Annotated in this window: 111 protein-coding genes and 2 tRNA genes (2 of these 113 running past the window's edge); 57 read left to right on the top strand and 56 right to left on the bottom strand. The window is 36.8% G+C overall.

Going from position 1 to position 115,343, the window contains the following annotated elements; translation table 11 throughout:
* From SBO79_RS01745 to ruvC, 5 genes are all read right to left on the bottom strand, one after another.
* Nucleotides 1-289 carry the start of a PH domain-containing protein gene (locus SBO79_RS01745; protein WP_318641321.1) on the bottom strand. It extends 446 nt beyond the left edge of the window, so the window shows 289 of its 735 coding nt (coding positions 1-289); it begins with the start codon at nt 287-289; the stop codon falls past the left edge of the window.
* A gap of 21 nt (nt 290-310) precedes the next feature.
* Nucleotides 311-682 (bottom strand): MmcQ/YjbR family DNA-binding protein, encoded by a 372-nt coding sequence (locus SBO79_RS01750; RefSeq protein ID WP_318641322.1) that lies wholly within the window; start codon nt 680-682, stop codon nt 311-313.
* A 5-nt stretch (nt 683-687) separates the two neighbouring features.
* Nucleotides 688-1,473 carry a cyclase family protein gene (locus tag SBO79_RS01755; RefSeq protein WP_318641323.1) on the bottom strand — a complete coding sequence of 262 codons (786 nt, stop codon included), beginning with the start codon at nt 1,471-1,473 and terminating at the stop codon, nt 688-690.
* 303 nt (nt 1,474-1,776) lie between these two features.
* Nucleotides 1,777-2,904, bottom strand: coding sequence for a radical SAM family heme chaperone HemW (hemW, locus tag SBO79_RS01760; protein ID WP_318641324.1), 1,128 nt, complete (start codon nt 2,902-2,904; stop codon nt 1,777-1,779).
* A gap of 51 nt (nt 2,905-2,955) precedes the next feature.
* Entirely contained in the window at nt 2,956-3,534 is a 579-nt protein-coding gene (gene ruvC / locus SBO79_RS01765; RefSeq protein WP_318641325.1) for a crossover junction endodeoxyribonuclease RuvC, read from the bottom strand.
* Between ruvC and SBO79_RS01770 the strand changes: the two genes are divergently transcribed.
* On the top strand, nt 3,534-4,469 hold the full coding sequence (locus SBO79_RS01770; RefSeq protein ID WP_318641326.1) for a hypothetical protein: 936 nt from the start codon (nt 3,534-3,536) through the stop codon (nt 4,467-4,469). The genes ruvC and SBO79_RS01770 overlap by 1 nt on opposite strands.
* Entirely contained in the window at nt 4,466-5,599 is a 1,134-nt protein-coding gene (locus SBO79_RS01775; RefSeq protein ID WP_318641327.1) for a glycosyltransferase, read from the top strand. Before SBO79_RS01770 ends, SBO79_RS01775 begins: the two co-directional genes overlap by 4 nt.
* Nucleotides 5,600-5,785: 186 nt before the next feature.
* On the opposite strand, the gene SBO79_RS01780 is transcribed toward SBO79_RS01775, so the two are convergent.
* A complete protein-coding gene (locus SBO79_RS01780) occupies nt 5,786-6,271 on the bottom strand; it encodes a hypothetical protein (protein ID WP_318641328.1) in 486 nt (161 codons plus the stop codon).
* A 78-nt stretch (nt 6,272-6,349) separates the two neighbouring features.
* Between SBO79_RS01780 and SBO79_RS01785 the strand changes: the two genes are divergently transcribed.
* Entirely contained in the window at nt 6,350-6,850 is a 501-nt protein-coding gene (locus SBO79_RS01785) for a DUF456 domain-containing protein (RefSeq protein ID WP_318641329.1), read from the top strand.
* A 222-nt stretch (nt 6,851-7,072) separates the two neighbouring features.
* Here SBO79_RS01785 and SBO79_RS01790 read toward each other — a convergent pair.
* The 7 genes from SBO79_RS01790 to SBO79_RS01820 all read right to left on the bottom strand — a co-directional run bounded on the left by SBO79_RS01790 (nt 7,073) and on the right by SBO79_RS01820 (nt 15,593).
* A tRNA-Asp gene (locus tag SBO79_RS01790) sits at nt 7,073-7,146 on the bottom strand.
* A gap of 204 nt (nt 7,147-7,350) precedes the next feature.
* A tRNA-Asp gene (locus SBO79_RS01795) sits at nt 7,351-7,424 on the bottom strand.
* Between the two features lie 87 nt (nt 7,425-7,511).
* Nucleotides 7,512-8,438 (bottom strand): DUF58 domain-containing protein, encoded by a 927-nt coding sequence (locus tag SBO79_RS01800; protein WP_318641330.1) that lies wholly within the window; start codon nt 8,436-8,438, stop codon nt 7,512-7,514.
* 112 nt (nt 8,439-8,550) lie between these two features.
* On the bottom strand, nt 8,551-8,868 hold the full coding sequence (trxA, locus tag SBO79_RS01805; RefSeq protein WP_318641331.1) for a thioredoxin: 318 nt from the start codon (nt 8,866-8,868) through the stop codon (nt 8,551-8,553).
* A 153-nt stretch (nt 8,869-9,021) separates the two neighbouring features.
* The gene (dnaE, locus tag SBO79_RS01810) at nt 9,022-13,596 is read right to left on the bottom strand and encodes a DNA polymerase III subunit alpha (RefSeq protein ID WP_318641332.1); all 4,575 of its coding nucleotides are present in this window, start codon (nt 13,594-13,596) and stop codon (nt 9,022-9,024) included.
* Nucleotides 13,597-14,604: 1,008 nt separating this feature from the next.
* Nucleotides 14,605-14,976 carry an RNA-binding regulator gene (locus tag SBO79_RS01815; protein ID WP_318641333.1) on the bottom strand — a complete coding sequence of 124 codons (372 nt, stop codon included), beginning with the start codon at nt 14,974-14,976 and terminating at the stop codon, nt 14,605-14,607.
* A 131-nt stretch (nt 14,977-15,107) separates the two neighbouring features.
* Complete coding sequence (locus SBO79_RS01820) at nt 15,108-15,593, bottom strand: DUF6252 domain-containing protein (protein ID WP_318641334.1); 486 nt, start codon at nt 15,591-15,593, stop codon at nt 15,108-15,110.
* Nucleotides 15,594-15,794: 201 nt separating this feature from the next.
* Between SBO79_RS01820 and SBO79_RS01825 the strand changes: the two genes are divergently transcribed.
* The 3 genes from SBO79_RS01825 (at nt 15,795) to SBO79_RS01835 (ending at nt 17,755) form a co-directional block, all read left to right on the top strand.
* The gene (locus tag SBO79_RS01825; RefSeq protein WP_318641335.1) at nt 15,795-16,334 is read left to right on the top strand and encodes a 30S ribosomal protein S16; all 540 of its coding nucleotides are present in this window, start codon (nt 15,795-15,797) and stop codon (nt 16,332-16,334) included.
* Between the two features lie 14 nt (nt 16,335-16,348).
* Complete coding sequence (gene rimM, locus SBO79_RS01830; RefSeq protein WP_318641336.1) at nt 16,349-16,873, top strand: ribosome maturation factor RimM; 525 nt, start codon at nt 16,349-16,351, stop codon at nt 16,871-16,873.
* A gap of 168 nt (nt 16,874-17,041) precedes the next feature.
* Entirely contained in the window at nt 17,042-17,755 is a 714-nt protein-coding gene (locus SBO79_RS01835; protein ID WP_318641337.1) for a tRNA1(Val) (adenine(37)-N6)-methyltransferase, read from the top strand.
* Nucleotides 17,756-18,011: 256 nt separating this feature from the next.
* Here SBO79_RS01835 and SBO79_RS01840 read toward each other — a convergent pair whose 3' ends face one another.
* The 5 genes from SBO79_RS01840 to SBO79_RS01860 all read right to left on the bottom strand — a co-directional run bounded on the left by SBO79_RS01840 (nt 18,012) and on the right by SBO79_RS01860 (nt 20,794).
* Complete coding sequence (locus SBO79_RS01840; RefSeq protein WP_318641338.1) at nt 18,012-19,151, bottom strand: hypothetical protein; 1,140 nt, start codon at nt 19,149-19,151, stop codon at nt 18,012-18,014.
* A 2-nt stretch (nt 19,152-19,153) separates the two neighbouring features.
* Nucleotides 19,154-19,450: a glycosyltransferase family protein gene (locus tag SBO79_RS01845; protein WP_318641339.1), complete on the bottom strand. Its 297-nt coding sequence runs from the start codon at nt 19,448-19,450 to the stop codon at nt 19,154-19,156.
* 17 nt (nt 19,451-19,467) lie between these two features.
* Nucleotides 19,468-19,890, bottom strand: a complete 423-nt coding sequence (locus tag SBO79_RS01850) for a glycosyltransferase family 2 protein (RefSeq protein WP_318641340.1) — start codon at nt 19,888-19,890, stop codon at nt 19,468-19,470.
* Between the two features lie 377 nt (nt 19,891-20,267).
* Nucleotides 20,268-20,570, bottom strand: a complete 303-nt coding sequence (locus tag SBO79_RS01855) for a type II toxin-antitoxin system RelE/ParE family toxin (RefSeq protein ID WP_318641341.1) — start codon at nt 20,568-20,570, stop codon at nt 20,268-20,270.
* The gene (locus tag SBO79_RS01860) at nt 20,567-20,794 is read right to left on the bottom strand and encodes an addiction module component CHP02574 family protein (RefSeq protein ID WP_318641342.1); all 228 of its coding nucleotides are present in this window, start codon (nt 20,792-20,794) and stop codon (nt 20,567-20,569) included. The genes SBO79_RS01855 and SBO79_RS01860 overlap by 4 nt, the downstream gene beginning before the upstream one ends.
* A gap of 418 nt (nt 20,795-21,212) precedes the next feature.
* Here SBO79_RS01860 and SBO79_RS01865 point away from each other — a divergent pair, with 418 nt between their 5' ends.
* The gene (locus SBO79_RS01865; protein WP_318641343.1) at nt 21,213-22,391 is read left to right on the top strand and encodes an acyl-CoA dehydrogenase family protein; all 1,179 of its coding nucleotides are present in this window, start codon (nt 21,213-21,215) and stop codon (nt 22,389-22,391) included.
* A 985-nt stretch (nt 22,392-23,376) separates the two neighbouring features.
* On the opposite strand, the gene SBO79_RS01870 is transcribed toward SBO79_RS01865, so the two are convergent.
* The 9 genes from SBO79_RS01870 to trmB form a co-directional block, all read right to left on the bottom strand.
* Nucleotides 23,377-23,709: a 2Fe-2S iron-sulfur cluster-binding family protein gene (locus SBO79_RS01870; RefSeq protein WP_318641344.1), complete on the bottom strand. Its 333-nt coding sequence runs from the start codon at nt 23,707-23,709 to the stop codon at nt 23,377-23,379.
* 31 nt (nt 23,710-23,740) lie between these two features.
* Nucleotides 23,741-24,793, bottom strand: coding sequence for an NAD(P)/FAD-dependent oxidoreductase (locus tag SBO79_RS01875; RefSeq protein ID WP_318641345.1), 1,053 nt, complete (start codon nt 24,791-24,793; stop codon nt 23,741-23,743).
* Nucleotides 24,794-24,891: 98 nt separating this feature from the next.
* Complete coding sequence (locus SBO79_RS01880; RefSeq protein WP_318641346.1) at nt 24,892-26,091, bottom strand: porin family protein; 1,200 nt, start codon at nt 26,089-26,091, stop codon at nt 24,892-24,894.
* A gap of 275 nt (nt 26,092-26,366) precedes the next feature.
* The gene (locus SBO79_RS01885; protein ID WP_318641347.1) at nt 26,367-27,560 is read right to left on the bottom strand and encodes an outer membrane beta-barrel protein; all 1,194 of its coding nucleotides are present in this window, start codon (nt 27,558-27,560) and stop codon (nt 26,367-26,369) included.
* A gap of 44 nt (nt 27,561-27,604) precedes the next feature.
* A complete protein-coding gene (locus tag SBO79_RS01890; protein WP_318641348.1) occupies nt 27,605-27,847 on the bottom strand; it encodes a NifU family protein in 243 nt (80 codons plus the stop codon).
* Between the two features lie 53 nt (nt 27,848-27,900).
* Nucleotides 27,901-29,031, bottom strand: a complete 1,131-nt coding sequence (locus SBO79_RS01895) for an Mrp/NBP35 family ATP-binding protein (protein WP_318641349.1) — start codon at nt 29,029-29,031, stop codon at nt 27,901-27,903.
* A 199-nt stretch (nt 29,032-29,230) separates the two neighbouring features.
* Nucleotides 29,231-29,575: an MGMT family protein gene (locus SBO79_RS01900; protein WP_318641350.1), complete on the bottom strand. Its 345-nt coding sequence runs from the start codon at nt 29,573-29,575 to the stop codon at nt 29,231-29,233.
* A 1-nt stretch (nt 29,576) separates the two neighbouring features.
* Nucleotides 29,577-30,209 (bottom strand): lysine transporter LysE, encoded by a 633-nt coding sequence (locus SBO79_RS01905; RefSeq protein WP_318641351.1) that lies wholly within the window; start codon nt 30,207-30,209, stop codon nt 29,577-29,579.
* Between the two features lie 6 nt (nt 30,210-30,215).
* The gene (trmB, locus tag SBO79_RS01910; RefSeq protein ID WP_318643389.1) at nt 30,216-30,890 is read right to left on the bottom strand and encodes a tRNA (guanosine(46)-N7)-methyltransferase TrmB; all 675 of its coding nucleotides are present in this window, start codon (nt 30,888-30,890) and stop codon (nt 30,216-30,218) included.
* An 85-nt stretch (nt 30,891-30,975) separates the two neighbouring features.
* Here trmB and SBO79_RS01915 point away from each other — a divergent pair, with 85 nt between their 5' ends.
* The gene (locus SBO79_RS01915) at nt 30,976-32,052 is read left to right on the top strand and encodes a glycosyltransferase (protein WP_318641352.1); all 1,077 of its coding nucleotides are present in this window, start codon (nt 30,976-30,978) and stop codon (nt 32,050-32,052) included.
* Here SBO79_RS01915 and SBO79_RS01920 read toward each other — a convergent pair.
* Both SBO79_RS01920 and SBO79_RS01925 read right to left on the bottom strand, forming a co-directional pair.
* Nucleotides 32,026-33,069, bottom strand: coding sequence for a sensor histidine kinase (locus SBO79_RS01920; RefSeq protein ID WP_318641353.1), 1,044 nt, complete (start codon nt 33,067-33,069; stop codon nt 32,026-32,028). The genes SBO79_RS01915 and SBO79_RS01920 overlap by 27 nt on opposite strands.
* Nucleotides 33,069-33,752, bottom strand: a complete 684-nt coding sequence (locus tag SBO79_RS01925; protein WP_318641354.1) for a response regulator transcription factor — start codon at nt 33,750-33,752, stop codon at nt 33,069-33,071. Before SBO79_RS01925 ends, SBO79_RS01920 begins: the two co-directional genes overlap by 1 nt.
* 179 nt (nt 33,753-33,931) lie before the next feature.
* Between SBO79_RS01925 and SBO79_RS01930 the strand changes: the two genes are divergently transcribed.
* The 4 genes from SBO79_RS01930 (at nt 33,932) to SBO79_RS01945 (ending at nt 39,268) form a co-directional block, all read left to right on the top strand.
* The gene (locus SBO79_RS01930) at nt 33,932-36,664 is read left to right on the top strand and encodes a TonB-dependent receptor (protein ID WP_318641355.1); all 2,733 of its coding nucleotides are present in this window, start codon (nt 33,932-33,934) and stop codon (nt 36,662-36,664) included.
* Between the two features lie 124 nt (nt 36,665-36,788).
* Complete coding sequence (locus SBO79_RS01935) at nt 36,789-37,937, top strand: beta-helix domain-containing protein (protein WP_318641356.1); 1,149 nt, start codon at nt 36,789-36,791, stop codon at nt 37,935-37,937.
* Nucleotides 37,938-38,043: 106 nt separating this feature from the next.
* Nucleotides 38,044-38,373: a T9SS type A sorting domain-containing protein gene (locus SBO79_RS01940; protein WP_318641357.1), complete on the top strand. Its 330-nt coding sequence runs from the start codon at nt 38,044-38,046 to the stop codon at nt 38,371-38,373.
* Between the two features lie 100 nt (nt 38,374-38,473).
* Nucleotides 38,474-39,268, top strand: a complete 795-nt coding sequence (locus SBO79_RS01945; RefSeq protein ID WP_318641358.1) for a T9SS type A sorting domain-containing protein — start codon at nt 38,474-38,476, stop codon at nt 39,266-39,268.
* 198 nt (nt 39,269-39,466) lie between these two features.
* On the opposite strand, the gene SBO79_RS01950 is transcribed toward SBO79_RS01945, so the two are convergent.
* The 8 genes from SBO79_RS01950 to SBO79_RS01985 form a co-directional block, all read right to left on the bottom strand.
* Entirely contained in the window at nt 39,467-39,763 is a 297-nt protein-coding gene (locus SBO79_RS01950; RefSeq protein WP_318641360.1) for a DUF4298 domain-containing protein, read from the bottom strand.
* A 189-nt stretch (nt 39,764-39,952) separates the two neighbouring features.
* Complete coding sequence (ilvA, locus tag SBO79_RS01955; RefSeq protein ID WP_318641362.1) at nt 39,953-41,197, bottom strand: threonine ammonia-lyase IlvA; 1,245 nt, start codon at nt 41,195-41,197, stop codon at nt 39,953-39,955.
* Nucleotides 41,197-42,240 (bottom strand): ketol-acid reductoisomerase, encoded by a 1,044-nt coding sequence (ilvC, locus tag SBO79_RS01960; protein ID WP_318641364.1) that lies wholly within the window; start codon nt 42,238-42,240, stop codon nt 41,197-41,199. The genes ilvA and ilvC overlap by 1 nt, the downstream gene beginning before the upstream one ends.
* A 167-nt stretch (nt 42,241-42,407) precedes the next feature.
* Entirely contained in the window at nt 42,408-42,926 is a 519-nt protein-coding gene (gene ilvN, locus SBO79_RS01965; protein WP_318641366.1) for an acetolactate synthase small subunit, read from the bottom strand.
* Nucleotides 42,927-42,933: 7 nt separating this feature from the next.
* Nucleotides 42,934-44,628: a biosynthetic-type acetolactate synthase large subunit gene (ilvB, locus tag SBO79_RS01970; RefSeq protein ID WP_318641368.1), complete on the bottom strand. Its 1,695-nt coding sequence runs from the start codon at nt 44,626-44,628 to the stop codon at nt 42,934-42,936.
* 11 nt (nt 44,629-44,639) lie between these two features.
* On the bottom strand, nt 44,640-46,316 hold the full coding sequence (gene ilvD / locus SBO79_RS01975; protein WP_318641370.1) for a dihydroxy-acid dehydratase: 1,677 nt from the start codon (nt 46,314-46,316) through the stop codon (nt 44,640-44,642).
* Nucleotides 46,316-47,206: a branched-chain amino acid transaminase gene (locus tag SBO79_RS01980; RefSeq protein WP_318641372.1), complete on the bottom strand. Its 891-nt coding sequence runs from the start codon at nt 47,204-47,206 to the stop codon at nt 46,316-46,318. Before SBO79_RS01980 ends, ilvD begins: the two co-directional genes overlap by 1 nt.
* A gap of 324 nt (nt 47,207-47,530) precedes the next feature.
* A complete protein-coding gene (locus SBO79_RS01985) occupies nt 47,531-48,322 on the bottom strand; it encodes a DUF3050 domain-containing protein (RefSeq protein ID WP_318641374.1) in 792 nt (263 codons plus the stop codon).
* 483 nt (nt 48,323-48,805) lie between these two features.
* Here SBO79_RS01985 and SBO79_RS01990 point away from each other — a divergent pair, with 483 nt between their 5' ends.
* Nucleotides 48,806-49,282, top strand: coding sequence for an Hsp20/alpha crystallin family protein (locus tag SBO79_RS01990; protein WP_318641376.1), 477 nt, complete (start codon nt 48,806-48,808; stop codon nt 49,280-49,282).
* Between the two features lie 128 nt (nt 49,283-49,410).
* Here SBO79_RS01990 and SBO79_RS01995 read toward each other — a convergent pair whose 3' ends face one another.
* On the bottom strand, nt 49,411-49,857 hold the full coding sequence (locus SBO79_RS01995) for a DUF1569 domain-containing protein (RefSeq protein ID WP_318641378.1): 447 nt from the start codon (nt 49,855-49,857) through the stop codon (nt 49,411-49,413).
* Nucleotides 49,858-50,155: 298 nt separating this feature from the next.
* Between SBO79_RS01995 and SBO79_RS02000 the strand changes: the two genes are divergently transcribed.
* The gene (locus tag SBO79_RS02000; RefSeq protein ID WP_318641380.1) at nt 50,156-50,761 is read left to right on the top strand and encodes a hypothetical protein; all 606 of its coding nucleotides are present in this window, start codon (nt 50,156-50,158) and stop codon (nt 50,759-50,761) included.
* A 396-nt stretch (nt 50,762-51,157) separates the two neighbouring features.
* Here SBO79_RS02000 and SBO79_RS02005 read toward each other — a convergent pair whose 3' ends face one another.
* A complete protein-coding gene (locus SBO79_RS02005; protein WP_318641382.1) occupies nt 51,158-52,798 on the bottom strand; it encodes a hypothetical protein in 1,641 nt (546 codons plus the stop codon).
* Between the two features lie 572 nt (nt 52,799-53,370).
* Between SBO79_RS02005 and SBO79_RS02010 the strand changes: the two genes are divergently transcribed.
* Nucleotides 53,371-54,363 (top strand): LuxE/PaaK family acyltransferase, encoded by a 993-nt coding sequence (locus SBO79_RS02010; protein ID WP_318641384.1) that lies wholly within the window; start codon nt 53,371-53,373, stop codon nt 54,361-54,363.
* A gap of 76 nt (nt 54,364-54,439) precedes the next feature.
* On the opposite strand, the gene SBO79_RS02015 is transcribed toward SBO79_RS02010, so the two are convergent.
* The 3 genes from SBO79_RS02015 to tyrS all read right to left on the bottom strand — a co-directional run bounded on the left by SBO79_RS02015 (nt 54,440) and on the right by tyrS (nt 57,100).
* Nucleotides 54,440-55,264 carry an IS3 family transposase gene (locus SBO79_RS02015; RefSeq protein ID WP_318641385.1) on the bottom strand — a complete coding sequence of 275 codons (825 nt, stop codon included), beginning with the start codon at nt 55,262-55,264 and terminating at the stop codon, nt 54,440-54,442.
* Nucleotides 55,264-55,698, bottom strand: a complete 435-nt coding sequence (locus SBO79_RS02020; RefSeq protein ID WP_318640142.1) for a transposase — start codon at nt 55,696-55,698, stop codon at nt 55,264-55,266. Before SBO79_RS02020 ends, SBO79_RS02015 begins: the two co-directional genes overlap by 1 nt.
* Before the next feature lie 103 nt (nt 55,699-55,801).
* Nucleotides 55,802-57,100 (bottom strand): tyrosine--tRNA ligase, encoded by a 1,299-nt coding sequence (gene tyrS / locus SBO79_RS02025; protein ID WP_318641387.1) that lies wholly within the window; start codon nt 57,098-57,100, stop codon nt 55,802-55,804.
* A gap of 92 nt (nt 57,101-57,192) precedes the next feature.
* On the opposite strand from tyrS, the gene SBO79_RS02030 reads away from it, so the two are divergent.
* On the top strand, nt 57,193-58,188 hold the full coding sequence (locus SBO79_RS02030; RefSeq protein WP_318641389.1) for an NAD-dependent epimerase/dehydratase family protein: 996 nt from the start codon (nt 57,193-57,195) through the stop codon (nt 58,186-58,188).
* Between the two features lie 5 nt (nt 58,189-58,193).
* Here SBO79_RS02030 and SBO79_RS02035 read toward each other — a convergent pair whose 3' ends face one another.
* The 3 genes from SBO79_RS02035 to SBO79_RS02045 are packed head-to-tail and all read right to left on the bottom strand — an operon-like array spanning nt 58,194 to nt 60,613.
* A complete protein-coding gene (locus tag SBO79_RS02035; protein WP_318641390.1) occupies nt 58,194-58,532 on the bottom strand; it encodes a DUF4296 domain-containing protein in 339 nt (112 codons plus the stop codon).
* Nucleotide 58,533: 1 nt separating this feature from the next.
* Nucleotides 58,534-59,877: a dihydroorotase gene (locus SBO79_RS02040; RefSeq protein ID WP_318641392.1), complete on the bottom strand. Its 1,344-nt coding sequence runs from the start codon at nt 59,875-59,877 to the stop codon at nt 58,534-58,536.
* Nucleotides 59,878-59,887: 10 nt separating this feature from the next.
* On the bottom strand, nt 59,888-60,613 hold the full coding sequence (locus SBO79_RS02045; protein ID WP_318641394.1) for a polyprenol monophosphomannose synthase: 726 nt from the start codon (nt 60,611-60,613) through the stop codon (nt 59,888-59,890).
* Between the two features lie 232 nt (nt 60,614-60,845).
* Between SBO79_RS02045 and SBO79_RS02050 the strand changes: the two genes are divergently transcribed.
* Together SBO79_RS02050 and SBO79_RS02055 are read left to right on the top strand one after the other, a co-directional pair.
* Nucleotides 60,846-61,511 (top strand): DUF4271 domain-containing protein, encoded by a 666-nt coding sequence (locus SBO79_RS02050; RefSeq protein ID WP_318641396.1) that lies wholly within the window; start codon nt 60,846-60,848, stop codon nt 61,509-61,511.
* Nucleotides 61,512-61,526: 15 nt separating this feature from the next.
* On the top strand, nt 61,527-62,285 hold the full coding sequence (locus SBO79_RS02055) for a uroporphyrinogen-III synthase (protein WP_318641397.1): 759 nt from the start codon (nt 61,527-61,529) through the stop codon (nt 62,283-62,285).
* A 505-nt stretch (nt 62,286-62,790) separates the two neighbouring features.
* Here the strand turns inward: SBO79_RS02055 and pckA are convergent.
* Complete coding sequence (gene pckA / locus SBO79_RS02060) at nt 62,791-64,392, bottom strand: phosphoenolpyruvate carboxykinase (ATP) (protein WP_318641399.1); 1,602 nt, start codon at nt 64,390-64,392, stop codon at nt 62,791-62,793.
* A 49-nt stretch (nt 64,393-64,441) separates the two neighbouring features.
* Nucleotides 64,442-64,903, bottom strand: coding sequence for a DUF423 domain-containing protein (locus SBO79_RS02065; RefSeq protein WP_406600238.1), 462 nt, complete (start codon nt 64,901-64,903; stop codon nt 64,442-64,444).
* Between the two features lie 76 nt (nt 64,904-64,979).
* On the opposite strand from SBO79_RS02065, the gene SBO79_RS02070 reads away from it, so the two are divergent.
* The gene (locus tag SBO79_RS02070; RefSeq protein WP_318641401.1) at nt 64,980-66,356 is read left to right on the top strand and encodes a saccharopine dehydrogenase family protein; all 1,377 of its coding nucleotides are present in this window, start codon (nt 64,980-64,982) and stop codon (nt 66,354-66,356) included.
* A 51-nt stretch (nt 66,357-66,407) separates the two neighbouring features.
* On the opposite strand, the gene SBO79_RS02075 is transcribed toward SBO79_RS02070, so the two are convergent.
* On the bottom strand, nt 66,408-67,085 hold the full coding sequence (locus tag SBO79_RS02075; RefSeq protein WP_318641403.1) for a zinc metallopeptidase: 678 nt from the start codon (nt 67,083-67,085) through the stop codon (nt 66,408-66,410).
* A gap of 117 nt (nt 67,086-67,202) precedes the next feature.
* Nucleotides 67,203-70,652, bottom strand: a complete 3,450-nt coding sequence (locus SBO79_RS02080) for a leucine--tRNA ligase (RefSeq protein WP_318641405.1) — start codon at nt 70,650-70,652, stop codon at nt 67,203-67,205.
* Nucleotides 70,653-70,814: 162 nt separating this feature from the next.
* On the opposite strand from SBO79_RS02080, the gene SBO79_RS02085 reads away from it, so the two are divergent.
* The 7 genes from SBO79_RS02085 (at nt 70,815) to SBO79_RS02115 (ending at nt 74,962) form a co-directional block, all read left to right on the top strand.
* Nucleotides 70,815-71,690, top strand: a complete 876-nt coding sequence (locus SBO79_RS02085; RefSeq protein ID WP_318641407.1) for a cell division protein FtsX — start codon at nt 70,815-70,817, stop codon at nt 71,688-71,690.
* Between the two features lie 6 nt (nt 71,691-71,696).
* Nucleotides 71,697-71,933 carry a DUF3098 domain-containing protein gene (locus SBO79_RS02090; RefSeq protein ID WP_318641409.1) on the top strand — a complete coding sequence of 79 codons (237 nt, stop codon included), beginning with the start codon at nt 71,697-71,699 and terminating at the stop codon, nt 71,931-71,933.
* Nucleotides 71,934-71,936: 3 nt separating this feature from the next.
* Nucleotides 71,937-72,746 (top strand): undecaprenyl-diphosphate phosphatase, encoded by an 810-nt coding sequence (locus SBO79_RS02095; protein ID WP_318641411.1) that lies wholly within the window; start codon nt 71,937-71,939, stop codon nt 72,744-72,746.
* A 6-nt stretch (nt 72,747-72,752) separates the two neighbouring features.
* Nucleotides 72,753-73,457, top strand: a complete 705-nt coding sequence (truB, locus tag SBO79_RS02100; RefSeq protein ID WP_318641413.1) for a tRNA pseudouridine(55) synthase TruB — start codon at nt 72,753-72,755, stop codon at nt 73,455-73,457.
* A 55-nt stretch (nt 73,458-73,512) separates the two neighbouring features.
* Nucleotides 73,513-73,674, top strand: a complete 162-nt coding sequence (locus SBO79_RS02105; RefSeq protein ID WP_318641415.1) for a hypothetical protein — start codon at nt 73,513-73,515, stop codon at nt 73,672-73,674.
* A 135-nt stretch (nt 73,675-73,809) separates the two neighbouring features.
* Nucleotides 73,810-74,346 (top strand): hypothetical protein, encoded by a 537-nt coding sequence (locus tag SBO79_RS02110; protein ID WP_318641417.1) that lies wholly within the window; start codon nt 73,810-73,812, stop codon nt 74,344-74,346.
* 1 nt (nt 74,347) lies between these two features.
* Entirely contained in the window at nt 74,348-74,962 is a 615-nt protein-coding gene (locus tag SBO79_RS02115; protein WP_318641419.1) for a YiiX/YebB-like N1pC/P60 family cysteine hydrolase, read from the top strand.
* 93 nt (nt 74,963-75,055) lie between these two features.
* On the opposite strand, the gene SBO79_RS02120 is transcribed toward SBO79_RS02115, so the two are convergent.
* Nucleotides 75,056-75,664: a thioredoxin family protein gene (locus SBO79_RS02120; RefSeq protein ID WP_318641421.1), complete on the bottom strand. Its 609-nt coding sequence runs from the start codon at nt 75,662-75,664 to the stop codon at nt 75,056-75,058.
* A gap of 433 nt (nt 75,665-76,097) precedes the next feature.
* Here SBO79_RS02120 and SBO79_RS02125 point away from each other — a divergent pair, with 433 nt between their 5' ends.
* The 5 genes from SBO79_RS02125 to SBO79_RS02145 all read left to right on the top strand — a co-directional run bounded on the left by SBO79_RS02125 (nt 76,098) and on the right by SBO79_RS02145 (nt 79,160).
* A complete protein-coding gene (locus SBO79_RS02125; RefSeq protein ID WP_318641423.1) occupies nt 76,098-76,523 on the top strand; it encodes a hypothetical protein in 426 nt (141 codons plus the stop codon).
* A complete protein-coding gene (locus tag SBO79_RS02130; protein WP_318641425.1) occupies nt 76,498-77,079 on the top strand; it encodes a hypothetical protein in 582 nt (193 codons plus the stop codon). Before SBO79_RS02125 ends, SBO79_RS02130 begins: the two co-directional genes overlap by 26 nt.
* Nucleotides 77,080-77,372: 293 nt before the next feature.
* Nucleotides 77,373-77,684: a transposase gene (locus tag SBO79_RS02135; RefSeq protein ID WP_318640102.1), complete on the top strand. Its 312-nt coding sequence runs from the start codon at nt 77,373-77,375 to the stop codon at nt 77,682-77,684.
* Between the two features lie 8 nt (nt 77,685-77,692).
* Nucleotides 77,693-78,580 carry an IS3 family transposase gene (locus SBO79_RS02140; RefSeq protein WP_318643393.1) on the top strand — a complete coding sequence of 296 codons (888 nt, stop codon included), beginning with the start codon at nt 77,693-77,695 and terminating at the stop codon, nt 78,578-78,580.
* Nucleotides 78,581-78,722: 142 nt separating this feature from the next.
* Nucleotides 78,723-79,160 carry a retropepsin-like aspartic protease gene (locus SBO79_RS02145; RefSeq protein ID WP_318641427.1) on the top strand — a complete coding sequence of 146 codons (438 nt, stop codon included), beginning with the start codon at nt 78,723-78,725 and terminating at the stop codon, nt 79,158-79,160.
* A gap of 118 nt (nt 79,161-79,278) precedes the next feature.
* Here SBO79_RS02145 and odhB read toward each other — a convergent pair whose 3' ends face one another.
* Together odhB and SBO79_RS02155 are read right to left on the bottom strand one after the other, a co-directional pair.
* A complete protein-coding gene (gene odhB / locus SBO79_RS02150) occupies nt 79,279-80,514 on the bottom strand; it encodes a 2-oxoglutarate dehydrogenase complex dihydrolipoyllysine-residue succinyltransferase (protein WP_318641429.1) in 1,236 nt (411 codons plus the stop codon).
* A 148-nt stretch (nt 80,515-80,662) separates the two neighbouring features.
* Entirely contained in the window at nt 80,663-83,437 is a 2,775-nt protein-coding gene (locus SBO79_RS02155; RefSeq protein ID WP_318641431.1) for a 2-oxoglutarate dehydrogenase E1 component, read from the bottom strand.
* A gap of 114 nt (nt 83,438-83,551) precedes the next feature.
* Here SBO79_RS02155 and SBO79_RS02160 point away from each other — a divergent pair, with 114 nt between their 5' ends.
* Nucleotides 83,552-84,133 (top strand): hypothetical protein, encoded by a 582-nt coding sequence (locus SBO79_RS02160; protein WP_318641433.1) that lies wholly within the window; start codon nt 83,552-83,554, stop codon nt 84,131-84,133.
* 7 nt (nt 84,134-84,140) lie between these two features.
* Here SBO79_RS02160 and SBO79_RS02165 read toward each other — a convergent pair whose 3' ends face one another.
* Nucleotides 84,141-84,497, bottom strand: a complete 357-nt coding sequence (locus SBO79_RS02165; protein ID WP_318643395.1) for a hypothetical protein — start codon at nt 84,495-84,497, stop codon at nt 84,141-84,143.
* Between the two features lie 10 nt (nt 84,498-84,507).
* On the bottom strand, nt 84,508-85,482 hold the full coding sequence (locus tag SBO79_RS02170; RefSeq protein WP_318641435.1) for a polyprenyl synthetase family protein: 975 nt from the start codon (nt 85,480-85,482) through the stop codon (nt 84,508-84,510).
* Between the two features lie 140 nt (nt 85,483-85,622).
* Between SBO79_RS02170 and SBO79_RS02175 the strand changes: the two genes are divergently transcribed.
* From SBO79_RS02175 to SBO79_RS02200, 6 genes are all read left to right on the top strand, one after another.
* Complete coding sequence (locus tag SBO79_RS02175; RefSeq protein WP_318641437.1) at nt 85,623-86,216, top strand: TetR/AcrR family transcriptional regulator; 594 nt, start codon at nt 85,623-85,625, stop codon at nt 86,214-86,216.
* Between the two features lie 10 nt (nt 86,217-86,226).
* Entirely contained in the window at nt 86,227-87,564 is a 1,338-nt protein-coding gene (locus SBO79_RS02180) for a TolC family protein (protein ID WP_318641439.1), read from the top strand.
* Nucleotides 87,565-87,570: 6 nt separating this feature from the next.
* On the top strand, nt 87,571-88,638 hold the full coding sequence (locus SBO79_RS02185; protein ID WP_318641441.1) for an efflux RND transporter periplasmic adaptor subunit: 1,068 nt from the start codon (nt 87,571-87,573) through the stop codon (nt 88,636-88,638).
* 25 nt (nt 88,639-88,663) lie between these two features.
* Nucleotides 88,664-91,834: an efflux RND transporter permease subunit gene (locus tag SBO79_RS02190; protein WP_318641443.1), complete on the top strand. Its 3,171-nt coding sequence runs from the start codon at nt 88,664-88,666 to the stop codon at nt 91,832-91,834.
* Between the two features lie 910 nt (nt 91,835-92,744).
* Nucleotides 92,745-93,038 carry a type II toxin-antitoxin system TacA family antitoxin gene (locus SBO79_RS02195; protein ID WP_318641445.1) on the top strand — a complete coding sequence of 98 codons (294 nt, stop codon included), beginning with the start codon at nt 92,745-92,747 and terminating at the stop codon, nt 93,036-93,038.
* Nucleotides 93,035-93,538: a GNAT family N-acetyltransferase gene (locus SBO79_RS02200; RefSeq protein WP_318641447.1), complete on the top strand. Its 504-nt coding sequence runs from the start codon at nt 93,035-93,037 to the stop codon at nt 93,536-93,538. The genes SBO79_RS02195 and SBO79_RS02200 overlap by 4 nt, the downstream gene beginning before the upstream one ends.
* A 706-nt stretch (nt 93,539-94,244) precedes the next feature.
* Here the strand turns inward: SBO79_RS02200 and SBO79_RS02205 are convergent.
* Complete coding sequence (locus SBO79_RS02205; RefSeq protein ID WP_318641449.1) at nt 94,245-95,231, bottom strand: TlpA family protein disulfide reductase; 987 nt, start codon at nt 95,229-95,231, stop codon at nt 94,245-94,247.
* Between the two features lie 197 nt (nt 95,232-95,428).
* Here SBO79_RS02205 and aspS point away from each other — a divergent pair, with 197 nt between their 5' ends.
* The 19 genes from aspS to SBO79_RS02300 all read left to right on the top strand — a co-directional run bounded on the left by aspS (nt 95,429) and on the right by SBO79_RS02300 (nt 113,859).
* Nucleotides 95,429-97,180 carry an aspartate--tRNA ligase gene (aspS, locus tag SBO79_RS02210; RefSeq protein WP_318641451.1) on the top strand — a complete coding sequence of 584 codons (1,752 nt, stop codon included), beginning with the start codon at nt 95,429-95,431 and terminating at the stop codon, nt 97,178-97,180.
* A gap of 343 nt (nt 97,181-97,523) precedes the next feature.
* A complete protein-coding gene (locus SBO79_RS02215) occupies nt 97,524-98,270 on the top strand; it encodes a hypothetical protein (RefSeq protein ID WP_318641453.1) in 747 nt (248 codons plus the stop codon).
* Between the two features lie 166 nt (nt 98,271-98,436).
* A complete protein-coding gene (locus SBO79_RS02220) occupies nt 98,437-98,826 on the top strand; it encodes an NTF2 fold immunity protein (RefSeq protein ID WP_318641455.1) in 390 nt (129 codons plus the stop codon).
* Nucleotides 98,827-99,594: 768 nt separating this feature from the next.
* Nucleotides 99,595-99,795, top strand: coding sequence for a cold-shock protein (locus SBO79_RS02225; protein ID WP_026704702.1), 201 nt, complete (start codon nt 99,595-99,597; stop codon nt 99,793-99,795).
* Nucleotides 99,796-100,012: 217 nt separating this feature from the next.
* Nucleotides 100,013-100,378, top strand: coding sequence for an NADH-quinone oxidoreductase subunit A (locus SBO79_RS02230; protein WP_318641459.1), 366 nt, complete (start codon nt 100,013-100,015; stop codon nt 100,376-100,378).
* A 96-nt stretch (nt 100,379-100,474) separates the two neighbouring features.
* A complete protein-coding gene (locus tag SBO79_RS02235) occupies nt 100,475-101,023 on the top strand; it encodes an NADH-quinone oxidoreductase subunit B (protein ID WP_318641461.1) in 549 nt (182 codons plus the stop codon).
* The gene (locus SBO79_RS02240) at nt 101,023-101,577 is read left to right on the top strand and encodes an NADH-quinone oxidoreductase subunit C (protein WP_318641463.1); all 555 of its coding nucleotides are present in this window, start codon (nt 101,023-101,025) and stop codon (nt 101,575-101,577) included. The genes SBO79_RS02235 and SBO79_RS02240 overlap by 1 nt, the downstream gene beginning before the upstream one ends.
* Before the next feature lie 9 nt (nt 101,578-101,586).
* A complete protein-coding gene (locus tag SBO79_RS02245; RefSeq protein ID WP_318641465.1) occupies nt 101,587-102,822 on the top strand; it encodes an NADH-quinone oxidoreductase subunit D in 1,236 nt (411 codons plus the stop codon).
* Nucleotides 102,823-102,898: 76 nt separating this feature from the next.
* Nucleotides 102,899-103,426 (top strand): NADH-quinone oxidoreductase subunit NuoE family protein, encoded by a 528-nt coding sequence (locus SBO79_RS02250; RefSeq protein ID WP_318641467.1) that lies wholly within the window; start codon nt 102,899-102,901, stop codon nt 103,424-103,426.
* A 1-nt stretch (nt 103,427) separates the two neighbouring features.
* Nucleotides 103,428-104,795 carry an NADH-quinone oxidoreductase subunit NuoF gene (gene nuoF, locus SBO79_RS02255; protein ID WP_318641469.1) on the top strand — a complete coding sequence of 456 codons (1,368 nt, stop codon included), beginning with the start codon at nt 103,428-103,430 and terminating at the stop codon, nt 104,793-104,795.
* A gap of 112 nt (nt 104,796-104,907) precedes the next feature.
* On the top strand, nt 104,908-105,945 hold the full coding sequence (locus tag SBO79_RS02260; protein WP_318641471.1) for an NADH-quinone oxidoreductase subunit G: 1,038 nt from the start codon (nt 104,908-104,910) through the stop codon (nt 105,943-105,945).
* 4 nt (nt 105,946-105,949) lie between these two features.
* Nucleotides 105,950-106,981 (top strand): NADH-quinone oxidoreductase subunit NuoH, encoded by a 1,032-nt coding sequence (gene nuoH / locus SBO79_RS02265; protein ID WP_318641473.1) that lies wholly within the window; start codon nt 105,950-105,952, stop codon nt 106,979-106,981.
* A 123-nt stretch (nt 106,982-107,104) separates the two neighbouring features.
* Nucleotides 107,105-107,644, top strand: coding sequence for a NuoI/complex I 23 kDa subunit family protein (locus SBO79_RS02270; RefSeq protein WP_318641475.1), 540 nt, complete (start codon nt 107,105-107,107; stop codon nt 107,642-107,644).
* A 3-nt stretch (nt 107,645-107,647) separates the two neighbouring features.
* On the top strand, nt 107,648-108,154 hold the full coding sequence (locus tag SBO79_RS02275; RefSeq protein WP_318641477.1) for an NADH-quinone oxidoreductase subunit J family protein: 507 nt from the start codon (nt 107,648-107,650) through the stop codon (nt 108,152-108,154).
* Nucleotides 108,154-108,474, top strand: a complete 321-nt coding sequence (nuoK, locus tag SBO79_RS02280) for an NADH-quinone oxidoreductase subunit NuoK (protein ID WP_318641478.1) — start codon at nt 108,154-108,156, stop codon at nt 108,472-108,474. The genes SBO79_RS02275 and nuoK overlap by 1 nt, the downstream gene beginning before the upstream one ends.
* A gap of 6 nt (nt 108,475-108,480) precedes the next feature.
* Nucleotides 108,481-110,367 (top strand): NADH-quinone oxidoreductase subunit L, encoded by a 1,887-nt coding sequence (nuoL, locus tag SBO79_RS02285; RefSeq protein WP_318641479.1) that lies wholly within the window; start codon nt 108,481-108,483, stop codon nt 110,365-110,367.
* Between the two features lie 10 nt (nt 110,368-110,377).
* The gene (locus SBO79_RS02290; protein ID WP_318641481.1) at nt 110,378-111,841 is read left to right on the top strand and encodes a complex I subunit 4 family protein; all 1,464 of its coding nucleotides are present in this window, start codon (nt 110,378-110,380) and stop codon (nt 111,839-111,841) included.
* 96 nt (nt 111,842-111,937) lie between these two features.
* Nucleotides 111,938-113,305: an NADH-quinone oxidoreductase subunit N gene (locus tag SBO79_RS02295; RefSeq protein WP_318641483.1), complete on the top strand. Its 1,368-nt coding sequence runs from the start codon at nt 111,938-111,940 to the stop codon at nt 113,303-113,305.
* A 101-nt stretch (nt 113,306-113,406) separates the two neighbouring features.
* Nucleotides 113,407-113,859: a 6-pyruvoyl trahydropterin synthase family protein gene (locus tag SBO79_RS02300; protein WP_318641485.1), complete on the top strand. Its 453-nt coding sequence runs from the start codon at nt 113,407-113,409 to the stop codon at nt 113,857-113,859.
* 917 nt (nt 113,860-114,776) lie between these two features.
* Here SBO79_RS02300 and SBO79_RS02305 read toward each other — a convergent pair.
* Nucleotides 114,777-115,343, bottom strand: the 3' portion of a protein-coding gene (locus SBO79_RS02305; protein ID WP_318641487.1) for an OmpA family protein. It continues 1,308 nt past the right edge of the window; only the last 567 of its 1,875 coding nucleotides appear in the window; its start codon lies beyond the right edge, outside the window; its stop codon occupies nt 114,777-114,779.

Below are 115,343 nucleotides of genomic sequence, written 5' to 3' on the forward strand. Positions count from 1 at the left end.
TGAATTCAGCGCCCAAAATTCCTTCTTTTACAAACGACGCATTTACATCTTCCCAGTCATAATCTATGAATTCCATCGACAAGCCTAAATTCTTTGGTCGGCACAAAATAATTCGCTTATTTGTTACCACAATACTATCGGGAAGTATGGTCATCGCCGGCATTTTCTGAACCGCAATATATCCTATTTCCTCAGATTTCATTAGCAAACTTTCTAGCTTTGCGCTAATTTTTTCAATCGCCTTTGGATCTTGATCTTCGTTTAATATCTTTTTTAAATTATCTAACATCGCTCGTAGCTTTTATTTTTTCTATTTTCCTAATTCCTCAATTTCCTTTTGAATCTTCTTGGTCAAGCTCACAAAAACTAAATTATAAGAGTCTTGCAACCATTCCAAAACCAACTTATCCGATGCATCTTGATTGATTGCAACCGTATTCCAATGCACCTTGCTCATGTGATAACCGGGCGCGACCGCCTCATATTCCTGCCTGAGTGCAATCGCTTTTTCTGGATCGCATTTCAAATTTATAGCGGGATTACCTTTTTCCCAACTATCAAGTCCAGTCAAGCAGAACATTTTTCCGCCGACTTTAAAAACTAAAGTATCTTGATCAAACGGAAAAGCTTCACTCGTGCCTTTTAACGAAGCGCAAAAATCATATAATACTTCAATGTTCATAAATCTTAGTAATGCAACGTTTCAATTCTATACAGAATTGGTTTGCTCGGGCTTGCATCATTTTCAAACGAGGCAATCTGCAAATTCAGCAAATAAGTCCCGTCTTCAATAGCATCTCTCACAAAAATCATTTCGGTTATAGTGGCATCCATTCTCGCATCGGAATTCAAATTGTCAACATCTGTAACATTCCAAAACGCTTTATGAGCCAATAATTTCCCATCATCTTTCTCCTTATCCACACTCGGCAAGTCAACTAACAGATGTTTTATTCCACTCTTTTTGCAAAAATTCGCAGCATCTTCAGTCAGATATGGCGGATTTGTATTGGAATAATTATTATTCTTTTTTGATTTTAAATTTGGAAGTGTTCGAATAATCAAAGCCTCAGTATCTTCAAAATGATCTTGAGAATTTGACTTTTCAAGTGCCAACATCAGCTGTTTTTTACTGATAACCAGATCTCCTTCGCGTTCTTCTGGTTGAATTGTAAGTAGTTCAGCGAGGAAAAAAAACTGTGTTAGACACTTATTTATGCTAAAAAATTCTCGCGTAATATGCCCAACACATTCGGTATGCGTCCCGTGCCCATGCGGATTAAAGAAAATATTATTAAAATTCGTACTGCTCCCTTCCGAAACTTTCCCGACCCATTCGCCAAAAACCTGAGGCTCAATTTTCGGCTGCTCAATATACCACGCAATCGGATTTTCGCCATCAGCCGTAATCGGAATGGAAATATCCAGCGGTTTCGACAAGTCTACTCTAAAATTTCGAATCTGTGCTTTCATAAAATTATTGGGATTACTGCTTATCAAAGATAAAAATTATAAAGAAGTTTCAACTTTTCAATTCTCCTATTGAGTAAGATTTTTTTTCAGGAGCTAAATCCCGCTTTCTACTACAATCTGCAAGCACAAATTCCTTGTGCACAATGCGCGGCAAGGAGCTTCCGTTGGTCGCTCTTGCTGCGCAGTGCACAATGTCATTTGCCACTTGCAGGATTTTCGCGACAATCGGGGCTAGGGCACTTATTTTCAATTCAAATATCGTGAATAAAGTGAATATGAAATTTTAAGAGTAAAAAAGAAACGTTATTCCACCAGAAAAAGATCACTAGCAATTCCGTCGCTGAGAAATTTTCCTTTTGCTGTAGTCTTTAAGATTCCATTTTCTAAAACAAGTAAACCATCATCGCAAAATTTTTGAGCGCGATCTATTAAATAATCCGAAATTTCAGTTCCAAAGTTATTCTGAATAGTTGAAAGTGAAATTCCCCAAATAGTTCGAAGTCCCGTCATTACGGTTTCATTATAACGATCTTGACTGCTCAAGATTTCCTGTTCAAAATCTCGTTTTTTAGATGTAATTCCTTTGATGTACTTAACGTTATTCGGAATGTTCCAAGAGCGGGATTTTCCGTCATAACTATGTGCCGAAGGGCCAATTCCGATATATTTCTTGCCCAACCAGTAACTTGAATTGTTCTGAGAGAAGTAACCTTCTTTGCCAAAATTCGAAATTTCGTAATGTATAAATCCTCGTTCTTTTAATTTGTCCATCAAAAAAGCAAAGTGTTCCTGAGCAATTTCATCTTTTGGCGCTTCGATCTTTCCTTCTTTTATAAGTTGAAAAAGTGCAGTTCGAGGTTCGACAGTTAGTGCGTAAGTCGAAATATGTGGCACGCCAAACGAAAGCGCTTTTTCGATATTCTGTTCCCACTGCACTAATGACATTCCAGGAATTCCGTAAATCAAATCAATCGAAATATTATCGAAATACTTTGCCGCCGCTTCCAAGCATTTTGATGCTTCTTCGGCGTTGTGCGCGCGATTCATCATTTTTAAATCTTCTTCAAAAAATGACTGAATCCCAATTGACAATCTATTTACTGGTGTTTTAGAAAGCTCTATAATTCGCTCAGGACTTAAATCGTCTGGATTTGCTTCGAGGGTAATTTCAGGATTATCTACAACATCATATTCTTGATACACTTTGTCGATCAGAAAAATGATTTCATCATTGCTCAAAACCGATGGCGTTCCTCCGCCGAAATAGATGGTTTCAATTTTTTCATTTACTGCTTCATTTTTACGAATCGTAATTTCTAGCGCTAATGCCTCAACCATTTCTGTTTTGTACTTCATTGAAGTCGAAAAGTGGAAATCGCAGTAGTGACACGCTTGTTTGCAGAAAGGAATATGAATATAAATACCAGCCATAGAATTTTGTGGAGTTGAAAGAATAGTTCTAAATGAATTTTGATTTCGAGATTACTTCCGAACCTTGTCTTCATTTTGTTTTACAAAAGCGTCCCAGCCAGTATAGCTTTTCTCACCGGTTGGTTTTCCCGAATTAAAAAAGTGACAAACCGCAGCCGCTAAACCATCAGTGCTATCTAAGTTTTTTGGAAGTGTTTTCAAACCCAATAATTGCTGAAGCATTTTGGCAACCTGCTCTTTGGAAGCATTTCCGTTTCCGGTAATTGCCATTTTTATCTTCTTCGGTTCATACTCAGTAATCGGAATTTGTCTCGAAAGTCCCGCCGCCATTGCAACGCCTTGCGCTCTTCCTAATTTTAACATTGACTGTACGTTCTTACCAAAGAAGGGTGCTTCAATCGCGATTTCGTCTGGATGATGCGTCTCGATAAGTTCGATTGTACGTTCAAAAATCACTCTCAATTTCTGATAATGGTCGTCGTATTTATTCAAAATTAATTCGTTGAGCTGGACGAATTCCATCTTCTTCTGCACGATCTTTATAATTCCAAAACCCATAATTGTAGTCCCAGGATCTATTCCTAAAATGATGCGCTCGTTTACCGATTTTATTTCCTTATTTTGCAGCAATGATTTTAATTTCTCACAAAGCTAAACAATTCTTGGCCGTTGTCGCCAAACTTTTGGTTGTGGCGGCGGCATTTTATTTTATCTACTATAAACTCGCCAATGATGAAGCGGTAAAAAGTGGTTTGTTTCTAGAAAAGATTCAAAGTAACTTTAGTTTTACAGCAATTTTTATCTTGCTTTTGCTGAGTTTTCTAAATAGATTTCTCGAAATTATAAAGTGGCAAAACCTTATTTCTACCATCAAGAAAATTTCGATTGGCGAAGCAAGCAAGCAAGTCTTGGCCGCTCTTACACTATCGATTTTTACACCAAACGGAATTGGGGAATATGCTGGAAAAGCGTTATTCTATCCAAAAACGCAGACCAAAGAAATTGTATTTTTAAATCTGGTTTGCAACGGAATTCAGATGATTCTATCAATCCTTTTCGGAATTGCAGGCTTGGTTTGGTTTAATCAAATTACCAAAATAATTTCGAACACTCAGTTACTGCTAGCTTTTGGAATTCTTGCAGTAATTATAGGATTGGTTGTTAGTTTACAGAGAATTGAAATTCGCGGGTATTCAATTCAAAAACTTTTCGAAAAGATAAATGCAATTCCCAAGAAAATTCACAGGAAAAATATAGGATTGGCTATTTCGCGTTATATGATATTTTCGCATCAAAATTTATTACTCTTTGTACTACTCGGGGTTGAGTTGCCATACTTTACAATGATGGCGGCGATCACGGCGGTATATTTTCTGTCATCTTCATTGCCAGCATTTCAAATGTTTGACTTTGCAATTAAGGGAAGTGTCGCTTTATTATTCTTTGCTCCACTTGGGGTTGAAGATTGGATTCCAATTTTAGTAACTACGATTATGTGGTTTCTAAATGTGGTTTTGCCCGTTGTAATCGGAAGTTTTTATGTCATGAAATTCAAACTGAAATGATTGTACTCTATACGCTAATTGGATTTTACATCGTCTGCTATATTTTCAGCATCGTGCGATTGTGTTTGGGCTTCAATAAGATTAAAACTTTTAAAGCTGATAATTCTGAAGCGAGAACTAGATTTTCGGTAATTGTTCCTTTGCGAAATGAAGCCGAAAGTATTTCTGAGCTCTTAACAAGTTTCGAAAATATAAAATATCCATATTCTCTATTCGAAATAATATTTGTGAATGATGATTCGACCGATAATTCTGCTTCAATCATTAATAAATGGCGAATGCTGAATACTGCAATTGCCACCACAATGATCGAAAATGTGAGGATGAGCAATTCTCCCAAGAAAGATGCGATAAACCGGGCGATTCCGATTGTACAATATGAGTGGATTATAACCACTGATGCCGACTGCAGGTGGAATGAAAAGTCTATCTCCACTTATGACAATTATATTCAGAAAAATGATGTGAAGATGATTGCATCGTCGGTAGTTTATGAAAAAGCAAAAGGATTTCTTGAACGTTTTCAACAGATAGATCTGATTAGTTTGCAAGCAACCACGATTGGAAGTTTTGGTTTGAACAATGCTTTTATGGCAAACGGCGCGAACTTCGCCTATCAGAAATCTTTTTTTAAGGAACTAAATGGATTTGAAAGTGATAATAATATTGCTTCGGGCGATGATGTTTTTTTGCTTCAAAAGGCTTTCGCCAAATATCCGCAGCAGGTTCGATACCTGAAATCTGAAGACACAATTGTGACAACTTCGGCTGAAATTTCGTGGAAGAGATTGTTTAATCAACGAGTACGTTGGGCTTCGAAAGCCACATCCTATCAAAGCGAATATGGCGAAATGCTCGCGGTGTTTGTATTTATAGGAAATCTTTCGTTTGTTGTGAGTGTAATTATGGCTGTATTTAACTTATTGCCATTACAGATTCTGGCAGTTATAATAATCGTAAAGTACCTAGTTGACTTGTGGCTTCTAACTTTGGGGAATAACTTTTTGAAAGCAGAAAAAGTGATGATTCCGTTTCTTTCGGCAATTATCTATCCTTTCTTCAGTGTTTTGATTGGATTTTATATTCTGATTTTTGGAATGAAGTACAATTGGAAAGGTCGTCAATTTTAGAAACAATATTTCAATTGAAACCTAGAGCCCTAGCCCTGATTGTCGCGGAAATCCTGCAAGTGCCAAATGACATTGTGCACTGTGCGGGAAGAGCGACCAACGGAAGCTCCTTGCCGTGCATTGTGCACAAGGAATTTGCGCTTGCAGATTGTAGTAGAAAGCAGGATAAAGCTCCAAAAAAATATTCTAATGTTCCATTTTAAGAATCACCGGAAGTATAAACTGCGTCTTTACTGGAGTCCCACGCTTTAATGCTGGGTGAATTTTGGGAAAATCGATCAGTCGGTGGCGCAAAATACTATCTATTTTGATGGTGTCATAGGCGATGCTATCCTTCGGAAAATGGGGTTCAAATTTGATGGTCGAGTCTGGGAAAACCGTAACTTTTACTTCAATAGTGTCGAGTTCCGGATACAAAACCGACAGTGTATCGAAATTGAGTTTGTGCTGAATAGTTTGAGTGAGGAATTCGAAAAAACACTGTCGCTGCAACGCTTCATCGTCAATTGTTTCACAATTTGGAACCGATGGAAATTCGTCTACTTCGTTCCAATTAATACTTTGAAGCTCTTCTTTAAGCAACTTTTCTTTGTTAGGCACCTTATTGCCTGCAAAATCGCAGGAGCAAAAAAGCAAGGCAAAAGCGATAATTGAAAGATATTTTTTTCTCATATTGTCGTGTCAGAAAAAACACTTTTGTATCTTTAAAAATACAAATTTTAATTGCCAAAAGTACTAAAAATAAATTTTATGGATTTACTTCTAATTGTTCTTGGTTTTTGTTGCCTAATTACTGGGATTGCGGGCAGTATTCTACCGGTAATTCCCGGAACTCCATTAGCGTGGATTGGACTTTTGTTGCTGTACTTGGCACCATCAATTCCGATGAATTATTGGGTTTTGGGCATCACTCTAGCAGTTGCACTAACAGTTGCGATTCTAGAATACGTAGTTCCCGCAAAGGGAACGAGACGGTATGGAGGTACAAAATATGGTATTTGGGGCACCAATATCGGCCTTGTACTAGGTTTGATTGCTCCTATTCCATTTGGAGTGATCATTGGCCCCTTTATAGGAGCTTTTGTTGGGGAATTTGTTTTTTCTAAGCAAAGCCATACCAATTCTTTTAAAGCAGCTACGGGGTCATTTATTGGATTTTTGGCATCAGCATTTATCCAATTTCTGGTTTGTGTGATTTTCTTGGGGATTTTTATTGGTGTGGTGTGGGATTACAGGGAGATTCTGTTTTAAGACTTAGTCCACCGCCTTTAAATGCTTTGGTATTATTATGCTTGCTCGTAATTTTGATGGTAGTACGAGTTGTATGCTTGGAATAGCAACTTCATAGAAAAAACAATCTTAATTCTTAATTTGCACAACTTCTTGGGGACATAATCTTTTGACATACATAGAGTGAAAGTTGCTTAAATTAAAAAAAGCACTTCAATTTTGAAGTGCTTTTGTAAAAAGTAGCGGTCTGGACGGGACTCGAACCCGCGACCCCATGCGTGACAGGCATGTATTCTAACCAACTGAACTACCAAACCTACTATATTTCTGCGAGTGCAAATATACTACACTTTTTAGATATCCAATCATTTAAAATCAAAAAAGCCATCCACAAAGTGGAAAGCTTTTCATTGGTTTAACTACTAAACCGGCCCATCTCTGGGCAAAACAACACAACTACTTTTGGTGCTTATATTGGGCAAAAAAGCACCTCATTTCTGAAGTGCTTCTACTCAATTTAGCGGTCTGGACGGGACTCGAACCCGCGACCCCATGCGTGACAGGCATGTATTCTAACCAACTGAACTACCAAACCAACTGCCTTATTGCGAGTGCAAATATAGGACTCTTTTTGATTTGCGCAATACCTTTTGACACTTATTTTTAAAAAACTTTTGCTCTATTATTTAAACCGCTGTTTTTCTACTAGATAGGTGGTCATTATTTTTTCAAAATTTTCTGAAACCGATACAGGAACGTACTTAATTTGATTTTGCGCACATCGCATCTCTACCTCTTTAAAGTAACTGCTAACTCTTTTCTCATATTCGTCCTTTATTGAATCGGAATATAAGTCAATGGTTTCGCCAGATTCCAAGTCAATGAACTTTCGAGGAGCGCTATCAAAATCGAAGTTCATTTCGGTTTCTTTGTCATATACATGAAATACAACTACTTTGTGCTTATTGTGCTTTAGATGCTGCAAAGCATTGAAGAGTGCCTCTTGATCTCCTGACTGAAACATATCTGTAAAAAGTACTATCATCGAACGTCTGTGAATCTTTTCGGCAATAAGATGTAAATACTTGGTAGTATCTGTTTGCTTTGTTTCTTTGGGCGTATCAAGAAGTTTCTCTAGCTGATCCAGCAACATTCGGTGCTGCCTGCCACTTCCTTTTTCGGATGCGTAGAATTCGTACGAGTCACTATAAATACTTAGTCCAACAGCGTCTCTCTGTCTTTTAAGTAAATTCATCAATACTGCTGAAGCCAAAGCCGAAAATCCAATTTTCGATTTAAAGAATTGATCATTCTTACCTAACTTTGGGTAGTGCATTGACGAAGAATTGTCAATTATTAAATGGCACCGTAAATTGGTTTCTTCTTCAAAGCGTTTAGAATATAATCTATCCGTACGAGCATACAATTTCCAATCAATATGCTTTGTGCTTTCGCCAGCATTGTAAACCTTATGCTCCGCAAATTCTGCAGAAAAGCCGTGAAATGGACTTTTGTGCATTCCAGAAATAAATCCTTCGACAACCTGATTTGCTAATAGCTCTAAATGTTCAAATTGTGAAACGGTCTGTATTTGTGATTCGATTTTCATATATCCAAATATAAGCAGATAAAACTAATGTGTCTGTGACTGCAGTTGAAATTATAAGGCAAAAAAAATGCCCAACATTTGTCGGACATTTTTAAATCTTATATGAGATGAATTACAACGCTGAAGTAATTGAATCTGCATAGGTTTGTTTTGGAGAAACTCCAACGTGCTTCTGAACAACCTCACCGTTTTTGAAAACTAAAACAGTTGGAATATTTCTTACACCATATTTTGCAGCAAATTCTTGATTAGCATCTACGTCTAACTTTCCTACTACAGCTTTTCCTTCAAATTCAGAACTTATTTCATCAATGATTGGACCTACCATTCTACATGGACCGCACCAAGCTGCCCAAAAATCTACTAATACTGGTTTGTCTGATTTTAATACTAATTCTTCAAAATTTGCATCTGTTATTTCTAATGCCATAATTATTATTTTTTTAAAGTTAATTGTCGTTTGAAAGAAACAAATTTAAGGAATATATTCTACTATTCTGTTAATAAAATCCATATGGCCTTCTTAAATTAAGCTTCATAAATAATTTTACTAGATAAATTTTAGCATCCTGATGATCATTATCTAGTTCAATTTATACTTAATGTCCTCTTTTTCAAGCGCAGCCAAAAGTGGCTCACAAATTTTTACTTTTAAAAATCTGCTAGGCATTGGCAGTGAGGTTACAATTTTTACAGTTTCGACTGCCTCCATACTTTCAACAAAATTTAACTCTGTTTCTACCTCACCATCCTCGGTAATATCTTCAAAGATTAATGATTCATCATCATCGCTTTCATCACCCATTGTCGCAGCAACAAGTTCTGGAACAACAGCTGTAACGGCAGTTTTTTCTTCGGGTGTAATCTGCTCGAGCTCCATCACATCAAATGAAACTGGCAAATCGCCTCTAAATGTTTGCAGAATAGCACCTAAATCGTGAATAAAAGTCGAATTTAACTGCTCAATATTAAGGTTCAATGTTAGCTTTTTTGCCTGAGACTCTAATAAATCTTGAAGCTGACAAATCTCTGTAAAAGAAATTCTAGGATCTGACATTTTTCCTGTTTCTTTATTTGCCCAACCTGGTTTGACGTTTATCTTGCAAAATATAAAATTCTTTGCCACAAGGAAATGCCTAAACTTGAGATACTCTTCACCAAAAATGCTGAAATCTTGACTATCATCAAAACCTTCGACTGTAAACTTTGCCCAATCTTTTCCGTTCTTACTAGTTAGATATTGAACAGAACTCACCACGCCCGCAACTTGTAAAGATTTTCCGACGTGTGGCCCCAAATCTGAAAATGAACTTAATTTATCTTTACAGAAATGTTTAATCTCGTATCGGAAGTCATCCAGCGGATGTCCAGATATATAGATTCCCACAACTTCTTTTTCTCTAGCGAGCTTTTCCATTGCGCTCCACTCCTCACACGGCGGCACAATTGGCTCAGGAATCTGCACATCACTCGACTCTCCAAATAAACTTACTTGAGCAGAATTTTCATTCTCCTGGAACTTCGCTCCATATTTCACCGCTTTTTCCAAGAAAGTAATTCCATCACCTTCATTATGGAAATATTGGGCTCTGTGAGTATCTTCAAAAGAATCAAATCCTCCGGCAAGGACTAGATTTTCGAAAGCTTTTTTATTAGCTGCTCGCAAATCGACTCTTTTGGTTAGATCAAAAACGGACTTATATCTTCCCGCCTGACGGGTTTTGACAATTGTTTCTACAGCGCCCATCCCGACACCCTTGACCGCACCCATTCCAAAACGAATAGCATTATTTTCGTTTACAGTAAATTTATAAATAGATTCATTAACATCTGGCGCCAAAACTTCAAGTCCCATTCTTTTGCACTCTTGCATAAAAAAAGTGACTTGCTTGATGTCATTCATATTGTTTGAAAGAACCGCCGCCATATATTCTTCAGGATAATTTGCTTTTAAATATGCCGTTTGATACGCAATCCACGCATAACAGGTGGAGTGCGATTTGTTAAATGCATATTCAGCGAAAGCTTCCCAATCTTTCCAAATCTTCTCTAATTTCTCTTTTGAATGACCTTTTTCTGCTGCCTGATTGATAAATTTAGGTTTCATTTTATCAAGGACATCTCGTTGCTTTTTACCCATTGCTTTACGCAAAACGTCGGCATCACCTTTAGAGAAATCAGCCAATTTTTGAGACAAGAGCATTACCTGCTCTTGGTAAACGGTAATTCCGTATGTTTCTTTTAGTAATTCTTCACAGGCATCAAGATCATAGACAATTTCCTCTTCGCCGTTTTTACGTTTAATAAAACTGGGAATATAGGCAATTGGACCTGGACGATAAAGCGCATTCATGGCAATAAGGTCATCAAAAGTCGTAGGCTTTAACTCCTTCATATACTTCTGCATCCCTGGAGATTCATACTGAAAGATCCCCACAGTCTCACCGCGCTGGAATAGTTCGTAGGTTTTTACATCATCAATCGGGAACTCATCAGGATCTAGAAGCACTCCTGTTCTATATTGAATTAGCTTTACACTATCCTTAATTAGCGTCAAAGTTTTTAGACCCAAGAAGTCCATTTTTAAAAGCCCAGCGCTTTCTACTACCGAGTTATCGAATTGCGTGACATATAAACTTGAATCTTTGGCTGTAGCCACAGGTACAAAATTTGTAATATCGCTTGGAGTGATAATTACACCACAAGCGTGAATACCAGTATTTCGTAGATTACCCTCAAGCACCTGCGCCTGCATCAGCATTTCGCCGCCAAGGCTATCTTCATTTGCCACCGCAATCAATTCGACGATGCGTTCAAATTCCTCTGGACGCATTACTTTTTTGATTGCAAACAAATCTTCTTTAAAGAATCGAGCAAGACTCCACTTACTAGGCATCATACCTGGAATAAGTTTAGCAATCTTGTCCGCTTCAAATAGAGGCAGATCCAATACTCTGGAAGTGTCTCGAATAGCCGACTTTGTTGCCATTCGACCGTAGGTAATAATCTGAGCTACTTGTTTTGAACCATATTTCTCGATCACATAATCCATAACTTTACTACGACCTTCATCGTCAAAGTCAATATCGATATCGGGAAGCGAAACCCTGTCAGGATTCAAAAACCTCTCAAAAAGCAGGTTGTATTTCAGCGGGTCAATATTGGTTATTTTCAGGCAATATGCAACAACTGATCCTGCTGCAGATCCACGACCGGGACCAACTGACACATCCATCGCCCTTGCCGCAGCAATAAAGTCTTGTACAATTAGAAAATAACCCGGGTATCCTGAATTTCGAATCGTCAATAATTCAAAATCAAGTCGTTCTCGAATTTCATCGGTTATAATTCCGTAACGTTTTTCTGCACCTTGATAGGTAAGAAATTCTAAGTATTTATTTTCACCTCTTACGCCTCCATCGACTGCATCTTCGGCAACAAAAAACTCTTCAGGAATATCAAATTTAGGAAGCAAAACTTCGCGAGCAAGACTATAAATTTCAATCTTATCTACAATTTCGGAAAGGTTAAGAATCGCTTCAGGAATATCCTGAAACAACTCTTTCATCTGATCCGGAGACTTAAAGTAATATTCTTGATTTGGTAATCCAAATCTATAACCTCGACCACGACCAATTGGCGTTGCCTGTTTTTCACCATCACGTACGCATAATAAAATGTCGTGTGCGTTGGCATTTTCTTTTTCTAAGTAGTAAGTATTATTGGTCGCAACAATTTTGATGTCGTGGCTTTCGGCTAGCGAAATCAAACTTTCGTTGACACGATTTTCGTCTTCCTGATTGTGACGCATAATCTCGACATACAAATCATCTTCAAAAGTATCTTTCCACCAGAGCAATGCTTCTTCAGCTTGACTTTCACCCATATTTAGAAGCTTACTTGGCACTTCTCCATATAAATTTCCAGTCAATACAATCAAATCTTCTTTGTATTGCTCTATAACTTTCTTGTCTATTCTAGGAACATAATAAAAACCTTGTGTAAATGCGATGGACGACATTTTGGCCAAATTATGATAGCCTTTTTTATTTTTTGCCAAGAACACAACCTGATATCCGTTATCTTTTCGGCTTTTATCTAAATGATCTTCACAGACAAAAAACTCACAACCAACAATAGGTTTCATTTCAATAGCTGTTGGCTCTTCACCATTTGCTAATGAAACTTTATTTTTCGCATCAGCCGTTTTGTTATAATTTAGAATATCTCGCACAAAGTGAAATGCTCCCATAAGATTGGCGTGATCTGTCATTGCCACCGCAGGCATTTTAAATTTTGCAGCAGCAGCCACAAGCGCGGGAACACTGATGGTTGATTGCAAAACCGAAAACTGCGTATGGTTATGAAGATGCACAAAACTAGCCTCTTGTAGTGCTTCGATCGTTTCTTTATCTTCTGTAACAACAGTCGATGAAGCTTGAGATTTCGCCAAACGAGCTCTAATTGTATCAGAAGCTTTCTTAAGATTCGTTGGTTTTAGTCCAACTAATTTTATTTCAGAAGGATTGACTCTCAAGAAATTATTAAAATAATCTGCAGTGACCTGAAGTTGCTCTTTTGTAAAAATCTGCCGTCGAATCAGCTCCAAGAAACATCTTGTAGTCGCTTCCACATCGGCAACGGCATTATGGGCTTCACCAAAAGGCTGACCAAAGAGGTATTGATGTAGTTCGGTCAGAGTTGGCAATTTAAATTTTCCTCCTCTACCTCCTGGAAGTTTTAGAAGTCCGGCCGTAACTTCCGTACAAGTATCAAGCACTGCCATCGTAGAAAGTGGCGATGCCATTGCAGCACGATGAAATTCACAACCCATAATATTAAGGTCGAAATTCACATTTTGTCCTACCACAAATTTAGCTTTGGCCAATGCAGCATTAAATTTCTCCAACACAACATCAAGCGGAAAACCTTTCTCGTCAGCAAGTTCTGTAGATATACCGTGAATTCTTTCGGCATCATAAGGAATATTAAAACCATTTGGCTTAACCAGATAATCCTGATGTTCGACTAAATTCCCCATCTCATCGTGCAACTGCCAAGCAATCTGAATACAACGTGGCCAGTTATTTACATCAGTAATTGGCGCATCCCAACGTTTAGGTAATCCGGTAGTTTCTGTGTCAAAAATTATATACATAGGGCAAAATTACGAAAGGAAATTCAAAGATTGAAAGATTGAAAGATTTAAAAATTGCCTAGGAGGGGAATTTGCGCCGAGATAAAAAAGCCAAATAATCTAAACAAGAAGAGGACTTGAAAAATGCGTAATAATAGCAAAGAAAGCGTAAAAAAAACTCGATTTTAGGAACAAGTATCATTTTTATAATTTTTTGGGCGAGACCGGCGCCAGAACTTTTCCGGAAACATTTAAAATTTTATGTGGCGCCGGTCGGGCTGTCCGTTCCCAATCTTTCTTGTAGCTTTCGCTGCGCAAAGCCACAAGAAAGGATTTTCTCTACCATCCCTCTCGCAGCAGATATGTCAAGATAGGTTAAATCAAATTGACTGTAGAATTGAAAATAGATGGCAAATTAAGAAACAAGAATAATATCTTAGTATTCATAATACTTTTAAATATAGTCTAGATAAAAGTGCTAAAATTACCAAATTCAACACTTACTCCCCAAATCATTTGTGCGCAAACCATTCCCCTCCAACGGAGGGGTGCCCGAAGGGCGGGGTGGATGACCCAAGACGAGATGGATGACCCAAGGCGAGATGGATGACCCAAGACGAGATGGATGACCCAAGACGAGATGGATGACCCAAGGCGAGATGGATGACCCAAGACGAGATGGATGACCCAAGGCGAGATGGATGACCCAAGGCGGGGTGGATGCCCGAAGGCGGGGTGGATGACCGAAGACGAGGTGGATGCCCGAAGGCGAGGTGGATGGCCCAAGGCGGGGTGGGTGCGCACGACAAGCAATGCTCGCATATTAAAAAATCATCGCAATTAAAAATAGAAGCCATAACTAATTGCATTCCTTCGCACTCATAACCTTAGTTCGCAAAAAGACCATTCCCCTCACTTTACCCCAAAAAAAAACCATTCACATATATGAATGGTTTTATACTATATATCGTAATGCTACAGAATAACCTTATAATATAGAATCGCGTTTGCGAAAAAATTGATTGTTAGCTAGTAACCACCTCTGTTTCCACCACCACGGTTGTCTCCGCCACGGCTTCCACCGTTTCCGCCACCGTAACCACCGCGAGAATCTCCACCACGACCACCGCCGCTATTGAAGCTTCTTCTTTCACCTTCTGGTTTTGGCTCAGATTTGTTAACAACGATAGCACGACCTTGAACAGTAGCACCGTTCAATTCGTCAATAGCTTTTTGAGCTTCTTCGTCATTTGGCATCTCTACGAAACCAAATCCTTTACTTCTTCCAGTAAATTTATCAGTGATAATTTTTACAGAGTCAACTGCTCCGTATGCTTCAAACGATTCTCTTAAATCTGCTTCCTCAATACTGAATGGAAGGCTTCCAACAAAAATATTCATAGGTCCTTTTTTATAATAATTACAACAAATATAAAATATTTTTTCAACTTTCCTAACTAAATCATGAATTATTATTATTCAGCATAGTAGTTAATAATTGTAATTTTATTTATTCTTTCAAATTTCTGTAATTACAACGATGGCTCTACGGGGATTTTATAGAAAATACCTTTTTGAAAATGCAGCTCAGCAGGCTCTAAATCCGTTGGAAGTGTCGGTCCAAGTTTTGGAGCTTTAAATTCAAATGATCCTGTAATCGTCTGATTAACATCGTCAAATTCGGTAATTATAATTTGACCTTCACCTTTGTTAATTCCGGTTTGGTAAGATATTTCTTGGGTATTTTGATTGATAAGAAAACTTGCTTGGTTTGCAATTCCAGTTCCTAAAGTATAGGTGGACGGAAGAGCAGAACTCGTTTTAAGTACTAGACTTTCATATTGTGTTAAACCTGTTAGCACGACAGTTCCATTGGCAGATCGAACTGCTGTCACATCTGCAGCACGCCAACTGTCACCATTTTTTAGTCCTTCAAATCCAGGATTATTTCGGGTAATTTCATCAGTACAAGCGCTCATCGTAAGTACAAGAGCAAAAAGGGCAGCTATTTTTTTCATAATCTAAATCGTATTAAGAAGACAAAAATACTATTTTACAGCAAAAAAGCTATAATAAGCAAAACTATTTAAATCGAAAAATTGTATATAATCGCACTACGAAAAATATTTAAAGATAAAAATAATAAAATTGAAATAAAAAAGTATCTTTGCACCCTTAATTAACAGAGGTCGAGTACCTCAAAATTTAATCAAAAGATTATGTCAGTAAAAATTAGATTACAGAGACACGGAAAAAAAGGAAAGCCTTTTTACTGGGTTGTTGCAGCAGATGCACGTGCAAAAAGAGATGGTAAGTACCTAGAGAAAATTGGTAGCTACAATCCAAACACAAATCCTGCAACGATCGAATTGAACATTGAAAGTGCTGTACAATGGCTTCACAACGGAGCTCAACCTACAGATACTGCAAGAGCAATTCTATCTTACAAAGGAGCTTTACTTAAGCACCACCTTGATGGAGGCATCCGTAAAGGAGCCTTGACTCAAGAACAAGCAGACACTAAATTGGCTGAATGGCTAGATGCTAAATCTGGTAAAGTTGAAGCTAAAAAAGAAGGTCTTTCAACTGGAAAAGCAGATGCTAAAGCAAAAGCTATCGAAGCTGAGAAAAAAGTAAACGCTGATCGTATCGCTGCTACTAAAAAAGCTAATGACGATGCAATCGCTGCTTCAGAAGCTGCTAATTCAGAAACTACCGAAGAAGCTTCTGAAGAAAACAATGAAGAAACTCAAGCTTAATTATACTGGCGGTTATGCGTAAAGAAGATTGTTTCTACTTAGGTAAGATCGCTAAAAAATTTAGTTTCAAAGGTGAAGTTCTGGCCTATTTGGATACAGACGAACCCGAGTTATATGAAAACTTGGAATCAGTTTTTGTTGAATTCAACAAAAATCTGGTTCCATTTTTTATTGTAAGTTCTTCATTGCACAAAAACGATTTTCTCCGAATCCGCTTTGAAGATATGAATACCGAGGAAGATGCAGATTCAATTATAAACTGCCCAATCTACCTCCCAATCTCAATGCTACCAAAGCTTTCAGGTAATAAGTTTTATTTTCACGAGGTTATAGGTTTCGAAATTGAAGACAAGCGCTTAGGGGTTTTCGGCAAGATTGTATCTATAAATGACACTACGGCGCAACCGCTTTTTGAAGTTGAAAACGGCGCGGTGCAACTATTGATTCCAATGATCGACCAGTTTTTGGTCAAAATAGATCGTCCCAACAAAAAAGTATTAATGGATTTGCCCGAAGGTCTGATTGAAATGTATCTTTAGATAGAGCATTTTTTTTGGAGCTAATCGCGCTATCCGCTACAATCTTGCTTGTATGCTTGTGCTCCGCAAGCACACAAACAAGGATTTCCACTACACCCGAGCGTAGCGAACGGACCGTAGGTAATCCGGCTAGGGCACTTTTGCTATCTTCAACAATCATTTTTAAATATGAGCACTTTCCAGTTCAAGCAATTCAGTATCAATCAAGACAAAACCGCGATGAAGGTCGGAACAGACGGTGTCTTACTTGGCGCTTGGGCACCAATCACTTCTCCTATATATAGCATTCTTGATATTGGCGCCGGAACAGGACTTATTGCATTGATGCTAGCACAACGCAGTAATGCCGAACAAATTGACGCAATTGAAATTGACGACAATGCTTATTTGCAATGTGTAGAAAATTTTGATCAATCGCCTTGGACGGAAAGGTTATTCTGCTACCACGCAGGTTTGGACGAACTGATTGAAGATCCAGAAGATGAATACGATCTTATTGTTTGCAATCCTCCTTTCTACTCCGAGGATTATAAAACTCCAGACGAAAGTAGAAACACTGCACGTTTTCAAGATTCTTTGCCTTTTGAAGAACTTGTTGAAGCAGCAGACTTATTACTTTCAGAAAATGGAATTCTCTCTGTTATCATTCCTTTCAAAGAAGAAGAGAAATTTATCAAAATCGCCAAAGATTTCGAATTATATCCTCAAAAAATTACTCACGTAAAAGGAACTCCTGAAACCGAAATCAAAAGAAGTTTGATGGCTTTTTCTCGAGATGAAAATTCTAATCCTACGATTGACGAACTGATTATCGAAATTTCACGTCATAATTATACTGAAGAATATAAAGAGCTGACCAAAGATTTCTATTTGAAGATGTAATCTTTCAAAATTCATAAATCCATATTTTCATCCGCCATCTCTTACAGAGATAGAATTTCTATTTCAACGAGATGATGATTCTTAACGCGATTTTGCGCAAGGGATGGGAGCGGCATCCTTTGCTGCCAAAAAAATAGTAAATTTTTAAACCATTATTTTTGGCAGCAAAGATATAGAGGACAGCCCGCCCCGAGCCACCGAAAACTTCTAATTTAAGATACAATTTCTGGCGAGGATGCGCCCAAAAAAGTAGGATTTAAAGGTTAATTCTGCTTGAACTCTGCAAACTTATTATGTGGAAAAGCAGGAATGAAACGCATAAAATAAAATAGGAAATGTCTGCTTTACTATTGTAAAACGCGTCGTACAAGCTATGTTGCATTGACATCCAAACGAAATGTAATGCGATGGTTATGAACAAAATTATGGCGCTATAAAAGTATACATCTTGACGATTTTTGACTATAAAATAGCTTAGAAAACTCAAAATAATGCAAGCAAAACTGAATTCGAAAGGCATTAAATAGGACGACTGAATGATGAATGGATTCATTTTTAGGAAATCGTCGAAGTGCCCGATGACAAAAGGCAGGAAAGTTGCCGCGAAAGTTAGCACTGCTATTATTCCGATTATTATGGTGTTTTTTATGCTAATATCTCGATTTTTGAGTGCAAATAAAAACACAACCACATACGGAATTGCGTAGACGTTACGTGTGGAAAGCAGCAATCCGATGATAATTCCGTTCCATAATAAGTTCTTTTTTTCGATGGTTTTGAAGAAATAAACGATCGAAATTAAGATGAGTGTACTATTGAAAAAGATGTTGCTTCGGCCCACAATTTCCCATAGCAAAAATGGGGAAGTCGCGATAATAATAAAGTAAGCAGTTTGTGTTGGCAAAGGTTTATTGAGAACTTTTAGCAACAGAATAAATGCCAAAAGTCCGATAATCGACAGATACCCCAATTCTCCAAGAAGGTAAAAAGGCAAGGCAACGACATAATAAAACGGCATTGGTCCGGGATAATTGTTCATGTGCGAGAGTGCAAAATAAACATATTCGCCAGCGAAGTAATTATCCCAAAACGATGTAATCACGCTCCATCTGTCGACATTTAAGGTTTCGACTGGAACTTTTTGGAAGATAAAATAAGATGTGATAAATAAGACAATAAATCCTATAATGTTGACAAATTTTAGCCGTTTTCCAAAGCTTTTAAGTTTGTCTTGATATCTGAAGATCAGAAAATAAAAGCTTGTAATTAACACCGAAATAGGTACTGCGAAATCCGTAACTCTACTGAGATATTTGATCGAGAAAATCAGATTGATAAACAAAAATAACGAAAGTGAAATGTTGCTTTTGATTTTGTCTGCGCCTGAAATTTTCATTCTTAGAATAACTTTGATTTGATTATTCCAGTTTTTGCAAGGAAATATTTAATTGAGACTTTCATCACTCCCAAACCATATTGCACACTTCGCTTAAAATTTATCGATGAAGCGTCATCAAAATATTTTGTCGGGCAGGTAATTTCGGCGATTTCGTATCCTTTAAAAAAAATTTGAGCTAGAAATTGATTGTCAAATATAAAATCGTCAGAGTTTGAATTGTAATTGATACTTTCCAAAACTTCTCTGTTGTAAGCTCTGTAACCTGTGTGATATTCGGATAATTTCTGATTCATCATCACGTTCTGGAAGAATGTCAAGAAGCGATTTGCGATGTATTTATACCGCGGCATTCCGCCTCTAATAACCCCCCCCCTAAAATCCTAGATCCAATCACTACAGGATACAAATCACTTGCAATTAGATAGCTCATAGAATGAATCAACTTGGGGGTGTATTGGTAATCTGGATGCAGCATAATCACGATGTCGGCACCTAATTCCAAGGCTTTGTTGTAGCAGGTTTTTTGATTTCCGCCGTAACCTAGATTATTTTCGTGTTTGATAATGTGTTTGATTCCAATATGTCTGCCGACATTGATGGTGTTGTCGGGACTATTATCATCGACTAGAATCACATCGTCTACGATTTCGAAAGGTATTTCGTTGTAAGTCTGTACTAATGTTTTTTCGGCTTTATAAGCAGGCAAAACCACAATAATCTTTTTATTGTCAATCATTATATTGGAAAAATGGATTTTATAATTAGTTCTTGGAATAAGGTTTTACGGCAAAATATAAAGTACGCAATAACGTGAATTAAAGGTTGGGATGAAAATGTTTTGTTAAATTTGTTGAGTGGGATAAATTTGAGAAAAGATAAAGTGAAAGTCCTAGTAGTATAGTTTGAAATGCTGCTGTATTAACATAATAAGATCATTGATAGTAAGTAATACAACTCAAAAGGAGTAAATTGAATTTATTCCCATTGCACATGAATAATATAATATTAATTTTAGATAATCAGAATAAGATGTTGAAATGAGAAGGTTTGTAATTATAGATGATAATGGACAACAAAGTTGTATAAGCAAACAATCAATTTAAATAAATAAAACTAAATTCTTTCCCTCCATTGATTTGGATTCCTAACCGTGTGAAAGATTCCAAGAATAGTAATGACTTTTTTACTTTCATTTAGGTGATAGTATATTCCGTAAGGAAATACATCGGTCAATGCCATTCGCACGCTTTTATATTTTTTCTGAAACAACAAAGGGTTTTGCGCAATAAATGCGGTTGTCTTTTTCACCTCTGAAACGAATCGCTTTTCCAGTCCAATCAACTTACTTTTGTAAAAATGCTTTATTTCATAAATATCATTTTTAACTTCCTTATGATTTACTAGATCGAAACTCATATTTCAGCATCTAATGCTTTATAAAACTCTTCAATAGCCTCAATTTTGTCAGGATTATTTATGTCTGTCAATCTCTCATCCAAAAGATCTTTTTGCCACTGAGGCAGATCATCTTCTTCTTTTTCAATATTTGGATACATACTTTTTAGACGTTCCCACTGCTCTATTGGAATAAATACGCCTGTTGGTCTTCCGTTGTCATCTTTAATAATTTGTGTCTTCATAATTATATATTTGAGGAAAACATCACCTATTTTCTTGAATCTAAAGTAAATATACGATTTTGAAATTTATAGAAAAAACAAAACATTCTTAATTCAATCTCCGCAACTACTTCAATTTGATCTAACTTCTCACCATCTTCTTCAACACCACTCCCCTAGCCGTGATAGTAGCGTACCCGAGCGAAGCGAACTGGCGAAGCAAATCCCGCAGGCAGCAGCGCTATTTTTTCCTAGCGAAAAAGAGCGACCTTAGTCCCGATAGCAATCGGGATCCTTTTTCGCTACTGGAAAAAAAGTGCTGTCACGAGGAATTGCAGAGAATAGCGCGAATAGCTCCTGAAAAATCTTATAATTACTATTTCGAATTTGATTGCAATCAATAGAATACGTACTTTTGCACCCATTAATATACCAACCTATGAGACCAGATTTATTTCAAGCTCCGGATTATTACAATCTTGATGAATTATTGACCGAAGAACATAAATTAGTGCGTGATGCAGCCCGCGAATGGGTAAAGCGTGAAGTTTCGCCAATTATTGAGGATTATGCTCAAAAAGCTGAATTTCCTAAACAAATTATCAAAGGTCTTGCAGATATTGGTGCTTTTGGCCCATATATTCCGGAAGAATATGGTGGTGCAGGATTAGATCAAATTTCGTACGGACTTATTATGCAGGAAATAGAGCGTGGAGATTCTGGCGTTAGATCGACTGCTTCTGTGCAATCTTCTCTTGTGATGTACCCAATTTGGAAATACGGAAACGAAGAGCAGCGTATGAAATATCTTCCTAAACTTGCTTCTGGCGAATTTATAGGATGTTTTGGACTTACCGAGCCTGATCATGGATCTGATCCAGGCAGTATGGTGACAAATTTTAAAGATATGGGCGACCATTATCTTTTGAATGGTGCCAAGATGTGGATTTCGAATGCTCCATTTGCGGATATTGCCGTTGTTTGGGCAAAGGACGAAAGTGGTCGTATTCACGGTCTTGTTGTAGAGCGCGGAATGGAAGGATTTTCGACTCCAGAAACGCACAACAAATGGTCGCTTCGTGCATCTGCTACGGGCGAGCTTATTTTTGATAATGTAAAAGTTCCAAAAGAGAATTTACTTCCTAATAAATCGGGTCTTGGCGCGCCACTTGGCTGTCTTGATTCTGCACGTTACGGTATTGCTTGGGGCGCTATTGGTGCTGCCATGGACTGCTATGACACGGCTTTGCGTTATGCAAAAGAGCGTGTACAGTTTGGCAAACCGATTGCTGGCACTCAATTGCAGCAGAAAAAACTTGCTGAAATGATTACCGAAATTACAAAAGCGCAGTTACTTACCTGGCGTTTAGGAGTTTTGCGCAATGAAGGAAAAGCTACTACAGCTCAGATTTCGATGGCAAAACGTAACAATGTGGATATGGCGATTAATATTGCTAGAGAAGCGAGACAAATCCTAGGTGGAATGGGAATTACAGGCGAATATTCGATTATGCGTCACATGATGAACCTTGAATCAGTAATCACATACGAAGGTACTCACGACATTCACTTGCTTATTACAGGAATGGATATCACTGGAATTCCAGCTTTTAAATAGTATTTTTATTACAATATATTTTACAGAAAGCTTCCTGAAAAGGAGGCTTTTTTGTTTTTAAGAAATTGGGCGTTTCTGCTTGATGTTTTTTATTTGGGCGAGACCTTTCGCCAGAACGATTTGTGCAAAAAGTCATGTTGAATGTGGCTCAGGTCGGGCTATTCGTTCCCAATCTTTCTTGTAGCTTTTGCTCCGCAAAGCCACAAGAAAGGATTCGCTTCGCCTGTTCGCTTTGCTCGGGTCCACTGCTATCCCTCTCGCAAATTTGTGGTGAGGTTGGTGTGAGGTGGTTTATTGGGAAATCAATGGCCATCATGATTTGCGTAGCAAGAAACTGGAGTCTTTGTAGAAATAAAATTGAGTCTCATTAGTAATTTGGTTGCTAAAATACTTGGCTGTAATCTATAGCAACACTAGCCTATTCTCAAACTTGTCATTTCGACGTAGGAGAAATCACATAATATAGATTTCGCAATTATTGTAATACTTTTTGTAAATATGAACATCTATGTCAACGTCGCCTCGATTTGCAAAATTCTGATTATGTGATTTGCTTCGCCTGTTCGCTTTGCTCGGGTCTCGCTCTGCTCGAAATGACAAATAAATGGTTGGGAATGGCGAGGACCTTTAGCGTCAACTTACTCTACTCTCAAAACTTGTCATTTCGACGAAGGAGAAATCACATAATATAGGTTTCGCAATTATTGTAATATTTTTTGTAAATATGAACATCTATGTCAACGTCGACTCGATTTGCAAAATTCTGATTATGTGATTTGCTTCGCCTGTTCGCTTCGCTCGGGTCTTCTCCAGATAGCAATCGGGATAGGATTACAAGTTTGCGGGTAGTTGGAGCGAGTAAGGTACGGTGACAAGAAATCCATTCACAAAAAAAGCTCCGAATCTCGGAGCTTTTTTATTATATAATTATTCAATTGTAACCTCAGCAACTAAAGCTAAAAGCTGATAGCTGACAGCTAAAATCTTATGATTCTGGCGCCAATTCCACACAAAGTCCATCAATCTCTTGAGTCAAATTAATCTGACAGCCAAGACGACTATTTTCTTTTACGTTAAAAGCCTCAGACAGCATCGCTTCTTCGTCATCATTGCGCTCAGGTAGTGGAACGTCATTGATAACATAACATTGACAAGAAGCACACATCGCCATCCCGCCACAAGTGCCAATTGTGCCTTCGGGAGCAAGCTCGTACATTCGAACTAGTTCCATTACGTTCATATTCATATCGGTCGGCGCATCAACTGTATGCGAAACTCCATCTCTATCTATTATGGTAATCTTTACGTCTTGTGACATAATCAAAGTTTTTATAATTTAGAATAAAAGCTCACTCAATTGCTTTTACAACTGCTTTCTCAGCTTCTTTTCGAGTTCCATCAAAACCATCAATTCCAGCAACAGTAGTGTATTTAAGCACATACTTTTTACCTGGATTCAACATTTGATACACACTCTGACACATCAAAGTCGCTTCGTGGAAACCACAGAGAATCAACTTCAATTTTCCCGGATACGTATTGACATCGCCAATAGCGTAAATTCCCGGAATATTTGTCTGATAATCTAAAGCGTTATTTACTTTGATAGCATTCTTCTCTATTTCCAACCCCCAGTTTGCGATTGCTCCTAATTTTGGCGAAAGCCCAAATAATGGAATCAAATAATCGCAATCTATTGTTCGGCTAGATGCTCCTTCCTGAATTGTTACTGCATTTAAATGCTCATCTCCGTGCAGCCCAACCACTTCTCCTGGAGTAATTAATTTAATTTTACCCTGATTTTTTAATTCCTGTACTTTATCCACAGAATCTAAAGCTCCTCTAAATTCATTACGCCTGTGTACTAAGGTAACTTCGGAAGCGATATCCGAAAGGAAAATACTCCAATCCAATGCCGAATCTCCACCTCCTGCAATTACAACTTTCTTATCTCTGAATTTCTCCGGATTTTTGATGAAGTATTTGATACCTTTTTTCTCGTAGAATTCAAGATCTTCAATAATTGGTTTGCGAGGTTCAAAACTTCCAAGACCACCGGCAATTGCAATGGCAGAAGCGTGGTGTTTTGTTCCTTTATTAGTGGTAACTATAAAAGTTCCATCTTCTTGTTTGTCGATAGTTTCGGCAGTCTCGCCCAAGGTAAATCCGGGCTGAAACTGTTTGATTTGCTCCATCAAATTATCTACAAGATCACCCGCTAATACTTCGGGATAACCCGGAATATCAAAAATAGGCTTCTTTGGATATAATTCGGTTAGCTGCCCTCCCGGTTGTGGAAGAGCATCAATAATATGGCATTTAAGTTTTAATAATCCTGCTTCAAAAACGGTAAAAAGTCCTGTGGGACCCGCACCAATAATTAATATATCTGTTTCAATCATGGTTTAATATTTTCGAAAAGTTTCAACTTGTTTTCATTCGCAAAGGTCGCCTTTCTACTCTGTGGTATCTATGACATTTATCACATCATTAACGAGTCTTAAAAAATTTGATATCCAAGAACAAAAGCCAAAGAAGTAAATTTAGAGTTCCACAATGTACTGTCTGCTAATAACCGTTGCGGACCTAAATACCGAACTTCTGCACTTATCTTTTTATATTTGTAACCTGCACCCACCATCAATTGAACTTGAGGTTTGAATAGAATCGGGTATACGTTTTGCTCTATATAATAATTTTTATCATTTATTTTGATTGCGTAAACTAAACCTCCATTTACAAATATTTTTGATTCTGATTTAAGAAACATATAGTGCCGAATTCCCATTTGAAACTCAATTGCTTTATAATCTACAGTACCTGTAAACATAGTTTGATCTCCTTCACCTTTAAAGGCAGCGTACACTGGCTCAAAAAGAATGGACCACTTATTTCTATTAAATGGCAAAATTACTTCGGCTTCAAGCCCTACTCTAAGTTGAGTATTATCGCCGTAATCGTAGCTAAATCGCGCATCACTATTATGGTCTATAGAAAAAGAATTTTGCACAACACCTGCCCTAATGCCAAGATGAAATTTGGTTTCACCTGACTCCGCAACGTCCACGGTGTCGCCCATGCAAGCATTGTATTTTTTAAAAAATCGCACAAAATCACCCTCGAAGTAATTTACATTTTTAGCTCTATTCTCAGTTATATCGTCACATTTTAAATCTGAGTACAATTGACGTTTAAACATATTATTGGAATACTTCTTTCTGTTTCCAATTGCATCTGTAACATAATAATTCTTACGAACCAATTGCTTAATTGGGGCTTGATTTACTTCGTAAAAATAAGTTGTAAATGATCCATCCGCATAACCATATAGATTTGCAGCTCCCTTTACAATTTCTTTAAGCAATAATGTTTCTGTTTTATAAACCGATTCTCTTTGCTCTGTAACAGGAGAAAAAACATCCCAACGATCAAGCTCAACGGTTTTACGGATATACTTAGAAAAATCTTCTATTTGAAATTCTTGTACGTTATCAATAGTGGCAATTTGTACAGTAGAATCCTCTGTTAATTTATATTCAAAATTGGTCGGATTTGATTTCCACTCCACATCTTTTATTAGACAAGAAACTTTACTTCCTGAATTATCGATGAAATAAGCTGGTTTGAAGGTAATTTGTCCTAACATTGAATTAGAGCAAACCATGATAATAAATAGTAGAATTCCAGAAATTTTTTTCATTGGTAACTGTCGATTAGTATTGGGTCAATTATTAGTAATTTTTCTTATTATAAGTTTGAAAAAAGGTTATTGCCATCTACCTAAATCTGAAATAGTAAATAGCGCTACATAATCCTTTATATTGTAAACAATTTCTACACTCACTCCTGAGGCAATGGGCAATAAAATGCTATTGGCACTTTTTCGTATCGGAAATAATCAATTTAACGTGGAGATTATTTATTTTCTTGTTACAATAAATAAACTATCTCAAATTAAAAAAGTTGTGATTAAATTTAGAAAATAGTATAACCTAAAATGAAGGAGTAGGAAGTATAATTAGCATTCCAAGTACTGTGATTAATTATCATTGATTGGTTTCCAATATATCTAAATTCTGCACTAATTTTTTTATACTTGTAGCCCGCCCCTAAAACAATTTGGAAACCTAAATCAATATCTACGGATGTTGGTCGTCCAGATGGAGCGTAAACAGCATTATTTAAATCTTTACTATATAAGAAACCCGCGTTCAAAAATAATTTCGAATTACTTTTAAGGAACATATAATGTCTCGCCACCAAGTGCAATTCTAATGCTTGATAATCAATATCATCGGTATAGTCGGACCCATCCCCATCACCTTTATATGATGTATAAGCAGGCTCTAATGCAATTGCCCATTTACCTCTATTAAATGGTAATAAACTCTCAAACTCTACCCCAACTCGAAAATTTGTTTTCGCTCCAAAGTCGTAAGCGTAATTTTGATAGACGAGGTGACGCACGTCGACTTGATTACTACTCAAACCGATTCTAGGTGTAATATGAATTTTTGTCTTAAGTGCCGAAGCCATCTCCGTCTGACCATTATCACCATTATACTTTTGAAAAACATCTATCAACTCTGATCTAAAATAGGAAAGATTGTTAATTTTTGAAGCCTTTACTTTATCGCCCAGCAACTCCGATTCTAATTGCTTCTTGTAAAGGTCATTTTTGTAGACAATATCTTTAACACCATCATTGATAACATATTGTTTTTGAATCAATTGCTGTGGGTTTTTGCCGTCAATGCTATAAAAGTATGTATTAAAACTATTTTCAGAATAGGAATATAATGTTGCAGCACCTTCCACTAAAGTTCTAAGAAACAATGTTTCAGTTTTAAAGATAGGCCCCTTTTGCACTGTAGGAGGAGAAAATTTATCCCAACGATCTATCTCAACCGTCTTTCGAGTATACTTGACGCCTTCGCCAACTTGAAATTCCCGAACATTATCAATAACCGCAACTTGCACAATCTCATTCTCGGATAGTTTGAATTCAAAAGTGGTTGGGTTGGATTTCCAATCTACGTCTTTGATAAGACAATCTATTTTAGTCCCCGAATTATCTACATAAAAGGCTGGTTTGAATGTAATTTGAGCAACAAGTGAATTAGACACTACAAGAAAGAACAGCAATAAAATATTGTAAATATTTTTCATAGGCAGGAGTTATTAAAGTGGATATTTTTAGGCTTTTAAAAGAACTACAAACCAATATTTGTTACAGTTTCAATTTGTGGAGCAAACTTTTTAATAGTCGTTTCTACTCCCGCTCTCAGCGTCATCTGATTGACGGTGCAACCTACACAAGCACCCTGCAACTGGACTGTAACATGTCTGTCGTCAGTAATACCAATAAGCTTAATATCGCCTCCATCTGATTTTAGAAATGGTCTGATTTCCTCTAATGCGCGTTGTACCTCAATTGTTAATTCGTCTGTTGTCATAATAGTAAAATATAAGAATAGCGCGACGCTGATTCTTTATTGATAAATTCGAACTATTTCCCTTTTACACTCGAGCATCCGGCCATAGTAGTAATTTTAATTGCTTCGGTAGCTGGAAGGTTTTCATTTCTAGCTACAACTTCTTCAACAACATTACGAGCTATTTCTTTAAAAACTTCTGAAATTATCGAACCTTCCTGCAGGGCAGCTGGACGACCGATATCTCCTGCTTCTCTTACAGATTGCACTAGTGGTACTTCTCCAAGGAATGGAACTTTTAAATCCTCAGCTAGGTGGCGGGCACCCGATTGTCCGAAGATATAATATTTGTTATCTGGCAGCTCAGCGGGAGTGAAATAAGCCATGTTTTCTATAATTCCCAAAACAGGAACATTAATCGCTTCTGACAGAAACATAGAAACACCCTTACGAGCATCTGCAAGTGCAACTGCCTGTGGTGTACTTACTACGACAGCTCCTGTAATAGGTAAAGCCTGCATAATAGAAAGGTGAATATCTCCTGTACCTGGAGGGAGATCAATCAAAAGAAAATCTAGTTCTCCCCAGTGACTATCAAAAATCATTTGGTTTAATGCTTTTGATGCCATTGGCCCACGCCACACTACAGCCTGACTTGGAGCGGTAAAGAAACCGATAGATAAGATTTTGATTTCGTAACTTTCGATTGGTTTCATTTTTGACTTTCCATCAACCTCCATTGAAGTAGGTTTTGCAGATTCCACGTCAAACATAATTGGCATTGATGGTCCGTAAATATCGGCGTCAAGAACTCCAACTTTAAAACCCATTTTACCTAAGGTAACCGCAAGGTTTGCAGTTACAGTAGATTTACCCACACCTCCCTTACCAGAGGCAACGGCAATAATATTTTTAATTCCAGGAATTTGCTTCCCTTTAATTTCTACTTTCTCTTGAGCTTCCACCTTGATATTTACCTTAACGCTAGCTTCGGTTAAAAGCTTTTCGCGAATTGTATTGATAATATCAGTCTCTGCTCTTTTCTTGATATGCATTGCAGGAGTTGCAAGCACAAGATCTACTATAACTTCATTACCAAATACTACAACGTTGGTGACAGCGCCACTCTCTACCATATTTTTACCTTCTCCGGCAACTGAAATACTTTCTAGGGCGTTTAAAACTGCTTTTTTATCTAACTTCATGGATATAAAATATAAAAATTATCAGTTTAGAGTTATTTTTATTTAAACTGATTTCATATTGCAAAGATAGCTTGAAAAGTTCTGATTTGAAAGATATTTAAATGTATAATTCCCCCGAAGAAGGGCGGAACTCAAGAGTAAATTTTCAGCTACAAATGCGGTATTTTTCCAAATAGAATGAACTTGGTCTAGGCATACCTTAGTATAACACATCCATTGGCGGATTCCAAAAATTTTCTTCGAAATCCTGAAGTTGATTATTTATAACTATATGACCTTCACTTTCTAAAAGTTGTTGCATCAAGTTTGTTCCTTGAAAGTGATGCTTGCCGGTAAGAAGACCATTTCTATTTAAAACTCTATGAGCGGGAACATCGCTCTGATTGTGTACGGCATTGAGTGCCCAACCCACCATTCGGGCAGATTTTGGCGAACCTAAAACTTTCGCAATAGCGCCATAGGAAGTTACTTTTCCATACGGAATTTTACAAGTAACATTATAAACCCGTTCAAAGAAACTTATCTGCTCCGCTTCATGCTCCATTTTACCAATAATGATTTATAATTCGCAATAGTGTAAAAAAAGCAATTATGCCTGTGGTGCTTCCGATGATATAGTTCATGTTTTTCATAAAGAAAGCCGCTTTCTGTTCTAATTTATTGAAAAAAGCAATGTAGATATAAAAGGCGCTGAAAGCTCCAAGACCAGAACCAATGACGAAGGACCAAATTTCTGCATTTGAAAAAGAAAAATATTGATAAGATGCCAAGGTCACACTAATAAAAACATAGAAGGGTACTGGAAACACGTTAATTGCAGACAGAAACATTCCTAAAAAGAACCTACTTTTCTTCGAATGTTTTTCCAGATGCTTCTTTTGCGGTGAAATTTTATTTCCTTTTATAAAAAAGAAAATAGTGAGACTTAAAAAAATTGCAAAACCAACCTCTCGTAATAAAAGTGAAATGGAAGGATTCTTATCAATGATCTCAGCAAAAAAAAGTGAGATTAAGGTCTGCAAAATTACAATCAATGAGGCGCCGCCTGCAAATACGAGAGCTCTCACTCTTCCCTCTTGCATACTTAATTTTGCCGCAGTCATATTAATCATACCGGGAGGTAAAATTCCTAATGAAGCAGCAAAAAAACCGTAGATAAGCGGCAATATAAAATTCATATTTATCTATTTAATTTTGAATTTTATATATGTAATTGCTTTGTTTACTTGTAGGTATTGATTTTCATAAAACGTCTGAATAGCCGTAACTTCTTCGGGCGAACCTTCATTTTTGTAGACATCATGATTTGCGTAAAGCACTTCGTGACCTTCTCCATGCAGAAGTCCAAGCGTGTAACCATGCATAAATTCGCTATCTGTTTTTAGATTCATAACGCCATCAGGTTTTAGAATCCTTTTATAAAGTTGCAAAAACTCTGTATTGGTCATTCTATGCTTGGTGCGTTTGTATTTTATTTGTGGATCAGGAAACGTTATCCAGAATTCAGCAACCTCATGTTCAGCAAAAATTCCATCGATGATTTCGATTTGAGTTCTTACAAAGGCAACGTTGTTCAGATCTGTGTCAGTTGCAGTTTTTGCACCTCTCCAGAAACGCGCTCCTTTAATATCAATTCCCACAAAATTCTTATCAGGAAATCTCTCGGCAAGACCTACAGAATATTCTCCTTTACCGCAACCAAGTTCTACTACAATAGGATTGTCATTTTTGAAAAAATCAGAATTCCATTTGCCCTTTAGAGGAAATTCATTGCCTACAACTTCTTCTCTCGTTGGCTGAAATACGTTGCTGAATGTGTCGTTCTCTAAAAATCTTTTAAGTTTGTTTTTGCTTCCCACAATAAAATAATATTTTGGCAAAATTAAGGAAATATATAAAACTTTAGATATATTTATCTTGCTACCTTAATTTACTTTTATTTATATGTCAAAATCTGATACCGTTTTGAAAATCAACATCCTTGTAGCACCGCTTAATTGGGGCTTAGGCCACGCCACCCGTTGCATTCCAATAATTCAAGCACTTCTTGAATTAGGTTTCAATCCAATAATTGCCTCGGATGGAATGGCATTAATACTATTACAAAAAGAATTTCCAAAACTAAAGTGTCTGGAACTGCCTTCCTACAATATAGAATATCCCGAAAAAGAGTCGGATTTTAAATTTAAAATGCTTCAAAATATTCCCGGAGTAGTTGACGCGATGTTGGCAGAAAAAAAACTCGTAAAGAAGTGGGTTTCTGAATACAATCTAAAAGGAATAATTTCGGATTCACGGTTTGGTGCTTATTCAAAAAAAGTTCCCTCGGTTTTTATTACCCATCAACTAAATGTTCTTAGCGGAAATACTTCGTGGCTAACCGGAAAAGTTCAGCGACTGATAATTAAAAAATTTGACGAATGTTGGATTCCTGATTCTGAAGCAAAGCCAAATCTGAGCGGAAAATTAGGGCATCTAAAAAATCCTTCAGATTCAGTTAAATACCTTGGTCCGTTAAGCCGTATGGTGAAAAAGAAAGTACCTCAAAAATATAATCTGATGGTTTTACTTTCGGGTCCCGAACCTCAACGATCGCTACTAGAGGAAATTTTGACCTCTGAACTTAAAAGCTATACTGGAAACATTATTTTCGTAAGAGGAGTTGTTCAGGAAGAAAGAACAATCGTAAAGGTTGACAATTGCACTTACTACAACTTTATGACTTCGGAGGAGTTGGAGCAGAAGATTAATGAGAGCGACTTGGTCATTTGCCGTTCAGGCTATACAACGATTATGGATCTTGCGAAACTTCAGAAAAAAGCACTCCTAATTCCTACTCCTGGACAATATGAACAAGAATATCTTGCAAAACGACTGCATAAAAAAGAGATGCTGCCATTTGCAAAGCAAGAAAATTTCAGCATTTCAGATTTGGAAAAAGTGGAAAATTTTAATGGCATACCTGAAATAAAGGAAGAAGTAAATTGGAAACAACTATTTTGCCTTTTTGAGGGTGAATGAGAATTCCGAACCTTTACCTAGTTGACTTTCTATATAAATTTTCTCTCCGTGACCTTCTACAATATGTTTGACGATTGCCAAACCAAGCCCGCTACCTCCTACGTCGCGAGACCCACTTTTGTCTACTCTGTAGAATCGTTCAAATAATCGGCCGATATTTTCGGATGAGACACCCTCACCATTGTCGCTAATTCTAACAATCACCTTATCTTTTGTAAGTTCTTCGATACTAACTTCAGTTGAGCCATTCTGTTTTCCGTACTTGATAGTATTAACGATTAGATTAACAACTGCCCGGTGTATTTTCTCGCTATCTCCATAAACCATTATCGGTTTGGTGTATTTTCTATCAAAAAGTAGGATGATGTCTTTTTCAGAAGCGCTCATTTCGAGAAGTTCAAAGACATTCTCAATAACTTCTACAATGTTGAAGTTCTCCATCTGCAAATTCAGATTTCCCGTTTCAAGTTTGGCGATCATATCCAAATCTTGAACGATAAGAATTAATCTTTCAACACCTTTTTCAGCTCGACTGATATATTTCTTTCTAATAGACTTGTCATTCATTGCGCCATCAAGAAGTGTGGACAAATAACCTTGAACGGTAAATAGGGGCGTTTTAAGTTCGTGCGAAACATTTCCTAAAAACTCTCTCCTATATTCTTCACGGACTTTTAGAGTTTCGATTTCTAATTTTTTGCTCGTAGCAAATTCTTTTACCTCCTGCGTGAGCGAAGCCATATCGGTAGTGACAGACTGCGATGTAAATGAGGACGATTCCAATAAAGATACGTCGCTGTATATTTTCTTTACTTTCGAATAAATATATCTTTCTACTCTATATTGAACTGAGAAAAATGAAAACAACGACATTACCAAAGCAAAATACAGACATATTTGCCAAGAGAAAATCGCGAAAAAATACATCAATGTACCTATCAGTACGGTAGAAAACAACGTGATATACAGCGTAGAAATCGCTGCAAATTTGTACGTGTTTTTCAATTTTCTAATCATTATGCGTCAAGCTTATAACCAACTCCTTTGATTGTAGTAAAGAGATCATCGCCCATTTTTTCACGTAATTTTCTAATGTGAACATCAATGGTCCTGCCTCCAACAACTACTTCATTACCCCAAACGCTATCCAGAATCTCTTCACGTTTAAAAACTTTTCCAGGTTTTGACGCCAAAAGATAAAGCAATTCAAATTCCTTACGTGGCAATACCAACTCTCGTCCTTCGTGAACTACTTTGTATTCTTCTCTATTAATTTCGAGTCCTGCGACATTGAGAGTTGCACTTCCTTCCTTCTGATCCTTAAGTCTGCGCAATAGTCCTTTTACTTTACTTACTAAAATTTTGGGTTTAATAGGTTTTGCAATATAATCATCTGCTCCAGCTTCAAATCCTGCTACTTGGGAGTAATCTTCATTTCGAGCACTTAAAAAAGTGATTATAACATTTTGCAATTCGGGCACTAAGCGTATTTGCTCGCAAGCTTCCATCCCATCCATAACGGGCATCATCACATCCATTATTATAAGATGTGGAAGTTCTTTTTTTGCCGCAGTAATCGCTTCTTTTCCATTAGAAGCGGTAAAAATTTGATATCCTTCTTGCAATAAATTATACCGAACTATTTCGATAATATCCGCATCATCATCGACCAATAGTATCTTTATATCTCTTTTTTTCATTTTGGTTTTTAATCACTTTAAGTCGTAAATGTAAAGATAATTGAGCTACCAATAATGGAGTTAACCGTAATTTAATATGGTAACATTACCCTAACAATAAGAACTCCTAGTAATAATATTGAGATAACCTAGCCTTAAAATACCAGCCTTTACTTTGCTGAAATTTAAAAATCATTCTGATGAAACATTTGTTCTTCTTATTTGTTTTCTTTTTATCTGTTTGCACATTCGCGCAAGGACCATCCACAATTTCGGGGACGGTAACTGACAACGATATGGAAACAGCGACATTACCTTATGTAAACATTAGCCTTCAAGGCACGAACATCGCCACGACTTCTGATGAAAATGGACATTACTCCATCAATGTAACTCCGGGATTTTATACTGTTGAATTTAGCTATATGGGATATTTAACTTCTGTTGAAAATGTTACTGTAAATCCTGCCGAAGAGAAAAACCTTGACAAGAAATTATTGGCAGACAGCGAAGTCCTTACCGAAGTAGTTATTAAAGCCAGAGTCAACCGCCAGAAAGAAAGTGCTTTGCTGATGGAGCAGAAAAATTTAGTAGAAATAAAACAGCATATCGGCGCTGAAGAATTTAGCAAGAAAGGTGTGGGCAATGCTGCAGCTGCTGTGGCCAAAGTTACGGGGATTAGCAAAGAAGAAGGTTCTGGCACCATGTATGTTCGTGGATTGGGCGATAGATATAATTCGACTTCGCTAAATGGGCTTCCAATTCCATCGAATGATACGGAAAAGAAAAATATCGATTTGGAATTATTTCCAACCGACATTATCCAGTATATCGGAATCGACAAAATTTATAGCGCTAATATGTTTGGAGATTTTGCCGGCGGAAATATTGATATAGTTTCAAAAGACTTCCAAGGACGTTCACTATTTGAAGTTGAGATTGGATCAAATATCAATAGCAATGCAGTAAGTCAATCAGACTTTCAGTTGCAGGAAGGACCAAGCTATTTTGGATTTTCTAATTATTCGCTTCCGCAAAATGGCCTCTCGTCATTTGGATTTTCAAATAGCCTAAATCCAGAAAGTACAATGCCAATCGGAAGCAGCGTTTCGGTAAGAGCTGGTAAATCATTTGATATCGGAGCACAATCGAAATTATCATTATTTGCAACCGCAAATTTTGATAGTAAATTCAATTATCGTGAAGGATTAAATCAAAGTGTTAGTGCACAAGGAGCGAAATTAAAATCTTTTGATCAGAAGAAATTTTCTCACAATACTTCTGCCGTAGGAATGTTTAATGCCGGATTGAATATTAAACCTGGTTCTAAAATTAAATATAACTTTCTATTTGTAAATTTTGCCGAGCAAGAAAATGACGAGTATAGAGGCTTTATTAGAGATATTGCCGAAGAAAACAACGGGCTTATCCGAAGAGGAACTTACAATCAAACTCAACTTTATGTAAATCAATTATTAGGAGATCATAAAATTAATGACCGATTAGCTCTTAATTGGGGTACATCTTATAATACCGTAAAAAGTGAAATGCCGGATCGTACTCAAAATACGTTGCGCATGAATACCTCAACTAACGATTACGTTTTTGCCACCAATACAACTTCTGATAATCACAGATATTTTCAGAAATTAACCGAAAATGAAATTGCAGCTTCTGTGTCTGCAGCTTATAAATTCGCAAAAACTACTGACGAAACCTTCAAAGGAACTTTTACAGTTGGTTATGACGGGAAATTTAAAACTAGAGATTTCGAAGCAATACAGTTCAACTTCAAAATTGCAAACAATCAATCTACAACTACGGTAAACCCGTACAATCTTGATTCTTTCTTTAATCAATCAAATTTTGATCAAAATCATTTTAATATAAATACTTTCAACGGAACATTAGAGCCACAAACCTATAGCGGTACGCAAAATATTCATGCTGCTTTTGCAACGATAACCTACCAATTTTCGGAGAAATTTACGGCAGTTGCGGGACTTAGGTCAGAACAATTGTTACAAGAAGTAAAATGGAAAACACAATTGGATAATATTGGAAGCAAAAACACTTTTGATCAAAATAAATTGTTACCAAGCATAATTGGAAAATACAGCTTAACTGAAAAAAGCAATTTGCGAATTGCCGCAAGTAAGACGTACACACTGCCCCAATTTAAAGAAAAAGCACTTTTCGTTTACGAAGACGTAACTGAAATCAAAGTTGGTAATCCAAATCTCTATCCTTCTGATGATTATAATTTCGATTTAAAATACGAGTTTTTCCCAAAACCGGACGAGACAATCTCTTTAACGGCATTTGGAAAATACATTCAGAATCCTATAAATGAAGTAACCCTTGCCTCTTCAACCAACGATATTTCGTTTATCAACACCGGAGATGCAGGTCATGCCGTAGGTTTGGAATTTGAAGTAAAGAAGAACCTTCTTTCTTTCGGCGAAAGCCAAAACAACAAAATCTCTGCGGGACTAAATGCTTCGTATCTAAAAACTGAACAGAAATTAAGTTCTGAAAAAGTACGTGCGGAAACGGCTTACAACATCAACCTTACCCACGACAAGAGCAGTTTTACTGGAGCTTCGGACTTGTTGCTTAATGCAGATTTGAGTTTTAATAGAACTTGGAATAACGACAAATCCCTTCAAATGACAGTTGCTTATGCCTACAGTTCAGATAGACTTTACGCCCTAGGATCAGAAATGAAAGGAAACTTAGTAGATCAGGCTATTGGACGTTTTGACTTTATCTTGAAATCATCACTTTCGGATAAAATAGGTCTAAGCTTTTCAGCAAAAAATTTGACAGATCCTTCGGTTCAAAGAGTTCAAGAAAACAATGGATCACCAATAACGGTACTATCTTACAAAAACGGAATTGACTTCTCATTAGGAATAAACTATCAATTTTAGACTTTACGATTTGGTTACACAACCGCAATTATAGTAACAATCTAATTACAGTTGATTAACCTCCAAATAAAGCAGAAACTTAATATTTGTAAAAGAATTTAAAAAGACAAACAAAAACCAAAAAATGAAAAACACAGTTAAGAAATTAGGAGTATTATTTATGGCAGTAAGTATTTTTAGCGCTTGTAGCAAAGATGACAGTCCAGCAATTGCAAGCAGTAGTTTTGTATTAAAAGCCAATGATTTTCAAGGAAAAATTACAGATGGCGATGTGACATTAGATCCTGCTGTTGTGTATAAACTTACTGGAAGTTTGACCATTGAAGATGGTGCCAAACTCATAATTCCTGCTGGAACCGTAATCGAAGGAACCGTTGGAACCTCGTACATCGCCGTAGCGCAGGGCGGAAAAATATTTGTAAATGGAACTGCTCAAAAACCGGTAGTAATGACAAGTGGAGCTGCAATGAAGGCACCTGGACAGTGGGGTGGACTTGTAATCTGCGGAAAAGCACCAATCAATAAAGGGGTAACAGCATCAGCAGAAGTTTCAGAATTGACTTACGGCGGAACAAATTCTGATGACAACTCTGGATCGATTTCTTATCTAAGAATTGAATATTCTGGCTATGCTTACAACAGCGAAAAAGAATTTAACGGATTGTCACTTTTTGGAGTTGGAAAAGGAACTACTATCGAATATGTACAAGTATACCAAGGAGCAGATGATGGTTTCGAATTCTTTGGAGGTACAGTTGATACTCGTTACTTAGTTTCTACTTCAAATGAAGATGATCAATTTGATTGGACAGAAGGCTGGAATGGTACAAATGAATTTTGGTTTGGAAAATTAGGTTTAGGTCGCGGAAACAGAGGAATCGAAGCAGATAATAATTCGAACAACCACTTGGCACAACCAACTTCTAATCCACAAATTAAAAACCTTACATTAATTGGATTAGGTGATCAAGGGACAGAATCTCAAGCCATAAAATTGAGAGTTGGAACGAAAGGTATATTTGAAAATGTAGTACTAAGTAACTTTGTTACAGGAATTGATATTCAGCATTCAGAAGGAATAGGTTATGTTGCTTCTCAGGAGATTAAAATTACAAATGTTCGTTTTTTAAATGTTACGTCTAAAGCAAAAGGAAAAGACACTGCGGGTGCAACTGCTGATGTTAATCCAGTTTTCATCGAGAGCGCAACAGCAACTGGAGCTGGCGATGGAGAAAATATGCCATCTTGGGCGGCATCTTGGACGAGATTATAAGATTGATTTTGTGTTAGTTAGTTATCAGAGCCTGCCCCAAAAGCAGGCTCTTTTTATGGTATAATATTTGAAATAGTTTCAGTATCTTTACAGCATATTATCTACTATGAAAAAACACTACCTATATACAATCATTTTATTCATCATTTTTTCCTTTAGCAGTTTTGCTCAAGGTGGAAAATCGACGATCAATCACGATTCTACTATCGATGGTTTGAGTTTCTATCCAAACCCCGCCACAAACGGTAAGATTTTTATTGCATCTAAATCTAATACTGCCAAAGAAATAGCTATTTATGATGTGCTTGGTAAAAAAGTATTTCAAACCCTTAGTAGTGCCAAGGAAATAAATATTTCTAGTTTAACTCCCGGTGTTTATATTATCAAAATAAAGGAAGATGACAGCACTGCAACAAGAAAACTCATAATAAAGTAAAAATTTACGGTTTCTTTTCATTTTATTAACTTTGAATGTAAAGTTTTCATTAAAAATGTTCCTATATTTGAACTAATATTTAATAACAACCCAAACAATTATGAAAAAACTTTACACTTTATTATTTGCTGCAGCAGTTTCTTTTACTGCTAATGCACAACTTACCAACGGAAACCTAGAAAACTGGGTTGACAACAACACGCCAGAATCTTTCTCGCCAGCGCCTTATACTGCTGGTGTAAGCAAAGAAGCCAACATTAAACATGGTGGAATGTTTTCGGCAAAGCACACAACTCCAACTTTGCCTTCATCTAGTGGAACTTCTGTAAAAATTCAGAATGAAACAGCGGTAGTTGTTCCTGGAACAACGTATACAATTTCGTATTGGTATTTGGATAATGATCCTGCGGCAAAATCAAGACCATGGATTTACTGGTTGAATGACGCGTTTTCTACAATTCCAGCAAACGAATCTGAATTTAGACCAGCGACTTATAGTACTGATAATCCAGAGTGGCAATTATGGACTACAACAGTGGTAGCTCCTGCAGGTGCTGCAAAGCTTAGATTCGAAATGAGATCATACGCTGATGGTACTGCTGGTGGTGGAGTAATCTACTACGACGATATGTCAGTAACGTCTCCAATGAAAGTTAGCCAAAATTCAATCAACGGTCTTAACGTATATCCAAACCCTGTAACTGCAGGTACTTTTTACATCAACACAGATTCAAATGACGTAAAGTCTGTAAGCATCTTTGATGTATTAGGAAAACAAGTTTTAAAAACTAAAACTAATAATGCTGTAAATGTTTCAGCTTTAACTAGTGGTGTTTACATCTTGAAAATTACAGAAAACGGATCTACTGCTACTAGAAAATTAGTTATCAAGTAAGTTCATAATTTCTTAAACGAAAGGCTTCAATGAAAATTGAGGCCTTTTTTTTTTGGCTTTCGCCGAAAGAATAAAGCTCGCAAGATGGTAGTGTAAAAAGATTCAGCTCTAACCTTGATTGCACCATAATAAGAAGCGATTTTGTCTTCGGTCGAAGCAGTCCGTAATAGATTGAAATTATCTACTTATAACAACATTCTACCGAATCTTCTTCGCCAATTCCTTCATCTTAGTAGAGAGTTCAAAAAAATCAATTAGCACAGTATTAATTCCGTCTTCACTTAAAACGCCGCGTTTCAAATCTTTTGGAAGTTCGCCTCGCTCGTCAGCCGACCAATCTTTCATATACTGAGATTCGTAATACTTCTTAATAGTATTCAGTTTCTCCACGTGATTCTCAAGCTCGTCCATCGCTTGCGCCGATTTCGCTACAACCGCAGCAAGTTCATCCAAAATGTTTTCCATTCTTGTCACTCGGTCTATTATTTCACTCATAATTCTTGCTTTATTAAATTCTGCTCTTGTAAACGTATAAAATTTAGAACTTGTTTCCGTATGCCCAATCCTATAAAACTGTTAAAAAGTGCCTACCAAAAGTATTGAAACTTCGGATAGACACTTTTATTATTAGACTCCTTAACTTCTCATCATTCACTTAGCCAATACGTTTTCTGAAATATCTGTTTAAACAATTAGATGTGTGAATAAATCTGGATTCCCATTCAAATATTGATAGTTGGTTTTTCTATTGCTCAGTTTTGTTTCAATCGCCAAAAGATCATTTCTGTGTTGCAATTCGATCCCCACAATCACTGGCCCCGTTTCACGATTTGTTTTCTTAGAATATTGAAAGTAAGCGACATCATCGTCCGGACCTAAAATGTCATTTACAAACTCCTTTAATGCGCCCGGCCGTTGCGGAAATTGCAACAAAAAGTAGTGCTTTAATCCTTCGTACAGTAGCGACCGCTCTTTAATTTCCTCTGTCCTTGTAATATCATTATTGCTTCCGCTCACAATGCAAACCACCTTTTTGTCCTGAATTTTATCTTTATAAAAATCCAATGCCGCAATGGTCAACGCGCCCGCAGGCTCTACCACGATCGCTTCCTCGTTATATAATCTTAGAATCGTAGAGCAAACTTTGCCTTCTGGAACGAGAATAATGTCCTCTAAACCGTTTTTACAAACCTGAAAGGTTTGCTCACCTACTCGCTTTACCGCCGCGCCATCAACAAACTTATCAATATCCTCCAAAGTCGTATTCTTGCCCATAGCAATCGATGTTTTCATCGACGCCGCTCCAGCAGGCTCAACTCCTATGATCTTGGTCAGCGGACTCAATTCCTTAAATACCGAAATCAATCCTGCTGCCAATCCGCCGCCACCAATTGGAACAAACAAATAATCAATTGGAGTTTTGTGATCTTCCAAAAGTTCTAAACCTATTGTTCCCTGACCAGCCATGACCATTTCATCATCAAACGGATGAATAAAAATCGCTCCCAATTCGTCACACAATTTTGTTGCCTCTGCAAACGATTCGTCAAACGTATCGCCTTTCATGACAACCTCAACTTTGTCTTTCCCAAAAAGTTTAACCTGCTTTGTTTTTTGCAAAGGCGTGGTCACCGGCATAAAAATCGTCGCTCTAATATTCAATTTAAAGCAAGCATAAGCCACGCCTTGAGCATGATTTCCCGCACTCGCGCAAACTACACCTTTGGCTTTTTCGGCATCTGTAAGTGAAACAATTTTGTTATAAGCGCCGCGTAATTTGTAGGAACGCACGGGTTGCAAATCTTCGCGTTTCAAGTAAACGGCAGCAGAGAATTCCTCGCTCAAGTTCTCATTTTTCATCAGTGGTGTATGCACCGCAACCCCTTTTATTCGCTCTCGAGCTTCGTACACTTTTGCTAGTAAACTCATTATTTTTTAGGTCTTAATTTGCGAACTTCCAAACCTGTTTGCCACAATTCACTGTTCTTCATTACGGCCAATTCTTCTTCCAATTTTTCGCGATAGTCATCTTTGCTATTGGCTTTAATCACATTTTCGGCTTCTCTTCCCGAAACCACACTATCGTATAGTTCATTCAAAACTGGCTCGGTGGCTGCGCGAAATTTATCTTTCCAATCCAAAGCGCCACGTTGCGCAGTTGTAGAGCAATTAGCAAACATCCAATCCATCCCGTTTTGCGCTACTAGTGGCATCAAACTCTGAGTTAATTCTTCCACCGTTTCGTTAAAAGCTTCACTTGGCGAATGCCCACGTTGCCTTAAAACATTGAACTGTGCTTCAAATATTCCCGCAACCGCGCCCATCAACACGCCACGCTCGCCAGTTAAATCGCTATAAACCTCTTTCTGAAATGTTGTTTCAAACAAATATCCTGAACCAATTGCGATTCCCAACGCCAATGCTCTTTCCTCGGCCCTTCCGGTGGCATCTTGAAACACAGCATAACTCGAATTTAATCCTTGCCCTTGCAAAAACAAACTTCTCAACGATGTTCCCGATCCTTTGGGCGCAACCAAAACCACATCCACATCTATTGGTGGCACGATTCCCGTTTTTTCATGAAATGTGATTCCAAATCCGTGCGAAAAGTACAGCGCTTTGCCCTTTGATAAATGTTTTTTGATGCCTTCCCACGCTTGAATTTGCCCCGCATCCGACAATAAATTCATCACTACTGTCGCTTTTTCGCAGGCTGCTTCTACTTCAAATAAGGTTTTCCCCTCTTCCCAACCGTCGGCTAATGCCTTTTTCCAGCTATTTGTGCCTTTTCGCTGCCCCACAATTACATTTACGCCGTTGTCTTTTAAGTTTAAAGCTTGTCCCGGACCTTGCACGCCGTATCCAATTACGGCAACAGTTTCACGTTTTAATACATTTTGCGCTTTTTCTAGCGTGAATTCTTCTCTTGTAACCACGTTTTCAAGTACTCCTCCAAAATTTATTGTCGCCATTTTATATTCTTATTTTATATTTATTAATTATTTTAATTTGGGCGTTTCCCTCCCGAAAAAGGTCGGGTCGGGCTGTCCGCTATATCTTTTGTTCCGCAAGCTCCACAAAAGGATGCCGCTGCCATCCCTAACGCAAACCCTGCAATTATTCAAATTTTGCTGTTAATTTAGCTTGCCAACTCTTCCAGAAAACTGCTCAGCTCTTTCATCGGTTTGGTCACCGCCACTCTTCCCGAACGAGCAAACTCTAACATTCCAAAAGGTTGCAGTTTTTCAAAAAGCAATTGCGTTTCTTCTACATGACCGGTTTTTTCAATCACCATAAATTTGGGATCAACCGTCAAAATTCTCGCATGATGTTCGCGAATCACTTTTTCCACATCGCCATCGGTCAGCATCTCAGTTCTAATTTTATATAAAGCAATTTCTTGATGTACGATTTGCGAATCTTCATGGGCAAAGGCCTTTAACACATCAATCAGTTTTTCGAGCTGACCAATTACCTTATCAACCTGCTCTTTCGAAGTTCTCAGCACAATCGTGTATCTAAATACGCCTTTCACCTCAGATTCTGAAGCCGTGATGCTATCGATATTCAAATGCCGACGAGTAAAAATGATGGTAATTCTATTCATCATCCCAATGCTGTTTTCTGTAAATACAGAAACTGTATATGTTTTTTCCATAGTAATTTTAGCTTAATCGTATTTCAGAAACCGATGCTCCCGTAGTAATCATCGGAAAAACATTTTCTTCCTTTGCAACCATAACTTCCAATAAATAAGATCCTTGGTGATTCAGCATTTCTGAAAGTGAACTTTTCAAATCTTCTCTAGCTTCTACTTTTTTAGCTTCAATACTATACGCTTTGGAAAGCGCTACAAAATCTGGACTAATCATTTCGGTGAACGAGTAGCGTTTTTCGAAAAATAATTGCTGCCATTGCCTTACCATTCCCAAAAACCGATTGTTGAGTATAATGATCTTTATATCCACCTTGCTTTGCAAAATCGTCCCTAATTCCTGTAAGGTCATTTGGAAACCTCCATCACCAATGATGGCTACTACCGTTTTTTCGGGTGCGCCAAATTTGGCTCCAATTGCGGCAGGAAGTGCGAAACCCATTGTTCCCAATCCGCCAGAGGTGATATTGCTTTTCGATTTATTGTATTTATAATATCTCGCAGTCATCATCTGATGCTGACCAACATCGGTAACTACCACCGCCTCACCATTGGTGATTTCTGAAAGCATTTTAATTACCTCGTCCATCTTCATCTCCTCCGAAAAAAGCTTATCAGCGCTTTCTTGCAGCGTGGATATTTCTAATTCTTTTGCTTTTTTAAATTCTTGATGCCAATTTGAATGTTGCTTTCTTTCAGCCAAATCAGTTAGGACTTTCAAGGCGTCTTTCGCATCAGCGTGAACTGCCACATCTGCATTGATAATCTTATTCAATTCGGACGCATCAATATCAATATGAATGACTTTTGCTTGCTTGGCATATCGCGAAACATCGCCAGTAACTCGGTCGTCAAATCGCATTCCGACAGCAATCAAAACATCACATTCGTTGGTTTTGATGTTTGGTGCATAATCGCCGTGCATGCCGAGATAACCCACGTACAGTGGATGATTATTTGGAAACGCGCCCAAACCTAATAAAGTTGATGCCACCGGAATTCCTGATTTTTCTACAAATTTCAACAGTTCTTCCTCGGCATTTGATAGCATAATTCCTTGTCCAATTAAGAGGTATGGCTTTTTCGCGCTATTTATTAAACTCGCCGCTTCTTCTAGTTTTGCAAAATTTAATTTTGGTTTTGGACGATAACTCCTTATCTCAGTACATTTTTGATAGTTATACTCCATTTCACCAAATTGTGCATCTTTGGTAATATCTATCAAAACCGGTCCCGGCCTTCCCGATTGTGCGATGTAAAAAGCTTTAGCAATAGCCGCAGGAATATCAGCTGCTTTGGTTACTTGGCAATTCCATTTTGTAATAGGCATTGAAATTCCCACCACATCAGTTTCTTGAAAAGCATCCGTTCCCAATAAATGCGAAGCAACTTGACCCGTAATACATACCAGTGGTGTCGAATCGATCAATGCATCAGCCAAGCCCGTGATTAAATTTGTGGCTCCAGGGCCAGAAGTTGCAAATACAACTCCTGTTTTTCCTGAAGTTCGTGCAAAGCCTTGTGCCGCGTGAATCGCACCCTGTTCATGCCGAACCAAAATGTGGTTTACCGAACCTTGATAGTCGTACAACGCATCGTAAATTGGCATAATCGCGCCGCCAGGATATCCGAAAATTGTTTTTACATCTTCTGCAACCAACGATTTCATGACCGCTTGTGCGCCTGTTATTATTGTCGAATCCATTTTTTAAAGATTTATTTATCAGTTACACAACCCGTTGATGCACTAGAAACACATTTGGCATATTTAAATAAAACCCCTTTGGTTGCCTTGAGTTCGGGATGTTGCCATTCTGCTTTTCGCTTTGCTAATTCGTTAGCGCTAACTTTTAAATCAACACTATTGTTTTTTGTATCAATCGTGATGATATCGCCGTTTTTCACCAAAGCAATTACGCCACCATCTTGCGCTTCGGGCGTAATGTGACCAACTACAAAACCGTGTGTACCGCCCGAAAAGCGACCATCGGTAATTAATGCAACGTCCTTTCCTAAACCGGCACCCATAATCGCCGAAGTTGGCTTTAGCATTTCGGGCATTCCCGGTCCGCCTTTTGGTCCGCAGTACCTGATAACAACAACATCACCCGCTTTTACCTCTCCATTTTTCACACCGGCAATAACCGCGTATTCATCGTCGTAAACTCTGGCTGGTCCTTCAAAAAAATCGCCTTCATTGCCACTTATTTTGGCAACGCTGCCTTCTGTCGCGAGATTGCCGTACAATATTTGCAAATGTCCGGTTGCTTTTAATGGCTTATCTAAAGGAAGAAAAACATCTTGACCATTACTCAAACTCGAAACATCTGCTAAATTTTCTGCTACTGTTTTACCCGTTACAGTTAAGCAATCGCCATGAAGAAGTCCGTTTTCTAACAAATATTTCATCACGGCAGGAACGCCGCCTACTTTGTGCAGGTCTTCCATCAAATATTTACCGCTAGGTTTTAAATCGGCTAAGACTGGAATCTTATCACTTACTTTTTGAAAATCTTCCAATGTTAATTCGATGTCCACCGAATGTGCCATTGCGATTAAGTGCATCACCGCATTGGTCGAGCCACCTAAAACCACTACCATAGTCATCGCATTTTCGAATGCTTGTTTGGTCATAATGTCTTTTGGTTTTATATCTTTTTCCAATAGCAATCGGATTGCTTTTCCCGCGTCCAAACATTCTTGATTTTTCTCGACACTCAATGCAGGATTCGAAGAACTGAAAGGCAAGCTCATTCCCAATGCCTCAATCGCTGATGCCATTGTATTTGCAGTGTACATTCCGCCGCAAGCGCCTGCACCCGGACACGCATTTTTGATTACCCCTTTAAAATCCTCTGGAGTTATGCTGTTATTAAACTTTTTACCCAAAGCTTCAAAAGCCGAGACTATATTCAGCGACTCACCTTTCCATTTTCCAGAATGAATACTACCACCATAAACCATTATCGATGGTCGATTTAACCGTCCCATAGCCATGATCGAACCTGGCATATTTTTGTCACAACCAACAACCGCCAACACTGCGTCGTACCATTGCGCGCTAACCACCGTTTCTATTGAGTCGGCAATAACATCGCGAGAAACCAATGAGAAACGCATTCCGTCAGTGCCGTTTGAGATTCCGTCACTAACGCCAATTGTATTAAAAATTAGTCCTACTAAGTTTTCAGCAACCACACCAAATTTTACGGCTTTAGCCAAATCATTTAGGTGCATATTGCAAGTATTGCCTTCATAACCGGTGCTAACAATACCTACTTGTGCTTTATTCAGATCTTCTTCGGTTAAGCCAATTCCGTACAGCATAGCTTGAGCGGCTGGCTGTGTTTCGTCTTGCGTAATAGTTCGGCTGTATTTATTTAATGTTGTCATTAGTGTGTGGTGGTTAATACTTTTTCTGATTTTCTAACTAATTCTGAATATTCATTTTGTAATTTCTTACCAATAGAATCACTCCAATCCAATGGGAATTTATAATCATCAACCGACTCAATCCCTATGATTTCAGCAGCGGTACCACAATAAAAAGCGCTATCGGCAGACTGTAATTCCTCTAGTTGAAATTGGCCTTGCTTCACTTCTACACCAAACTTTGCCGCCATTTCTAATACCGTAGCTCTAGTAATTCCAGGCAGGATATTTCCTAATTGCGGTGTAAACAAGACGCCACCTTTCTCAAAAAACAAGTTTGCTCCTGGACCTTCGGCTATAAAGCCATCGCTATCAAGCAGTAATGCTTCATCAAAACCATGGTCTTTCGCTTCGTTAGTGGCCAAGATTGAATTCACATAATGACCACAAACCTTGGCTTCGATTTTTACAGATTTAGAGTGCGGACGGCAGTAGGACGACACTTTCAATCGAAGTTGCTTATCACCTAGATACGCGCCCCATTCCCACGCGCAAATCATTATCGAAACATTATTTGGTCGGGACAAACTCATATTTGGATCGCAGAAAACTAGCGGTCGCACGTAGGCATCTGATAAATTGTTTCTTTCTAGAAGCTCGTAGGTCGCTTCCACCAATTGATCAACATCAAAATTGAAAGGAATATTGATTAACTCAGCCGAGTTTTTAAGACGTTGATAATGTTGTCTTGATTTGAAAACGCTGGTTCCATTTGCAGTGGCATAAGCACGGATTCCTTCAAATACACCATAGCCATAATGTAGAGTCTGACTATATAAGTCGGTTGAAGTTTCGCTTGCTTTGACAAATTTTCCGTTGAGATAAATTAAAGTTTCGTTGTTGTAGTACATTTTATTGGTGATTTTGATAATTTATGAAATAAAAAAAGCCTTTCTCAACTGAATGAGAAAGGCTTAAAATTGGACAATACCAGCCTGACTCACCCGAAGGGGCAAATGATAATAATGCTGATAATAATAATTGTGTATGTTGTCATAATATGAATTGATTTAAAATAAAAAAGCCTTTCTCAACTGAATGAGAAAGGCTTAAACTTGGACAATACCAGCCTGACTCACCCGAAAGAGCGAATAATAATGCTAATAATAATTGTAGATCTTGTCATTTTAGATATGTTGATAATTGTAATATGTATTCTAGGAAATTTCTATTACCTAATTGGCTAACTGATGCAATGCGTTTTTATTTATGATCATATCTGCAATTGAATCCCAAAGTTCAATGCGTTTTTTTAAGGACTCTTTGGCTACAAATAGTGCTTCATCCCATTTCTGCTGATCACTTTTACACAACTCAGTGATCATTTCAAGTGAAAGTGGCCTATGTTCATCTCCGTCTAAGTCTATATGTCGTTGGAGATAATACCTCAGTTTACTAAAAGTGTTTTTTTCTGGATTTGAGTTTTTTAGAATTTCAATAAACATATCTGGAATAACGTCTTCCCTGCCAAAAGTAAATGCTGAAGCTACAAGATGAGGTTTATTTGTTTCGATTATAGAAAAAGAATACTTTACAAAACTTAGCACTCTAGGATCAATGTTAACCTGATTAAGAGAATTATCTACACTGTTGCCAGTTTTTATTAAATCTATAAACTTGTTTATCTCACTGGTTTTTGCTCCTATTTGATGCATAGCGTCTAAGTACATTTCGAAATGACTTTTAGGTTCGCCCAATTCATTTATATCACTTTCCTCTCCATGAACAATTTCATTAATAAATCTTGATAGCTTAGCATTTTCTGCGGGAACCCATGGAGTACTAACGTTTGTTAAGTTTTGTTGCAAATTTTTTAGAAGTGACATAAAATCCCAAACCGCAAAGACATGACTTTCCATAAATAGTTTTATGTCCTCTATGGTTTTCAAATTGTGATACAATCTGTGCTCATTTAATTGAATGCGCAAAGGCGCTAATTCACTTTCTATCTGTTGCATTGTAGTCATTCGATTTCTGTTTTAATAGTTGTTTGAAAAAAGTCACAAAAAAAGCCTCCTAATTTCTCGGGAGGCTTTAAATATAATTTATATAAATCTATAGCATTCCCTTCGCAGATGTGATAATCACAATAGCGATAATAATTGAAGAAATGATAATAGATGTGTTCATTGTTGTTTTGATTCTGCGACAAATGTAGAAATAATATTCAATTATAAAACTAAATTCATTAATATAAATTTTTCGCCTCGGCTATTTTGGATTTCAATGCATTGAAAACAGATTGATTCAATAGATGGTGACTGCAATCCACTTCACCGACAATTTGTCACATTAATATAGCTAGAACAGCAAAAATTCAACACTATTCTGTCTTTTTTACATAAATTGACTATCAGAATATGATTTTTTTGGTTTGGTATTTCTTTTGTATTTAATCAAGAAATCGACGTCGAATAGATCAGAAATTGTTTAATTTAAAACTTTTAATTATGAGTACATCAGTAATGATTCCTAAAAACGGAAGTTTTGCAAGCAAAAATACAAATTCAAACTTCCAAAATTGGTCAAGCTTTCTAGACGATATTTTCTCAAAAGAATTGCCGTCGTCATTAATGTCAAATTATGATTCAACTTTAAGCTTGCCAAAAGTAAATATAAAAGAAGATGCAGAATCCTTTATCATTGAGGCTGCAGCTCCAGGACTCGAAAAGTCTGATTTTCAAATTAATTTAGAAAATCGAGTATTAAGCATAGCCGTTGAAAAAGAGGTCAAAAATGAATCGGAAAACGAGCATTATAGACGAAAAGAGTTTGGCTATAGCTCTTTTAAAAGATCATTTACTCTTCCAGAAACGGTAAACGAAGAAGGTATAAAAGCTGAATATAAGGATGGAATTCTTAATATTTCCTTGCCAAAGAAGGAAGAGGCTAAACAAAAGCCTGCCCGAAATATCGAAATATTTTAACGATTAAGAATAAGCCTAACATGCAAAGTGTTGCCTGCGTACAATTATGCAAAGCAGCACTTTTTTTATTTAGATAAGACATCTAATGAACTTGCAAATAAGGGTTTAGGTAAAACTGAAGATTTAGATTAGACTGCAAACTGCTTTAGGTGGTGATCTAAGTGCTTGTAAAATAAATAATGCCACTCTTGACTTGTAAGCTTTCCGAAAGAATGACTTTCTCTATTATCAAAGTAACTGCCACCTAATCTTTGTGTCTTTAGTAAGTTGGCACACAGTTTTTCTTTCTCTACTTGAAAATCTCTAGTCCCTTCGATCATAAATTCAGGAGCAGTTTGTGCGCTTCTTTTGTAAGGCTTGTCGCCGACCACAACTTTTTTGACAAAAGTCTTAAGCAGCCATTTCTTAAAAGCATCGGGCTTCGCAATTGTATCGTCATAAACCATAGTGTAAGCCACATTGCAATGGGCAAGCATTTGATCAACTGACATAGTACCCCAAATCCTTTCACTGTTTGGACTTAATAGATTAATTCTATCTATAACCTTTTGGGTTTCTACTTTATCGAAAATCATCTTCATTGTTTGTACTTAAAAATAAAAAACTATGGACCTCTTTTTTAGAATTAATCAGGTTCGCTTACAAATTTATTCCGCGTATAAAGGTAATGGTATAGGAAAGATATTTTCTTTATAATTTGCTTACAATACTAAATTTTAATCTTTTTGCTATTTCTAAGTTTTTACGTCGAGCACTATAACTAGCTGATTGTTAATTTTTTCAATCATAGAAATGGCAACCGTAATAAAGTTATAACTTTGCAACCTTTAATTGCAACTCACTGCAGTTTTCGAAATATACAAATAGCACGCTTTGAACGTAACCATAAAAAAATTCTTTTCAGGACGCAATTTCTTTATACTCGGAATTTTACTTATTATAATAACATTCTGTTCAACTTACGTATTAGGAAATCTGATTACTGATATTTCTGAAGAGGCAAATGCGGTAAATACGGAGCGTAGTTTTCTTAAAAGACAGGAAGTATTAGCACAAGAATTTTTGAACTTGCAAAAAATCAAGGATCAAGTAGCAACTGTTGTTGAGGTAAGCTCTCTTGATAATTTAAGCAATAATCTCCTAGTCTTAAGTGCTGTTCATAAGAATGACAGTTTAATCAAAAACAATTGGTTTCAGGTTAATCAGCAACAAATTCAATTTACGCAACCGACTCATAGTGCCGACTTACAGTTTCAAGTAGATGATTTACTACAACGTAGCGGTGATAAAAGCGAATTTAATCAGATTATTAAAGAAGACAATTTTTTTCTTTTGCGATTATTTTTCAAAACCCTCAGATCTGATGGAAGTATTGTTCGATATGGCTATGACATAGATTTGGAGATGTTGCACTCCTATTTTTTTACGATAGATCAAAATCCATTGCTCAGATTGTCAAGCATTCAAGTCAGAAGATAGAAATTATTCTTACTTTAAAACCTGCCGATCTTGAGCCGATTATTTTGAGCAAGAAAGAAATAAATAAGTTTAAAAACTGGCTGGATACATAAATGTCTGATGTCATACTAAAAGACGAACTTAGTTTCTTCGTGCCAAATTTTCCGGATTGTATTGACAACATTTGTGAGATTTGCATTTTTGCTTCAAGGTTTCCAAAACGATGTAGGTACTAATTTAAAATTGGTTTCTATTCGAAGTTTCCTCACAATCTGTATTCACAAACTTGTAAACCTGACGCAGGAGGGCACGAGCGGCAGCGAACTGGCCAAGTAATCTCATTTGGAGATCAAGCTGATTTTTTTTAAGTTATAAGTTCAATTCATCACAGTAATCGCTAGAAAGAAACTTTCATATTTATTCCTTTACAATAATCAAATCTCCTTTTTCATTCAATTTCTCCACTTTCCAACCTTTGTTTAGTTTTATTTCATAAAACTCACCCACTATCGTTTGTCCATCAATATGTAAAGGAATAGGAAAAATGTACTTCAATTCTTTTGGTATTTCTAAGATTCCAGAAGTCCCTAATTTCTCTTTTCGTTGAAGGGTTTTAAAACTTCCAAAATTCAAACCTCCCGATCCATCTATCCCGACTAATTCGGAATAAACAACGCCTACATCTTTTAGAATCAAAGTTCCATTCATATCAAAAGTTTTTGCAAATCGCTTATCAATTAAAGTGACAGACAATGTTGGATTATCGACAAGGAGATTAGTATAATGTAAAACATTCTTTTTGTGATTTTCTTCCCGCTCTAATTCTTCCTTCCCTATAGTGGCAAAATTTGATCTCTGATTTGCAGTTTTTAAATCTAATTTTGAAATCTTTAATGGCTTTTTCAAAAGTTTAGTTTCGTAGATATTCAAAAAATTATATACCTTATTTAAACCTTGCTTCCAATCCAGTTCAAAATAATCAAAAATAAGCCCGTACGCTGGGCCTGTTGCGTAAGGAAATGCTCTTGTATAAGTGTCGGCAGATTCTCTTTTATCAAGTTGTTGTAGTGCTTGTTTGTACTTGTCGGAATGAGAAGACAGTTTAAAAGCAGTATAATTTGCCAATCCTTCTGAAGTTTCTATTTGAAGTTCTTTGTCCAAGAATTCGCTATATTTTTCTTGCCGTAGTTTTCTATAAATAAGTGCATCATTAAAGAAATTTAATACTGACTTTCTAGGTTGCTTTTCTTTGATGGCGTCTATCGTATTTCTTAAAGCTTGAAACTCTAACCTGAGCCATTCTCTAGCATCATAATTCTCCAAATAAAGGATTGGCAAACCGTTTAAGGTAATTTGCTTTTCTTGTAGAACATGGAACAATTCGTGTATAATGGTTGAAGAATTGTCATCCAGAGAATTAATTAAGACGATTGCATATCGCTTTCCATTGTATTCTTGAGTTGTATTGGATTGAAAAATTGTATTTTCTGGAACGGTCTTAAAGAATATAATAGAATCTGTAGTTTGACTGTCAGGAAGTTGAATCAGACTATAAATAACATTGTTTTGATCTAAAATTAGAATGTCTTCACTCCACAAATTATAACCCCAGAGTTTACCATTGTCAACAGTTAGCAGATCTCTTGATTTGAACAGCTCCGATTTAATCTTCTCTCTTGTTCTCTCTGGCAATGCTTCTTCGTTAGCTTTCACTTGATTGATGAAGGAAGTCCACTTTGGCAAAACTTGTAAAGATGCAAAATCCTCTTCTATCAAAATCTGTTGAGTATTTGAATAAAATTTTTGGTTAGCCAAATGCTCTAAGATTTCAAAGCCTTTTTTACGTTCTTGGTTTAAAGAAAAAATACGAGCTCCATTGTATAGTGCATAGTTGGGTAAATCATATCCAGCTACTTCAAACAATTTTGAAAACTCCAAAGCTGCATTATTATAATCTTTATTGTCGTAAAAGGTCAAAGCGTTATCATAAATAGCTTGATTCGATTGACTATAAACATTTAAAGAGATTAATAGAAATAAGCTTGTTATTGTTTTCAAAATTTTATTTTAATATTGGATGAGAATTGTACTTACAAATATAGCATACGGATTCTATACTTATCCGGTGATAAATCCAATTTTAAGAAATTGTTTAAATTATTCCCTTTGCTTAAATTTCGTTTATTTTAATATTGATACTGTTGGTTTCTCCTTCTCGAAGGTCTTACAAAATCTTATAGGTATAAATTGAAAGAGCCCTTACATTTGAAGTCTCTCAACAAGTCATATTCTCAAAATTATCATTCTGGTTCAGGAAGACCCCAGCGAAAGCGAACTGGCGAAGCAATCTCATTTGAGACTAAATAACATTTACCAAAATGTAAAAACGTAATTCCAAATCAAAAACCTCACTCCAATTTTAGCACCAGTCTCGCGTGAGGGATGGCAGCGGAACTCCTTTGTTGTGGCGTTGCGGAGCAAAAGCTACAACAAAGAGTGGGAGTGAACAGCCCGGCCCAAAGGGACACGCCCAAAAAAAGATTATCAACTGAAAACCAATTATTCTTCACTAGGAACGATCACGGCTGTGGCTTTCTAGAAAAATCCGTATTTTTACAAAAATATTTGCTGTGAACATCTATCCTGATATCTTTAATATATCCTCTAAAAAAGAATTTAAAAAAATTGCACTCAAGGTTTTTCGGTTTCAGTATGAAAACAATGCTGTATATCGAGAATTTTGCGAGGCATTGAAGGTGGAAAAACATCTGGTAAAAACCCTTGACGAAATTCCGTTTTTGCCGATTCAGTTTTTCAAAAGTCATAAAGTGGTGAGTAGTACTGACAAACCTCAAGTGATTTTTACGAGTAGCGGGACGACCGGAACCAAGACTTCTCAGCATTTTGTGACAGATGTGAGTCTGTATGAGCAGAGTTACAGACAGGGATTTGCGGAATTTTATGGCAATATCGAAGATTATATTTTTCTGGCACTTTTGCCATCTTATCAGGAAAGATCGGGCTCTTCGCTAATTTATATGGTGGAAGATCTGATTTCACTTTCACATAATGAGGACAGCGGTTTTTATCTTTACAACCACGACGATCTGATTGCAAAGCTTCGGGAATTTGATAAACTAGAGAAAAACGTTATTTTGATGGGCGTGACTTATGCGCTTTTGGATTTAATTGAAAAAGAGAAATTCGATCTCAAAAATCTGATTATTATGGAAACTGGCGGAATGAAAGGTCGCCGAAAAGAGATGATTCGCGAAGAATTACACGAAATTCTCTGTGATGGTTTTGGCGTAAGCAGCATACATTCAGAATATGGAATGACCGAATTGTTGTCTCAGGCTTATTCGCTTGGCGATGGCGTTTTTAATTGTCCGCAATGGATGGATGTGATGATGCGCGATACCGAAGATCCCCTCAGTTATATTGGGAACGGAAAAACTGGAGGTATCAATGTGATTGATCTTGCAAATATCAATTCTTGCTCGTTTATTGCGACGCAGGATTTAGGAAAAAAATACGATAATGGTACTTTTGAAGTACTCGGCAGATTTGACAATTCGGATATTCGAGGTTGCAATCTGATGGTTTTGTCTAGTCCTAAATAAGCGATACAGATTATTAGACAAAAATATTTAATTAAACACTTGCAAAATCATTTTCGCAAGTGTTTTTTTTTGTTTTTTAGGTTCTCATTTTAATTATGTTCTGCAAATGCATTTGGTTAGGAGTTAGCATATAATTAGAATAATGTGGTCGTAGTTCATTGTAAGTGTCAATTGATTCCTTAACCAGGCTCTTCATTAGATTCAATTTTAGATTGTATTTGTCAATCATAAATTCCTGTTTTAATATCCCATTGATTCTTTCGGCCACGGCGTTTTCGTACGGATCTGAGTTCTGTGTCATACTAGCTACTATTCCATTTTTTCTTAAGATCTTTTGATAATCCTTTGCGCAATATTGTAGGCCTCTATCCGAGTGATGAATTAGTGGAACTTGCTTGCTTTTCCTTTGTTTAATTGCCATCCTCAATGCTAATGCGCTGCTTTCAGTATTCATATTGTCGGCAACGTAGTGTCCCATAATCTTCTTAGAATATGCATCGGTAATGATGCTTAAATAACAAGGATTTTCTCTTCTGCCTATGTATGTTATATCAGAGACCCATACTTGATCAGGTCTGTTTATTTCTAAACCAAGGACTTGATTTTTATGTTTTCTAAAGTGATGATGTGAGTTAGTTGTGATGTGATAGCTGCGTCTAGGCTGGATTAGTAAGTGATTAGCCCTTAATATATTAAATAATTTATCCCTGCCTATTTTTAATGGTTTCAATTGATCCTTTAAAAGATGGTACGATTTCTTTGTACCAAGTCTGGGCATAGATTTCCTAATATATAGAACCATCGATACAACTTCAATTGCTTTAGACTCTTTTACGGACTTTCTTTTAATATTTCGATAATAAACCTGTCTGTCTACCCCGAACAAATTACAGGCGAACACTACTGTTTGGTGTTCTTGCTCTTTAAAATTGTCGATTGTTCGGGTGAGGAGTTTTTTCGTATATCAATTTTATATTCTTTCTCAGCGAGATCAATCATCATATCGAAAATGATTGCTTTTTTATCTGCAACAAAAGCTTGGTGTTCCAAAAGCGACTTCTGCTTCTCCAGTAGTTTTACTTTGGCTTCAAGCTCCATTACCTTCTGTTCTGGTGACTTTGTCATAGTAGTTGGTATTTGATTCTCCCAATCAAAGTTACCGAATTTTCGCAACCAATTAAGAACCGTACTATGACTTTGTATCCCATATTCTTTGGTTACTTCAGAAATAGACCGAGATCCTTTCTCTATTTCTTGAACAATTTGTAATTTAAAAGACATAGTGTAGTCTTTCTGTGTGCGCTTGATGTAGCGGTTTCCCTGATCTTCTTTCATAATGATACATTTTGTGTATCGCTATTTCAGGACGGGACATTTTATAAAATAAAAAAGCTGTGTTCATTACAAACACAGCTTTTTTTATTGAATTGATTTCAGATTATTTAACCTGAATAATGAAGTAGTTTTTCTTTCCGCTTTGCAGCAAAATAAACTCATCATTTATAAGATCTGACGTAGATAATTTATACTCTTCGGTCACTTTCTCTCTATTTACAGAAATCGAATTTGCCGTTAATGCACGTCTAGCTTCTCCGTTTGACTTGAAAAATCCAGTTTTCTCATTTAGAGCAGTGATGATTTCTAATCCTTCACCAAGATCTTCTTTCGAAATCTGTGCTTGAGGCACACCATCAAAGATATCTAAGAAAGTTGCTGCGTCAAGTTCTTTTAAATCTGCTGCTGTTGCTGACCCAAAAAGAATTCCTGAAGCTTTCACCGCTTTGTCATACTCTTCTTGATTGTGCACAAATACCGTAATTGATTCCGCCAAAGCTTTTTGTAAAGTTCTCAAATGCGGCGCTTGACGGTGTTCTTCGATTAATTTTTCGATTTTTTCTTGATCGAAAAAAGTGAATATTTTGATGTATTTCTCCGCATCTTCATCTGCTGAATTCAACCAAAATTGGTAGAATTTGTACACCGATGTTTTGTCTGTATCAAGCCACACGTTTCCACCTTCAGATTTTCCGAATTTAGTTCCGTCAGCTTTAGTAATAAGTGGAGTTGTCATTGCAAAAACTTTTGCTCCTTCACCACCCATTCTGCGCACAAGCTCTGTACCAGTAGTGATATTTCCCCACTGATCAGAACCGCCCATTTGCAGTTTTACATTGTGGTTTTTATATAGATAATAAAAATCGTATCCTTGAATTAGTTGATAGGTGAATTCTGTAAACGACATTCCGTCGCCGATTTCTCCATTCAAACGTTTTTTTACTGAATCTTTTGCCATCATATAATTGACGGTGATTCTCTTGCCCACTTCACGCGCGAAATTGATGAAACTAAATTCCTTCATCCAATCATAGTTGTTCACCATGAAAGGCGCATTTGATTCGGCCGAATCAAAATCTAGGAAGCGTGACAAAACACTTTTAATTCCGGCAACATTCTTGGCCAAAGCTTCGTCATCAAGTAGATTACGCTCATCAGATTTCCCAGAAGGATCTCCAATCATTCCCGTTGCACCTCCTACGAGAGCGACAGGTCTGTGTCCAAAATTCTTTAAATGTACCAGCAAAATGATTTGCACCATACTCCCGATGTGAAGTGAATCTGCCGTTGGATCAAAACCGATATATGCTGTAGTACATTCTTTAAGCAATTGTTCTTCGGTTCCCGGCATACTGTCGTGGTAAAGTCCACGCCAGCGTAATTCTTCAACTAAATTTTTCATTATAAAATAAATTTTGGCAAAGATAACCTATTATGTTCAGTTGGAAATCCAAAACATATATTTTGAGCATTAATTAGCATAACTTTGCAGCTATGATTTTAGTTACAGGAGGCACAGGACTAATCGGGGCACATCTACTACTCTCACTCACCGAGACCAATGATCGCGTACGTGCCATTTTTCGAACTGAATCGAGTCAAAATAAAACTAGGAACTTATTTAAGCTTTATAATAAGAGTCATCTTTTTGAAAAAATTGAATGGGTAGAAGCAGACATTAATGATATTGAGCTTTTAGATATCGCTTTCGCTAAAATTACCCACGTTTACCATTGTGCTGCCTTGGTATCATTTGACCCGAGGGCTGAGCTGAAACTCCGCAAAATCAATATTGAAGGTACTGCCAATATTGTAAATTTCTGCTTGTATCACAAGGTCGAAAAACTCTGTTATGTAAGTTCGATTGCAGCTTTGGGTGATGCTAAAACCGAAGGTGATTTGATAACTGAATCTACAGAGTGGAATGCCGAAAAGCTTCATAGCGACTACGCCATTACCAAGCACGGCGCCGAAATAGAGGTTTGGCGGGGAGAACAAGAAGGACTAAATGTGGTGATTGTAAATCCATCGATTGTTTTAGGACCTGGATTTTGGGATTCTGGAAGCGGCGAAATATTTTCTAATGTCGAGAAAGGTTTGAAATATTACACACTAGGAATGGCGGCCTTTATTGCAGTAACTGATGTAGTAGAACAGATGATTGCCTTGATGAAATCGGATATTTCTGGAAAACGTTTTATCTTATCAGCTGAAAATATCAGTTATAGAGATTTAATCAATTGGATTGCAGATACACTCAAGAAACCACGACCAACAATTGAAGCAAAAAAATGGATGACTAATATCGCTTGGCGTCTTGATGCTTTGAAAACGACACTCTTTGGAGGAAGAAGGCACTTGACGAAAATTACCGCACAGTCACTTCACAGCAAAACTTTGTACAGCAATAAAGCAATAACAGAGGCAACTTCAGTAACTTTTATTCCGATAAAGGATTATTTAAAGAAATTCAAAAAAAAAGAATCGTAGAAAGACTAGTTTGGAGACAGCGTCTTTAATTTTTTTTCGAGCCTTTTATTTACACTGTCATAAAGTGAGTGGTAATTTTCAATATCAGCGGCATAATATTTTATACTATTGGCAAATTGCAGGCTATCTATTGAATACTTTTTGTAAACATAATTATTAGTTTCAATTTGATACTGCTCCAAAACAATAGGTTTTTGGGACTTCGCTGCTTCCAGAATTGATAAATCATAAATGATATCCACCATCTTTTCTCTTTCTATCAGATTCTCCGGCTTTTTGGTAGCATTAGAATTACAGCTGATAGAAAGAAGAAAAAGTAGAATTATAGATAAAATATTTTTCATTTTATTTTCTATCAAATAACAAACGCTGTCCCTTGCGAACATCTTTAATTTTACCATTTGCATAAACAAGATTTCCATTTACAAAAGTATGAGTCACCCTGGATTTGAAGTTTAAACCTTCAAAAGGAGACCAACCACATTTGGCAAGAATATTTTCTTTCTTAACGTTCCATGGTTTGGCAGTATTTACAATTACAAGATCGGCATGATAACCAACTTTTATAAAACCTCGTTTTTCAATCTGAAATAATTTGGCAGGATTATGAGCCATTTTCTCAACAATTTTCTCTATAGAAATTTTTCCACGAAGGTAATTTTCGAGCATTGCAACTAGTGCATGCTGCACCATAGGCCCGCCAGATGGAGCATTTAGATATGGCAATTTTTTCTCTTCAAGAGTGTGAGGCGCATGATCTGTTGCAATTACGTCAATACGATCGTCAAGAAGTGCCGTCCAAAGGGCATCTCTATCAGCGGCGGTCTTAATTGCTGGATTCCATTTGATAAAATTTCCTTTGGTTTTATAATCTTCATCAGAAAACCATAAGTGGTGAATACAAACTTCAGCGGTGATTTTCTTTTGTTCTAATGGAATTTTATTTGTAAACAAGTCTAATTCCTTGGCAGTAGAAACGTGAAAAACGTGCAGTCTTGCGCCAGTTTTCTTTGCCAAAGCAACTGCTTGTGATGATGAGATATAACATGCTTCGGTACTTCTGATTAGCGGGTGAGCTTCGGCAGGAATATTATCTCCGTATTCTTCCTTAAATTTTTCAAGATTTGCTTTAATTGTCGCTTCGTCTTCGCAGTGAACGGCAATTAGCGTTTTGGTATTAGCAAAAATGTTCTCGAGAGTTGCTTGATTATCGACAAGCATATTTCCTGTTGAGGATCCTAAAAAGATTTTCACTCCTGCAACATTCCTTGGATTGGTTTTTAAAACTTCTTCAAGATTATCATTTGTAGCCCCCATCATGAAAGAGTAGTTTGCAAATGAATTATCACTAGCAAGACCATATTTCTCTTCAAGTATTTCTTGGGTTACAGCATTTGGTACTGTATTAGGTTGCTCGATAAAGGATGTGATTCCACCTGCAACTGCTGCACGAGATTCAGATTCGATATCACCTTTATAAGTAAGACCTGGCTCTCTAAAATGCACTTGATCGTCAATTATTCCAGGAAGTAAAAAATTACCTTCCGCATCAACAACTAGACAATCACCAGATTTTGGGCTAATATTTTCTTCTATTTCAACGATATATTCTCCATCTATAAATACATCTCCTTCAAAAATGACACCTTCATTAACAATCTTTGCATTTTTGATTAAAACCTTTCCCATCTTATTATAATTATAATCTATTAAATAATTTTTTTAATCTAAGCGTAATCACCCCAAAGACAGCTTCGGTAATAATGGCATTGCTCATTTTTGAAACACCTTTTGTTCTATCTGTAAATATAATCGGCACTTCCTTGATTAGAAAATCTTTTGCATAAGCCCGGTACTTCATCTCTATCTGAAAAGCATATCCAACAAATTTAATTCTATCGAGATTAATAGCTTTTAGAACTTGTCTCTTGTAACAAATAAATCCTGCCGTGGCATCGTGAATTTTCATTCCAGTAATCATCTGCACATACACAGATGCAAAGTAGGACATGAGCACACGACTAAGTGGCCAATTGACAACATTTACACCAGTTACATAACGAGAACCGATGGCGACAGAGGCATTTTCGACTGCACAAGCATTGTAAAGTTTGATCAGATCTTCGGGATTATGAGAGAAATCTGCATCCATTTCAAATATATAATCATATTTTCTCTCGAGACTCCACTTGAATCCATGAACATATGCAGTACCGAGTCCCGACTTCTTTGCTCTGTTCTCTAAAAACAGTTTTCCAACAAATTCAATTTGTAACTTTCTCACCGTATCGGCAGTGCGATCTGGCGAATTGTCATCAACAATGAGAACATCAAAAGATTTTTCTAGCGAAAAAACCTTTCTAATAATGCTTTCGATATTTTCGATTTCGTTATAAGTTGGAATTATAACAATACTATCGCTCATTGAAATTCTATTTGTGGCAAAAATAAACTATTTAAGATACTTCGCTTCATAAATATTTAATAATAATAAAACTCTATGCGCAGCGCGCTATAGCTCATAAAAAAACGGTGCATTTTAAGATTAAAAGAGTTTTTATTAGAAACAAATAAAGCACCAAAAAACCAAAAAATTATTAATTCAAATGCAGAAAATATTGCTCTAGCGTAGTTTAAAATTACTAATTTTGCATCCGATGAACGAAATGATTTTACATACACGGCAATTGGAGAGCAATGATTGGGCAACCTTTATCTTTTTGGTTTCACTTATTCTTATAGCAGTTGTAAGCAATGTATATGAAAAGCGATTTTCGGACTTTTTGCGTTTAGGAATTTCTGATAAATATGTAAAAGTCTATCGTGAAAGTAGCAATCTAGTTTCGGGCTTTAATATTCTGCTGTTTGTTTTGCAATTGATTTCTCTGTCGTTTTTCATACAACTCTTTATTAGTGCCGCCGGTATGGGCAGTAAGACAGATTGGATATTATTTGTTCGAATATTTACACTTACTACAAGTTTTGTATTAATTAAATTCTTAATTGATAAAATTATAGCATTAACGTTTAATATTGAGGAGTTTGCTGAAATGTTTAATCTCCGTAAGATCACCTACCGCACATACTTCGGACTTCTATTACTTCCAATAAGTTTTGGTCTATTCTTCTACAGTAGTGTCAATTTTAGCATTTATTTAATAGTTTTAGCGCTTTTTCTTTTAGCAAATGCGTTAATTTACCTTGCGTCATTAAAGAATTATCAAAAATTCCTTAGTGGCAAATTGTTTTATTTTATTTTGTATCTTTGCGCTTTGGAAATAGCTCCCTACTATTTTATGTATTATTGGTTTACAAAAAGCTAGAATTAGAGAACAAATATGAAAGTGAAAACAATTTTGGTGTCACAACCCGAGCCTAAAGTAGAAAATTCACCCTACTTCGATTTACAACAAAAATTAAAAGTAAAGATAGATTTCCGTTCTTTTATTCACGTGGAAGGAGTAAATGCCAAAGAAATACGAGCGCAGAAAATAGACATTAACAACTATTCGGCGATTATCCTAACTAGCAGAAATGCAGTGGATCACTTCTTTAGGGTTGCAGACGAAATGCGTTTCAAAATTCCTGAAACTTTGAAGTATTTTTGCCAGTCGGAAGCGGTTGCGTTTTATCTTCAGAAATACGTGGTTTATAGAAAAAGAAAAATTTATGTTGGCCAAAAAGATTTTGCTGACTTAGTACCACTTCTAAAAAAGTATAAAGACGAAAAGTTTCTATTGCCGGCATCAGAGCAATCTAGTATTGAACCACAGACAGTTTTAAATAATTTGAAAGTTGATTGGACACAAGCTACTTTTTACAAAACTGTAATAAGTGATCTTTCTGACCTTGCAGATGTTTATTATGACATTATTGCATTTTTTAGCCCTACTGGAATCCGTTCATTGTATAAAAACTTCCCTGATTTTGAACAAAACAATACGCGTATTGCGGTTTTTGGAAGCACTACGCAGCGAGAAGCTTTAGACCTTGGTCTTCGAGTAGATATCATGGCACCTTCTCCTGACTGTCCTTCTATGACAATGGCTTTGGAAAAATATGTATTGCAGGCAAATAAAGAATTAAAAGATAAATAAACCATCGCGGATCCGATTCCTCTTCGGTTTTTACCCAATAAAAAGAGTTACTTTAATTAGTAGCTCTTTTTTTTTGCTCTGTTTCTGTCAAGTTATTTGATTTAGAATTTTTAGAAGTAAAATGAAAATCTGCACTTTACTTATTTAAAAGAATTGCCTTTCAAGAAAAAAACTTCTGGTAAATGGCAGAATCCGCAGCAACATCTTCGAAGGTGTCTTCCCTTAGTTACAGTAGCTTTGTTGCTGGATTCTTTCGGCGAAAGCCTACTTCTAATTCTATTAAAACTACTTTCAGTTATTCAAAAGAGTTGCCTTCAAACAATCCAACTTCTGTTCAATAGCGATGCTTGCTGCAACATCTTTCAAGAATTCAATTCTATTTCAAAATAAGTTTTGTTGTTCAGTTCTTTCGGCGAAAGCCAATTAAATTACTGAATAGAAATCCTAAAGCATAAAAAAAGAGCTACTTAAAAAAGTAGCTCCTTCTATATAATTTAAACTGAGATTAAGCTCTTGGAGCTCCAGCCATGATTTCTTCGTTTGCAAATTCTTCAAACTTAGCAAAATTGGCTTTGAATTTCTGCGCAAGTTCAACTGCTTTTTCGTCATAAAGGTCTTTGTCATCCCAAGTATTACGAGGATCTAAAATCTCGTTTGGCACATTAGGACAGTCTGTAGGAATACTGATTCCGAAGATTTTGTTTTCTACAAATTCCACATTATCAAGATCTCCACCCAAAGCAGCATCGATCATTGCACGAGTATATTTTAATTTCATTCTGCTACCTGTACCGTAAGCACCGCCGGTCCAACCAGTATTGATAAGCCAAACTTTTACGCCAGCATCTTTCATTTTCTTACTCAACATTTCGGCATATTTTGTTGGGTGCAGCGGCATAAATGGCGCGCCAAAACAAGCTGAGAAGTTAGGTTGTGGCTCAGTAACTCCCGCTTCTGTACCAGCAACTTTTGCAGTATATCCAGAGATAAAGTGGTAAGCCGCCTGACCTGGAGTTAATTTTGAAATTGGAGGCAAAATTCCGAAAGAATCGGCTGTAAGCATAAAAATATTACGTGGATTTCCTCCTTTTGACCCTGGCTGAATATTATCAATATGATAAATTGGATAACTTACACGAGTGTTTTGAGTGATAGAAACATCATCAAAATCAACTTCGTTTGTTCCTTCTTTGAAAACTACATTTTCTAGAATTGCACCTCTTTTGATAGCATCAAAAATTTCAGGTTCATTCTCTTTGCATAGGTTGATAACTTTTGCATAGCATCCACCTTCAAAGTTGAATACTACATTTTCGTTTGTCCAACCATGCTCATCGTCACCAATAAGTTTGCGTTTTGGATCTGCAGATAAAGTTGTTTTTCCAGTTCCCGAAAGTCCGAAGAAAATTGCTGTATCTCCGTCTTTTCCAACGTTTGCACTACAGTGCATTGGCAAAGCATCTTTGTCTACTGGCAAAATGAAATTTAAAGCAGAGAAAATCCCTTTTTTAATTTCACCTGTATAACCTGTTCCACCAATAAGAGCAATTTTACGAGTAAAATCCAAAATTGCGAAGTTGTGTTGTCTTGTACCATCAATGGCAGGATCTGCCATGAATGTTGGTGCACAGATTACGTGCCAGTCAGGAGCAAAACCCGCTAGTTCACTTTCGTCCGGTCTCAAAAACATATTATAGCAAAACATATTTCCCCAAGGAGTTTCGTTTATTGCTCTAACATTTAATCTATATTTTTCGTCAGCACAAACGTAGCTATCTCTTACATAAATCTCTTTTCCGTCAAGGTGCTTGATAACCTTGTCATATAAAGCATCAAATTTGGCTGATTCAAAAGGAATGTTCACTTTTCCCCACCAAACCTTATCTGCTGTAATGCTATCCTTTACAATAAATCTATCCATTGGAGAACGACCTGTAAACTCACCAGTGTTAATTGCCAAAGCACCGCTAGAGCTCTCCACTCCTTGGCCCAACTTCACGGTAAGATCTTGAAGTTCGTCCGGACTTAATTGGTAATGAACATTGGAATTTTTTATTCCCAGACTCTCTAGTGATATAGATTTAGCTGTAAGATCGGTATTATCCATAATGTATGCTTTAAGTTGTGTGTATGTATAGAAGGCAAAAGTAAAAATTTTAATTCAGATTTGTTTTGTTTCCCAGAGAATTTTCCCGCTTCCGAAGAATATCAACCAATAATACTAGCCAACCTATTATAAGTAGTAGTCCACCGATAGGTGTAATAAAACCGATAGCCTTAAAATTGATTGAGTTTAATGAGTCGGTAGCAAGCAAAAATATTGAACCAGAGAACAATATAACGCCTGTTAGGCACAAATAGTATATAGATTTTTTGGCTTTCGCCGAAAGAATATTGCTTGCTCCAACAAATAATAATACCAGAGCATGATACATTTGATACCGAACGCCAGTTTCGAAAGTAACTAATTTATCAGCTTCTAATAAATCCTTTAATGCGTGTGCCCCAAAAGCTCCCAAAACAACTGCCGTCATTCCTAAAATTGCTGCTGTTGCAATAATCTTTCTGTCCATTATTTTCAAATCTTGATGAAAAACAAATTTAGTTCTTATTGTCATATTTAACCTAGTCTTACGTCAAAGTTTTACGGTGCGCCTAAAAATTTTAGTACATTTGTCTATCAAATTTTAAAAAATGAGAAATATTTTGCTAATAGGTGCAGGCCGTTCTGCATCCTCTTTAATTCGTTATTTGTTAGAAAAATCCAAATCAGAAAATCTTCATATTACAGTTGGTGATTTAGTCCTTGCAAATGCGCTGAAAATCACTCAAAATCATCCAAATACTTCCGCTATTGTTCTCGATATCTTTAATAAAGAATCTCGACAGTCTGAGATCGCTAAAGCTGATATCGTAATATCTATGCTGCCCGCACATCTACATATTGAAGTAGCGAAAGACTGTATTATTTTCAAGAAAAATATGGTAACTGCTTCTTACATCAGTCCTGAAATGCAAAGTCTTGACGCCGAAGCAAAAGCGAATAACTTAATTTTCATGAATGAGATTGGATTAGATCCAGGTATCGATCACATGAGTGCAATGAAAACCATTCACGAAATTAAAGAAAAGGGCGGAAAAATGATTCTGTTCGAATCTTTCTGCGGCGGACTTGTAGCTCCCGAATCTGACAATAATCTTTGGAATTATAAATTTACTTGGGCTCCCCGTAATGTGGTTCTTGCCGGTCAAGGTGGTGCAGCAAAATTTATTCAAGAAGGCACTTATAAGTACATTCCTTACCACAAAGTATTCAGACGTACCGAATTTTTAAAAGTAGAAGGATACGGAAAATTTGAAGCTTACGCAAATAGAGATTCGTTGAAATACCGAAGTGTTTATGACTTAGACGATGTACTTACTTTATACCGTGGAACCATCAGAAGAGTTGGCTACAGCAAAGCTTGGAATATGTTTGTCCAACTTGGAATGACCGACGATACCTATATCGTTGATGAATCTGAAACAATGAGCAACCGTCAGTTTGTGAATTTATTTTTACCATTTCACCCGACCGATTCGGTCGAAATCAAAATGAGATTGCAACTTGGCATCGAGCAGGATGATATCATGTGGGAAAAACTCCAGGAGCTTGATTTATTTTCTAGAACTAAAATTATCGGTATCAAAGATGCTACTCCTGCACAGATGTTGCAGAAAATCTTGACTGATAGCTGGACTCTTGATCCAGAGGACAAAGATATGATTGTTATGTATCATAAATTTGGATACATCCTTGACGGTGAAGAAAAGCAGATTGATAGTAAAATGGTATGCCTGGGCGAAGATCAAACTTATACCGCAATGGCCAAAACGGTTGGTCTTCCTGTTGCAATGGCGGCGATTCATATTCTTAACGGAACAATTAAAACTCCAGGTGTACAATTACCAATTACCCCGGAAGTTTATCTTCCAATTCTAAAAGAATTAGAAGACTATGGAGTGATATTTAATGAAATAGAACTTCCATATATTGGATACAATCCCGACAAAGTAGTTCTAAAAATTTAAAAATAAAAAAAAATCGAAATAGTGATATTTCGATTTTTTTTTGGTTTCTTCTTATCTTCTGCTATTGTAAATCATCACATAATAAAGCAATGTCCCTAGCGAACCAATTGCCGCAACCACATACGTTCGCGCTGCCCATTTAAGTGCATCTTTTGCTCCTGCGTGCTCCTCACGAGTTAGCATTCGTTTATTTTCTAACCAAGCCAAAGCGCGATTACTAGCATCATACTCTACAGGCAAAGTTACAAATGCGAAAACTGTTGTAGCTGCAAAAATCACAATTCCGATTAATAATAACTGTGGAAAAGTATTGACCATCAAGATTCCTGCAATTAAAATCCACTGCACATAATTGGAAGCAACAGATACCACTGGAACAAGTTTAGACCTTAGTGTAAGCCAACTGTAAGCAGTTGCGTGTTGTACAGCGTGACCAACTTCGTGAGCTGCAACTGCCGCCGCTGCTGCATTGCGCTGACTATATACTGCTTCACTTAAATTTACAGTACGATCGGCAGGATTGTAATGATCTGTCAATCTACCAGGAGTAGAAATAACTTTCACATTTCGAATTCCGTGATCAGCAAGCATTTGCTCAGCAATCTCAGCACCGCTCATATTATTCTGCAAATGCAGTTTTGAATACTTTTCAAATTTGGATTTAAGCCTAGCACTTACACCCCAACTCGCAAGCATAATTATACCGATAATAATCCAATATGACATCATAGTAATTTTGTGTTTAATGAAATTCTAAGATAGCAAAATTTCTGCCAAAAAAATTCTTTCGAATATTTCGGGCAGAAATCAGTCATTTTGTCCTAGAAACTTTTAGAATCCATGTTTTTAGCCAACAAGGTTGATAATTTTTCCAGGAACTATAATTATTTTATTGGGCGTTTTGCCATCCAATTGTTTGATGGTACGCTCGTCTGCAAGAACGATTGCTTCAATTTCGTCTTTAGTTAAAGTCAAAGGCAACTCTAGTAAAAACCTCATTTTTCCATTGAAGGAAACTGGATATTCTTTAGAGTTTTCAACTAAATATTCTGGTCTAAATATTGGAAATGGAACTTCCGAAATACTTCCTTGATGTCCAAGACTACTCCATAGTTCTTCGGCGATGTGTGGAGCATAAGGTGAAATTAATACGGCAAGCGGTTCTAAAATAGATCTGTTATGACAACCTTGAGCCGTTAATTCATTTACACAAATCATAAATGAACTCACCGACGTATTAAATGAGAATGTCGAAATATCTTCTTGAACTTTCTTAATTGTTTTATGCAGAGATTTCAAAGATTCAGCACTTGCAGGATCTGCAGTAACAATAAAACCACTATCATCAAAGTACAGTCTCCATAATTTTTTAAGGAAACCAAATACTCCAGTAATCCCTGCAGTATTCCAAGGTTTTGCTTGTTCGAGTGGTCCTAAGAACATTTCGTACAAACGCAAAGTATCTGCTCCGTATTCATTACAAATATCGTCGGGATTGACAACATTGTATTTTGATTTAGACATTTTTTCTACTTCGCGACCGACGATGTATTTGCCGTCTTCCAAAATGAACTCAGCATTTTTATAGTCTGAATATAATGGATGATTTTTGAATGCTTCAATATCCAATTCGTTGGTGATGTCATTTATTACAGCTAAATCAACGTGAATTGGCGTAAAATGACTCCAATCAGAATCAGACTGTCTGATATTTCCGTAATCAGCTACTAACTTATTTAAAACATCTTTTGCTTGTTCGTTAGATTCAGATATGAATTCTCTACTTTTGACCGCTTTTTCGATCAAGGATTTACTAAAGAAAACAGTTTTTCGATTTCCTTCTGTAGAAGTTGCATCGGTTGAATATTCCCATCTATAAACAAATGCACTCATCCCCAAAATCATTCCCTGATTAATCAGTTTTTTGAAAGGTTCTTCTTGATGTACATATCCTCTGTCTTTCAAGAATTTATTCCAAAATCTTGAGTATAATAAATGACCAGTCGCGTGCTCGCTACCTCCAATATATAAGTCAACACCTTCCCAATAATTTTCTGCTTCGGCCGAAACAAATTCCTCCGTATTATGCGGATCCATATAACGCAACCAATACCAAGAACTTCCTGCCCAACCTGGCATTGTGTTTAATTCTAAAGCAAAAACAGTTTGCTCATCAATTAAAGAATTATCTACAACTGTATTCGAAATAGTATCCCAAGCCCAAACCGTTGCATTTCCTAAAGGTGGTTTCCCATCTTCGGTTGGCAAATATTTTTCAACTTCTGGAAGACGAATTGGCAAATGTTCCTTGGCAATCATCTGCGGAAGTCCATCCTTATAATATACCGGAAATGGTTCTCCCCAATAACGCTGTCTCGAAAACACCGCATCACGAAGTCTGTAATTTATCTTTCCATATCCTTGATCAATATCCTCAAGTTCTTCGATAACTTTTGCAGTTGCTTCTTTATAGGCTAAGCCATTCAAGAAATCAGAATTTTCTAAAACAAATCTTTCTTTTGATCCGTAAGCTTGGTCCTCCAAACTAATACCTTTGAAAATATTAACTATCTCTGGCATTCCTTCTTCTCCTTTAAAGTGATTCGCAAAAGCATAATCTCTATCGTCACCACAAGGCACAGCCATTACAGCTCCCGTTCCATATCCAGCTAGAACATAATCCCCAATCCAAATTGGCATTGCTTTTTTGGTAAAAGGATGTTCAGCATAAGCACCGGTAAAAACTCCCGAAATAGTTTTCACATCGGCCATACGCTCACGTTCGCTACGTTTGCTGGTAGTTTCTATATATTTCGCGACAGCTTCTTTCTGCTCTTCGGTGGTGATTTTTTCAACCAATTCGTGCTCTGGCGCAAGGGTAAGGATAGTGGCACCGAAGATGGTGTCGGGGCGGGTTGTAAATACCCCGATCTGTTCAACATCCTCCCCCCGACCCCCTCCGAAGGAGGGGGAGACGGAGCGCTGACTAACTCTTGTGTCTAATTCATTTTTTATTTTACTTAGAACGGCAGAAATATCTTGCGCTACTTCATCGTTCGTGAAACGAAGTACTTTAAATAAATGTTTTTGTTCTAAAGCCAAAGTTCTTTCCTCATCTGCTAATTGTTGTTCGGGATCATTGTGATATTCACCGTCAACCTCAACTATCAATCTTTTCTCCAAGCAAACAAAATCTGCTATGTATTTGCCAATTAGGTGCTGTCTTCTAAATTTAAACCCTAAATTTTGTCTTCTTAGTTTAGACCATAAGACACCTTCAGCAAAAGTTGGCTCTTGTCTCATACCTGCTGCGTGCACAAGTAAATGTTTAGACAATAAAGGGTCACCGGTCATATATTTCGGTTCGCCTCCCCCTGCTTCGGAGGGGGTCGGGGGGAGGACTTTAAATTGGACCATCGCCCCAACACTTTTTCCAATCCAGTTTCTCTGACTCTCCTTAATACTTTCGCTCCAGTCAATGACGTTCAGACCTTGCAAAAGTCTTTCGGCATAAGCAGAAATACGCATACTCCATTGCTTCATTTTCTTGCGCATCACTGGAAAACCACCACGTTCAGAGACGCCGTTTACGATTTCGTCATTTGCCAAAACGGTTCCTAGACCTGGACACCAGTTCACTTCGGTTTCGGCGAGGTAGGTCATTCTGTAATTAAGGAGCATTTTCTGTTTTTCGCTTTCGCTAAATGCATTCCAGTCATTAGCGGTAAATGAGGGTATATCGTCTGCTGCTACAGCATTTACTTTGGAATTGCCCTCTGCTGAAAAGATACGTTGAAGTTCATCAATTGACTTCGCTTGATCTGACTCTTTGCAATACCAAGAATTAAATAATTCGGTAAAAATCCATTGAGTCCATTTATAATAAGAAGCATCAGAAGTACGAACTTCACGACTCCAATCGAAAGAAAATCCGATTTTATCTAGTTGCTCGCGGTATCTCGAGATATTTTCTTTGGTAGTTTTATCAGGATGTTGCCCTGTTTGTATAGCATACTGCTCGGCAGGAAGTCCAAAACTGTCATATCCTTGAGGATGCAACACATTAAAACCTTCGTGGCGTTTGTATCTCGCAATAATATCCGAAGCGATATAACCTAGTGGATGACCAACGTGGAGTCCAGCGCCAGAAGGGTAAGGAAACATATCAAGCACATAATACTTTGGTTTTTCCTTCCCTAATCCGTCGGAAGTTGGAGGATTCTGAGCTGCGAAAGTTTGGTTTTCAGCCCAGTATTTTTGCCATTTGGCTTCTATTTTGCTCGGATTGTATTTCATTTTTGTTTAAAAAGGATGAGAATGAAAAAATTTCACAAAGTCGGAAATCTTTTTTATTTAGAGAACAAATTTACATTTATTGTATCAAAACCAAAACTTTGACGTTATAAACTATGATTAAGAAATTTCTTTGTTATTTTTACACCACAATTAAATTCCATTATGAGCTCTAAGTTTGACAAATTTCAAAAGCGCCGACTAATTTCCTCTTATTTCTCTGTAATCTTAAGTATTTTTCTAGTACTTTTTCTCTTAGGAATTTTGGGATTATTTATTATAAATTCTAAAAAACTTTCTGACGATTTCAAGGAAGAGATCGCGATGACTGTTTTCTTTAAAACTGAAGCTAAGGACACCACTTTTGCAGCTTTTGAGCAACAATTAAAACAATCTGATTTTGCTAGGACTTTTGTTTACGTAACCAAAGAGCAAGCAGCAAAAGAACATACCGACGTAATAGGCGAAGATTTTATCACTTTCCTAGGTGCAAATCCTCTGCAAGATTCGTTTGATATTCATCTAAAGGCAGACTACGTTGTAAATGATAGCATTGCCAAAATAGAAAAGGAACTTCGTAAAAACGAAATGGTCGAAGACATTGTTTACGACAAGCAACTTGTAAATTTGGTCAATGATAATATTCAGAAAATCACCATGTGGATTCTTATTGCCAGTGGATTTCTTGCACTCGTTGCGGTATTGCTAATTAATAGCTCAATGCGTCTCTCCATTCATAGCAACCGTTTTATTATTAAGACGATGCAGATGGTAGGAGCAACAAAATCATTTATTCGTTCTCCTTTTATCTGGCGTAGTATTAGACTTGGAATAATAGGTGCTGTTTTGGCAATATTGGCATTACTTGCCGTTTTGTACTATGTTGACACAAATTACCCTGGATTAGAAATTATACAAGACAAACCAATGATTGGTGCGGTACTATTAGCCGTACTGCTAGTGGGAATTCTTATCACTTGGATAAGTACATTTATAGCCACTCAGAGATTTTTAAACCTTCGCACAGACGATTTATATTAATATATTATGAACGAGCAACAACCGACAGAATTTCTTTTTCATAAAGAAAATTACAAAATTCTACTTATCGCATTGTGTATAATCGCACTTGGATTTATTTTAATGTCTGGTGGGGGAAGTGATGATCCGAAAGTTTTTAATGAAGAAATTTTCAATTTTAGACGAATCAGGTTAGCGCCTACAATGGTACTTATCGGAATTGGCGTTGCGATATATTCAATATTAAGAAATCCCAAAAAATAATTAATGGACTTTTTTCAAGCTATTATTCTGGCCATAATCGAAGGGCTTACAGAATATTTACCCGTGTCTTCTACAGGACACATGATTTTTGCAAGTTCTTACTTTGACATTCAAAATGAAGATTTTGTAAAACTATTTCAAGTATCAATTCAGTTCGGAGCCATTTTGGCGGTTGTGGCATTGTATTGGAAAAAGTTTTTTGACTTTTCTAAATTCGATTTCTACCTAAAACTTATATATGCTGTAATTCCTGCACTTGTTCTAGGATTATTTTTTGATGATATGATTGAAGCAGTTTTAGGAAATCCTATTCCAATTGCTATCGTATTAATCCTTGGAGGTTTTGTACTTCTGTTTATCGATAATTATTTCAAAAACCCTAAAGTTTTCAAAGAAGAAGATATCAGCGTTCGTCAGGCAATTACAATTGGTTTTTGGCAATGTCTTGCAATGATGCCAGGTACAAGCCGCTCTGCTGCTTCTATTATCGGTGGTATGCAACAAGGACTTGATCGTAAGACTGCTGCTGAATTTTCGTTCTTTCTAGCTGTACCAACAATGGCGGCAGTAACTTGCTACTCTGTTTTCTTGAAGACTTATGAGCAAACACAAATGAAAGGCTATGAACTAATTTTGAAATCTACCGAAAATACCACTATGTTTCTAATTGGTAATGTAATTGCATTTGTAGTTTCGATTATTGCCATTAAGTTTTTTATAGGAGTTATCAAACAATATGGTTTCAAACCTTGGGGTTATTACCGAATTATAGTTGGCGTACTTTTACTTATTTACTTCTCATATATAAAATAGTTCAAGATGAAAAATGCAGAAGATTTCGTCAACGGAGAAGTTATTTTAATAGACAAACCACTTACTTGGACCTCATTTCAAGCGGTTAATAAAATGAAGTGGGCTTTAAAAAGCAAACTTGATTTAAAGAAAATTAAGATTGGCCACGCTGGAACTTTGGATCCACTTGCCACGGGATTATTGATTGTTTGTACTGGAAAATTTACCAAGAGAATAACCGAAATTCAATCGCAGCAAAAAGAATACACCGGAACTTTCTATATTGGTGCTACTACTCCATCTTATGATTTGGAAACAGAAATAGACCAAACTTTTCCGATAGACCATATTACTCCTGAAGTAATTCAGAAAACAACATTGCAGTTTCTGGGCGAAATAGACCAAAGACCGCCGATATATTCAGCAATCAAAAAAGATGGAGTTCGTCTGTACGAGCATGCACGAGCTGGTGAAACTGTAGATATTCCCCTTAGAAAAACTACGATTCACGAGTTCGAAATTACTAGAATTGCATTACCAGAAATAGATTTTAGAGTTGCCTGTAGCAAAGGAACTTACATCAGATCCTTAGCTTTTGACTTTGGAGCCGCGCTAAATTCAGGCGGACACCTTACCGCATTACGCCGAACTAAGATTGGCGATTATTCTGTAGAAGATGGGATTTCGCCAGAAGAGTTCGAAAATCAGATTAGCCAAATCGCTGAAAATTAGATAATTTCTATTGATATTTTCGTAATTTTATATTTAGAATTAAAATTTCATTCAAATGAAAACTGAAGATAAAAAGCCAAAAAATCTTGCAATCCCTGGCAAACCAATGTCAAAAGAAGAATTTGTTTCTTTGATAAAAGAGGCAGAGGAAGGTGAGTTTATGAGTCTGGATGAGTTTGATAAAAGATTTGAAGAATGGAGACTTAATAGAAAATAAAAAAGATGCTTGTAGCGTGAAAACTTTTACCTAATAATCAGCCGCATTATAACGACAAGTGAAATTTAAACCGCCTGGCACGGAAGTCATTCTCCAGATTACAAACAATCCATCAAAACTATTTCAATCTAGTTAATGAAACATATTCTTTTAATTCTGATTCTACTTTTTACTTCTATCGCATCTTCTCAAGAAGAAATATCTCATCCAACCTTTTCAGACTTTGCACAATTCGAAGTTTCAATTCCTCTACAAGGAAATAAAAACCGAGGCGACCAATTTCCAGATGGAACTTCCAATAACAATTGGTTTTTGCCCGATGGTGTAAATGCTAATTTTGGCTACGGAATACACTACAAAAATGTAATTGGTCTAAGCGCAAATACAGGAATTGGAATGAAATTATCCGACAAGTTAGTTATAGCTCCAATTTTTGCAAACCTTCGGATTATGCCAAAAGTTGGAGAAGAAACTAGGCTGGGAATTGATTTAGGATTAGGCCAGTCTTTCGCGCTCGGTAGAGGAAATTTACAAGGAACTTTTAAAAGAGCCAAACTAAATCTTGAGTCAGATGGAAGACAACTTTTTATCGAATTTGTTTCGTACGGGATCAACTTTAATAATACAAATCAACAAAGCATCAGCATCGGAATTGCTTTAGTATCTTTTTAAAATGACAAGAATATTATTATTTTGCTTATTCAGCACTTTGAGTTTTGCACAAAATGTAAAATTAAAAACGGGCGATATTATTTTTCAATCGATGAACTGCGGACCACTTTGCGAAGCAATTAATGAAGTTACCGAAGGATATCAAGGAAAAGACTTTAGCCACTTAGGACTTGTTCTGATTCAGAATGACAGCATCTACATTATTGAAGCTGGAGGAAAGGAAGTGAAATTAACGCCCTACAAAACCTTTAAAACCTATACAAACGAAGAGATGTATGTAGGTAGATTAAAACCAAAGTATCGCAAGTATATTCCTGAAGCGATTGCATTTTCTTTAAAGCAAATCGGCACTCCTTACGATGAAGAATATATCTATGATAACGGAAAATATTATTGTTCGGAATTAATTTATGATGCTTTTCTAGAAGCTTACAAAAAGCCATTGTTCCAAATGTTTCCAATGACTTTCAAATCACCAAAGACAAATAAGTACTTCGAAGTTTGGGAAGAATATTACAAAAATCTAAAAATGGAAATCCCAGAAGGAGAGCTTGGCTGCAATCCTGGAGGAATTTCCACTTCTGATAAACTTAAAATTATTGGGACAGTTTACTAAATTGAAAAGACCAAAGAAATTTTTTTCAGTTACTACTTAGTAAAACTAAATCTCTCTGTAAATAAATACAGCAGATTTAAATAATAAGAATGGTTATTTCTTAGACTCTACATTCTTCATTATATCCAACAATTCTCGTTGAGTAGAAAGTCCTTTATCATGAAGATACCACATTTGAAGCGCCGCTTTTGCAGGCTCATCCACAACTCCGTGCTCTGCTTTATAATCTACAATTAACTTGAGAGCAGCAGCAGGGCGTGGACCCCAATGCGCAACAACTTTGTGATCGGAATTTAGAACAATCAATTTCGGAATCGCCTTACCACCATTTGTTAGAAATTGATCCATCAATTCAGGATTCTCATCTCTAAACACCAGTTTCAAATCAATATGTGAATTCAGTTCAGACATTTTATGCAGAATTGGAAGAATTTGTGCAGCATCACCACACCATCCTTCCGAAAGCACAAGCCAAGTATAAGCCGTATCAATTGCCTTGAATTCTGCCTCAATTTCGCCGTCCACCTTCATGGTTTTATCAAGTCTATTCATTCTACTTTCGTTGAGGATGCTATATTGTAGAATTTCTTCAGATTGATCATTCCCCGTAGATTTCCCCTCCGCAATAAGTTTGGTCACAGTAGATCTGTAAGTTGCGTAGTCGACAGCTTTTGATAGAGCGTTTTTGATGCTATTTTCCATAATATTATAGTTTTCGAATTGCAAAATTAGTCATTATAAAAGGAACGAAATGTAACATTTGTCACATTTGAGAAATTTAGTATTTTATTTGGCCTCCTCCCCCCAACCCCCTCCGAAGGAGGGGGAGACTGGACGAGAAGGTATTAATGATACTAAATCTTGTTTAGCCACATATTATATAAACATAACGGATATCTATTACATAGCTATATGCTTTAAAGACTAGAAATAGGATTATCTAAAGTTTTGCTCCAAAGGGCAAATCATAAAATCAATTAATTTCTATATCTTTAATTTCTAGCAAAGTTTTAACATCCATAATAACTTAAAAACAATGCCTCCAAATTTAAAAATATCTCTTTCACTCTTACTTTTAGTTTTTGCTGTCAATTTGAATGCTCAACACTTACAAAAGCACGTAGAATTACATAAATTGAAAATTAATAATGATAAATTTTCAGATATTTTAGAACGGATTGTTGAACACGAAAGAGATTGCTACTACTTCAATTCAAAATTATCATTTTCAATTTATGTTAGTGAAAATGAAAACCTTCTGTCAGTTACAATTGCATCGATAGATGATCTCAATATTTTACTTTCAAACGAAGCTTACGGTTATTTTAAATTTGAAAAGCATATATTTATTGTTCGAGGAATTAATCCTCACGCTATTTTCTCAATAACGCATGATAAGAAAATCTTCAAATTTTTCGATTATAGTGATGAAAGCTTTCAGCCAAAGGAAGGAGAGACACCAATTCTATACTTTTTGGTGAACGACAGGTTTTCACAATGGAATTATAATTACAAAAATGCAGATTTTACAGTAGATGAAATATCAACATTCTGTAAGTAATTTGTGCGAGCTTTCAGGTCCTTACATTAAGATGAATGATTCACACGATAGCGCAGATTTGCAACCATTGAAAAACATATTTATAATGAGAATATTGACAGTTTTATTTTTAGCGATGCTTTGTTCCAACAGTTCTTACTCACAAGAAATTACAAATCTAAAATATGATTCTGAAGTTGTCTTTATAAAAGATAATTGTCTAAAGGAATTAATTTCAAATATAATAATTAAAAAAGAAAATTGTGATACTAAAGGCCTTTACTGGTACATTCAGATTCAAACAAATGGCGTTTTGATAATAAGCAAAATCGATATTGCAAATCTAATAGTTAGTATAGGATCGAAAAATATTTTAACAACTTTTCTTGATGATACTATTTTGTTTATTGTAAATGATGAAAAAATTCCTGTTACGCATTCAGGATTTTACATAAACTTAAGTTCGTATATTGGCCATTCAAATTATTCAGCAATCCATTATTCTTATTGGGGACTTCAAATTCAAGAGAACAACGAATATAAGGTAATTAAAGAAAAGCTTTATAACTGCAACTAATTAATGAGCAGCATAATTGAAAAAAAAATAATTCGAGCTGTCTCAAAAGAGATCACAGATATTTCGATAGCGCGGATTTACTTCGTCAGTTCGGCAAAGCCTCGGGTGAAATCCGTGCCCACCAACTGAGTAAACCTTCCCCAACATTTTACCAAATCTTTAAAACACTTCTCTTCTATTTTACCTTATTTTTGAAACTCCAGATAGCGCGGATTTATAATCCGTGTCCAGCTAGTTTAGCCCCCGATAAGTTCGGAGTGTTATTTTAAATTTCAAACTTATATATTTGAGATATGAAATACAAGAAATGGACTTTAGATCAGAAGCTAGAAATATTAGCTAGTTCAGAAGAAATAGGTATTGTGGAGGCTTGCCGCAAATATGGCGTTAGTACAGGTACTTTATATAATTGGAAGAAAAAGCATGAGCATAAAGGAGAGGCTGGCTTAAAAGTGACATACGATACTAAAACGAAGGAGCATAAAGAAGTGGTTGAGGAAAATCGTATTCTGCGTAAGCTCTTAAGCGATCGGGAAATTGAGTTGGAAGTACAAAGAGAGCTTTTAAAAAAAAAGTTTGGGACATCCGATCCAAGAAAGATTTAGTAGACATTATCTATGCGAAGTATAAATGTAGTAAAGCTAAAATCATAAAGATGGTAGGCATAGTTGCCAGTAGCTATTATAGGAAGCCTAGCCTTGGTCGAAAAGGAAATACTGCCACAACAACCACTTTTCATCAAACTAAAGGTTTTGTAAGCCAGTGCGTGGTTGTAAAGTCTATTAAAAAGATATTAAAACACGAATTTATAGACTGTGGTTATCGACTGATGACTAGCTACTTAAAAAGAGATGGCTACAAGATAAATCATAAAAAACTATACCGAATTATGAAAGAGGAAGGTCTATTAAAACTCGAGAATAGAATTAGTAGAAGTGGTTCTGGTCGTAAATTCGTGAAGTTTAGAAAGGTTTATACCTCGAGACCTTTGCAATGTCTAGAGATGGATATTAAAATGGTGTGGGTGCCAAATGTTGGTAAAAATGCTTATTTACTATCTATAATTGATGTTCATACTAGAAGAATTTTAATAGATTATTTTTCTTTCACTATAAAACAAAATCATGTTATAGAATTGCTTTCACAACTCTTTGAAGACTATCAATATCCTGAAAGTGTCGTTATTAGAAGCGATAATGGAAGTCAGTTTATAGCTAAAAGTGTGCGCGAGTATTTAGGTTTGATAGGTGTCCAGCAGGAATTCACCCACGTTGCAACACCAGAAGAAAACGCTCATATAGAAGCTTATCATGGTATTCTAAAGAAAGAAGTATTCGCCAGGTTCGACTATCGCACGTTTGGAGAAATCGAGCAAATATTAAAACGATTTGTACCATTTTACAACAATCAAAGGCTTCACGGACTTTTAGGAAGAATAACTCCTATGGAGAAATGGAGCGCTGATAAACATCTAATTTTAATGAAAAAATTAACCGCATAATTAATAATCGAAATTTAGAATAATACTCTTGTTTTATAGGGGTCAAAACACCAGCAACTGAGTAAACCATCCCCCACATTTTACCAAATCTTTAAAACACTTCTCTCCTATTTTACCTTATTTTTGAAACTCAATCATCATTATGGAAGAATTAGAATTGTTTCTTAAAAGCAAGAAATATAAGAAGGCTACTTTTAAAATATCAAAGACAAATCATTTGCTGGTAAAAGCGAAAATAAATGGAGTTTCAGGGAATTTTATTCTGGATACTGGCGCTTCTAATAGTTGTGTGGGATTTGAATTTATCGAACATTTTCAGCTTGATGCAGCAAGTTCTAATACAACGGCTGCGGGAGCTGGAGGGACCGGAATGGTAACTAAAGTTTCTCACGGCAATACACTCAATCTTGGGCGCTGGAGCACGAACACTCTAGATCTGGTAATCTTTGACCTTAGTCACGTCAACGAAGCGCTAAAAGCTTACAAAGCCAAGCCTGTGCAAGGAATCATTGGAGCTGATGTGTTGATTCAAGGAAATGGAATTGTGAATTACGCGACTTCTATTTTATATCTAAAATAAATATTCGAGAATTCTCGCTCTCAATCCGATCAAACTTACTCTTTACATAAAACAAAAAAACGCTCTGTTTTGCAACAGAACGTTTTCCTTAAAAATATAATTTGACTAGAACTGCCTACTACAATTCTAATGCTTTTTGAATGTTATTGTCCATCAATAATTCAGCTGGACTTTCTAATCCTTCTTTGATCGCCACTAAGAATCCAACAGACTCTTTTCCATCAATGATACGGTGATCATAAGATAATGCCAAGTACATCATTGGGTGAATTTCAACTTTACCATTTACCGCGATTGGTCTTTCGATAATGTTGTGCATTCCAAGAATTCCAGATTGTGGAGGGTTGATAATTGGCGTAGAAAGCATACTTCCAAAAACACCACCATTTGAAATAGTGAATGTTCCACCAGTCATATCATCAACCGTAATTTGTCCGTCACGAGCTCTAATTGCAAGACGTTTAATTTCTGCTTCGATACCTCTAAAAGTTAGATTTTCGGCATTGCGAACTACAGGAACCATAAGTCCTTTTGGTCCAGAAACTGCTACCGAGATATCACAGAAATCGTAAGCGATTTTGTAATCTCCATCGATCATTGAATTTACGTCTGGATACATTTGCAATGCTCTAGTCACTGCTTTTGTAAAGAAAGACATATATCCAAGAGTTACACCTCCGTGTTTTGCTTTGAAAGCTTCTTTGTATTCATTACGCAATTTGTTAATTGGCGTCATGTTTACTTCGTTGAAAGTAGTCAGCATCGCAGATTCGTTTTTCGCTGAAACCAATCTTTCTGCTACTTTACGTCTCAACATAGACAATTTTTTACGCTCAGATCCTCTGTTTCCTCCGGTTGGAGTTCCCATTGATGGAACTGCATTTTGCGCATCGTCTTGAGTAATACGACCATCTTTACCAGTTCCTGTTACAGATGCTGCATCGATGTTTTTCTCAGCCAATACTTTTTTCGCTGCTGGAGATGGTGTCCCAGATGCGTATGTTTTTTCTGCTACTGGAGCAGTTTCTTTTGGTTTTTCTGGAGCTGGAGCTGCTTTAGTTTCAGCCTTTGGAGCTTCTTCTTTCGCTGCTTCTTCTTTTGGAGCTGCATCATTTTTGCCTTCTGTATCAATTAGGCAAACTACTTGACCTACTTGTACTGCATCGCCTTCCTCTGCTTTTAGCGTGATAATTCCCGCTGCTTCTGCAGGCAATTCTAAGGTAGCTTTATCAGAATCAACCTCAGCAATGGCTTGGTCTTTTTCTACATAATCGCCGTCCTTTACTAGCCAGGTTGCAATTTCTACTTCTGTAATCGATTCTCCTGGTGAAGGAACTTTCATTTCTAAAATCATATTCTTATAATTTTATATTATTTATTTTATTTTAAAGTGGTCGTGTTTTCTAGTTATCTAGCCCTGATAGCAGCGGCATCCTTTTTCTTTTTTTCTTAGAAAAAAGAAAAAGATACAGCGGATAGCAGGAAATAGCTCCTAAATAAAATTAATTAGATGCTTCCTTGTCAAATACCATTTCAACCGCCCTTGCGTGACGTGCTTTTGCTCTTGCGTAGCTTCCTGCTGCCGGTGCGCTATATGCTTTTAATGATGCTAATCTTAACTTGACTAGATCAAAATGCATCAACATATGGCTGTAGGCTCCCATGTTTTTAGGCTCCTCTTGTGCCCAAACGTAATCGTCTGCATTTGGATACGAAGCTATAATTGCTTTTAACTGCTCTACTGGTAACGGAAAAAGTTGCTCAATACGCACTAATGCTACATCATTCCTACCTTTCTCTTCGCGTGCTGCGAGCAAATCGTAATAGAATTTTCCAGTACAAAACACAAGTGATTTTACTGCGGCTTTATCAACTGTAGTATCATCTAGAGTTTCTTGGAAATGACCATTAGCAAATTCATCAACCGACGAAACTACTAGTGGATGACGCAACAAACTCTTAGGTGTAAACACGATAAGTGGCTTGCGGTAACTTGTTTTCATCTGTCTTCTTAACAGGTGGAAGAAATTTGCTGGCGTGGTACAATCTGCAACAAACATATTCTCGCTTGCACACATTTGTAGGTAGCGCTCCATTCTTGCTGATGAGTGCTCTGCTCCTTGTCCTTCATAACCATGAGGTAGTAAAAGTACAATTCCGTTTTGATTATTCCATTTTTGCTCTGCGGCCGAAATATATTGATCAGCCATAATTTGTGCTCCATTTGAGAAATCTCCAAATTGAGCTTCCCAAATAGTAAGAGTATTAGGACTTGCTAAAGCATATCCATAATCAAAACCTACGACTCCGTACTCAGAAAGCAATGAATTGTAGATATGAAAGTTTCCTTTTTGATTTTTTAAATTTTGAAGCGGAATAATTTCTTCTTCAGAATCTTCTGTTTTTACTACCGCGTGACGATGGGAGAAAGTACCTCTCTCTACGTCCTGCCCCGAAATTCTAACATCAAAACCTTCTGTAAGCAAACTTCCGTAAGCTAGTAATTCGGCCATAGCCCAATCAAGTTTGTCTGTATCAAACATTGTGCGTCTATCACCAATCAATCTCTTGATTTTATTGATAAACTTTTTATCTTCTGGCAGTTTTGTAATAACCTCAGCTACATCTTCTAAAACTTGAAGTGATACTGTAGTGTCTACACGCTCCAACATTTGTTCTTGATGTACTTGATTAAAACCTTGCCATTCATTTTGCATAAAAGGCGTAATGACGGTCAAGTTTTTTTTGCGCGACGCTTCTAGATTTTCTTCTAAAGCATCTTTGTATTTTGTCTCAATTTCTTTGACATACCCTTCATTAATAATTCCCTCGCTAATTAATTTGGCAGCGTAAATATCACGTGAACTTGTATGTTTTGAAATTAATGAATATAATTTAGGTTGAGTAAACTTAGGCTCATCACCTTCGTTATGCCCATATTTACGGTATCCTAGAAGATCGATAAACACATCACTTCCAAATTCCATACGGAAATCTAAGGCAAAAAGCATTGCGTGAACAACCGCTTCTACGTCGTCTGCATTAACGTGCAAGACTGGAGACCCAGTAACTTTGGCAATATCGGTACAGTAAGTAGATGAGCGAGCGTCTAGATAATCCGTAGTAAATCCTACTTGATTATTAACCACCACATGAATTGTTCCACCGGTTTTGTAGCCTTCAAGATTTGCCATTTGCACAATTTCGTAAACGATCCCTTGTCCAGCAATTGCCGCATCACCGTGAAGTGCGATTGGAAGTACTTTTTTGGTATCAGATGCAAAATGCTGCTCTTGCTTAGCTCTTGTTATTCCTTCGATCACGGCGCCTACTGTTTCAAGGTGCGATGGATTTGGGGCAAGATTTATATTTATATTTTTACCTGATTTTGATTTGCGGTCAGAAGTTAATCCTAAATGGTATTTAACGTCACCATCAAAAAGAACATCGTCATCATAATCTTTCCCATCAAATTCTGAAAAGATATCTTGAGTAGATTTTCCAAAGATATTTGCCAAAACACTCAAACGACCACGGTGTGCCATTCCCATTACAAACTGCTCTACACCTTTTTCTGCTGCTGCATCAATAAGCGCGTCGAGTCCCGGGATTAAAGATTCTCCACCTTCGAGTGAAAAACGTTTTTGTCCTACATATTTGGTATGCAAAAAAGTTTCGAAAGAAACAGCTTCATTTAATTTACCTAAAATATGCTTTTTTTGGTCTGCATCAAATTTTGGTTGATTGTCATTGTATCCTATTCTATCTTGAATCCACTGGATCACTGCTGGATTTCGGTGGTACATATACTCAATACCGATAGAGTGACAGTAAATTTTGTTTAGGTGACTTAAAATCTCCTCAAGTGTGCAAGGTTGCAATTTCATTGCTTGCGCTGCATCAAAAACAGTATTAAGATCGGCACCCGAAAGCCCAAAATTCTCTATAGCTAGTGATGGCTCGTATTGTCTGCGCTCGCGAATAGGATTTGTTTTGGTAAACAAGTGACCTCTATTTCTGTAAGCATCTATGAGTTTAAGAACATTGAATTCCTTTTGCAATTTGTCCGAAACAAATGAGCAATCCATCGTTCCGTTGGCAACTTCTGCCATTTGCTGAACGTGACTTTCATCTTTGGCTGCGGATGCTCCAAAATCGAATCCTTGAAAAAAACTTCTCCAGCTTGCCTCGACACTGTCCGGATTTTCAAGATACTGTTCGTATAATTCGGCAAAAAAGTCAGTGTGTGCTGCGTTTAAAAATGAAAACCTATCCATATTTTTTTTGAATATACTAAGTTGTTAAAGTAGTTAGGCAAAAGTACAATAATTGAAATAGAATCTGAATAATTTTAAATACTTTTATGTTTTAATAACCATAAGACAGAAAAAATGATAAAAGTCAGCACCCTTCGATACCAATTACTTATTTCTGCGGTATTTGTCGTTTTAGGATTTTCTAACATTCAAGCGCAGAATATTGCTCCAAAAGCAAAAAGTGATTTCTGGCAACGTGTGCAATTTGGTGGAGGCTTAGGCTTAAGCTTCGGTAATAAATATACCAATATTTCGGTAGCACCAGGAGCTATTTATAACTTTAATGATTATTTTGCAATTGGTCTCGGCGCTCAATATTCCTATATAAACCAGAAACCGTACGTATTTAACGCTAATCAAACTGTCGAGTACACTAGCAATCTTTACGGAGGAAGTGTTATAGCCTTGTTTAATCCTATACAATCCATTCAGCTTTCTGCCGAAATAGAACAATTGCGGGTCAATACCGAGAGAAAAGTGATTACAAATGCAATAGTGCAAAATATAAATGATGACTTCTGGAATACTGCTTTGTTTTTAGGCGCAGGATATCGAACGAGAAATGTTACAATTGGCGCTCGTTATAATGTACTGCATGAAAAAAGCAAGAATGTATATTCTGAACCGTTTATGCCTTTTGTAAGAGTTTACTTTTAAAAAATATTTAAGAGCTATATTTATGACGAAACCATACCTTTTGCCATTCTCTTTTTAATAATAAAAAAGCTACTTGTTCAGAAAGTTCAGACAGATCTGATCCGTCGAGTTTCTTAATTTCTTCTTCGCTTACATCGACGATATACAAAAGGTTGAGATACTCGGCGAATTTGTATTGAATAAGGCGGTAAATTTTCTCGTGAAGCTGAATCTTTAATTCACTTGGAGTTGTGCTTTTGGGAAAATCTATTGCTTCATTTGCTAAGTTAAAATCTTTGTTAACTTGACTTAGCAAAGCAGCGTAAAGCATTTCTGTTTCAGCTTGTGACAGAAGTTGGTCTATGGTGGCGGGCATTGTAAACATTTCCATTATTTTAGACAGTACGCTTCATTAAATTTTTACCAAATTGATGAAGAATATTTTTCTTATCTGCATCAATATTTATACTTTTAAGAATTTCGAAAGCTTTTTGGGTGTACTCTTCAATTCCTTTTAAAGCTTCTTTGGCAGCGCCACTGGATAAGAACAGCATTTTAACTGCTTCTACTTTTTCCTGATTTCCGTGATTTTGAGCAGTGAAATATTTTTTGAGTTCTACAGTTTCCGATTTAGATCCAAATTCCAAAGCTTTTAGATATAAATAGGTTTTTTTATTTTCGATGATATCACCGCCAATTTGCTTACCAAAATTTTCTGGATTGCCAAAAGCATCAAGATAGTCGTCTTGAATTTGGAAAGCGATTCCTAGGTTTAAACCAAAATTATAAATTGCAGCACAATCCTCTTTTGAAGCATTTGCGATAATGGCGCCCATTTCCATTGCGGCGGCAACTAAAACTGCGGTCTTATATTCGATCATTTTCAGATAGTCCTTCAGAAGTACTTTTTCCGAATTTTCAAAATCTATATCCCATTGTTGCCCTTCGCATACCTGAAGTGCGGTCCTACTAAACAATTTGGCCAAAGCCAAAAAAACTTTAGGCTCATAATCTTCAAAATATTGGTAGGCCAAAATCAACATCGCATCTCCAGAAAGAATCGCAGTGGTAGTATTCCATTTCTCATGAACTGTTGGCTGACCGCGACGCACTGGCGCAGCATCCATTATGTCATCGTGAACAAGTGAGAAATTATGAAAAACTTCAATGGCAATTGCAGCAGAAAGTGCATCCTTATAAGATGCTCCAAAAATTTCGGCAGTGAGCAAGGTTAAAACTGGACGAAGTCTTTTGCCTCCTAAATTCATGATATAACGAATTGGCGCATAGAGATTGTCCGGTTCTCTATTAAGTGTTTCTTGTTTTATTCTGTCTAGAAAAAAGGAGCGATAAGCTTCTATTGTATGCATTGAGTTTGAATTTGTGGCTAAATTAACCAAACCCTTCAGAATGGCAGACAAATGAGAATGTTAAATTAATCAAAATACTTTGGAAACTATTTCGGTACATAAAGTTTCTGAATTACTTTTGCACTCTGAAATTGTGTATTATGAAGGAGAAAATTATAACAAAGGCGACGGATTTATTTTTGAAACTTGGTTTTAAAAGTATTACGATGGATGATTTGGCGACAGAGATGTCTATTTCCAAAAAGACTATTTATAAGTATTTTGAAAATAAAGAAGTTTTGGTTGCCGAATGTACAGAGAATTCACATAAGATTTTTAGAGGCTTGATGCAGGAAGTTGCCAATAGCAGTTTTAATGCGATTGAAGAAAATTTTGAAATTAGAAAGATCTTTAAAACTATTTTTAGCTTGGGCGAAACATCACCTTTGTACCAACTAAGAAAGTACTATCCATCTATCTATGAAAAAGTTTTAGAGCAGGAAAATCTCGAAGGAGTTCAATTTATGCGAAACAATCTTGCCAAAGGAATCGATCAGGGATATTATAGGGCAGATATTGATATTGAGATGACCGCCCGACTTTATTTTATTTTATGTTTTGCTATAAACGAAAGCATCCATTTAGAAAAAGATAGTCAGCAGATGGAATATGGCGCATTGGAATATCACACACGATCGATTGCTACCGAAAAAGGAATTTTAGAATTAGAAAAACAACTGAATATCCACCAATAGATAATTACTAATGAAAAAAGTATTTTTAATAAGTGCCATTTTGCTACAATTCTTCGCTCAGGCGCAGGAAGTAAAAGTGCTCAGCCTAAAAGAGGCGATCAATTACGCGCTACAAAATAAAATAGAGGCCAAAAAAGCCCAACTTGATGTAGAAAATAGCGAATACCTAATTCAGGAAGTTCGTTCTAGAGCTTTACCGCAGATATCTGTAAATGGTGCTTTAAATTACAACCCGATCGTGCAAGAAACTGCTTTGCCCGGAGAAGTTTTTGGCCAGCCAGGAACTACTGTTATAATTCCGTTTGGCCAAGAATGGTCAAGTACTGGGACTGTTTCTGTAACTCAAGCACTGTTTGATTACTCAGTTTTTACAGGACTGAAAGCCGCGAAATCAACTAGAGAATTTTATAAAGTCAATAAGGAGCTTACAGATGAGCAAGTAATTGAGCGTGTTGCAAGTGCATATTATCAAATTTATATTCAAAAGCAAAAGCTTACGATTATTGATAGCACCATCAATAACACCACCCGCGTTAAAAACATTATAAAAGGTCAGTATGAAAATGGTTTGGCTAAGAAAATTGATTTAGATCGAACTACAGTAAAACTTTCGAATATTATTTCGCAACGCCAACAGATCGTAAGCGCAGTTGAGCAGCAAGAAAATTCTCTAAAATTTCTTATCGGAATGCCGATACAGACCAACATCGAATTGCCAGAAGCAGATTTGAAAGCGCCTGCGGTTTTACTTCCAGAAACGCCCGATATGAGTAAGAGAACCGAATATCGATTACTCAAGCAACAGGAAGAACTACTTAATTACGAAAGAAAATCGATTGTTGCAACGTATTATCCAACCCTTAGCCTTGCAGGAAACTACGGCTATCAAGGGCAAGGAAGAGAATTTCCTCTTGGCGGAAAGCCAGCTGATGGGGTTTATTGGTCAGACTTTGCCACACTTGGTCTAAATCTTCGAATTCCAATTTTTACAGGATTTGCAACAAGATCGAGAGTAAGACAATCGGATATTAAACTTAAAAAAGTTTTAGCAGATTTAGAAGACACTCAGTTGGGACTAGATTTAGCCTACAACAACGCCAAGGCAAGAATTGAGAATACGCTAATCACGATTGATTCGCAAAAAGAAAATGTGGATTTGGCTCAGCTAGTTTTAGATAATACACGTAATAATTATCAACAAGGCTTAACTCCATTGACTGACTTACTCGATGCAGAAAATGCTTTAACCGATGCTAAAAACTCTTATTCAAATTCTTTATTAGAGTATAAATTAGCAGAAATTCAATTAATCAAATCACAAGGAGAACTTAAAACACTTTTAAACTAGTAACCGATGAAAAAAATAATATATATCGTAATTGGAGTAGCTTTGGTAGCTGCCGTTGTTTTTACTTTAGTGGGCAATAAAAAACAAAACGCTGCCGATGTAGCTATTGTAGCAGAAAAAAGCGCTTCGGTTGCAGTTCGTGTTGATACCATTGGAACTGCAGCTGTGGAGACAGATTTTGTAGCAAACGGAAATTTTGAACCATCACAATCATTAACTTTTTCTGCAGAAAATTCAGGCCGAGTAACAAGAGTACTTGTAGAAGAAGGAAGTTCAGTAAGAATTGGACAAACTCTAGCTATTATCAAAGGAGATAGACTTTCTGTTGATGTAAATAATGCAAAAGCGGCTTACGAAAATGCAGTTGCAGATCGTCAACGCTACGAAAATGCTTTTGCAACTGGAGGTGTAACCCAACAACAATTGGAGCAAGCAAAACTCGCTGCCGTTAATGCAAAAGCGCGTTTGTCTCAGGCAAATATTTCTTTTGGAGACGCTACAATCAAATCGTCTATTAATGGTGTCGTAAATAAAAAGCATATCGAACCAGGATCTGTCGTTTCGCCTGGAACTCCATTATTTGATCTTGTAAATATTTCGACTTTAAAATTAAAAGTTACCGTAAACGAAGGACAGATTACAACGCTTAAAAAAGGAGATAAAGTAGATGTAAAAGCTTCGGTTTTTCCAAATGACTCATTTGAAGGTAAAATTACTTTCATCGCTCCAGTGGCAGATGCTTCTTTAAGTTTCCCTGTAGAAATTGAAATCGCAAAAAATCCAGATAATAAATTGAAAGCTGGAATGTACGGAACAGCCACTTTTGTGACTAGCAATACTGATGCTGCAAAAAGTCAAATCAAAACTGCGCCAAGAAGTGCATTCGTAGGAAGTGTTTCTAGTAACCAAGTATTTGTGGTAAAAGATGGAACTGCACTCTTAACGAAAGTAGTATCAGGAAGAATTCTTGGAGACAAAGTGGAAATTCTTGACGGACTTAATGACGGTGATGTTGTAGTTACCAGCGGACAAATAAACTTGAGCGACAGTACGAAAGTGGATGTTGTTAAATAATTTAGTTATAAAACTATAGATTCCTATGAAATTAGTAGATATATCCATTAAAAGACCTTCCCTAATTATTGTATTATTTATAATACTATTAGTGGGTGGTATCTTCAGCTACAGTCAGCTGAGCTATGAACTGATCCCAAAGTTTGAAGTAAACGTGGTGACAGTTTCAACAATCTATCCAGGTGCTTCGCCAGGAGAGGTTGAAAATACGGTTACCAAAAAGTTAGAAGATGCGGTTTCTACCCTTGAGAACGTAAAGAAAATTGAATCTAAGTCGTACGAGAGCCTTTCGGTGGTGATGATTACATTAACCTCAGATGCCGATGCCGATTATTCTTTGAATGATGCGCAACGAAAGATTAACGCAGTACTTAAAGATTTGCCAGAAGATGTAGATCCACCATCCTTAAGTAAATTCTCTTTGAGCGATTTGCCAATTATGACCATCGGTGCCACCGCAAATATGGACGATGTTGAGTTTTATGACCTTTTGGACAAGAAAATTCAGCCAATTTTATCACGTGTGCAAGGTGTTGCTCAAGTAAATCTTGTGGGTGGTCAAGAGAGAGAAATTCAAGTAAGTCTTGATGCAGAAAAGCTTAAAGGTTTTGGACTTTCTATCCCTCAAATTCAGCAAGCGGTGTTGAGTTCAAATCTTGACTTCCCTACTGGAAATATCAAGACACGAGAAAATAGTACTTTGATTCGTCTTTCTGGAAAATATAAAGATGTTCAAGAACTTAGAAATCTTGTGGTTTCATCTCAAAACGGAATTCAAATTAGACTTTCGGATGTTGCAGATGTTCAAGATAGTCAGAAAGAAGTAGATAAAATTTCCAGAGTAAATCAGCAAAGTTCGATTATTCTTCAAGTTGTAAAACAATCTGATGCCAATGCAGTATCGGTAAGTGAGCAGACAAACGCAACAATCCAAAGGCTTCAAGCAGAATATAAAGATGCAGGTTTAAAGTTGAGCGTTGCCAACGATAGTAGTCAGTTTACTTTGGCTGCAGCCAATTCCGTAATGCACGATTTATTTATTGCAGTAGCACTTGTGGCATTCGTAATGTTATTTTTCCTTCATAGTTTTAGAAATGCACTGATCGTAATGGTATCTATTCCGATATCGCTAATAGCAACTTTTATCGGAATCTATTTGATGGGTTATACCTTAAACTTAATGAGTTTACTTGGATTGTCACTTGTGGTAGGTATTCTTGTGGATGATGCTATTGTGGTATTAGAAAATATTCACAGGCATATGGAAATGGGTAAAAATAAAGTTCGAGCTGCTTACGACGGAGCTTCCGAAATTGGATTCACTGTAGTTGCCATTACGCTGGTTATTGTGGTTGTATTCTTGCCAATTGCGATGAGCACAGGATTGGTTTCGAATATTATCACGCAATTTTGTGTAACGGTAATTATCGCAACACTTCTTTCATTACTAACCTCCTTTACTATAGTGCCGTGGTTGTTTTCTAGATATGGAAAATTAGAACATTTGACTAATAAGTCTGTTTTTGGACGTGTAGTCCTTGCTTTCGAAAGAGGTTTAGATAGCTTTACTCATACAGTTACAAATATCTTAAACTGGTCATTGAAGCATAAGATTGCCACATTGTTAATCGTTGTTGCCATATTTGTCGGGTCACTTTTACTACCAATATTCGGATTTGTGGGGGGAGAATTTTTTGCCAAAACAGACAAAGGAGAATTCCTAGTTCAGATTGAGCTTCCAAAAGATGCAAGTATTGAGCAAACCAATTTTATGACTCAAAAGGCAGAGGCTTTCTTACGTAAAAATTCAGATATTGTCGACTTAATTACTACAATAGGTCAGACAAGTGAAGGAATGGGAGCTTCACAATCAACAGCATACAAATCTGAAATTCACGTTAAGCTAGTCGAAAAAGATGAACGTGAAGACAACTCGTTTATTTTTGCTGCCAAGATAAAAAGAACTTTAGAAAAAGAGCTTGTTGGCGCAAAAGTTAAAACAGTTCCGATGGGATTATTAGGAGCAGATCAGGCGCCAATTGCCCTGACTGTAACTGGTCCAGATCTAGAAGGCGTTATGGATTTTGCCACAAAAGCTGCGGCAAAATTATCTAAGATTGATGGAGCATCAGAAGTCAAATTAACATCCGAAGATGGAAATCCCGAAATCAATGTCCAAGTTGACCGCGATAAAATGGCTGCTCTCGGATTGTCACTTTCAACAGTGGGTATGACAATGCAAACTGCCTTTAGTGGTAACACTGACGGAAAATTTAGAGCTGGAGAATATGAGTACGACATTAATATTAGGTATGACGAGTATGACCGTTCTAGCATCACAGATGTAAGTAATATCGTGTTTACCAACAACCAACAACAGCAAATTAAGCTCTCTCAATTTGCAAGCATCACTCAAAGTTCAGGTCCATCAATGCTCGAGCGTCGTGACAAGAGTACTGCTGTAACTATTCAGGCACAAACTGTGGGTAGGCCAACCGGATCTGTAGCTGCAGATTGGGAAGCACAGTTTACAGAAATGGAAAGACCAACGGGAGTTAACTACGTTTGGGGCGGTGATATGGAAAATCAGACAGAAGGTTTTGGTACTTTAGGATTTGCGATGATTGCTGCAATTTTGTTGGTATATCTAGTGATGGTTGCACTTTACGATAGTTTTATCACGCCATTTGTCGTATTATTCTCGATTCCTTTATCATTTATTGGAGCACTTCTCGCACTTGCTTTGACGAACAACTCACTGAACATCTTTACCATTTTGGGTATCATTATGTTGATTGGTCTGGTCTGTAAGAATGCCATTTTGCTGGTCGATTTCGCCAATCACAGAAAAGCCGAAGGTGAAAACACACACAATGCACTTGTTCAAGCCAACCACGCTAGGCTTCGTCCAATTTTGATGACCACGATCGCGATGGTCTTCGGGATGTTGCCAATTGCTCTTGCAAATGGTGCTGCTGCCGAAATGAACAACGGTCTTGCATGGGTAATTATCGGTGGATTGCTTTCATCTTTATTCCTAACCTTGATTATCGTTCCGGTTGTTTACGCGATTTTTGATAGTATTCAAGCACGTTTCAACCGTGGTAAAGAACCTTCAAACTATCCAGAATTAATGGTTGCAGATTACGTTCCGGCAGAAATTAGTGAAGATGGTTTTACTACTAAGCACACATAAATTTCAAAATATATCATTAAGAAACCTCAGTTTTACGCTGAGGTTTTTTTTTACGCTTTCGCGAAATGTATCAGGGTTGAAAGACGATTAGTCTACTTTTTATAAGTGAACTTTTCATAGGAAGTGGGGATTTTTTGAGTTTGCTTCGGTTGAAGGTGTATTGGATAATTGAGGATACTTCATCTGTTCACGACTATCGTCGAGGCAATAATGAGATCCTTCTTTCGTCAGGATGTCAAGTTTACCAATAAGTCTTACGGACGAAGTTTGCGAAAAAACCATAAGCTACTTAACCTCAGGTTTAATCTTAAATCGTATAGGAACCTTTCCATTCATACCCGCAAGATTTGTCATTTCGACGAAGGAGAAATCACATAATATAAGTTTGTAAATCCTCTATGAAATATTTTAATTTTAAAAAATTGCATCCAAAAACTAAGAGCTTTTTTTGAGTCTTACTATGTGATTTGCTTCGCCAGTTCGCTTTACTCGGGTCTCCAGTTGATCGAAATGACAATTCGGAGGAAGTGGTTTGCGAAAATGGTATATGGAGAAACCAGTGCTACTGAACTTTAAATTTTTTACCTAATGCTTTTTGGAACTTTTGGCTCCTACAATCCAGCTTTGTCATTTCGACTTAAGGAGACCCTAGCTTTTGCACATTGGCAAAGCAAATTACATAAAGTAAGTCTACGAGTGCTTCGCTTAATTGTTAAATTTAAAAAATGTATTATTCTTTTAAAAGTACTTAAGTATTGAACTATGTGATTCTTTGAATCTCGTTCAAAATGATAAATCATTAATGTTTGTTTGCAAAGTCGAAAAGCGCTTGCGCAATATTTTTTTATAGAAAAATTATTAATTGTACGCTATTTATCCGTACATTTATTGAAATTAAAATTTTTGAGTTATGCCAACTAAAGAAACTAATCAACAAGAAAAAGCACGATTCGACACTCGTTTAAGTAAAGAGCAAAAATTAATGTTTGAAAAAGCTGCACTTATTGGAGGATACAGAAATTTAACCGATTTTGTAGTTTCGGCTGTTCAAGAAAAAGCCAAAGAAATTATATTGCAAAAAGAGCAGGTTATCGCTTCTCAAAGAGATGCGGAACTATTTTTTAATGCAATCACCAATGCGCCAAAACCCAATAAAGACTTGGTTGATGCTGTATCTGAGTACAATAATCAATTATCCAAATGATATACTTAACCGAAAGTTTAAATTCAAACCACAGAAAAAAAGAATTTTCTTCTGGCAATGATATGCTTGATAATTATTTTCGGAATCAGGCAAGTCAAGATATAAAGCGGAAACTATCCGCTTGTTTTGTACTCAACGACGAAGTTTCAAATTTGATTAAAGGTTTTTATACTTTGGCAAATAATAGCATAACACAAGATTTGATTCCGCAAGAATTTCAAAAAAAACTTCCTTTTTCTTATAAATCTATTCCTACAACTTTATTGGGGCGATTAGCAATTGATAAAAGATTTCAAAAGCAAGGAGTCGGAAAACTTCTCTTAGTCGATGCATTAAATCGTAGTTACGAAATTTCAAAATCCATCGGTTCATTTGCAGTTATCGTTGATCCAATCGATAATGATGCAGAAAACTTTTACGACAAGTATGGTTTCATAAAATTACCCGACAGCGGAAAAATGTTTTTACCGATGAATACAATTAAGACTTTATTTGAATAGGCAATTTTAAAACACCTTTTGCTGACAAGGAATTTTTACCTTTTTACAACTGATATTGAGTATCTAATTAAGATGCTTCGTCAGTTCGCTTTGCTCGTACCTTCATTTGTTAGGATGACAAATTTACGAGTATGGTTTGCGGAAAAAGGTAATTCTCAACTTTTATTTTTATCCCCAATCTTATTGGAACTTTTCAATTCATATTCGCAAGATTTGTCATTTCGACGAAGGAGAAATCACATAAAGTAAGTCTTCGAGTGCTTCACTCGATTGTTAATTTTAATAAAATGTATTGTTCTTTTAAAAGTACTTAAGCTTTGTATTATGTGATTTGCTTCGCCAATTCGCTTTGCTCGGGTCTCCCTTAGGTCGAAATGACAAGTTTGCGAACGTACTTAGTTACTATTTCATCTGAAATAAAAAATTATTTACCGTTTTACTGCTAAAACTTAGTCCCTAATGAGATCCTTCCTTCGTCAGGATGACAAGTTTGCGCGCAAGGCTTACGATTGATCACGATCAGCCATCCAAAATAAATTCGGTGAAAGCCAAAAAAAATCAGCTGCAGAAAACTTCCACAGCTGATTCTATATTTCAAACTTTCCTTAACGCAAACTCTCCCTCTCCTTTACAATAGTCTATCATCCAAGGTTCTAGCTCCCCCTCCTTCGGAGGGGGATGGGGGGAGGATGGGCTGGGGTGAGGATTATCCTTTCAATAATCCATCCAAAACCTGCACCAATCTCGGCTCTGAAGGTCTTGGCGCATTAGGATCAAGAATATTTCCTTTTGGATCAATTAAGATAAAACGTGGAATTCCAGAGATACCTAATTGTTTAACTAACTCAGAATTCCAATCGCCTTCAGCAAGAAGCTGAACGCCACCAAGTGATTTATCTTTTACCAGATTTTTCCATTTATCGTAATCTTTTTTAGCATCAATTGAGATACTTACAAATTCGATATTTTTACCGTGGTATTTCTTTTCGATTTCTTGCAAATGCGGAATCTCTACACGACAAGGACCACACCAAGTTGCCCAAACATCAACATAAACGTATTTTCCTTTAAAATCAGAAAGTTTTGTAGTTCCACCTTTATGGTTTTCGAAAGCTGTTGCCGGTGCTGGTTTTCCAACAAGAGCTTTTACAACTTGATTTTGCTCATACATCATTAGCATCATCTGCGCTTGTTGCTTAACAGAAGCGCCAAGTTTCTGGCTAAATTCTGCATCAATTCCAGTTGCTGTTAAAGCTGCTTCGGTCGAAGCGGTAGATTTTGCAAGTTTAGAAGCAAAATCATCTTTTGTTGCTGTATCCATCATCGCATCAAGTTCAGCATTAGCACGAAGGAAATTCACTAGAATATTATTTTCTTTCGAACCATTTCCAGAGTACATAATCGACTCATCAAATTTCTTTGCATCCATTTTTAGAACCAGATCATATCCAGGCTGCAAAAACATTTGAGTGTATTCGGCACCGTCAGACATTTGGTAAACACCTTTAGGCGCATTAAAAGTTTTCTCGAAAACTCCTTTATTATTCACAACGATTTTCTCCAAAAGACTTTGTGACTGTATATAAATGGTGTCGCTGTTTCTGTTGGCAATCTCTGCTTTAAATTTCATTGTCGCCGTTTGCGCGAAACCTGCTGTGCAACCAACAAGTAGTAATAAAACTAATTTCTTCATAATAAGTATTGTATATTTTTAGTAAAATTAAAATTTATAATCTGCTATAGCACATCAACTACTTATAATTTATAGATATTTTAGTGTATTTTGAAACTGATCTAGAGCTTTCGAACTAAAATCTTTCAACTTTAAAGCTTCAAAAGTTATCCAAACATCAAACTAATCCATATTTTTGCAACTTAAAAATTTTTCCTATGTACAGAAGTCATAATTGCGGAGAGCTGAACGCTACGCATATCAATACAGAAGTTACACTTGCCGGATGGGTTCAGAAATCGCGCGACAAAGGATTTATGAATTGGGTAGATTTACGTGACAGATACGGTATTACGCAACTGATTTTCGACGAAAGTCGTACAGAAAAATCGGTTTTTGAACTTGCTAAAACGCTAGGCCGTGAATTTGTAATTCAGGCAACTGGAACCGTAATTGAGCGTGAAGCCAAAAACAAAAATATTCCAACTGGAGAAATTGAAATTCTAGTTACAAAACTTACTATACTCAACGCATCAATCACGCCTCCTTTTACAATTGAGGACGAAACTGATGGTGGCGAAGACATCCGAATGAAATTCCGTTACTTGGACATCCGACGAAATCCTGTAAAAAACAGCCTTCTTTTCCGTCATAAAGTAGCAATGGAAGTTCGCAAATACTTATCAGATTTAGATTTCTGTGAGGTTGAAACTCCTTACTTAATTAAGTCAACACCCGAAGGTGCTCGCGACTTCGTGGTGCCTTCACGTATGAATGCAGGACAATTTTACGCGTTGCCACAATCGCCACAAACTTTCAAACAATTATTGATGGTTGGTGGAATGGACAAATATTTCCAAATCGTGAAATGTTTTCGTGACGAAGATCTTCGCGCAGACAGACAGCCTGAATTTACTCAAATTGACTGCGAAATGGCTTTTGTAGACCAAGAAGATATTCTGAATATTTTTGAAGGACTTACCAGACATTTACTTCTTGAAATCAATGGTGTCGAAGTGGAGAAATTCCCTCGTATTACCTACGATTACGCGATGAAAACTTACGGAAACGACAAGCCAGATATTCGTTTTGATATGAAATTTGCCGAGTTAAATGAAATTGCACAACACAAAGAATTCCCAGTTTTCAATGCTGCCGAATTAGTTGTGGGAATCGCAGTTCCAAAAGCAGGAATTTATACCCGTAAGGAAATCGATGCACTTATCGAGTGGATCAAACGTCCACAAGTAGGCGCTACGGGAATGGTTTATGTGAAATGTAACGACGACGGAACCTATAAATCTTCGGTAGATAAATTCTACGATCAGGAAGATCTTGCGGCTTGGGCGAAAGCTACGGGCGCGGTTGCCGGCGATATGATTATGGTACTTTCTGGACCAGCGGACAAAACTCGTACTCAATTATCAGCGTTGCGAATGGAGCTTGCCACGAGATTAGGATTGAGAGATCCAAAGGTTTTCGCACCACTTTGGGTAGTCGATTTCCCACTATTGGAATTTGACGAAGAAAGCGGAAGATACCACGCAATGCACCACCCTTTTACCTCTCCAAAGCCAGAGGATATGCATCTTTTGGACACCGAGCCAGGAAAAGTTCGTGCAAATGCCTACGATATGGTCTTGAACGGAAACGAAATTGGCGGTGGTTCAATCAGAATTCACGACAAAGCGACTCAGCAATTAATGTTCAAATACCTTGGATTTACTGAGGAAGAAGCCAAAAATCAGTTTGGATTCTTGATGGACGCATTTCAATATGGCGCGCCTCCTCACGGTGGTTTGGCCTTTGGTTTGGACAGATTGGTTGCCATTTTGGGCGGCCAGGAAACCATCCGTGACTTCATTGCTTTCCCAAAAAACAATTCAGGCCGCGATGTAATGATCGATGCGCCAGCTACGATTGACGACAAGCAATTAGCCGAATTATCGATTGCGGTTACCGCAAAATAAAATGTGATATAGTCGAAGCAATAGCGACATACTTATAAAGAGCAGAATCAAATTCATTTTTGGTTCTGCTTTTTCTTTTTAGATCGAAATAATGATTTTTTGGGCGAGCCCTTCGCCAGAACGACTATGCAAAATAGAAGCAGTAATCTGGCTCAGGTCGGGCTTTCCGTTCCCAATCTTTCTTGTAGCTTTTGCTCTGCAAAGCCACAAGAAAGGATTTGCTACGCCAGTTCGCTTTGCTCGGGTCCATTGTAATCCCTCTCGCGGGGATTGAGGTAAGATTGAAGTTTTTATTGAGGTTGGTGTGAGGTAAATTGGTGGAGTATTTGCAAAAACTCATTAGATGAAGGAAATACTAATTAATTTTATTTATATTTCAATTTTGAATAATAAAATTTACAAATCATATAGGACTGTGATAAATCAAACAATAGTAGAACTTAATTCCGAAAGTGCAATTTTGGCGTTATCAACACTTGACTCTATCAAAACTAATTTTGACATATCTCCACAGGAATTCATCACATATGCGGAAACTGATTTGGCGAATGACTATTCACATAATACTATAAACGCATTATCAAACGCAAAACGAGCTTTAGATTGTCAGTTGGACTCAATATTAATACTGCTTGGATACTATAATCTCTCTCAAAAAAAGTTTTGGAGTTTTCCTAAAAAAGTAGAGTTGATTAACGACTTAGGAATTATAGCGCCTAACATTCTTAGAAAAATAAACAAACAAAGAAATCTGCTTGAACACCAGTTTGTAAAACCGAGCAGGGAAGATGTTGAAGATTTTTTAGACATCACAACGCTTTTTATTTCAAGTACTAAAATATTTACATTAAATTTTCCTTCTATAATGCATATACACGACAGAAATGTTGAAAAAATCTATATTTTGGAGAACGAGTATGAACATTCGCAGATTAATATATTTGTATACAAGTTCAAAGATTACTTGCCTATTTATCCATCGCAAATAAAAGAGACGGAAACAGATTTACTTGAAAAGCGATCATTCTCTATTATTGATAATGACTATAATCAACTTTTAAAATATTATTTAAATCTAATAAAGAAGTAATAAAAATAAAGGATTTTAAGTAGTCTTCCCTGAGAAAAGAAATCATTTAATTATATTAAAATTATAGCGTATAACATTTATATTAATAGATCATAAATTTCAGATAGACTTAATTAAATTAAAAAACCACAATTCTGATTCGTACTAAAATCAATTTTGCAAATAGATGAAAACTCTCAAATGCCTTTCCATAATTTTAATATTACTATCGACTTTTTCCATTGCAGCCCAAAGCAACAATAACAATTCTGAACAAAAATTACGAGCGACGATGGAATTAAAATATGCGTTAAGTAATCAAGTTCAGCATAATCTAATTGATGACAAAAGATTAATCATTAAAGATAGTTTGACGGCAATAGCTGTTGCTGAAACAATGCTATTTGAACTTTACAGCAAAAAAAGCATAGAAAAACAAAAACCTTACGAAATATTCCTAATCGACAATCATTGGATTATAAATGGAACACTTCCAACAAATAAAGATGGTGGAACCTTCTTGATAATCATTGATGCTCGGAACTCTAAAGTGATTAAAATTACTCACGGTAAATAGTTTTATATCGCTTCACTTCTCGGTAAATAGACTCATTTATCTGATTCGCTTTTATACTGGATTTGATATTTCTCATTGTTAAGATTACATTTTGCTTAATTTGATACCCAATCCCACAGCCGTGATAGTAGCGGAAATCACGCAGGCAGCAAGGCTATTGTTTCCAGGACCAGAAGAGCGACCAACGGAAGCTCCTTCTGGGCTTTAGGAAAATAAGCCTTGCAACGAGGAATTGAAGTAAATAGCGCGAATAGCTCCAAAAGATCACGAAATTGCGCAATGGAGTACGGGCGAAGTTTTGGGTAATAAAATGATTGCAACCACTCATTAGAATCTAGTCGTGTTTTTTAGATGACAAGAAAGAATATTTAAAAAAAATGAAACCTTCAGATCTGGCCACCACAAAAGAGAGAGCAATTTCTGTTTTGAAAAATATTGAAAAGCTTTAATAACTTCTCTGATAAAAATTCCAACTTACTTTCGATTCAAAAACTATGCGTCATACGCTTTAAATTCGATTCATAATTCTAGAGTAGCTCTACTCTAAGCTTCGAAATGTTAATTAGAAAATAGGTATTTTCCTATCTATTGAAATAAATTTTCGCATTTTTAAAATGAAGTTTTATAAGAATATCAGTGTCAGCGCTTTAAAAATATGGGTTCTTTGACTTGAGCTGAAAATATTTTTAAATATTTTTTTAAAAAACGCGTTGACATATTATATTATAGTCTACATTTGCTGGATTATAAATTATTATTACTATTACAATGCGTACAGGTACAGTTAAATTTTTCAATGAGTCAAAAGGTTACGGATTCATCACAGACGAAGAAACAGGAAAAGACATTTTTGTTCACGCTTCAGGAATCAGAGCTGAAGAGCTTAGAGAAGGTGACAGAGTTAGCTATGAAGAAGAAGAGGGAAGAAAAGGTAAAGTTGCTGCTCAGGTAGTTGCCTTGGAAGACTAAAATATATATATTTTTGTTACCTAAGATTTAGGAAAGCGCCTCAAGCAATTGAGGCGCTTTTTTTGTACAATAGTGTTAAATATTTCCCTCCTTATTTATACTCAGTAAAAATTACCCGCAATCGTCTGTGCTACTCCATGCATTCTCTATTTGGATTGTATATTAAATTATACAAATGTATATTTGTGCCTAAACAATTTTTGAAAATTTTACGATAATGCAAACAACTCAGGCGGATTATATTCCAATTTTAATGCAATTTTTACTTGCAGTTGGATTTGTAGTGACAACCATCATTATTTCTGGCTTATTAGGTCCATCACGTAAGTCCCGAAACAAGGACCGAAACTTTGAGTGTGGTATCGAATCGGTAGGAAACGCACGTGTTCCATTCTCTGTAAAATACTTTCTAGTAGCTATCTTATTTGTGCTTTTTGATATAGAGGTGATATTTCTATACCCTTGGGCTGTGAATTTCCGCGAAATGGGAATGGAAGGTCTTATCAAAATGTCTGTTTTTATGGTACTGCTCTTAATTGGCTTCTTCTACATCTTAAAGAAGAAAGCTTTAGAATGGGAATAATATAATTTTCGAAAAAGTCTAAAATAGTTTTCTGATTTATTTGAAAAAATGATCTAAACTTCCAATGGATAGTTAAGGTCTGCAAAAACAAAAATTATGAGCGATCAAAAAATAAATATAGTAGATGCACCCGAAGGCTATACCGGCGAAGGGTTTTTTGCTACAAAATTAAGCGATGTAGTTGGTATGGCAAGAGCAAATTCGCTTTGGCCTTTACCTTTCGCTACTTCTTGCTGCGGAATTGAATTTATGGCAACGATGGCTTCTCACTACGATATTGCACGTTTTGGATCTGAGCGAATGAGTTTCTCTCCACGTCAAGCTGATATGTTGCTAGTAATGGGAACAATCGCTAAAAAAATGGGACCTGTTCTTCGTCAAGTTTACGAGCAAATGGCTGAGCCTAGATGGGTTATCGCGGTTGGAGCTTGTGCCACTTCAGGAGGAATTTTTGATACTTACTCGGTGCTGCAAGGTATTGACAAAGTGATTCCTGTAGATGTTTACGTTCCTGGATGTCCACCTCGACCTGAGCAAATTTTAGATGGTGTTTTACGCCTTCAAGATTTGGTGAGAAGCGAGTCAGTACGCAGAAGAAGTTCGCCTGAATATCAGGAATTATTAGCCTCTTATAATATCAAATAATGGCTTTAGAAAATAATATTATTCAAGAGAAACTCGTAGCTACTTTTGGCAACGATGTTTTTAACTTTGAAACAGATAAAGATATTTTTACATTCGAAATAACCGCTGAAATCAATCAGGCGGTTATTCTGTTTTTGAAAAATGACCCAATCTTGAAGTTCAATTTTTTGACCGATATGTGTGGAATTCACTATCCAAAAAATGAAGACGAAAGGACTTATTGCGTTGTGTATCACATGCACAACTGGATTGATAACAAACGTGTTTTAATCAAAACGTACTTCAACCAAGAGAAGCCAGACTTAAAAACGATTTCGAATATTTTCGCTTGTTCAAATTGGATGGAGCGCGAAGCTTATGATTTTTACGGAATCAACTTTATTGGGCATCCACAATTGAAGCGAATTTTGAATATGGATGAGATGACTTCTTTCCCTATGCGTAAAGAATTTCCTTTGGAAGATCAAGGACGTACAGACAAGGATGACCGTTTCTTTGGCCGTACTAGAGAAAACCGACCGTTAGACGATCAGTCTACAATCAACAAAATTTAATTTCACATTATGTCAGGATTACTTTTACCACCCGAGCACAGATATGCTGAAATAATTCGTCAGAAACGTAATGAAGAAGGAAACGAACTTTCTATTCTAAATTTAGGTCCGACACACCCAGCAACCCACGGAATTTTCCAAAATATATTATTGATGGATGGTGAGAGAATTCTCGAAGCCGAACCAACAATTGGATATATTCACCGCGCATTTGAAAAAATCGCTGAGAATAGACCGTTTTATCAAATTACCCCGCTTACAGACCGAATGAATTACTGTTCTGCTCCTATTAATAATATGGGTTGGTGGTTGACGGTTGAAAAAGCATTGGGAATTGAAGTTCCAAAAAGAGCGCAATACCTACGAGTAATTGTAATGGAGCTTGCTAGAATTGCCGATCATATTATTTGCAACTCAATTTTGGGAGTTGATACAGGAGCCTTTACAGGTTTCTTGTACGTTTTCCAATTTAGAGAGAAAATATACGAAATCTACGAAGAAATTTGTGGCGCTAGACTTACCACGAATATGGGAAGAATGGGCGGATTTGAAAGAGAGTGGAGTGATGAAGCTTTCAGAAAACTAGAGATTTTCTTAGAAGAATTTCCAGTTGCTTGGGAAGAGTTTGAAAGTCTTTTTGTTCGAAATAGAATCTTTATTGATCGTACGGTAAACGTAGGAGCAATATCTGCTGAGCAAGCAATTGGTTACGGATTTACTGGTCCAAATTTACGTGCTTGTGGTGTTGACTACGATGTACGTGTAAATGAACCTTATAGTTCTTACGAAGATTTTGATTTTATCGTTCCGGTAGGACAATCGGGAGATACGTATGATCGTTTTTGCGTTCGTAACGCTGAAGTTTGGGAAAGTTTAAAAATTATTAGACAAGCTCTTGACAAATTACCAGAAGGACCTTACCACGCGGATGTTCCTGATTATTATCTGCCTCCAAAAGAGGATGTATATAATGATATGGAAGCATTAATCTACCACTTCAAGATTGTAATGGGAGAAATTCCTGTTCCAGTAACCGAAGTATATCAGGCGGTAGAAGGTGGAAATGGTGAACTTGGTTTTTACCTGCACACTGATGGAAGTCGTACTCCATACAGATTGAAATTCAGAAGACCTTGCTTTATATTTTATCAAGCTTATCCTGATATGATCAAAGGATCGATGCTTTCGGATGCGATTGTAATTCTTTCGAGTCTGAACGTAATCGCTGGAGAACTGGACGCTTAAATTCAAAAATGACCTTTTTTTAATTCGGCGAAAGCCAAAACTTTTTTCGAATTCAAAAAAAACAACACAATACAAAATGGAAACTGCATATAAACAGAATTTGAATATGAGTGAAACATTGATGAACCGCATCAATGAATTGCTAAGTCGTTATCCTGAAGATAAGAAAAAGTCGGCTTTGCTACCTGTGCTTCACGAAGTACAAGATGCACACGACAACTGGTTGAGCATTGAATTGATGGACAAAGTTGCCGAGATTCTGAGCATTAAACCGATTGAAGTTTATGAGGTTGTGTCGTTTTACTCAATGTACAACAGATCTCCTCAAGGAAAATATATGTTTGAATTTTGCAAAACATCGCCTTGTTGCCTTCGCGGAGTTGAAGATCTTATGGATTATACTTGCGAAAAGCTAGGAGTTGAAGTTGGCGAAACTACTGCGGATGGACTTTTTACCGTAAAAGGTGTTGAATGTCTTGGAGCTTGTGGCTATGCGCCGATGATGCAGTTGGGTGATTTCTACAAAGAGCACTTGACCAAAGAAAAAATCGATCAGCTTATTGATGATTGTAAAAATGATAAAATAATATTGTTAGATAAATAAGATGTCAAAAAAAATATTATTAGATAAGATTAATGTACCTGGAATAAAATCGTACGAGGTTTATAGACAGAATGGTGGTTACGCCTCTGTTGAAAAAGCTATCAACGATATGGGTGCAGATAATGTTGTTGAAGAAGTAAAGAAATCAGGACTTAGAGGTCGTGGTGGTGCAGGTTTCCCGGCTGGATTAAAATGGAGTTTTATTGATAAAAAATCAGGAAAGCCTCGTCACTTAGTTTGCAACGCCGATGAATCTGAGCCTGGAACTTTCAAAGATAGGTATTTGATGGAGTACATTCCTCACCTATTGATTGAGGGAATGATTACATCAAGTTTTGCTTTGGGAGCACACCTTTCATATATCTACATTCGTGGAGAATATATGTGGGTTTACAAAATCCTTGAGCGCGCAATTGCTGAGGCAAAAGCTGCAGGATGGTTAGGAAAAAATATTCTTGGAAGTGGTTACGATTTGGAACTTTACGTTCATTGCGGTGCAGGAGCTTATATTTGTGGAGAAGAAACAGCTTTGCTAGAATCTCTAGAAGGCAAACGTGGAAATCCTCGTATCAAGCCACCTTTCCCAGCAGTATCAGGACTTTGGCAGAATCCAACCGTGGTAAATAACGTCGAAACTATTGCATCTGTGCCTTGGATTATCAATAATTCTGGTGATGATTATGCAAAAATTGGAATCGGACGTTCGACAGGGACAAAATTAATATCAGCTTCGGGACATATCAAAAAACCTGGAGTTTACGAAATTGAATTAGGAGTAAGCGTTTACGAATTTATGAATTCTGACGAGTACTGCGGAGGAATGATTGATGATCGTCCGTTAAAAGCATTGGTTCCTGGTGGATCTTCTGTGCCAATTATTCCTCATAACTTGATTTACAAAACAGCAGCTGGTGAAGACCGATTGATGTCTTATGAATCTCTAAGTGATGGTGGTTTTGAAACAGGGTCTATGTTAGGATCTGGTGGATTTATCGTTTATAATGACACCGCTTGTATCGTTCGAAATACTTGGAATTTTGCACGTTTCTACCACCACGAAAGTTGTGGACAATGTTCTCCTTGCCGTGAAGGTACAGGTTGGCTAGAAAAAGTGTTGAATCGTATCGAAAATGGATACGGTCGCGAAGAAGACATTGATTTGCTTTGGGATATACAGCGTAAAATTGAAGGAAACACAATTTGTCCTCTTGGAGATGCTGCGGCTTGGCCAGTGGCGGCTGCGATTAGACACTTTAGAGATGAATTTGAATACCACGTGAGATTCCCGGAGAAAGTGAAAAACAGAGCACACTTCGTAGATGAGCCTTTTGAAAAAGTGCGTCATTTATTACAGAAGCAGACAGTTTAGGCTTTCGCCAAATAGATACAGGATTACAAAATCTAAAATAATACTAAGAAGTTTCGGCAGATTATCCTGCGAAAAAGTTGAAACACTTTTGAAGCTTTAAAAAAATATAGTTATGAAAGTAACAATTGACGGTCAAACAATTGAAGTAGAACCAGGAACGACGATTCTGCAGGCTGCGCGTATGATAGGAGGCGAAGTTGTCCCTCCCGCTATGTGCTATTATTCCAAGTTGGAAGGTAGTGGTGGTAAATGTCGCTGTTGTCTTGTAGAAGTTGCAAAAGGTAGTGAAGCAGATCCAAGACCGATGCCAAAATTGATGGCTTCTTGTGTAACAGGTTGCCAAGACGGGATGGAAGTTAATAGTGCAGCATCTGAAAGAGTGACGGACGCACGTAAATCTGTAACTGAATTTTTGCTAATTAATCACCCACTAGATTGCCCAGTATGCGATCAAGCAGGAGAATGTGATTTGCAGAATTTAAGTTTCAAACACGGAAAATCGCAATCTCGTTTCATTGAAGAGAAAAGAACTTTTGAGCCAGAAGATATTGGCGATAAAATTCAACTTCATATGAACAGATGTATTTTGTGCTACCGTTGTGTGATGGTTGCAGATCAACTTACAGACAATCGAGTTCACGGAGTTATGGATCGGGGTGATCATTCAAATATTTCGACTTGTATTTCAAAAGCAATTGATAATGAGTTCTCTGGAAATATGATTGATGTTTGTCCAGTTGGAGCTTTGACCGACAAAACTTTTAGATTCAAATCTAGAGTTTGGTTTAACAAACCTTATAATGCTCACAGAGATTGCCCTACTTGCAGCGGAAAAACTACGGTTTGGATGTTTGGAGAGGAAATCCAACGAGTTACAGGTAGAAAAGATGAGTTTCACGAAGTGGCAGATTTTATTTGCAACGGCTGTAGATTTGACCATAAAGAATTGAGCGATTGGACAATTGAGGGACCACGTGAATTCGAAAAATTCTCTGTTATCAATCAGAATAATTATACTCAGAAATTGGATACAGTTAATATCAATACTGAGAAGAATATTTTACTTGGTCGTGATCAGGATAGAATCAAACTGAGTATGCCGATGGTTGGATATAATGAAACTGTTGAGGGTAAAGAATTAGATAAATAAATAGATGGATAGTACAATTATAATTGAAAAGAGTGTTATAATCGTCGCGGTATTTGCCTTGACAATGATTATGGCGATGTACTCTACCTGGGCTGAGCGTAAAGTTGCGGCTTTCCTACAGGATAGAATTGGTCCTAACCGAGCGGGAGCTTGGGGACTTTTGCAGCCATTGGCAGATGGATTAAAACTTTTCTCGAAAGAGGAGTTTTCTCCAAATACGCCGAATAAATTTCTATTTATTGTAGGTCCAGCAATTGCGATGAGCACCGCTTTGATGACAAGTGCTGTGATTCCGTGGGGAGATAGACTGCATCTATTTGGTCGAGATATTATCTTGCAAGCAGCGGATATTGATAATGCGCTACTTTATATTATTGCAATATTATCTGTTGGTGTTTACGGAATTATGATTGGTGGATGGGCCTCAAACAATAAGTTTTCACTTATGGGAGCTGTTCGTGCATCGTCGCAAATGATTTCTTATGAAGTTGCAATGGGTCTTTCGATTATTGCACTATTGATGATGACAGGTACTTTGAGCTTACGCGAAATATCCTATCAGCAGTCTGGAATGAATTGGAATGTTTTTTACCAACCACTATCGTTCTTGATTTTCTTAATTTGTTCGTTTGCAGAAACCAATAGAACACCTTTTGACCTTGCCGAATGTGAGACAGAGCTTGTAGGTGGTTATCATACTGAATATTCATCGATGAAAATGGGATTCTACCTATTTGCTGAGTATGCCAATATGTTTATCTCTGCTACAATTCTAGCCGTACTATATTTTGGAGGATACAATTATCCTGGAATGTCATGGGCGGTTGAAAATTGGGGAATTAATATCGCGAACGTTATAGGAATGCTTGTTCTATTTGTAAAAATATGTGCGTTTATATTCTTTTATATGTGGGTTCGTTGGACGATACCACGTTTTAGATATGACCAATTGATGAACTTAGGTTGGAAGATATTGATTCCGCTTTCGATCTTCAATATTATGATAACAGGACTTGTGATTCTATTATTTGAATAATCTTAAATGACGGAGTGCCCTAGCCCCGATAGCAGTGAAATCCTTTTATGTTTTTTCTTTTAAAAAACATAAAAGATTGGAACGGATAGCGGGAAATAGCTCCAAAAAAAAATAAAAAATAAAATGTCAATAGAAACTATATCATTATCAGGCCGTAAAAAAGTGGTTTCCAATAAGGAGATGACTTTTTGGGAGCGTATGTATTTGATTGCGATCCTTAAAGGATTATGGACTACTTTGAAGCACCTTTTTACTAGAAAAGTGACCATAAAATATCCTGAAGAGACAAGAGAATTTAGTCCAGTTTACCGCGGTCAACACATGCTAATGCGTGATGATGAAGGTCGCGAACGCTGTACTGCCTGCGGACTTTGTGCACTTTCATGTCCAGCAGAAGCCATAACAATGGTGGCATCTGAGCGCAAAGCAGACGAAAAACATTTGTACCGTGAGGAGAAATATGCATCGATCTATGAGATTAATATGCTTCGTTGTATTTTCTGCGGATTGTGTGAAGAAGCTTGTCCAAAAGAGGCAATTTATCTTACAAAATCTAAAAAATTAGTTGCTTCAGAATATGATCGTGAAGATTTTATTTACGGCAAAGAGAAGTTGGTAATGCCACTTGATGAAGCAATTTCTAACACAAAGAAAAAAGCATAAGATATGATTTTAATTATTTTTTACATTCTATCGGCAGTTACTTTGGGTACAGCATTGCTGACTATCATTAGTAAAAATCCAATTCACAGCGCCATTTACTTGGTGATTAGTTTCTTTTCGATTGCTGGACATTACCTAATGTTTAATGCGCAGTTTCTAGCGGTAGTGCATATTATAGTGTATTCGGGGGCGATCATGATTTTGTTCCTATTTACCATTATGCTTATGAATCTCAACAAGGAAGATGAACCTCATAAGTCGTCATTATCCAAAATTGCAGCGGTAATTTCCTTCTGCCTATTATGTTTTGTAATGCTTGCCGTATTTATGAAAGCGCAACCGGTAATTACAGAATACGATATTTCGGGACAGGATTATCAATCAATCAAAGTACTAGGACAAGTATTGCTAAACGAATATATGTTGCCTTTTGAGTTTGCTTCTGTGCTACTATTAGTATCAATGATAGGTGCAGTTTTATTGTCTAAAAAAGAAAAAGCTACAGTATAATGGAAAATATTTTACAAGCAATAGGAATTCAGAACTACATTTATCTGTCTACAATTTTATTTTGTATTGGTGTTTTTGGAGTGCTTTATCGCCGCAATGCCATCATAATGTTTATGTCTATAGAAATTATGCTTAATGCGGTGAACTTGCTATTTGTAGCATTTTCAACCTATCATCAAGATGCCGAAGGACAGGTTTTTGTTTTCTTCTCGATGGCTGTTGCTGCAGCAGAAGTAGCAGTAGGACTGGCGATATTAGTATCAATATATCGAAATCTACATTCGATTGATGTTGATAAATTAAAAAATTTAAAAGGATAACGCGCGATGGAAACAAGCTTACTATTAACTTTATTACTGGCTCCACTCGCCGGATTTCTCTTCAACATATTCTTTGGAAAAGCAGCTGGAAAAACAATTTCGGGCGCTGTAGGAACGCTTGCAGTATCGGTTTCATTTGTGGCAACCCTTATCTTGTTTTTGCAAGTTTTGGATACCAAGCAAGCAATTGAAGTTTCGTTCTTTGAATGGATTAACTTTTCAACTTTTACAATTGACTTCGGATTTCTGTTAGATCAGCTTTCATTATTATGGCTGATGTTCGTAACCGGAATAGGTGCTCTTATCCACTTATACTCTATTGGATATATGCACGATGACAAAAATATGTCACAATATTTTGCGTATCTAAATTTGTTCGTTCTATTTATGATCACACTTGTAGCAGGAAATAATCTTGTTGTAATGTTTATCGGATGGGAAGGCGTTGGACTTTGTTCATACTTACTTATTGGATTCTGGCATAAAAATCAAGACTTTAATGACGCGGCAAAAAAGGCGTTTATTATGAACAGAATTGGAGATTTAGGTTTCCTTGCTGGAGTATTTATTATTCTAACCTTGTTTGGAACGGTGAATTTCCTTGAATTGAAAGAAATTATACTTGCTAGCGGATCAACTGCTTCGGCATATTGGATTGCTGCTGCTGCTCTAGCATTATTCATTGCAGCATCAGGAAAAAGTGCTCAAATTCCACTTTATACTTGGTTGCCAGACGCGATGGCGGGACCAACTCCAGTATCAGCTCTTATACACGCAGCGACGATGGTAACTGCGGGAATCTTTATGATCAGCAGAATGCATTTCCTATTTGATCTTGCTCCACAAATTCTAAATATCATTGCAATCATTGGTGCACTTACGGCTCTTGTAGCTGCGAGTATAGCGCTTGTGCAAAATGACATTAAGAAAGTTCTTGCTTACTCAACGGTATCTCAATTGGGATTAATGTTTTTGGCACTTGGACTTGGCGCTTATGAAGTTGCTATTTTCCACGTAATTACACACGCATTCTTTAAAGCTTGTTTATTCTTGGGTTCAGGATCAGTTATTCACTCGATGGGTGGTGAACAAGATATGCGCAAGATGGGTGGACTTAAAAAATATATGAAAACTACTTATATCACTTTCATTATTGCAGCTCTTGCAATATCTGGAATTCCGATATTCTCAGGTTTCTTTTCTAAAGATGAAATCTTACTAGTAGCTTTCCACCAGAATATTCCATTATGGGCAGTAGCTTCTATCGCTTCGGTGATGACCGCTTTCTATATGTTCAGGTTGGTTTTCCTTACTTTCTTTAACGACTTCCGCGGAACGGCAGAACAAGAAAAGCACCTTCACGAAAGTCCAGCTACAATGACGATTCCACTTATCGTACTTGCATTCTTAGCAACAGTTGGTGGACTTATTTCGCTTCCTGGTAACAGTTGGCTGAACGACTATCTTGCTCCGATTATTTCTCGTACAGGCGCAGAAGCACATGTATTAGGAACAACAGAATATATCTTAATGGGCGTTGCAATTATCGGTGGACTTATCGGTATTGGAATCGCATATTCGATGTATATGAAAAACAAACAAGTTCCTGCAGAAGATGCGCAGATTACAGGTTTTGCCAATGTTCTTTACAACAAACTTTACGTTGACGAAATTTACAACGCTATAATAATTACACCAATCAACGCACTTTCTACTTTCTTTAGAGATATGCTAGAGCCGGCATTGGGCGCAATTGTTTTCGGTTTCGGTAAAGTTGTAAACGGAATTTCGGCTCAGGGACGTCTTGTACAAAACGGAAATATTGGTCTGTACCTTCTTGCTTTTGTATTCGGCATCAGCGCTATTTTAATCTACTTATTCTTAGGACAATAATTTTTTGATAATGGATGTATCTATACTATTAATACTCTTACTTACCGGTGCAATTGCTACTTATTTAAGCGGCGATAAATTGGCTTCAAAAGTTGCGCTGATCTTTTCGGTTGCAGCATTAGTAATCACTTTGATGCTTGTAAATATGCACGCTCAAGGACAGTCACTAGACTTCGCGCAAGTTTGGGTAACAAACCCAAAAATATTCTTTGCTCTTTCTGGCGATGGACTGGCTCTAGCGATGTTGTTACTTACAACGGGATTATTGCCAATCATTATCTATTCGTCTTTTGGAAGTACCTACAACAATGCAAAGACTTTCTACGGATTAATTATGTTTATGGCTTTTGCGATGGCAGGAACATTCTTGGCATCAGACGGATTCCTGTATTATATTTTCTGGGAACTTTCGCTAATACCAATCTACTTTATCGCACTTGTTTGGGGTAATGGAGATGCGGAATCTCGCAAGAAGGCGGTTTTGAAATTCTTTATTTACACGCTTGCAGGTTCTTTATTTATGCTAGTTGGATTTGTGTACTTATTCCAAAAAACAGGAAGCTTCTTGCTAACAGATTTGGTAAAAGCATCTTTATCAGAAACAGAACAAACTTGGATTTTCTTCGCATTCTTCTTGGCTTACGCTATTAAGATTCCGTTGATTCCTTTTCATACTTGGCAAGCGAAAGTTTACCAAAAAGCACCATTTGTGGGAACGATTCTCCTTTCGGGAATTATGCTAAAAATGGGATTGTATAGCATTATCAGATGGCAATTGCCAATCGCTCCTTTTGCAGCGAGACATTATATGACGATTTTGATTTCTCTTGGAATAGCAGGTGTTATCTACGGATCTATTGTAGCACTGCGTCAGAAAAATCTAAAACGATTACTAGCTTATTCATCTCTTGCCCACGTTGGACTAATCGCTGCGGGTGCATATACACTTACAATTGATGGTTTCCGCGGAGCAGTTTTGCAAATGCTAGCACACGGATTTGTAGTGACAGGATTATTTATTGTTGCCGAAATTATCGAAAGACGTTACAACACACAAGAAATTGCCGAAATGGGCGGAATCCGTTCTCAAGCACCAAAACTTACATCATTCTTTTTGATATTAGTAATGGCTTCGGTAGCACTGCCGACAACCTTCAACTTTGTTGCTGAGTTTATGGTTTTGTTTAGTTTATCACAAATCAATATGTGGTTTGCCGTTTTGGGAGGATCAACAATCATTCTTGGTGCTTACTATATGCTGAAAATGTTTCAGAATTCGATGCTTGGAGAAACGAATACCAAATTATTTGCCGATGTAACTTTTAGCGAAGGAACGTCACTTGTGCTTATTGTCGGAGTTTTGCTTTTCTTCGGATTTTATCCAAAACCATTATTGGAACTAATTACTCCAAGTCTCGAGCAGATTTTGGCGGGTATCAATAATTTGGATCAGCTTAAACAAACAGTTCAATAATCAAATAGCTTTTAGCTTATCATAGATAAATAAAACAATAAAGATTTTAGCCATAGCGATTGCCAAGACTAAAATTTTAAATTAGAAAATACCACAATGATTACATTATTAGCGATTACAGGATTAGGTGTTTTGTGTCTTTTATTTGAAATTTTCAATCTAAGAAGATTCATAGTTCCGTTTGCAACGATCGGTTTGCTTGCCGCTTTGGGTTTAACTATTAGCACTTACGATGTGCCGTCATCATATTTTAACAATATGGTTATTACCGACAATTTTTCGGTAGTATTCTCATCGTTGTTCATTTTGCTGACCACATTTTTAGTAGCAATGAGCCATGAATTTTATAGAGATCATCCTACAAAAATCAGTGACTTTGTATCAATCAAAATATTCTTACTAGCAGGAGCAGTTGCAATGGTGACTTTTGGAAACCTTGCTATGTTTTTCTTGGGACTTGAAGTGTTATCAATCGCATTGTATATTTTAGCGTCAAGCGAAAGATTAAGTTTGAAAAGTAACGAAGCCGGAATGAAGTATTTTCTGATGGGAGCTTTTGCTTCGGGAATTGTTTTGTTTGGAATCTGTCTTATCTACGGCGCTACAGGCTCATTTGAAATCACCGAAATCTACGCACTTTCGACATCAGGATTAATGCCTGCTTGGTTTTTTATCGGAATGGCGTTGCTTACAATTGGAATGTTATTCAAAATTGCAGCTGTACCTTTTCACTTTTGGGCGCCCGATGTTTACGAAGGATCGCCAAATCTTACAGCCGCTTTGATGAGTACTTTGACAAAAGTGGTGGCAATTGCAGCACTTTATAAATTGATTACAGGAATGGAATCAATTGTAGATTATAAGTTTCAAATCTTGATTGTAGTTATATCTATAGCTTCAATGGTAGTTGGAAATATTATGGCGTTGAGACAAGATAATGTGAAGCGTATGCTTGCATTCTCTGGAGTTTCGCATGCAGGATTTATGCTAATGGTATTCTTGAGCAATTCGCCATCACACGGAACTTTATTATACTATGCAGGTGCTTATGCCCTTGCTGGTATTGCGGCGTTTGCAGTACTAATTCACGTTTGTGAAGGTAAAGACAACGAGAATATCGTAAACTTTAATGGACTAGGTAAAACGAATCCGTTCTTGGCAGCAATGCTTACCGCGGCACTTTTGTCGATGGGTGGAATTCCAATTTTTTCTGGATTCTTTGCAAAGTTCATGTTGTTTACCCAAACAATTCAGTCAGGATATCTTTATGTAGTTATCGTTGCAGTATTGATGTCAATTGTGAGTATCGGATATTATTTCAAATTAATCCTGGCAATGTATACCAAAGATGCTGAGGAAACCTCTAGGCCTGTGCCTATGATTTACAGCGCTGTAGCGGGAATTGCAATTTTGATTAATATATTAATGGGATTATTTCCATCAGCAATCATCGATTTATTGTAAGCTTTATTCAATCGTTCCTATTTTCTATTTTTATAATCAGCCACCTTTTTGCCTCAAAAGGGTTTAAAAGTGACTAACTTTGCATCTCAAATACAATCAGAATGAGCAAAATTAGAATCACAAAACAGTTTAATTTCGAAACAGGTCACGCATTATACGGCTATGATGGCAAGTGTCGGAATGTGCACGGGCATAGCTACAAATTGTCGGTAACGGTAATCGGAAGGCCTATCACAGACAGTACAAATGTGAAATTCGGAATGGTAATTGACTTTTCTGATCTTAAGAAAATTGTGCTCGAAGAAGTTGTAGATGTCTTTGACCACGCGACTGTTTTCAATAAAAATACGCCACACGTTGAGCTTGCAAAAGAACTAAGCACTAGAGGTCACCACGTAATTTTGGTGGATTATCAGCCTACAAGTGAGAATATGGTAATTGATTTTGCCGAAAAAATACAAAGTCGTTTGCCTCAAGATATCAAATTATTTTCCCTTCGCCTTCAAGAGACTGAAAGCTCATTTGCAGAGTGGTATGCATCGGATAATATTTAAGCTGTCAGCCTTTAGCTTTTAGCCTGTTTTGATGGCGGAAATTGATCTGACTTTAAACGGTTCAGTCGCCGCGCTAGTGCGAGAGTACTCGCTCGTTTCCACAAGCCAAGTCAAACATTGTATCTTAGGTAATATTTTCAAGCGGTTTCACCGAGAAGTTATTCTGTGGTTAGTACTTCGCTAGCAAAATTTCTTACCTATAAAATTTCAAGATTCATAATTTCCTTTTGGGTGTGCCCTATTTCCTGCTTTTAAGGAGCAGGAAATAGGTCGGCCTATCCACTATATCTTTTTTATAGCTTTTGCATTCGCAAAGCTATAAAAAAGGATGCCGTTGCTATGCCTCACACGGGGGAGAAGTCAGCTGTCAGCTTTTAGCTATTAGCGTATTTTGAGGGCGGTTCTAGTGGTGACTATTACACGCTCAGTCGCCGATAAATCACGACGGTGGTTGCAATGTCGAAACCACAACGTCTTCGAAGGCTATGATTAAAACTCAGTCGCAATCTTTCGCTACACACTTCCGCAAGCCGCGCTGCTGCGAGCGTCTTCACTCGTTCTCGTAAGTCAAATTATGGTACTATATCAATATGAGACTTCGATAGGCTTAGTCATCTGTACTTAAAGTCGGTGGTTGCAATGTCGAAACCGAAAACTCAGCACTTTTAATATCTTAACATCGACGTGCAGGCAACACGTCTCGTTGTGCCGTAACGTACAGACAAGGCATGCTTTGTCTCTGCAGAATCAATTTTCACAAAAATCATTATCCAAATAATCACCCATTGCCTACCCGCCATCAACAAAACTCTTAACCGTAAACTGTCAACCGTAAACTATAAAAAACAGAAAAGCCGAACACTTCTCAGTATTCGGCTTTCCTTTTTTGAATCAATAATAATTAAATCCTTTTTTGCTTATTTCTTTACGATAATAAACTCAGAACGTCTGTTCTCTGCGTGCTCGGCTTCTGTACAACCTTCTCCACAATTAACTTTAGGCTCTGATTCTCCATATCCTTTTCCAGAGATTCTATCTTTCTTAATTCCTTTTGATAGGATGTATTGAACGCTAGATTTTGCTCTTCTATCAGATAATCTCATATTGTAAACATCACTACCTCTATTATCAGTATGTGCTTTTACCATAATCACCATCGTAGGATTGGCTTTCATTGCCTCAACTAATTTGTCTAGCTCGTAAGCACCTTCTCTTGTGATATTGCTCTTGTCAAATTCGAAGAATACATCGTTAAGTACTACTTGTGTTTCTTTGATGATTTCTGCAATTGGATTAAGCATCGCTGCTACTTTGGTAGTCGTTCCAGTTTTTACTGCCGCTACGGCAAATGTGTTGCTCTCATATCCTGTAGCTGATGCTTGGATAGTAAAGGTTTTATTACACTCTACATTGTAGCCAACTTCTCCTTTTGAGTTGCTCATCTCTGTTGCAATCACATTGTTCTTGTCGTCCAAGATCGATAC

It is taken from the genome of Flavobacterium ardleyense (assembly GCF_033547075.1).
Taxonomy (GTDB): domain Bacteria; phylum Bacteroidota; class Bacteroidia; order Flavobacteriales; family Flavobacteriaceae; genus Flavobacterium; species Flavobacterium ardleyense_A.

Coding starts and splice junctions, on each gene's coding strand:
- SBO79_RS02195 (WP_318641445.1), top strand. CDS start 92,745: ATGCCAACTAAAGAAACTAATCAACAAGAAAAAGCACGATTCGACACT.
- SBO79_RS01980 (WP_318641372.1), bottom strand. CDS start 47,206: ATGTACTACAACAACGAAACTTTAATTTATCTCAACGGAAAATTTGTC.
- SBO79_RS01900 (WP_318641350.1), bottom strand. CDS start 29,575: ATGGAGCATGAAGCGGAGCAGATAAGTTTCTTTGAACGGGTTTATAAT.
- SBO79_RS01770 (WP_318641326.1), top strand. CDS start 3,534: ATGATTTTAATTTCTCACAAAGCTAAACAATTCTTGGCCGTTGTCGCC.
- SBO79_RS02225 (WP_026704702.1), top strand. CDS start 99,595: ATGCGTACAGGTACAGTTAAATTTTTCAATGAGTCAAAAGGTTACGGA.
- SBO79_RS02200 (WP_318641447.1), top strand. CDS start 93,035: ATGATATACTTAACCGAAAGTTTAAATTCAAACCACAGAAAAAAAGAA.
- SBO79_RS01990 (WP_318641376.1), top strand. CDS start 48,806: ATGAGTACATCAGTAATGATTCCTAAAAACGGAAGTTTTGCAAGCAAA.
- dnaE (WP_318641332.1), bottom strand. CDS start 13,596: ATGTATATAATTTTTGACACAGAAACTACCGGATTACCTAAACGTTGG.
- SBO79_RS02085 (WP_318641407.1), top strand. CDS start 70,815: ATGAGCTCTAAGTTTGACAAATTTCAAAAGCGCCGACTAATTTCCTCT.
- SBO79_RS02135 (WP_318640102.1), top strand. CDS start 77,373: ATGAAATACAAGAAATGGACTTTAGATCAGAAGCTAGAAATATTAGCT.
- hemW (WP_318641324.1), bottom strand. CDS start 2,904: ATGGCTGGTATTTATATTCATATTCCTTTCTGCAAACAAGCGTGTCAC.
- odhB (WP_318641429.1), bottom strand. CDS start 80,514: ATGATTTTAGAAATGAAAGTTCCTTCACCAGGAGAATCGATTACAGAA.
- nuoL (WP_318641479.1), top strand. CDS start 108,481: ATGGAAACAAGCTTACTATTAACTTTATTACTGGCTCCACTCGCCGGA.
- ilvA (WP_318641362.1), bottom strand. CDS start 41,197: ATGAGTTTACTAGCAAAAGTGTACGAAGCTCGAGAGCGAATAAAAGGG.
- SBO79_RS02115 (WP_318641419.1), top strand. CDS start 74,348: ATGACAAGAATATTATTATTTTGCTTATTCAGCACTTTGAGTTTTGCA.
- SBO79_RS02075 (WP_318641403.1), bottom strand. CDS start 67,085: ATGATGTCATATTGGATTATTATCGGTATAATTATGCTTGCGAGTTGG.
- SBO79_RS02095 (WP_318641411.1), top strand. CDS start 71,937: ATGGACTTTTTTCAAGCTATTATTCTGGCCATAATCGAAGGGCTTACA.
- SBO79_RS02270 (WP_318641475.1), top strand. CDS start 107,105: ATGTCAATAGAAACTATATCATTATCAGGCCGTAAAAAAGTGGTTTCC.
- nuoH (WP_318641473.1), top strand. CDS start 105,950: ATGGATAGTACAATTATAATTGAAAAGAGTGTTATAATCGTCGCGGTA.
- SBO79_RS02300 (WP_318641485.1), top strand. CDS start 113,407: ATGAGCAAAATTAGAATCACAAAACAGTTTAATTTCGAAACAGGTCAC.
- SBO79_RS01995 (WP_318641378.1), bottom strand. CDS start 49,857: ATGATTTTCGATAAAGTAGAAACCCAAAAGGTTATAGATAGAATTAAT.
- SBO79_RS02180 (WP_318641439.1), top strand. CDS start 86,227: ATGAAAAAAGTATTTTTAATAAGTGCCATTTTGCTACAATTCTTCGCT.
- SBO79_RS01885 (WP_318641347.1), bottom strand. CDS start 27,560: ATGAAAAATATTTACAATATTTTATTGCTGTTCTTTCTTGTAGTGTCT.
- tyrS (WP_318641387.1), bottom strand. CDS start 57,100: ATGAAAAATTTAGTTGAAGAATTACGCTGGCGTGGACTTTACCACGAC.
- SBO79_RS02190 (WP_318641443.1), top strand. CDS start 88,664: ATGAAATTAGTAGATATATCCATTAAAAGACCTTCCCTAATTATTGTA.
- rimM (WP_318641336.1), top strand. CDS start 16,349: ATGCGTAAAGAAGATTGTTTCTACTTAGGTAAGATCGCTAAAAAATTT.
- SBO79_RS02235 (WP_318641461.1), top strand. CDS start 100,475: ATGAGCGATCAAAAAATAAATATAGTAGATGCACCCGAAGGCTATACC.
- SBO79_RS01945 (WP_318641358.1), top strand. CDS start 38,474: ATGAAAAAACTTTACACTTTATTATTTGCTGCAGCAGTTTCTTTTACT.
- SBO79_RS02050 (WP_318641396.1), top strand. CDS start 60,846: ATGAACGAAATGATTTTACATACACGGCAATTGGAGAGCAATGATTGG.
- ilvD (WP_318641370.1), bottom strand. CDS start 46,316: ATGACAACATTAAATAAATACAGCCGAACTATTACGCAAGACGAAACA.
- SBO79_RS01815 (WP_318641333.1), bottom strand. CDS start 14,976: ATGAATATTTTTGTTGGAAGCCTTCCATTCAGTATTGAGGAAGCAGAT.
- SBO79_RS02145 (WP_318641427.1), top strand. CDS start 78,723: ATGGAAGAATTAGAATTGTTTCTTAAAAGCAAGAAATATAAGAAGGCT.
- SBO79_RS02295 (WP_318641483.1), top strand. CDS start 111,938: ATGATTACATTATTAGCGATTACAGGATTAGGTGTTTTGTGTCTTTTA.
- SBO79_RS02245 (WP_318641465.1), top strand. CDS start 101,587: ATGTCAGGATTACTTTTACCACCCGAGCACAGATATGCTGAAATAATT.
- SBO79_RS02020 (WP_318640142.1), bottom strand. CDS start 55,698: ATGAAAGAAGATCAGGGAAACCGCTACATCAAGCGCACACAGAAAGAC.
- SBO79_RS01950 (WP_318641360.1), bottom strand. CDS start 39,763: ATGAGTGAAATAATAGACCGAGTGACAAGAATGGAAAACATTTTGGAT.
- SBO79_RS02090 (WP_318641409.1), top strand. CDS start 71,697: ATGAACGAGCAACAACCGACAGAATTTCTTTTTCATAAAGAAAATTAC.
- SBO79_RS02155 (WP_318641431.1), bottom strand. CDS start 83,437: ATGGATAGGTTTTCATTTTTAAACGCAGCACACACTGACTTTTTTGCC.
- ilvB (WP_318641368.1), bottom strand. CDS start 44,628: ATGGATTCGACAATAATAACAGGCGCACAAGCGGTCATGAAATCGTTG.
- SBO79_RS01775 (WP_318641327.1), top strand. CDS start 4,466: ATGATTGTACTCTATACGCTAATTGGATTTTACATCGTCTGCTATATT.
- SBO79_RS02215 (WP_318641453.1), top strand. CDS start 97,524: ATGAAGGAAATACTAATTAATTTTATTTATATTTCAATTTTGAATAAT.
- SBO79_RS02070 (WP_318641401.1), top strand. CDS start 64,980: ATGAGAAATATTTTGCTAATAGGTGCAGGCCGTTCTGCATCCTCTTTA.
- nuoK (WP_318641478.1), top strand. CDS start 108,154: ATGGAAAATATTTTACAAGCAATAGGAATTCAGAACTACATTTATCTG.
- SBO79_RS02065 (WP_406600238.1), bottom strand. CDS start 64,903: ATGACAATAAGAACTAAATTTGTTTTTCATCAAGATTTGAAAATAATG.
- SBO79_RS02185 (WP_318641441.1), top strand. CDS start 87,571: ATGAAAAAAATAATATATATCGTAATTGGAGTAGCTTTGGTAGCTGCC.
- SBO79_RS02035 (WP_318641390.1), bottom strand. CDS start 58,532: ATGAAAAATATTTTATCTATAATTCTACTTTTTCTTCTTTCTATCAGC.
- SBO79_RS02290 (WP_318641481.1), top strand. CDS start 110,378: ATGGATGTATCTATACTATTAATACTCTTACTTACCGGTGCAATTGCT.
- SBO79_RS01865 (WP_318641343.1), top strand. CDS start 21,213: ATGAGACCAGATTTATTTCAAGCTCCGGATTATTACAATCTTGATGAA.
- SBO79_RS02250 (WP_318641467.1), top strand. CDS start 102,899: ATGGAAACTGCATATAAACAGAATTTGAATATGAGTGAAACATTGATG.
- truB (WP_318641413.1), top strand. CDS start 72,753: ATGAAAAATGCAGAAGATTTCGTCAACGGAGAAGTTATTTTAATAGAC.
- SBO79_RS01860 (WP_318641342.1), bottom strand. CDS start 20,794: ATGAAGACACAAATTATTAAAGATGACAACGGAAGACCAACAGGCGTA.
- SBO79_RS01930 (WP_318641355.1), top strand. CDS start 33,932: ATGAAACATTTGTTCTTCTTATTTGTTTTCTTTTTATCTGTTTGCACA.
- SBO79_RS02160 (WP_318641433.1), top strand. CDS start 83,552: ATGATAAAAGTCAGCACCCTTCGATACCAATTACTTATTTCTGCGGTA.
- SBO79_RS01800 (WP_318641330.1), bottom strand. CDS start 8,438: ATGAAAATCGAATCACAAATACAGACCGTTTCACAATTTGAACATTTA.
- SBO79_RS01755 (WP_318641323.1), bottom strand. CDS start 1,473: ATGAAAGCACAGATTCGAAATTTTAGAGTAGACTTGTCGAAACCGCTG.
- SBO79_RS01845 (WP_318641339.1), bottom strand. CDS start 19,450: ATGATGAATCAGAAATTATCCGAATATCACACAGGTTACAGAGCTTAC.
- SBO79_RS01785 (WP_318641329.1), top strand. CDS start 6,350: ATGGATTTACTTCTAATTGTTCTTGGTTTTTGTTGCCTAATTACTGGG.
- SBO79_RS02275 (WP_318641477.1), top strand. CDS start 107,648: ATGATTTTAATTATTTTTTACATTCTATCGGCAGTTACTTTGGGTACA.
- SBO79_RS02205 (WP_318641449.1), bottom strand. CDS start 95,231: ATGAAGAAATTAGTTTTATTACTACTTGTTGGTTGCACAGCAGGTTTC.
- trxA (WP_318641331.1), bottom strand. CDS start 8,868: ATGGCATTAGAAATAACAGATGCAAATTTTGAAGAATTAGTATTAAAA.
- SBO79_RS02260 (WP_318641471.1), top strand. CDS start 104,908: ATGAAAGTAACAATTGACGGTCAAACAATTGAAGTAGAACCAGGAACG.
- pckA (WP_318641399.1), bottom strand. CDS start 64,392: ATGGATAATACCGATCTTACAGCTAAATCTATATCACTAGAGAGTCTG.
- SBO79_RS01850 (WP_318641340.1), bottom strand. CDS start 19,890: ATGATTGACAATAAAAAGATTATTGTGGTTTTGCCTGCTTATAAAGCC.
- SBO79_RS02110 (WP_318641417.1), top strand. CDS start 73,810: ATGAAACATATTCTTTTAATTCTGATTCTACTTTTTACTTCTATCGCA.
- SBO79_RS01985 (WP_318641374.1), bottom strand. CDS start 48,322: ATGACTACAATGCAACAGATAGAAAGTGAATTAGCGCCTTTGCGCATT.
- SBO79_RS01925 (WP_318641354.1), bottom strand. CDS start 33,752: ATGAAAAAAAGAGATATAAAGATACTATTGGTCGATGATGATGCGGAT.
- SBO79_RS01835 (WP_318641337.1), top strand. CDS start 17,042: ATGAGCACTTTCCAGTTCAAGCAATTCAGTATCAATCAAGACAAAACC.
- SBO79_RS01825 (WP_318641335.1), top strand. CDS start 15,795: ATGTCAGTAAAAATTAGATTACAGAGACACGGAAAAAAAGGAAAGCCT.
- aspS (WP_318641451.1), top strand. CDS start 95,429: ATGTACAGAAGTCATAATTGCGGAGAGCTGAACGCTACGCATATCAAT.
- SBO79_RS02230 (WP_318641459.1), top strand. CDS start 100,013: ATGCAAACAACTCAGGCGGATTATATTCCAATTTTAATGCAATTTTTA.
- SBO79_RS02045 (WP_318641394.1), bottom strand. CDS start 60,613: ATGAGCGATAGTATTGTTATAATTCCAACTTATAACGAAATCGAAAAT.
- SBO79_RS02130 (WP_318641425.1), top strand. CDS start 76,498: ATGAAATATCAACATTCTGTAAGTAATTTGTGCGAGCTTTCAGGTCCT.
- SBO79_RS01915 (WP_318641352.1), top strand. CDS start 30,976: ATGTCAAAATCTGATACCGTTTTGAAAATCAACATCCTTGTAGCACCG.
- SBO79_RS01940 (WP_318641357.1), top strand. CDS start 38,044: ATGAAAAAACACTACCTATATACAATCATTTTATTCATCATTTTTTCC.
- SBO79_RS02040 (WP_318641392.1), bottom strand. CDS start 59,877: ATGGGAAAGGTTTTAATCAAAAATGCAAAGATTGTTAATGAAGGTGTC.
- ilvC (WP_318641364.1), bottom strand. CDS start 42,240: ATGGCGACAATAAATTTTGGAGGAGTACTTGAAAACGTGGTTACAAGA.
- SBO79_RS01920 (WP_318641353.1), bottom strand. CDS start 33,069: ATGATTAGAAAATTGAAAAACACGTACAAATTTGCAGCGATTTCTACG.
- SBO79_RS01820 (WP_318641334.1), bottom strand. CDS start 15,593: ATGAAAAAAATAGCTGCCCTTTTTGCTCTTGTACTTACGATGAGCGCT.
- SBO79_RS02240 (WP_318641463.1), top strand. CDS start 101,023: ATGGCTTTAGAAAATAATATTATTCAAGAGAAACTCGTAGCTACTTTT.
- SBO79_RS01875 (WP_318641345.1), bottom strand. CDS start 24,793: ATGATTGAAACAGATATATTAATTATTGGTGCGGGTCCCACAGGACTT.
- SBO79_RS02080 (WP_318641405.1), bottom strand. CDS start 70,652: ATGAAATACAATCCGAGCAAAATAGAAGCCAAATGGCAAAAATACTGG.
- SBO79_RS01880 (WP_318641346.1), bottom strand. CDS start 26,091: ATGAAAAAAATTTCTGGAATTCTACTATTTATTATCATGGTTTGCTCT.
- SBO79_RS01840 (WP_318641338.1), bottom strand. CDS start 19,151: ATGAAAATTTCAGGCGCAGACAAAATCAAAAGCAACATTTCACTTTCG.
- SBO79_RS01750 (WP_318641322.1), bottom strand. CDS start 682: ATGAACATTGAAGTATTATATGATTTTTGCGCTTCGTTAAAAGGCACG.
- SBO79_RS02165 (WP_318643395.1), bottom strand. CDS start 84,497: ATGTTTACAATGCCCGCCACCATAGACCAACTTCTGTCACAAGCTGAA.
- SBO79_RS01855 (WP_318641341.1), bottom strand. CDS start 20,570: ATGAGTTTCGATCTAGTAAATCATAAGGAAGTTAAAAATGATATTTAT.
- SBO79_RS02220 (WP_318641455.1), top strand. CDS start 98,437: ATGAAAACTCTCAAATGCCTTTCCATAATTTTAATATTACTATCGACT.
- SBO79_RS02105 (WP_318641415.1), top strand. CDS start 73,513: ATGAAAACTGAAGATAAAAAGCCAAAAAATCTTGCAATCCCTGGCAAA.
- nuoF (WP_318641469.1), top strand. CDS start 103,428: ATGTCAAAAAAAATATTATTAGATAAGATTAATGTACCTGGAATAAAA.
- SBO79_RS01905 (WP_318641351.1), bottom strand. CDS start 30,209: ATGAATTTTATATTGCCGCTTATCTACGGTTTTTTTGCTGCTTCATTA.
- SBO79_RS02120 (WP_318641421.1), bottom strand. CDS start 75,664: ATGGAAAATAGCATCAAAAACGCTCTATCAAAAGCTGTCGACTACGCA.
- SBO79_RS01890 (WP_318641348.1), bottom strand. CDS start 27,847: ATGACAACAGACGAATTAACAATTGAGGTACAACGCGCATTAGAGGAA.
- SBO79_RS02055 (WP_318641397.1), top strand. CDS start 61,527: ATGAAAGTGAAAACAATTTTGGTGTCACAACCCGAGCCTAAAGTAGAA.
- SBO79_RS01935 (WP_318641356.1), top strand. CDS start 36,789: ATGAAAAACACAGTTAAGAAATTAGGAGTATTATTTATGGCAGTAAGT.
- ilvN (WP_318641366.1), bottom strand. CDS start 42,926: ATGGAAAAAACATATACAGTTTCTGTATTTACAGAAAACAGCATTGGG.
- SBO79_RS01895 (WP_318641349.1), bottom strand. CDS start 29,031: ATGAAGTTAGATAAAAAAGCAGTTTTAAACGCCCTAGAAAGTATTTCA.
- SBO79_RS02170 (WP_318641435.1), bottom strand. CDS start 85,482: ATGCATACAATAGAAGCTTATCGCTCCTTTTTTCTAGACAGAATAAAA.
- SBO79_RS01870 (WP_318641344.1), bottom strand. CDS start 23,709: ATGTCACAAGACGTAAAGATTACCATAATAGATAGAGATGGAGTTTCG.
- SBO79_RS02175 (WP_318641437.1), top strand. CDS start 85,623: ATGAAGGAGAAAATTATAACAAAGGCGACGGATTTATTTTTGAAACTT.
- SBO79_RS01780 (WP_318641328.1), bottom strand. CDS start 6,271: ATGAGAAAAAAATATCTTTCAATTATCGCTTTTGCCTTGCTTTTTTGC.
- SBO79_RS02030 (WP_318641389.1), top strand. CDS start 57,193: ATGATTTTAGTTACAGGAGGCACAGGACTAATCGGGGCACATCTACTA.